The 115,343-nt window shown below is 39.1% G+C and carries 111 protein-coding genes, 9 tRNA genes, 2 other RNA genes, 2 pseudogenes and 1 riboswitch (2 of these 125 running past the window's edge); of the genes and pseudogenes, 53 read left to right on the top strand and 71 right to left on the bottom strand.

Annotated elements, in window-relative coordinates; all coding sequences use genetic code 11:
- From glpD to glpK, 3 genes are all read right to left on the bottom strand, one after another.
- On the bottom strand, window positions 1-569 hold the start of the coding sequence (gene glpD / locus ABLB98_RS03915; protein ID WP_348883181.1) for a glycerol-3-phosphate dehydrogenase. Its footprint begins 952 nt before the window's first position; only the first 569 of its 1,521 coding nucleotides appear in the window; the start codon lies at window positions 567-569; its stop codon lies off the left edge, out of view.
- A gap of 256 nt (window positions 570-825) precedes the next feature.
- Window positions 826-1,584, bottom strand: coding sequence for a DeoR/GlpR family DNA-binding transcription regulator (locus ABLB98_RS03910; RefSeq protein WP_005158113.1), 759 nt, complete (start codon window positions 1,582-1,584; stop codon window positions 826-828).
- A 50-nt stretch (window positions 1,585-1,634) separates the two neighbouring features.
- The gene (gene glpK, locus ABLB98_RS03905; protein WP_249571600.1) at window positions 1,635-3,149 is read right to left on the bottom strand and encodes a glycerol kinase GlpK; all 1,515 of its coding nucleotides are present in this window, start codon (window positions 3,147-3,149) and stop codon (window positions 1,635-1,637) included.
- Window positions 3,150-3,407: 258 nt separating this feature from the next.
- On the opposite strand from glpK, the gene ABLB98_RS03900 reads away from it, so the two are divergent.
- Entirely contained in the window at window positions 3,408-3,833 is a 426-nt protein-coding gene (locus ABLB98_RS03900) for a hypothetical protein (RefSeq protein WP_087548097.1), read from the top strand.
- 53 nt (window positions 3,834-3,886) lie between these two features.
- On the opposite strand, the pseudogene ABLB98_RS03895 reads toward ABLB98_RS03900, so the two are convergent.
- The 3 genes and pseudogenes from ABLB98_RS03895 to folD all read right to left on the bottom strand — a co-directional run bounded on the left by ABLB98_RS03895 (window position 3,887) and on the right by folD (window position 5,850).
- Window positions 3,887-4,169, bottom strand: a pseudogene (locus ABLB98_RS03895) (GNAT family N-acetyltransferase).
- A 116-nt stretch (window positions 4,170-4,285) separates the two neighbouring features.
- Window positions 4,286-4,954, bottom strand: coding sequence for a methyltransferase (locus tag ABLB98_RS03890; RefSeq protein WP_249571601.1), 669 nt, complete (start codon window positions 4,952-4,954; stop codon window positions 4,286-4,288).
- A 47-nt stretch (window positions 4,955-5,001) separates the two neighbouring features.
- Entirely contained in the window at window positions 5,002-5,850 is an 849-nt protein-coding gene (folD, locus tag ABLB98_RS03885) for a bifunctional methylenetetrahydrofolate dehydrogenase/methenyltetrahydrofolate cyclohydrolase FolD (RefSeq protein ID WP_208727764.1), read from the bottom strand.
- Between the two features lie 152 nt (window positions 5,851-6,002).
- Between folD and ABLB98_RS03880 the strand changes: the two genes are divergently transcribed.
- Both ABLB98_RS03880 and ABLB98_RS03875 read left to right on the top strand, forming a co-directional pair.
- Window positions 6,003-6,076, top strand: a tRNA-Cys gene (locus ABLB98_RS03880).
- A 14-nt stretch (window positions 6,077-6,090) separates the two neighbouring features.
- Window positions 6,091-6,176: transfer RNA gene (locus tag ABLB98_RS03875), tRNA-Leu, on the top strand.
- Between the two features lie 116 nt (window positions 6,177-6,292).
- Here ABLB98_RS03875 and ABLB98_RS03870 read toward each other — a convergent pair.
- Window positions 6,293-8,053 carry an alkaline phosphatase D family protein gene (locus ABLB98_RS03870; protein WP_348883180.1) on the bottom strand — a complete coding sequence of 587 codons (1,761 nt, stop codon included), beginning with the start codon at window positions 8,051-8,053 and terminating at the stop codon, window positions 6,293-6,295.
- A gap of 208 nt (window positions 8,054-8,261) precedes the next feature.
- On the opposite strand from ABLB98_RS03870, the gene ABLB98_RS03865 reads away from it, so the two are divergent.
- Window positions 8,262-8,347, top strand: a tRNA-Leu gene (locus ABLB98_RS03865).
- Window positions 8,348-8,481: 134 nt separating this feature from the next.
- Here ABLB98_RS03865 and pgaD read toward each other — a convergent pair.
- The 7 genes from pgaD to ABLB98_RS03830 form a co-directional block, all read right to left on the bottom strand.
- On the bottom strand, window positions 8,482-8,898 hold the full coding sequence (pgaD, locus tag ABLB98_RS03860) for a poly-beta-1,6-N-acetyl-D-glucosamine biosynthesis protein PgaD (RefSeq protein WP_249571286.1): 417 nt from the start codon (window positions 8,896-8,898) through the stop codon (window positions 8,482-8,484).
- 30 nt (window positions 8,899-8,928) lie between these two features.
- Window positions 8,929-10,185, bottom strand: a complete 1,257-nt coding sequence (pgaC, locus tag ABLB98_RS03855; protein ID WP_005158135.1) for a poly-beta-1,6-N-acetyl-D-glucosamine synthase — start codon at window positions 10,183-10,185, stop codon at window positions 8,929-8,931.
- Window positions 10,186-10,200: 15 nt separating this feature from the next.
- Window positions 10,201-12,198: a poly-beta-1,6-N-acetyl-D-glucosamine N-deacetylase PgaB gene (gene pgaB / locus ABLB98_RS03850; protein ID WP_348883178.1), complete on the bottom strand. Its 1,998-nt coding sequence runs from the start codon at window positions 12,196-12,198 to the stop codon at window positions 10,201-10,203.
- Between the two features lie 252 nt (window positions 12,199-12,450).
- Window positions 12,451-12,846 (bottom strand): hypothetical protein, encoded by a 396-nt coding sequence (locus ABLB98_RS03845; protein ID WP_249571284.1) that lies wholly within the window; start codon window positions 12,844-12,846, stop codon window positions 12,451-12,453.
- A 385-nt stretch (window positions 12,847-13,231) separates the two neighbouring features.
- On the bottom strand, window positions 13,232-13,573 hold the full coding sequence (locus tag ABLB98_RS03840) for an FKBP-type peptidyl-prolyl cis-trans isomerase (protein ID WP_005158141.1): 342 nt from the start codon (window positions 13,571-13,573) through the stop codon (window positions 13,232-13,234).
- 19 nt (window positions 13,574-13,592) lie between these two features.
- Window positions 13,593-14,123, bottom strand: coding sequence for a YaeQ family protein (locus ABLB98_RS03835; protein ID WP_348883177.1), 531 nt, complete (start codon window positions 14,121-14,123; stop codon window positions 13,593-13,595).
- A 57-nt stretch (window positions 14,124-14,180) separates the two neighbouring features.
- A complete protein-coding gene (locus tag ABLB98_RS03830) occupies window positions 14,181-15,212 on the bottom strand; it encodes a GTP-binding protein (RefSeq protein ID WP_348883176.1) in 1,032 nt (343 codons plus the stop codon).
- Between the two features lie 477 nt (window positions 15,213-15,689).
- Here ABLB98_RS03830 and ABLB98_RS03825 point away from each other — a divergent pair, with 477 nt between their 5' ends.
- Window positions 15,690-15,905, top strand: a complete 216-nt coding sequence (locus tag ABLB98_RS03825) for a hypothetical protein (RefSeq protein WP_348883175.1) — start codon at window positions 15,690-15,692, stop codon at window positions 15,903-15,905.
- Between the two features lie 133 nt (window positions 15,906-16,038).
- Here ABLB98_RS03825 and ABLB98_RS03820 read toward each other — a convergent pair whose 3' ends face one another.
- Together ABLB98_RS03820 and ABLB98_RS03815 are read right to left on the bottom strand one after the other, a co-directional pair.
- The gene (locus tag ABLB98_RS03820; RefSeq protein ID WP_005158145.1) at window positions 16,039-16,560 is read right to left on the bottom strand and encodes an acyl-CoA thioesterase; all 522 of its coding nucleotides are present in this window, start codon (window positions 16,558-16,560) and stop codon (window positions 16,039-16,041) included.
- Between the two features lie 220 nt (window positions 16,561-16,780).
- Window positions 16,781-17,404, bottom strand: a complete 624-nt coding sequence (locus tag ABLB98_RS03815; protein WP_348883174.1) for a MarC family protein — start codon at window positions 17,402-17,404, stop codon at window positions 16,781-16,783.
- Between the two features lie 371 nt (window positions 17,405-17,775).
- On the opposite strand from ABLB98_RS03815, the pseudogene ABLB98_RS03810 reads away from it, so the two are divergent.
- The 4 genes and pseudogenes from ABLB98_RS03810 to ABLB98_RS03795 form a co-directional block, all read left to right on the top strand.
- Window positions 17,776-18,046, top strand: a pseudogene (locus ABLB98_RS03810) (hypothetical protein); the annotation flags it as partial.
- A gap of 185 nt (window positions 18,047-18,231) precedes the next feature.
- Window positions 18,232-18,591: a transfer-messenger RNA gene (ssrA, locus tag ABLB98_RS03805) on the top strand.
- A 166-nt stretch (window positions 18,592-18,757) separates the two neighbouring features.
- On the top strand, window positions 18,758-19,876 hold the full coding sequence (locus ABLB98_RS03800) for a protein kinase (RefSeq protein WP_256414740.1): 1,119 nt from the start codon (window positions 18,758-18,760) through the stop codon (window positions 19,874-19,876).
- Window positions 19,866-20,345, top strand: coding sequence for a hypothetical protein (locus tag ABLB98_RS03795; RefSeq protein ID WP_348883173.1), 480 nt, complete (start codon window positions 19,866-19,868; stop codon window positions 20,343-20,345). The genes ABLB98_RS03800 and ABLB98_RS03795 overlap by 11 nt, the downstream gene beginning before the upstream one ends.
- A gap of 173 nt (window positions 20,346-20,518) precedes the next feature.
- Here ABLB98_RS03795 and ABLB98_RS03790 read toward each other — a convergent pair whose 3' ends face one another.
- From ABLB98_RS03790 to ABLB98_RS03780, 3 genes are all read right to left on the bottom strand, one after another.
- Window positions 20,519-22,045 carry a DHA2 family efflux MFS transporter permease subunit gene (locus tag ABLB98_RS03790; RefSeq protein ID WP_348883172.1) on the bottom strand — a complete coding sequence of 509 codons (1,527 nt, stop codon included), beginning with the start codon at window positions 22,043-22,045 and terminating at the stop codon, window positions 20,519-20,521.
- Between the two features lie 6 nt (window positions 22,046-22,051).
- Entirely contained in the window at window positions 22,052-23,200 is a 1,149-nt protein-coding gene (locus ABLB98_RS03785; RefSeq protein ID WP_348883171.1) for an HlyD family efflux transporter periplasmic adaptor subunit, read from the bottom strand.
- 265 nt (window positions 23,201-23,465) lie between these two features.
- Window positions 23,466-23,963, bottom strand: a complete 498-nt coding sequence (locus ABLB98_RS03780; protein ID WP_087544948.1) for a thioesterase family protein — start codon at window positions 23,961-23,963, stop codon at window positions 23,466-23,468.
- Window positions 23,964-24,134: 171 nt separating this feature from the next.
- On the opposite strand from ABLB98_RS03780, the gene hemB reads away from it, so the two are divergent.
- The gene (gene hemB / locus ABLB98_RS03775) at window positions 24,135-25,148 is read left to right on the top strand and encodes a porphobilinogen synthase (protein WP_348883170.1); all 1,014 of its coding nucleotides are present in this window, start codon (window positions 24,135-24,137) and stop codon (window positions 25,146-25,148) included.
- A 79-nt stretch (window positions 25,149-25,227) separates the two neighbouring features.
- Window positions 25,228-26,349 carry a glycine oxidase ThiO gene (gene thiO / locus ABLB98_RS03770; protein WP_348883169.1) on the top strand — a complete coding sequence of 374 codons (1,122 nt, stop codon included), beginning with the start codon at window positions 25,228-25,230 and terminating at the stop codon, window positions 26,347-26,349.
- On the opposite strand, the gene ABLB98_RS03765 is transcribed toward thiO, so the two are convergent.
- Window positions 26,335-27,240 carry a TIGR01777 family oxidoreductase gene (locus ABLB98_RS03765; RefSeq protein ID WP_348883167.1) on the bottom strand — a complete coding sequence of 302 codons (906 nt, stop codon included), beginning with the start codon at window positions 27,238-27,240 and terminating at the stop codon, window positions 26,335-26,337. The two genes, thiO and ABLB98_RS03765, sit on opposite strands and share 15 nt — an antisense overlap.
- Window positions 27,241-27,311: 71 nt before the next feature.
- Window positions 27,312-27,761 carry an ABZJ_00895 family protein gene (locus ABLB98_RS03760; protein ID WP_348883166.1) on the bottom strand — a complete coding sequence of 150 codons (450 nt, stop codon included), beginning with the start codon at window positions 27,759-27,761 and terminating at the stop codon, window positions 27,312-27,314.
- A 616-nt stretch (window positions 27,762-28,377) separates the two neighbouring features.
- Here ABLB98_RS03760 and ABLB98_RS03755 point away from each other — a divergent pair.
- Window positions 28,378-29,037 (top strand): hypothetical protein, encoded by a 660-nt coding sequence (locus tag ABLB98_RS03755; RefSeq protein WP_348883164.1) that lies wholly within the window; start codon window positions 28,378-28,380, stop codon window positions 29,035-29,037.
- 50 nt (window positions 29,038-29,087) lie between these two features.
- Here the strand turns inward: ABLB98_RS03755 and ABLB98_RS03750 are convergent, their stop codons facing one another.
- Window positions 29,088-29,870, bottom strand: coding sequence for a crotonase/enoyl-CoA hydratase family protein (locus ABLB98_RS03750; protein WP_348883163.1), 783 nt, complete (start codon window positions 29,868-29,870; stop codon window positions 29,088-29,090).
- Window positions 29,871-30,034: 164 nt separating this feature from the next.
- Between ABLB98_RS03750 and ABLB98_RS03745 the strand changes: the two genes are divergently transcribed.
- Both ABLB98_RS03745 and ABLB98_RS03740 read left to right on the top strand, forming a co-directional pair.
- Window positions 30,035-31,285, top strand: coding sequence for an exonuclease SbcCD subunit D C-terminal domain-containing protein (locus ABLB98_RS03745; protein ID WP_348883162.1), 1,251 nt, complete (start codon window positions 30,035-30,037; stop codon window positions 31,283-31,285).
- 9 nt (window positions 31,286-31,294) lie between these two features.
- On the top strand, window positions 31,295-34,891 hold the full coding sequence (locus ABLB98_RS03740) for an AAA family ATPase (RefSeq protein WP_348883161.1): 3,597 nt from the start codon (window positions 31,295-31,297) through the stop codon (window positions 34,889-34,891).
- Between the two features lie 112 nt (window positions 34,892-35,003).
- Here the strand turns inward: ABLB98_RS03740 and ABLB98_RS03735 are convergent, their stop codons facing one another.
- Window positions 35,004-35,681, bottom strand: a complete 678-nt coding sequence (locus ABLB98_RS03735) for a YggS family pyridoxal phosphate-dependent enzyme (RefSeq protein WP_256415503.1) — start codon at window positions 35,679-35,681, stop codon at window positions 35,004-35,006.
- A gap of 123 nt (window positions 35,682-35,804) precedes the next feature.
- Here ABLB98_RS03735 and ABLB98_RS03730 point away from each other — a divergent pair, with 123 nt between their 5' ends.
- Window positions 35,805-36,842 (top strand): type IV pilus twitching motility protein PilT, encoded by a 1,038-nt coding sequence (locus tag ABLB98_RS03730; protein WP_178883219.1) that lies wholly within the window; start codon window positions 35,805-35,807, stop codon window positions 36,840-36,842.
- Window positions 36,843-36,866: 24 nt separating this feature from the next.
- Window positions 36,867-37,985, top strand: coding sequence for a PilT/PilU family type 4a pilus ATPase (locus ABLB98_RS03725; RefSeq protein ID WP_005158228.1), 1,119 nt, complete (start codon window positions 36,867-36,869; stop codon window positions 37,983-37,985).
- A 95-nt stretch (window positions 37,986-38,080) separates the two neighbouring features.
- Here ABLB98_RS03725 and fur read toward each other — a convergent pair whose 3' ends face one another.
- Window positions 38,081-38,518: a ferric iron uptake transcriptional regulator gene (gene fur, locus ABLB98_RS03720; protein WP_004663428.1), complete on the bottom strand. Its 438-nt coding sequence runs from the start codon at window positions 38,516-38,518 to the stop codon at window positions 38,081-38,083.
- A 111-nt stretch (window positions 38,519-38,629) separates the two neighbouring features.
- Here fur and ABLB98_RS03715 point away from each other — a divergent pair, with 111 nt between their 5' ends.
- A complete protein-coding gene (locus ABLB98_RS03715) occupies window positions 38,630-39,028 on the top strand; it encodes an outer membrane protein assembly factor BamE (protein WP_004663429.1) in 399 nt (132 codons plus the stop codon).
- A gap of 53 nt (window positions 39,029-39,081) precedes the next feature.
- Here the strand turns inward: ABLB98_RS03715 and ABLB98_RS03710 are convergent, their stop codons facing one another.
- The 10 genes from ABLB98_RS03710 to ABLB98_RS03665 all read right to left on the bottom strand — a co-directional run bounded on the left by ABLB98_RS03710 (window position 39,082) and on the right by ABLB98_RS03665 (window position 49,195).
- Window positions 39,082-39,402, bottom strand: a complete 321-nt coding sequence (locus tag ABLB98_RS03710) for an RnfH family protein (RefSeq protein ID WP_087548040.1) — start codon at window positions 39,400-39,402, stop codon at window positions 39,082-39,084.
- Complete coding sequence (locus tag ABLB98_RS03705) at window positions 39,402-40,484, bottom strand: hypothetical protein (RefSeq protein ID WP_348883160.1); 1,083 nt, start codon at window positions 40,482-40,484, stop codon at window positions 39,402-39,404. Before ABLB98_RS03705 ends, ABLB98_RS03710 begins: the two co-directional genes overlap by 1 nt.
- Window positions 40,485-40,732: 248 nt before the next feature.
- Window positions 40,733-41,188, bottom strand: coding sequence for a bacteriohemerythrin (locus ABLB98_RS03700; protein WP_004663432.1), 456 nt, complete (start codon window positions 41,186-41,188; stop codon window positions 40,733-40,735).
- A 278-nt stretch (window positions 41,189-41,466) separates the two neighbouring features.
- Window positions 41,467-42,315, bottom strand: coding sequence for a class II glutamine amidotransferase (locus ABLB98_RS03695; RefSeq protein WP_046739533.1), 849 nt, complete (start codon window positions 42,313-42,315; stop codon window positions 41,467-41,469).
- 97 nt (window positions 42,316-42,412) lie between these two features.
- A complete protein-coding gene (locus ABLB98_RS03690; RefSeq protein WP_005158241.1) occupies window positions 42,413-43,189 on the bottom strand; it encodes a GNAT family N-acetyltransferase in 777 nt (258 codons plus the stop codon).
- 115 nt (window positions 43,190-43,304) lie between these two features.
- Window positions 43,305-44,204, bottom strand: a complete 900-nt coding sequence (argB, locus tag ABLB98_RS03685; RefSeq protein ID WP_004663435.1) for an acetylglutamate kinase — start codon at window positions 44,202-44,204, stop codon at window positions 43,305-43,307.
- A gap of 13 nt (window positions 44,205-44,217) precedes the next feature.
- Window positions 44,218-45,639 carry a phosphomannomutase/phosphoglucomutase gene (locus ABLB98_RS03680; protein WP_249571269.1) on the bottom strand — a complete coding sequence of 474 codons (1,422 nt, stop codon included), beginning with the start codon at window positions 45,637-45,639 and terminating at the stop codon, window positions 44,218-44,220.
- A gap of 193 nt (window positions 45,640-45,832) precedes the next feature.
- Window positions 45,833-46,285: a dUTP diphosphatase gene (gene dut / locus ABLB98_RS03675; protein ID WP_087537162.1), complete on the bottom strand. Its 453-nt coding sequence runs from the start codon at window positions 46,283-46,285 to the stop codon at window positions 45,833-45,835.
- A gap of 23 nt (window positions 46,286-46,308) precedes the next feature.
- Entirely contained in the window at window positions 46,309-48,348 is a 2,040-nt protein-coding gene (rep, locus tag ABLB98_RS03670; RefSeq protein ID WP_087544919.1) for a DNA helicase Rep, read from the bottom strand.
- Window positions 48,349-48,529: 181 nt separating this feature from the next.
- The gene (locus ABLB98_RS03665) at window positions 48,530-49,195 is read right to left on the bottom strand and encodes an OmpA family protein (RefSeq protein WP_042891288.1); all 666 of its coding nucleotides are present in this window, start codon (window positions 49,193-49,195) and stop codon (window positions 48,530-48,532) included.
- 389 nt (window positions 49,196-49,584) lie between these two features.
- Between ABLB98_RS03665 and ABLB98_RS03660 the strand changes: the two genes are divergently transcribed.
- The 6 genes from ABLB98_RS03660 (at window position 49,585) to ABLB98_RS03635 (ending at window position 53,989) form a co-directional block, all read left to right on the top strand.
- Window positions 49,585-50,502 carry an acyltransferase gene (locus ABLB98_RS03660; protein WP_087544917.1) on the top strand — a complete coding sequence of 306 codons (918 nt, stop codon included), beginning with the start codon at window positions 49,585-49,587 and terminating at the stop codon, window positions 50,500-50,502.
- Between the two features lie 24 nt (window positions 50,503-50,526).
- The gene (locus ABLB98_RS03655; protein WP_348883159.1) at window positions 50,527-51,585 is read left to right on the top strand and encodes a preprotein translocase subunit SecA; all 1,059 of its coding nucleotides are present in this window, start codon (window positions 50,527-50,529) and stop codon (window positions 51,583-51,585) included.
- Between the two features lie 118 nt (window positions 51,586-51,703).
- Window positions 51,704-52,423, top strand: a complete 720-nt coding sequence (gene minC / locus ABLB98_RS03650) for a septum site-determining protein MinC (RefSeq protein WP_348883158.1) — start codon at window positions 51,704-51,706, stop codon at window positions 52,421-52,423.
- Window positions 52,424-52,488: 65 nt separating this feature from the next.
- Window positions 52,489-53,301 carry a septum site-determining protein MinD gene (gene minD / locus ABLB98_RS03645; protein WP_005158270.1) on the top strand — a complete coding sequence of 271 codons (813 nt, stop codon included), beginning with the start codon at window positions 52,489-52,491 and terminating at the stop codon, window positions 53,299-53,301.
- Window positions 53,302-53,303: 2 nt separating this feature from the next.
- Window positions 53,304-53,576, top strand: coding sequence for a cell division topological specificity factor MinE (gene minE / locus ABLB98_RS03640; RefSeq protein ID WP_004663449.1), 273 nt, complete (start codon window positions 53,304-53,306; stop codon window positions 53,574-53,576).
- Between the two features lie 125 nt (window positions 53,577-53,701).
- Entirely contained in the window at window positions 53,702-53,989 is a 288-nt protein-coding gene (locus ABLB98_RS03635) for a PA4642 family protein (RefSeq protein WP_005158274.1), read from the top strand.
- A gap of 43 nt (window positions 53,990-54,032) precedes the next feature.
- On the opposite strand, the gene rhtC is transcribed toward ABLB98_RS03635, so the two are convergent.
- Together rhtC and ABLB98_RS03625 are read right to left on the bottom strand one after the other, a co-directional pair.
- The gene (gene rhtC, locus ABLB98_RS03630; protein WP_348883157.1) at window positions 54,033-54,626 is read right to left on the bottom strand and encodes a threonine export protein RhtC; all 594 of its coding nucleotides are present in this window, start codon (window positions 54,624-54,626) and stop codon (window positions 54,033-54,035) included.
- Between the two features lie 142 nt (window positions 54,627-54,768).
- Window positions 54,769-57,852 (bottom strand): DNA translocase FtsK 4TM domain-containing protein, encoded by a 3,084-nt coding sequence (locus ABLB98_RS03625; RefSeq protein ID WP_348883156.1) that lies wholly within the window; start codon window positions 57,850-57,852, stop codon window positions 54,769-54,771.
- Window positions 57,853-58,133: 281 nt separating this feature from the next.
- Between ABLB98_RS03625 and trxB the strand changes: the two genes are divergently transcribed.
- The 3 genes from trxB (at window position 58,134) to ABLB98_RS03610 (ending at window position 60,751) form a co-directional block, all read left to right on the top strand.
- Complete coding sequence (trxB, locus tag ABLB98_RS03620; RefSeq protein ID WP_348883155.1) at window positions 58,134-59,084, top strand: thioredoxin-disulfide reductase; 951 nt, start codon at window positions 58,134-58,136, stop codon at window positions 59,082-59,084.
- 93 nt (window positions 59,085-59,177) lie between these two features.
- Entirely contained in the window at window positions 59,178-59,909 is a 732-nt protein-coding gene (gene aat / locus ABLB98_RS03615) for a leucyl/phenylalanyl-tRNA--protein transferase (protein ID WP_348883154.1), read from the top strand.
- Window positions 59,910-59,935: 26 nt separating this feature from the next.
- The gene (locus ABLB98_RS03610; RefSeq protein ID WP_256415492.1) at window positions 59,936-60,751 is read left to right on the top strand and encodes an arginyltransferase; all 816 of its coding nucleotides are present in this window, start codon (window positions 59,936-59,938) and stop codon (window positions 60,749-60,751) included.
- On the opposite strand, the gene rimI is transcribed toward ABLB98_RS03610, so the two are convergent.
- The 8 genes from rimI to ABLB98_RS03570 all read right to left on the bottom strand — a co-directional run bounded on the left by rimI (window position 60,737) and on the right by ABLB98_RS03570 (window position 69,610).
- Entirely contained in the window at window positions 60,737-61,198 is a 462-nt protein-coding gene (rimI, locus tag ABLB98_RS03605) for a ribosomal protein S18-alanine N-acetyltransferase (RefSeq protein WP_348883152.1), read from the bottom strand. The two genes, ABLB98_RS03610 and rimI, sit on opposite strands and share 15 nt — an antisense overlap.
- A gap of 93 nt (window positions 61,199-61,291) precedes the next feature.
- Window positions 61,292-62,176 carry a metal-dependent hydrolase gene (locus tag ABLB98_RS03600; protein WP_348883151.1) on the bottom strand — a complete coding sequence of 295 codons (885 nt, stop codon included), beginning with the start codon at window positions 62,174-62,176 and terminating at the stop codon, window positions 61,292-61,294.
- Window positions 62,177-62,398: 222 nt separating this feature from the next.
- Complete coding sequence (locus tag ABLB98_RS03595) at window positions 62,399-63,280, bottom strand: metal-dependent hydrolase (protein WP_348883150.1); 882 nt, start codon at window positions 63,278-63,280, stop codon at window positions 62,399-62,401.
- A 203-nt stretch (window positions 63,281-63,483) separates the two neighbouring features.
- Window positions 63,484-64,674: an elongation factor Tu gene (tuf, locus tag ABLB98_RS03590; protein ID WP_208727732.1), complete on the bottom strand. Its 1,191-nt coding sequence runs from the start codon at window positions 64,672-64,674 to the stop codon at window positions 63,484-63,486.
- A 93-nt stretch (window positions 64,675-64,767) separates the two neighbouring features.
- Window positions 64,768-66,906: an elongation factor G gene (gene fusA, locus ABLB98_RS03585; protein ID WP_004913954.1), complete on the bottom strand. Its 2,139-nt coding sequence runs from the start codon at window positions 66,904-66,906 to the stop codon at window positions 64,768-64,770.
- A 178-nt stretch (window positions 66,907-67,084) separates the two neighbouring features.
- Window positions 67,085-67,555, bottom strand: a complete 471-nt coding sequence (gene rpsG / locus ABLB98_RS03580; protein WP_004638185.1) for a 30S ribosomal protein S7 — start codon at window positions 67,553-67,555, stop codon at window positions 67,085-67,087.
- 160 nt (window positions 67,556-67,715) lie between these two features.
- Complete coding sequence (gene rpsL / locus ABLB98_RS03575) at window positions 67,716-68,090, bottom strand: 30S ribosomal protein S12 (RefSeq protein ID WP_004638184.1); 375 nt, start codon at window positions 68,088-68,090, stop codon at window positions 67,716-67,718.
- 170 nt (window positions 68,091-68,260) lie between these two features.
- Complete coding sequence (locus ABLB98_RS03570) at window positions 68,261-69,610, bottom strand: EcsC family protein (RefSeq protein ID WP_348883654.1); 1,350 nt, start codon at window positions 69,608-69,610, stop codon at window positions 68,261-68,263.
- A 289-nt stretch (window positions 69,611-69,899) separates the two neighbouring features.
- Between ABLB98_RS03570 and ABLB98_RS03565 the strand changes: the two genes are divergently transcribed.
- Genes ABLB98_RS03565 through ABLB98_RS03555 form a run of 3 tightly spaced genes read left to right on the top strand, consistent with a single transcriptional unit; the run spans window position 69,900 to window position 72,185 of the window.
- The gene (locus ABLB98_RS03565) at window positions 69,900-71,129 is read left to right on the top strand and encodes a beta-ketoacyl synthase N-terminal-like domain-containing protein (protein WP_348883655.1); all 1,230 of its coding nucleotides are present in this window, start codon (window positions 69,900-69,902) and stop codon (window positions 71,127-71,129) included.
- 18 nt (window positions 71,130-71,147) lie between these two features.
- Window positions 71,148-71,600 (top strand): protoporphyrinogen oxidase HemJ, encoded by a 453-nt coding sequence (gene hemJ, locus ABLB98_RS03560; protein WP_005158314.1) that lies wholly within the window; start codon window positions 71,148-71,150, stop codon window positions 71,598-71,600.
- 60 nt (window positions 71,601-71,660) lie between these two features.
- On the top strand, window positions 71,661-72,185 hold the full coding sequence (locus ABLB98_RS03555; RefSeq protein ID WP_348883656.1) for a hypothetical protein: 525 nt from the start codon (window positions 71,661-71,663) through the stop codon (window positions 72,183-72,185).
- Window positions 72,186-72,239: 54 nt separating this feature from the next.
- Here ABLB98_RS03555 and ABLB98_RS03550 read toward each other — a convergent pair whose 3' ends face one another.
- A complete protein-coding gene (locus ABLB98_RS03550) occupies window positions 72,240-72,404 on the bottom strand; it encodes a hypothetical protein (protein ID WP_004913964.1) in 165 nt (54 codons plus the stop codon).
- Between the two features lie 698 nt (window positions 72,405-73,102).
- Here ABLB98_RS03550 and ABLB98_RS03545 point away from each other — a divergent pair.
- Both ABLB98_RS03545 and ABLB98_RS03540 read left to right on the top strand, forming a co-directional pair.
- The gene (locus ABLB98_RS03545) at window positions 73,103-74,728 is read left to right on the top strand and encodes an NAD+ synthase (RefSeq protein ID WP_005158329.1); all 1,626 of its coding nucleotides are present in this window, start codon (window positions 73,103-73,105) and stop codon (window positions 74,726-74,728) included.
- Entirely contained in the window at window positions 74,721-75,752 is a 1,032-nt protein-coding gene (locus ABLB98_RS03540; RefSeq protein WP_348883657.1) for a hypothetical protein, read from the top strand. Before ABLB98_RS03545 ends, ABLB98_RS03540 begins: the two co-directional genes overlap by 8 nt.
- Window positions 75,753-75,827: 75 nt before the next feature.
- Here the strand turns inward: ABLB98_RS03540 and ABLB98_RS03535 are convergent.
- The 5 genes from ABLB98_RS03535 to coaD all read right to left on the bottom strand — a co-directional run bounded on the left by ABLB98_RS03535 (window position 75,828) and on the right by coaD (window position 77,416).
- Window positions 75,828-75,904, bottom strand: a tRNA-Met gene (locus tag ABLB98_RS03535).
- Between the two features lie 235 nt (window positions 75,905-76,139).
- Window positions 76,140-76,216: transfer RNA gene (locus ABLB98_RS03530), tRNA-Met, on the bottom strand.
- 62 nt (window positions 76,217-76,278) lie between these two features.
- An RNA gene (gene rnpB, locus ABLB98_RS03525) (RNase P RNA component class A) lies at window positions 76,279-76,634 on the bottom strand.
- A 26-nt stretch (window positions 76,635-76,660) separates the two neighbouring features.
- Window positions 76,661-76,924 carry a YfhL family 4Fe-4S dicluster ferredoxin gene (locus ABLB98_RS03520; protein ID WP_004913970.1) on the bottom strand — a complete coding sequence of 88 codons (264 nt, stop codon included), beginning with the start codon at window positions 76,922-76,924 and terminating at the stop codon, window positions 76,661-76,663.
- Window positions 76,925-77,416, bottom strand: coding sequence for a pantetheine-phosphate adenylyltransferase (coaD, locus tag ABLB98_RS03515; protein ID WP_004663488.1), 492 nt, complete (start codon window positions 77,414-77,416; stop codon window positions 76,925-76,927). It lies immediately after the preceding gene.
- Window positions 77,417-77,544: 128 nt separating this feature from the next.
- Between coaD and smpB the strand changes: the two genes are divergently transcribed.
- Together smpB and ABLB98_RS03505 are read left to right on the top strand one after the other, a co-directional pair.
- A complete protein-coding gene (gene smpB, locus ABLB98_RS03510; RefSeq protein WP_004663490.1) occupies window positions 77,545-78,021 on the top strand; it encodes an SsrA-binding protein SmpB in 477 nt (158 codons plus the stop codon).
- A gap of 91 nt (window positions 78,022-78,112) precedes the next feature.
- Window positions 78,113-78,852 (top strand): IS5 family transposase gene (locus ABLB98_RS03505; RefSeq protein ID WP_369028923.1). Its coding sequence is split into 2 segments (ribosomal slippage): window positions 78,113-78,449 and window positions 78,449-78,852, totalling 741 coding nucleotides; the frame shifts between segments, so codons are not numbered across the junction.
- A gap of 22 nt (window positions 78,853-78,874) precedes the next feature.
- Here ABLB98_RS03505 and ABLB98_RS03500 read toward each other — a convergent pair.
- The 4 genes from ABLB98_RS03500 to rluD form a co-directional block, all read right to left on the bottom strand.
- A complete protein-coding gene (locus ABLB98_RS03500; RefSeq protein ID WP_348882774.1) occupies window positions 78,875-80,083 on the bottom strand; it encodes an IS256 family transposase in 1,209 nt (402 codons plus the stop codon).
- 116 nt (window positions 80,084-80,199) lie between these two features.
- Window positions 80,200-80,772, bottom strand: coding sequence for a flavodoxin family protein (locus ABLB98_RS03495; protein WP_050041354.1), 573 nt, complete (start codon window positions 80,770-80,772; stop codon window positions 80,200-80,202).
- A gap of 82 nt (window positions 80,773-80,854) precedes the next feature.
- A complete protein-coding gene (gene pgeF, locus ABLB98_RS03490; RefSeq protein WP_348882775.1) occupies window positions 80,855-81,595 on the bottom strand; it encodes a peptidoglycan editing factor PgeF in 741 nt (246 codons plus the stop codon).
- A gap of 86 nt (window positions 81,596-81,681) precedes the next feature.
- Window positions 81,682-82,731: a 23S rRNA pseudouridine(1911/1915/1917) synthase RluD gene (rluD, locus tag ABLB98_RS03485; protein ID WP_087546968.1), complete on the bottom strand. Its 1,050-nt coding sequence runs from the start codon at window positions 82,729-82,731 to the stop codon at window positions 81,682-81,684.
- Window positions 82,732-82,802: 71 nt separating this feature from the next.
- On the opposite strand from rluD, the gene ABLB98_RS03480 reads away from it, so the two are divergent.
- On the top strand, window positions 82,803-83,882 hold the full coding sequence (locus ABLB98_RS03480) for an outer membrane protein assembly factor BamD (RefSeq protein WP_348882776.1): 1,080 nt from the start codon (window positions 82,803-82,805) through the stop codon (window positions 83,880-83,882).
- Between the two features lie 129 nt (window positions 83,883-84,011).
- Entirely contained in the window at window positions 84,012-85,898 is a 1,887-nt protein-coding gene (locus tag ABLB98_RS03475; protein ID WP_348882777.1) for a CHC2 zinc finger domain-containing protein, read from the top strand.
- 6 nt (window positions 85,899-85,904) lie between these two features.
- Here ABLB98_RS03475 and hemA read toward each other — a convergent pair whose 3' ends face one another.
- The gene (gene hemA, locus ABLB98_RS03470) at window positions 85,905-87,188 is read right to left on the bottom strand and encodes a glutamyl-tRNA reductase (protein WP_004663511.1); all 1,284 of its coding nucleotides are present in this window, start codon (window positions 87,186-87,188) and stop codon (window positions 85,905-85,907) included.
- 79 nt (window positions 87,189-87,267) lie between these two features.
- Between hemA and ABLB98_RS03465 the strand changes: the two genes are divergently transcribed.
- The 12 genes from ABLB98_RS03465 to ribB all read left to right on the top strand — a co-directional run bounded on the left by ABLB98_RS03465 (window position 87,268) and on the right by ribB (window position 94,491).
- Complete coding sequence (locus ABLB98_RS03465) at window positions 87,268-88,986, top strand: tetratricopeptide repeat protein (RefSeq protein ID WP_348882778.1); 1,719 nt, start codon at window positions 87,268-87,270, stop codon at window positions 88,984-88,986.
- Between the two features lie 4 nt (window positions 88,987-88,990).
- Window positions 88,991-89,572 carry a lipoprotein insertase outer membrane protein LolB gene (lolB, locus tag ABLB98_RS03460; RefSeq protein WP_005158352.1) on the top strand — a complete coding sequence of 194 codons (582 nt, stop codon included), beginning with the start codon at window positions 88,991-88,993 and terminating at the stop codon, window positions 89,570-89,572.
- Window positions 89,573-89,585: 13 nt separating this feature from the next.
- On the top strand, window positions 89,586-90,419 hold the full coding sequence (ispE, locus tag ABLB98_RS03455; RefSeq protein WP_249570802.1) for a 4-(cytidine 5'-diphospho)-2-C-methyl-D-erythritol kinase: 834 nt from the start codon (window positions 89,586-89,588) through the stop codon (window positions 90,417-90,419).
- Window positions 90,418-90,492: transfer RNA gene (locus ABLB98_RS03450), tRNA-Gln, on the top strand. The genes ispE and ABLB98_RS03450 overlap by 2 nt, the downstream gene beginning before the upstream one ends.
- A gap of 25 nt (window positions 90,493-90,517) precedes the next feature.
- Window positions 90,518-90,592: transfer RNA gene (locus tag ABLB98_RS03445), tRNA-Gln, on the top strand.
- An 18-nt stretch (window positions 90,593-90,610) separates the two neighbouring features.
- Window positions 90,611-90,685, top strand: a tRNA-Gln gene (locus ABLB98_RS03440).
- A gap of 85 nt (window positions 90,686-90,770) precedes the next feature.
- A tRNA-Gln gene (locus ABLB98_RS03435) sits at window positions 90,771-90,845 on the top strand.
- Between the two features lie 37 nt (window positions 90,846-90,882).
- Window positions 90,883-91,836 (top strand): ribose-phosphate pyrophosphokinase, encoded by a 954-nt coding sequence (locus ABLB98_RS03430; protein ID WP_004663520.1) that lies wholly within the window; start codon window positions 90,883-90,885, stop codon window positions 91,834-91,836.
- A gap of 97 nt (window positions 91,837-91,933) precedes the next feature.
- Window positions 91,934-92,230 carry a 50S ribosomal protein L25 gene (rplY, locus tag ABLB98_RS03425; protein WP_004663523.1) on the top strand — a complete coding sequence of 99 codons (297 nt, stop codon included), beginning with the start codon at window positions 91,934-91,936 and terminating at the stop codon, window positions 92,228-92,230.
- A gap of 19 nt (window positions 92,231-92,249) precedes the next feature.
- Window positions 92,250-92,831, top strand: coding sequence for an aminoacyl-tRNA hydrolase (pth, locus tag ABLB98_RS03420; protein WP_087546975.1), 582 nt, complete (start codon window positions 92,250-92,252; stop codon window positions 92,829-92,831).
- A 146-nt stretch (window positions 92,832-92,977) separates the two neighbouring features.
- Entirely contained in the window at window positions 92,978-93,358 is a 381-nt protein-coding gene (panD, locus tag ABLB98_RS03415) for an aspartate 1-decarboxylase (protein ID WP_348882779.1), read from the top strand.
- Between the two features lie 219 nt (window positions 93,359-93,577).
- A riboswitch (FMN riboswitch) is annotated at window positions 93,578-93,733 on the top strand.
- A 98-nt stretch (window positions 93,734-93,831) separates the two neighbouring features.
- Window positions 93,832-94,491, top strand: a complete 660-nt coding sequence (gene ribB / locus ABLB98_RS03410) for a 3,4-dihydroxy-2-butanone-4-phosphate synthase (RefSeq protein ID WP_348882851.1) — start codon at window positions 93,832-93,834, stop codon at window positions 94,489-94,491.
- A gap of 48 nt (window positions 94,492-94,539) precedes the next feature.
- Here the strand turns inward: ribB and ABLB98_RS03405 are convergent, their stop codons facing one another.
- Window positions 94,540-95,214, bottom strand: a complete 675-nt coding sequence (locus tag ABLB98_RS03405; protein WP_256415236.1) for an HAD-IA family hydrolase — start codon at window positions 95,212-95,214, stop codon at window positions 94,540-94,542.
- Window positions 95,215-95,307: 93 nt separating this feature from the next.
- On the opposite strand from ABLB98_RS03405, the gene ABLB98_RS03400 reads away from it, so the two are divergent.
- A complete protein-coding gene (locus ABLB98_RS03400) occupies window positions 95,308-96,075 on the top strand; it encodes a hydroxymethylpyrimidine/phosphomethylpyrimidine kinase (RefSeq protein WP_348882780.1) in 768 nt (255 codons plus the stop codon).
- Between the two features lie 77 nt (window positions 96,076-96,152).
- Here ABLB98_RS03400 and lysM read toward each other — a convergent pair whose 3' ends face one another.
- From lysM to ABLB98_RS03365, 7 genes are all read right to left on the bottom strand, one after another.
- Entirely contained in the window at window positions 96,153-96,626 is a 474-nt protein-coding gene (lysM, locus tag ABLB98_RS03395; RefSeq protein ID WP_348882781.1) for a peptidoglycan-binding protein LysM, read from the bottom strand.
- A gap of 215 nt (window positions 96,627-96,841) precedes the next feature.
- Complete coding sequence (gene acpP / locus ABLB98_RS03390; protein WP_004682864.1) at window positions 96,842-97,084, bottom strand: acyl carrier protein; 243 nt, start codon at window positions 97,082-97,084, stop codon at window positions 96,842-96,844.
- A 186-nt stretch (window positions 97,085-97,270) separates the two neighbouring features.
- Window positions 97,271-97,507, bottom strand: coding sequence for an acyl carrier protein (gene acpP, locus ABLB98_RS03385; protein ID WP_004655272.1), 237 nt, complete (start codon window positions 97,505-97,507; stop codon window positions 97,271-97,273).
- Window positions 97,508-97,593: 86 nt separating this feature from the next.
- Entirely contained in the window at window positions 97,594-98,328 is a 735-nt protein-coding gene (gene fabG, locus ABLB98_RS03380; protein ID WP_348882782.1) for a 3-oxoacyl-ACP reductase FabG, read from the bottom strand.
- Window positions 98,325-99,317: an ACP S-malonyltransferase gene (fabD, locus tag ABLB98_RS03375; protein WP_087546979.1), complete on the bottom strand. Its 993-nt coding sequence runs from the start codon at window positions 99,315-99,317 to the stop codon at window positions 98,325-98,327. The genes fabG and fabD overlap by 4 nt, the downstream gene beginning before the upstream one ends.
- Before the next feature lie 196 nt (window positions 99,318-99,513).
- Window positions 99,514-99,699 carry a 50S ribosomal protein L32 gene (gene rpmF, locus ABLB98_RS03370; RefSeq protein WP_004638135.1) on the bottom strand — a complete coding sequence of 62 codons (186 nt, stop codon included), beginning with the start codon at window positions 99,697-99,699 and terminating at the stop codon, window positions 99,514-99,516.
- Between the two features lie 78 nt (window positions 99,700-99,777).
- Complete coding sequence (locus ABLB98_RS03365; protein ID WP_004663562.1) at window positions 99,778-100,338, bottom strand: DUF177 domain-containing protein; 561 nt, start codon at window positions 100,336-100,338, stop codon at window positions 99,778-99,780.
- Window positions 100,339-100,433: 95 nt separating this feature from the next.
- On the opposite strand from ABLB98_RS03365, the gene ABLB98_RS03360 reads away from it, so the two are divergent.
- Window positions 100,434-101,096: an elongation factor P hydroxylase gene (locus ABLB98_RS03360; protein ID WP_087544725.1), complete on the top strand. Its 663-nt coding sequence runs from the start codon at window positions 100,434-100,436 to the stop codon at window positions 101,094-101,096.
- A gap of 91 nt (window positions 101,097-101,187) precedes the next feature.
- Window positions 101,188-101,805 (top strand): L-threonylcarbamoyladenylate synthase, encoded by a 618-nt coding sequence (locus ABLB98_RS03355; RefSeq protein WP_087544727.1) that lies wholly within the window; start codon window positions 101,188-101,190, stop codon window positions 101,803-101,805.
- Window positions 101,806-101,819: 14 nt separating this feature from the next.
- Here ABLB98_RS03355 and ABLB98_RS03350 read toward each other — a convergent pair whose 3' ends face one another.
- Window positions 101,820-102,536: a GNAT family protein gene (locus ABLB98_RS03350; RefSeq protein ID WP_348882783.1), complete on the bottom strand. Its 717-nt coding sequence runs from the start codon at window positions 102,534-102,536 to the stop codon at window positions 101,820-101,822.
- A 245-nt stretch (window positions 102,537-102,781) separates the two neighbouring features.
- On the opposite strand from ABLB98_RS03350, the gene ABLB98_RS03345 reads away from it, so the two are divergent.
- The 3 genes from ABLB98_RS03345 to rluB are packed head-to-tail and all read left to right on the top strand — an operon-like array spanning window position 102,782 to window position 105,163.
- On the top strand, window positions 102,782-103,576 hold the full coding sequence (locus tag ABLB98_RS03345) for a segregation/condensation protein A (protein WP_348882784.1): 795 nt from the start codon (window positions 102,782-102,784) through the stop codon (window positions 103,574-103,576).
- Window positions 103,573-104,172 (top strand): SMC-Scp complex subunit ScpB, encoded by a 600-nt coding sequence (scpB, locus tag ABLB98_RS03340; protein WP_004663573.1) that lies wholly within the window; start codon window positions 103,573-103,575, stop codon window positions 104,170-104,172. Before ABLB98_RS03345 ends, scpB begins: the two co-directional genes overlap by 4 nt.
- 40 nt (window positions 104,173-104,212) lie before the next feature.
- Window positions 104,213-105,163 (top strand): 23S rRNA pseudouridine(2605) synthase RluB, encoded by a 951-nt coding sequence (gene rluB, locus ABLB98_RS03335; RefSeq protein WP_005217971.1) that lies wholly within the window; start codon window positions 104,213-104,215, stop codon window positions 105,161-105,163.
- A 57-nt stretch (window positions 105,164-105,220) separates the two neighbouring features.
- Here rluB and ABLB98_RS03330 read toward each other — a convergent pair whose 3' ends face one another.
- From ABLB98_RS03330 to ABLB98_RS03300, 7 genes are all read right to left on the bottom strand, one after another.
- Complete coding sequence (locus ABLB98_RS03330; RefSeq protein WP_348882785.1) at window positions 105,221-106,954, bottom strand: ABC transporter ATP-binding protein; 1,734 nt, start codon at window positions 106,952-106,954, stop codon at window positions 105,221-105,223.
- Between the two features lie 12 nt (window positions 106,955-106,966).
- Window positions 106,967-108,109 (bottom strand): ABC transporter permease, encoded by a 1,143-nt coding sequence (locus tag ABLB98_RS03325; protein ID WP_348882786.1) that lies wholly within the window; start codon window positions 108,107-108,109, stop codon window positions 106,967-106,969.
- Window positions 108,110-108,119: 10 nt separating this feature from the next.
- Window positions 108,120-109,058, bottom strand: coding sequence for an ABC transporter permease (locus tag ABLB98_RS03320; RefSeq protein ID WP_348882787.1), 939 nt, complete (start codon window positions 109,056-109,058; stop codon window positions 108,120-108,122).
- A 12-nt stretch (window positions 109,059-109,070) separates the two neighbouring features.
- Entirely contained in the window at window positions 109,071-111,089 is a 2,019-nt protein-coding gene (locus tag ABLB98_RS03315; protein WP_348882788.1) for a M3 family metallopeptidase, read from the bottom strand.
- A 67-nt stretch (window positions 111,090-111,156) separates the two neighbouring features.
- Entirely contained in the window at window positions 111,157-112,971 is a 1,815-nt protein-coding gene (locus tag ABLB98_RS03310) for an ABC transporter substrate-binding protein (protein WP_348882852.1), read from the bottom strand.
- 14 nt (window positions 112,972-112,985) lie between these two features.
- On the bottom strand, window positions 112,986-114,770 hold the full coding sequence (locus ABLB98_RS03305) for an ABC transporter substrate-binding protein (RefSeq protein ID WP_348882789.1): 1,785 nt from the start codon (window positions 114,768-114,770) through the stop codon (window positions 112,986-112,988).
- 161 nt (window positions 114,771-114,931) lie between these two features.
- On the bottom strand, window positions 114,932-115,343 hold the 3' portion of the coding sequence (locus tag ABLB98_RS03300) for a hypothetical protein (protein WP_348882790.1). The gene runs 254 nt beyond the window's last position; the window shows 412 of its 666 coding nt (coding positions 255-666); its start codon lies beyond the right edge, outside the window — the gene reads right to left on this strand; the stop codon is at window positions 114,932-114,934.

Below are 115,343 nucleotides of genomic sequence, written 5' to 3'. Positions count from 1 at the left end.
CAATACTGCCCATCTCTTCGTGCAGACAAACAACGAGTACGAGTTACAATATCAGCACCCTTTTCACGGGCATGCATCGCATTAAGTACAACCAAACGAGCATCATCAACAGCACAGTCAGAATATTCAAAACCACGTGTTATCGCAGAATTTAAAGGGCTATCTTCTTTAAAATAGACATTATTTGAACCCAATAATTTCTCACGCTTACCTAAATGGTCATAGAAGAACAAACCCGTGCGAATCAACCATGCAGGGCGAAGATGTGGGCGATGCGGCATAATAAAACGCATTGGGCGAATAATATGTGGAGCTTTAGCCAATAGCACTTCACGCTCAGCTAACGCTTCACGTACTAAACGAAATTCTTTGTGTTCTAAATAACGTAAACCACCATGAATGAGCTTACTGCTTGCAGACGAAGTATGATTGGCTAAATCATCTTTTTCACACAAGAATACCGATAAACCTCGTCCTGAAGCATCAGCCGCAATACCAACACCATTGATACCACCACCAATGACCGCAAGGTCATAGATTTTTTCATTTGTCTGAGGAGAAGTTTGCATAGATCACCACAAATTTTTCATTATTTTTCGATAATGAAAATTTAAACATATAAATCGAAAATAAACAATAAAAGATAGATCAAAAAATGCCAATCTATCGACACTTTTAGATAAATGGTAAAATTCGATGGAGAAACTAACAGTTCAGAAACACGGTAACCGCATTTATTTATAAGAAAAATATAGTTTTTATTGAATATATCTTGAGTTAAGTTGATTAACTCAAGAAAAGTAACAATTTTTCGAAAATGAATATTTATTTTGCAACAATCAAACCAACATCTAACTCTCGGATGGTTTTTATAAATTGCTCATTTGGCTGTTGATCAGTAAAAATACAATCCACTTGCTTAAGTGAACCTAATCGAATCATCGCATTACGCCCAAATTTACTGCTATCCGCGGCTAAAAAAACTTGGCGTGCACTTGAAAGAATTTCTTGAGAGACACACACTTCCTGAAAATCAAAATCAAGCAATGTGCCATCTTCTTCAATTCCACTAATCCCGATAAGCGCATAATCTGCTTTAAACTGTTTGAAAAAATCAGCGGTTGCTTGACCAATGACACCACCATCTGGACGAACACGACCACTGGCAATCAGAACTTCAAAATCCTCTTTTGTGCTCAGGGTCTTTGCAACATTCAGGTTATTAGTAATGACTTTTAAGCCCGTGTGATTCAGTAGTGCATGAGCAATCGCTTCGGTTGTGGTGCCAATATTAATAAATAAAGAAGCGTGATTTGGAACGGCAGCAGCAACAGCTTCAGCAATTGTTCTTTTTTGCTCAAGCATATGCCCGACACGCATCGTATATTCTGTATTTTCAACACTTGAATCATGCGCAGCGCCGCCATGATAACGGCGCAAAAGCCCTTCATCCGCTAATTGATTAATATCACGACGAATCGTTTGAGGTGTAACATCGAAATGTTGAGCAAGTTCTTCAATACTAATATAACCACGCTCTCGTACTAATTCGAGGGTTTTTTGTTGGCGTAGTATCAAGCTCATGCTCATCAATCCTGTTTTATTTACGGCATATTATATCCGGCTATTTTAGCTTAATCTTCTGCCCAATCTCGAGTACGTCCGACAGCTTTTAACCAACCTTTATACAATTTTTCAGTTTGATCCTGACTGCATTCAGGTATAAAGGTTCGTTCGATCGACATTCTACTCTTCAATTCATTTAAATCCGACCAGAAACCGACAGCTAAACCAGCCAAAAATGCGGCTCCCATCCCTGTCGTTTCTTTCATTGCTGGACGTTCAACTGAAGTCGAAAGAATATCCGCTTGGAATTGCATCAAGAAGTTATTCGCTGTTACACCACCATCTACGCGGAGTGTCCGCAACTTTTCGCCAGAGTCTTGTTGCATTGCATCTAATACATCGCGTGTTTGATAAGCAATTGACTCTAAGGTCGCACGAATAATATGCTCAATACTCACACCACGTGTAATACCCAAGATCGCACCACGTGCGGTTGGGTCCCAATACGGCGCACCCAAACCTGTAAATGCAGGCACAACATATACGCCATTACTATCTTTCACTTTGGTTGCGTAATATTCAGAATCATACGAATCATTAATCGCTTTGAGTTCGTCACGCAACCATTGCACACATGATCCACCATTAAACACAGCACCTTCTAGAGCGTAATTCACTTCACCTTTTGCACCACATGCAATGGTAGTCAACAAACCATGTTCAGATTGAACTATACGCTTCCCTGTGTTCATCAATAAGAAACAACCCGTCCCATAGGTATTCTTGGCCTGCCCGACTTCTACACACATTTGTCCAAATAATGCAGCTTGTTGATCCCCCGCAATACCTGCAATTGGAATTCCAACTTCCTGACCACTAATGGTATGTGTGTATCCATAGACCTCAGATGAGCTACGCACAGTTGGTAACATTACTTTTGGAATGTTTAAAGCTTCTAAAAGTTTGTCGTCCCATTCCAATGTTTCTATATTAAACAGCATGGTACGTGAAGCATTGGTATAATCTGTCACATGAACTTGACCATTGGTCAATTTCCAAATCAACCACGTATCCACCGTACCAAACAAAAGCTCACCGCGCTCTGCACGCTCACGACTTCCTTCAACATGATCAAGAATCCATTTTATTTTTGTTGCTGAAAAATATGGATCGATGACTAGGCCCGTTACTTTTCGAACATAATCATCCCAACCATCTTGATGTAACTGATTACAAATTTCATTGCTTTGACGGCTTTGCCAAACAATAGCATTATAAATCGGCTTACCAGTTTTCTTATCCCAAATGATCGTGGTTTCACGTTGGTTAGTAATCCCGATTGCAGCAATTTGGTCACTTGAAATACCCGCTTGTGCTAGCGCCTCAACCCAAACTGCACTTTGAGTTGCCCATATTTCCATAGGATCATGCTCAACCCAACCTGGTTGTGGGTAGATTTGCGTGAACTCGCGCTGAGCAATACTAATAACATTTGCATCATGATCCAACACGATTGCTCGTGAACTTGTTGTACCTTGGTCAAACGCAACCACATATTTTTTTTGACTATCTGTAGAGATCATGACACACCTATCCAGACTTGCCTTATAGCAGACCAATAAACTAAATGCCCGTTAAAACGGGCAAAAATACTGCAATAAAGCAACGACTTCTGTATTAAATAAAAAACTTGGCAGATTATATGCAAAATTGTTCGAAAACGAAAATTCTTTCTTTAACTTTGAACCTCAATACGATGAATAGCGCCAATTTCAAAGATTACTCACAATAACAACCTTATTTTATGCCATACTAATTATGGAAATAATAGGATCATAGATATGAAAAAAACCAATTTATTCATTATTGTTACAAGTACACTTGTGATCACTGCATGTCAAAGTACACCACACAAATTTAACGGCGTGACGGGCTATCAAATAGAAAATAAAACAACAACTTCAGCCACGATTGCTTACACCCTTGCAGCACGTACCAATCAAGATTTAGATCAAAAGAAATTACAACATGCATGCAACCAAGTTTTAGGCGTAGGAAAAACTTATAAAATTTCAATACTCAGTGTGAATGAAATTATGAATCCTACACAACAAGAACAATACGGCGTAAAACTTGGAAATAGTCGTGCAACTTTTGGACTTTCTAATTCACCTGATTTCAATAACAGTGAAGGATATGCAACACGCCAAGCACTTGAAGCACGCCCGACTACACTTAAAGTCATTCGCTATACTTGTTCTGAATAAATAATAATCATGGATGCATAAGTTTTTCTTTAGCTTTATACATCCTATATATTTTATATCTTCAAGACATCAAGAATTGATAGGTCTTTATCGAAAACTGACTTTGCAAATGGGTATAAAGGAATGACTTTAATGTTGCGACTTCTTGCAAAAGTAACTAACTCATTTAAAAGTTTTCGACCTAATCCTTGCCCTCGAAATTGATCGTTCAAATCAATGTGATCAATAATTAACAAGTATCCCAGCCCATGTGTAAGCCATTTCACCAGCTACTGTTTCACCGTTGAACAGCTTAAATATCCCATGTTTATTATCATCAACCTGTTGAATATTCATTTTCTTTCCTTTTGAAGATTATTTCTATTTCAACTGAATGTTTTAGCATGAGTAAGAGGAAAATAGTGTTGAGATTTGATAGTCTCAACACTGATTATTTTTAGATTAAACATTATTTATTTTGTGCGGTAAAAACTCACATTTCTAAACTCTTTGGATTCATCCAAGTCAGGCCAAGTCGTTGCACTGCGTTCATCAATTTTCATATATTGAGGATGGCTAAAGTTTTTAACTCGGCTATCGGCAACCCAAACTTCAGGTGCGAACTTAAGAAATTCATCCAAGAAGAAACGATTACATTGGTCATACAGGACATCCGCAGCGAGCAATACATCCACTTGCTCGGCTTTATATAAATCATCCAAATATTCAAGTTCAACATCATTCAACAAAGCATTTTCACGACATGACGCAAGACTTACTGGATCAATATCACAACAGATCACACGCTTCGCACCTGCCATTTTTGCAGCAATTGCAACTACGCCCGAACCTGCACCAAAATCCAAGACCACTTTATCTTTAACATGATGTGGCTCAGCGAGTAACCACTGTGCCATCGCTAAACCAGATGCCCAACAGAAAATCCAATACGGTGTCTCATTCCAAATACGACGAATCACCTCATCATCCAAACGATCCGTTGGAAAAACTGGTGGAATCAACCATAACGATATAGGTGTTTCAGGAAGCTGCTGTGCTAGTAGATCCGTATTAGGGATGACTTCATGTAATGCTTGAAGTAAATATTCAGGGGCTTTCTCAAATTGAAATGTACAACTCATATATCTTTAATTCTAAAAAACCCCTCTTATCGAGGGGCTATTAATCTTTAAACTAATGCTTTTTCAGCAGCTTCAACAGTTTGACGAATCAAAGTCGTAATCGTCATTGGCCCCACACCACCTGGAACTGGTGTATAAGCAGAAGCAATCTCTTCAATTCCCACTAATTGAATATCACCGACACCACCGCCATCACGCGGGTGGAAACCTGCATCTACAACAACTGCACCTTGCTTGATCCAGTCTTTTTGAATCAACTCAGCTTTACCCACCGCACCGACAATGATATCTGCTTGTTTTACCAATTCAGCTAAGTTTTGAGTACGTGAGTGGCAAATAGTTACTGTCGCATTCGCCTGTAATAACATCATTGCCATTGGTTTGCCTAAAATCGCTGAGCGACCGACCACAACTGCATGTTTACCCGCGATCTCGATCTTGTTTTCTTGCAAGATTGTCATAATACCCGCAGGTGTCGCAGAACCATAGGCTGCTTCACCCATAGCCATACGGCCAAAACCTAGACAAGTCACGCCATCCACATCTTTAGCTAATGAAATAGCATCAAAACATGCTCTTTCATCAATTTGTTCAGGCACTGGATGCTGCAACAAAATACCATGCACATCAGGATTAGCATTTAATTTTTCAATCTCAGCCAATAATTGCTCTGTTGTGGTTTCTTTTGGAAGCTCAACTTTAAGTGAATCCATACCGACACGGCGGCAAGCGTTGCCTTTCATACGCACATACGTTGCCGATGCACCATCATCACCAACCAAAATTGTTGCCAAAATTGGGGTACGTCCCGTTTTTGCTTTTAATGCTTCTACACGAACCAACAAATCAGCTTCGATTTGTGTTGCCAACGCACGACCGTCTAAAACCAATGCCACAGCGCATCTCCAAAGTGGGTATGAATCAATTGCGTAAATAATACATGATAATTTGACCAATATTCTTTTAGATGTTGTTTTTATGTGCATATTCACGGCAAACACTATTGTTTTTTTTCTAAAGGTTGCTAATATGTGCATCACCAAATGATGGCGGGGTGGCAGAATGGTCATGCAGCGGACTGCAACTCCGTGTACGCCGGTTCGATTCCGACCCCCGCCTCCAAATTTGGTTTTAAAGCCCGAGTGGTGAAATCGGTAGACACAGGGGATTTAAAATCCCCCGCCCACAAAGCGTGCCAGTTCGAGTCTGGCCTCGGGCACCATTTTTCAGCAAATGAAATTTGGTGCTAAAAATTCCAGCTTAATGCTGGTTTTTTTATGTCTGAAATTTAAGAATAAAAAAGCCAAACATTAACGTTTGGCTCGATGTATCAATCGTTTACGCAACTTGCTGCCCTGCTTTCACTGGCAACAAATTCTTATCAAAACTGAGCTGATATCGTCTGGCTGTATCAATGCTATATTCAGATTTTTTGATTGAATCCACATAAACCCACTGTGACTGTACCTGAGTTTCATCAAACTGAACCATGAGATAACCTCGTTGGTTTAAGTTGCAATAGTTCAGCTCATCAATCAAGGTGGTAAATGCAAATTCAAACTGCTGTAACCGAGCCAATGGAATATTTAAATATTTTTCCAGACCTGGTGAAGAAACTGAACTGGTTGCCAATTCCACACCTACAAATGCACCATCTTTACTATATAAATTAGAAGACCATGCATTATGGGTATCCCCTGCCAACACCACAACTTTTTTATTTAATTGTGCCAAAGTGCCGTATAAAATTTCACGCTCAACAAAATAACCATCCCATGCATCTAAGTTATAAGGTGCAACGGTGAGGATACGAGCTTTTTCCTGACTGGTTAAGCTCGGATCACCTTGCTTTAAACGCATTTTTAAGGTGACTAGCTCAGTAATTTGCGTATTCATTTTATTTAAGGTGTCGGCAGTTGGATTGCCTGAAGTTATTTCTGCCAATGAAAGCAACAATTCGGCTGGAACCAGCATTTTTGTCATTAAAATCTGCTGTCCCAGTACATTCCATGTGGCTGTCGATTGCTGTAGTTTTCCAAGCAGCCAGTCCCGTTGTGTATATCCCATCAAGGTACGTGCTGGATTGGTTAAATCTGCCTGAAACTTTGCAATGTTCAGACCTGTCGCTGTCATATAATTGGCATAATTTAGTTGCTCATCACGGGCAATAATCCGTGTATCCAGCATGGTCAGTTGCACCAGATTGCCAAAATCAAACTGGCGATAAATTCTGGTGTGTTGTTCATCTACAGGACGAATTGGCATCCATTCAAAATATGCCTGTAAAGCTGCCAATTTACGATCAAGGAAAGACCCTTCATTTGATTGATGATTCTCTGCCCCCTCTCGCCATGTGTCATTGGCCAACTCATGATCATCCCAGATCACAATAAATGGATGACGATGATGCAATGCCTGCAAGTCCTTATCTTTACGATATAAGGCATAGCGTTTGCGATAGTCATCCAGTTTAATAATTTCTTTGTTGTTGTCAGCCGCCAGTGTTCTTCCTAATTTGACTGCCTCTTCTGTAGCGTAACCATCCGCACCATATTCATAAATATAATCGCCTAGATGAATCACGACATCTACATTCTGTTTTGCCATTTCCCGATAGACATAGAAATAACCTGCTGGATAATTAGAACACGAGCACACAGCAAAACTAACCTTTGATGTACTGGTCGGCAAGGTTTTAGTCTGACCTACTGGCGAAATTTTATCACCGAAAACAAAACGATAAAAATAGCTTTGATTTGGTTTTAATCCAATTGCATCTACCTTTACAGTAAAGTCCTGTGCAGCAGCGGTAGTGACTTTATCGGTTTTAATAATTTGCTTGAATTGCTGATCTAACGCAATTTCCCAAGTGACTTGCAACCGTGCACTGCTATCACTTGGTGTTAAGCGTGTCCACAAAATCACGCGATCCTGTAGTGGATCACCGCTGGCAACGCCATGTTCAAAATTAACTTGTAATGTCGCTGTTTCTTGATCTGAACTGTCATTACATCCTGTAAATCCCGCAGATAAAGACAATGCCCCAAATCCGAATAAACTTTTTTGAATGAGTTCCCGTCGTGAAATTTTTGCTGTCATTTGGATAGCTACCTTAATTTTATTACTTTAAATAATTAAAACTAAGTTGCTTAAATGAAAGTTTGATCTCAGTTTGATGAAATAATCATGAAAATTATATGACAATGCTTAATTTTTATCTGATAAACACATGAATTGATTGAAAAGAAAGCAATTAATACTTTTTACTCTTGCCAAGTTTTAAAGTCTCCTCTATTATTGCCCACATGCCCGAGTGGTGAAATCGGTAGACACAGGGGATTTAAAATCCCCCGCCCACAAAGCGTGCCAGTTCGAGTCTGGCCTCGGGCACCATTTTTCAACTAATGAACTATGGTGCAAATAAAAATCCAGCGTAAGCTGGTTTTTTTATGTCTAAAATTTAAGACAAGCATAAAAAAATGCCTTAATTAAAATTAAGGCATTTATACTTCTCAATCGAATAAATTTTATTCAACCCTAATAATCTTACCATTTTCATCATGATGCAGCGTGGTTACTTTTTGTTGGCGACCAGCTTGAATTTCTTGTTCAGGCAACTCAAAATAACGTGCATAATCAGGTAGTGCTTTTTCAATTGCATGTTTTTTATGTACGCATTTTGAAGGTAAAAGCCCCCATAATAATAATGCTACCGCACACATGAAAAGTGCTGTAATTCCGTGCTCAAGACCTTGACTGAATGCAGCCATTAAACGTTGTGCAAGATGCGTTTTTTGCAGTTCAATTAACACCCAAACCAAAATAAATGGTCGCCATAATAGCAGCCAACCTGCCCACATCATTGCTGTTGTGGTCGTAGAAAAATAACGCTTATGCCATGGGAGTTGGCGACGTACATCGATAATCAAACTATTTGCTTTCATTTCTAGTCTCAGCAAAATGAATCTTGCGACTCAACGAATTCCACGATCTGGGCTAATCCAACGGGCGCGTTTTTCATCACCACGCAACAGTACCTTTGGAAAGGCGACGATTGTAGCAGTAATCGTAATTAACCAAAACACAAATGGGTACCAAATCATCCAATAATAATTTTTCCCTAGGCTTGGCTCATAACGACTATCCATCCATTTGCTTAAAGCAAACTGAATTAAACAGGTCGCACCTAATAAAATTCCACTACCGTATGGTAAAAATGGTGAACTAACGATAGCAAGGGCTGGGATTGTAAATACAAAATGTAACAACCACATGACAGCCATAATCAACATCAAATATGACCATACTAATGTTAAGCAAAGCTCCAACATTAAAGGCCAGAGAAAATTAAGTTTTGGTTTAAAGAATACATCAATATTCTTAATCAGAACTTGTGCCCCACCCATCGCCCAACGCAAACGTTGCTTCCATAAACCATTAAAAGTCTCTGGCATCAAAATCCAAACCAAAGCATTTGGTTCAAAACGAACATCCCAACCTGCGCGTTGTAATTTCCAAGTGATATCAATATCTTCAGTCAACATATTTGGAGACCAATAATCAACTTGATGTACGGCACTTTTACGGAACGCTGTAATCACACCTGAGACTGTGAATAAACGGCCAAAAGTACGTTGTGCACGTTTAATCATGCCAACAATTGAAGAAAACTCACCGACCTGTATACGTCCCAATAAAGTTGAACGTGTACGAATACGTGGATTACCTGTGACTGCTGCAACTGTTGAGTCTTCTAGAAAATGACGCATCATCCATTTAGCAGCATGAGGATCTAGTAAGGCATCACCATCAATACCAATCAAGAACTCAGCATCAGTCATTAAACTGCCTGCTTGTAGTCCCATCGCTTTACCTTGGTTTTGAGCAAGATGTACCACACGTAATTTTTCATGCTGCATCGCGAGACGATCCAGCACTTCGCCCGTGTTATCAGAACTACCATCATTAATCGCAATCACTTCAAAGTTTGGATAATCTAATTGCAAAGCATGACTAATGGTTTCTTCTGCGTTATCCCCCTCGTTAAAACAAGGAACGAGTACAGCAACTTTAGGATATTCAGGCAAAGTTGCTGGCTGCTGATATGGAGGATCTTGGCGCTCTTTCCAATAAAAAATAATTGCCCCAACCATCCATAAATACGACATAAATAATGGATAATAGAAAACAAACTTAATGGCATAAGCCCATAATAAAGCAATTATACTCATCGACACATTACTCCGTTATGGTACTAATTGTGATGATTTTAAAGCAAATGCCTTACGCATCGTTTCCACATCTGGGTGTTCTTTAATCGGATCGTCTGGATAATATGCAATGTGCATCGCACCTTGTTGGTAAAGTGACTTAATTGTTGCTGCCATTTCTTCAGAAGGAATCTTCTGATCATTACGCCAGTTAATGGCTTGTAACTCCATCACTGTCTTTTTAATCCCGTTTGGATATTGTTTCACCCGATTCATAATATCCGTATAAAATTTTTCGGGATGATCCGATTGCTCCATATACGGCATTGCCATTATTGCAGTGAAATCATAACGTCTTAATGACTCTTCTAAAGACTGTGCATACCAATTTTCGGCGTACGGGTTAAGGGCAACTTGCGCATACAAATTACGTGCAGTCATCAAATAAGGCTGATATTGACGCACCTCACCTGCGAGCTCCATTGCAAAATCATCTAGGGTACGCGTTTTATAAGCAGTCCATTTCTGTAACTTGTCGTCATTATTTCGTATTTTAGCCAGATCCGTTGGCAAACCTTGTTTCGCATAGGCTGCTAGTGCTTGAGGGCTTGCATCTTCATAATCAGATAATGTCACATCATCATGAAATAACAGGCCATCAAATGGCGTTGATTTTGCAAGATCTTGATAAATCTCTTTAATGGTTTGTCTTGCTTTTGGTGAATATGGGCTTAAGCGGATATACCCCATATTCAAATGCTCGCCTGCTTTTGCTTGTTGCGTGACAACTAAATCCTTTGACACTGGGTCTGATTTAGGTAATTCCCATGCAAGTAAAGGCATCCAAGCATACAAACGCTGTACTGGCGTACGTGTTTGAATTTGCCAAGCTACTCGGTTAAATAAATCCGCACGCATTGGAATATGACGATTTGGGAAATACACCATATCAGCAGAACCATTTGCATCAGGATCAGAAAATGCTTGTAAATAAACAGTCTTGACTCCCATTGCATTGATACGATCTAACAGATTACCTAAATTGCGTTCCTGTTGTTGTGGGTCTGGATCATAGATATAATCTAAATCCACATGCATGATCTTTTGCGGACGATTATTATCATTCAAATTCAGTTCGCGGTTCTTAATTTCTTGTGCCAAGGCATTGGTTGACATATTTCCTTGAATTAAAATACGCCCCATATTTTGGATCGATTGTTTGGCATGATCAGCGCCATCATCCAAAGTAATGGTAATCGGCATACCCAATTGTTTAGAAATTTGAACTAATTGCATATTGTAGCGACCATAAGGCCAGACCATGACACGTGGTGAACGTAAACCATGTGCCTGCAATAATTCATTATTTTTCTTTAAATCTTGATAAACACGTGCTTGATAATTTGCATCGCTTTCATAGGTTTTCGTATTTGAATCATAGATTCGAGTAATCGCTGCTGGTTCTGAATTACCTTGAGGGTTTGCGTTTACTCCTCGATGCAAATGATAGCTATGACTTGCGATCTCAACTAAGCCACTATTTTGCATTTCTTTGAGTTCATTCCAACTCAAAATTTTATTGCGCGTAATCTCTTCCCCACCAAAGTCTACTTTCTGATTAGCTTTTGGCTCTAACCAAGAACCGACAACTGCTAATACAACTGGAATTTTTTTCGCACGCACAATTGGATAAGCATTTTGATAAAAAGACTGATAACCATCATCTACTGTCAATAACACAGGTTTAGTGGGTAAAGTATATTTGCCCTGATGTGCTTTAATCAGTTGATCGACATTGATAAAGTGATAGCCATTATTTTGTAACCAATCGATATGCTCGCTGAATTGTTGTGCTGTTACTGCATAACTTGGGATGAGTGCATCTTTATGGTCGGTAATTTCATGATAACCAATGACGGTTAACGTTGTCGCATCAATTTTGGAATTTTCTGCAAAAGTTGCTGTATTCGCAACTAAACCAATCATTAGACCTAAAAATGTTTTTAAGGTCGGAGACACTAAACGTGTTGTCATAGAGATATCTTCTCAATATTCGAAAATGGCTGAGCGCGAATCATGCATGAATCATCTTACAATTTGTGGACAAATAAGATTTTTAGCGAGTCAGCTGGGAGCAAGGATTGTATTTATAATTTTAAAAACTGAAAATAATCTTAAAAAAATATTTTATAAATTTTATCGCAATATACATCAATATTTTAGCAATATGTAATTAGGTTCCTAACACGATACGTATTAAGAACCTAGTGAGCTAAATATGAAAGCTTAATATTGAATGAGCTGAAAATTTGGATGCTCAGAAAGTTGTTGTAAATAATAACGTTCTTTTTGATAAAAATATTTATATAAGCGATTTACCCATTCACCACGGCGGAATGTCTGAATCTTTTTATTCACGCCATCATATTGTAGCAAGAGGACATTCCCTTCTAATGGAGATAATAAGGTAATCTGATAGTCAGGATGTGAATGCTGATGTGAAGGACTCAGCTCTCGTATAATCTCGACCTTGTTCTCTCCATCCATCCAATAATGTTTATCAATCAATGCTTTTTCATTGACCCAAAAACCATTTTCAGCGCCATTATAAGTATTAATCAAGAAAAAATTATGTAATTCTTTTAATAGCTCAGAAGCGGTAATATCCAAATAATCATTCATAGCTGCCTCACTCACTCAATTTTTGGTGCTCGTTAACACAAGCATAGATTTTTTATAATTTACCTCGCCATGTTTATGAATCTACTGATCATGGATGGCAACATTAAAAGCAATTTTTCTAAAAGGTAAATTAACATCACATTTTTTTGTAAAAACTTTGATTCAAAATGCATTGCTCTTTGTTTAAAAGATATACAGAACCTTCTATAGAATCAATAATTTTAAGCAGATTGTTAAAAACAGAAGACTGAAATAAAAATGTTTAAAATCAATACATTGAGATTAAATAATTTTGTTGATTTGTATTGTTTTTGTACTTTTTTTTGCAAAGCATGAATGAAGCAATCAAATCAATGCCATCATGCTTTGCATCATTGAGACTAGATCACTCGTCGCGAGTTTTAACATCAAATAATTCAATTTCAAAAATCAGATTTGAATTTGCTGGAATAATTTTTCCCATTTTGCGTTCGCCATAAGCTAAATGTGCAGGTACGATTAATTTACGCTTCCCACCAACGCGCATTCCCATGATGCCTTGATCCCAACCTTTGATTACTCGCCCTGTACCAATCACCGTCTCAAAATAATTCCCGCGATCAATTGAAGAATCGAACTGAGTACCATCTTCCAACCACCCTGTATAGTGTGTTGTGATTAAAGCACCTTTAACAGCTTCTTTACCTTCACCTACTTTTAAATCAATAATTTGTAATTCAGCGCTCATTTTTTTCTCCCAACCTGATTTATTGCAATTGTAACCATTGAATATCGACTTGACTGTTATCGCTTAACAAAGTCCACTCTCCATCCATAATATTAAGCTGTAATTGCATCGTGCGTTCACATAAGCCTTCAAGTGCCTGTGTAGTCTGAGATGCTAATTGCCAAACTTCCACATTACTCAAAGTCTTAATCTTGGTATTTTTTTGCCACCAATCAGCAGCTTGTGAGCCATAGGTAATCACAGCCACTTTTTTACAACGAGCACTGGCTTTTTTCACTTTATCTTCAGATGGACAACCGACTTCAATCCAGTTTTCTAAAAGCCCTGTTAAATCTTTTTGCCATAACGCAGGCTCATCCGTTTCAAACAAATCTTTAGTGAATTCTAATCGTTCATCGGCATAACGGGCGTAAGCAAGAATACGAACCATCAAACGTTCAATAGTCTCTGACGGATGTAAGGCAAGTGTTAGCTGATAATCTGCATAGATATGCTGATCCATATTGGCAATATTCAGATCTGCCTTATATATTGTTGCTTTTAGCGCCATAAAAAATACTCTTAAATACGGTGTACTCAAATTTGGCGCTAAGCATACTCTATTTTATTACAGAAAATATCGGCTTTCATCATTTTGAGCATCAGTTAGATCAAGGCGACAATTTAATAATTGTGTTTCAAACCCCAACCAATCTTGTTCGGATTGGCAAATAATTTCAATTCGATTATCAATACTCTCTTCAGCAGACTTATAGTTAAATTGTTGAGGATTAAAGTTAAAACTTTTCCAACCTTGATCCGTATTAAATATCCCTTTGATACGGACCCAATTTTGTTGCGTACACAACAAATCTAACAGTTCAAAAAATTTAAATTGCCAGCGTTTAGGCAATTTCCAACCTGCAACGGTATAACCTTGGGCCGTTTCTACATAATGATATGGAAGTTGTTTTATTTCTAACGGAGACTCAATAGCCTGTTTTTGTTGTAACTTGAGTAAAGGTTGGATCTTACGTTGTACAGGTTGTTGCACAATATCAATCTGAGACAATTCAATTTTGCCACACTCAACTTCAATCCAATGCTGGACATAAGTATCATATTCTTGTTTTAAAGCCGCATAGGCTTGATGATCTGCTACTGACATACAATCAATATGCGAGAGGACTACGATTTGGGCAGATTTCAGTTGATCGGTATATAAGTTCTGTTTAACCCAATCTTCATCATGTAGACGACTCCCATCTACAACAATCATCAAAGCACGCATTGCTAAACTACTTTGCCAATGTGGCTCCGTCAGTTGTTCCAATAATTGTGCAGGATGACCTAAACCCGTTGGTTCGATAAATAAACGATCAGGTTTACTTTCACTGAGTAAGCGAGCTAGTGCAATTTGCATAGGAAGTTGACTGCTACAACACAAGCATCCACCAAGTAGTTCTTTGACAGCATAGCCTTGTTGTTGGGTAATCAGTTGTTGATCAACACCTATTTGCCCAAACTCATTCATTAGAACAGCCCAAACTTCGTTTTCAGGCTTTTGAGTTAATAAATGCTGCAATAGCGTTGTTTTACCTGCACCTAAAAAACCAGAAATAATGTGAGTAGGAACAATTTTGGGAGCAATAAACTTCACGATTTACTCGCATTAAAAATTTATTTCATTCTAAAGAGAAAAATATGCGAAATAAAATAAAGAATGAAATTTATGAAACAATTCAATTAAAAATAAAAATAAAGTGAATTAAATCACAAAATTAATCTAAAAAACTATTAAAAACTAAGATATAAATGTTTTATCCAATTATTAAACTATTTGCAAAAGAAAGCTCTTGTTTAAAACACGTAAAATCACAGATTATTTTTTAATCAAAAATACATATTTATATACATTTTATTGATAGGTTCAGGCATATAACTTTACAAGCGCATCACAAAACCACGTTTTATGATGCGCTATTGTTAAGTTTGACGTAAAAGATTGTTAAGAATATTGCTGTAAAAAACTTAGGCACTTAGCATAAACCTCATGCAGAAATTCAAGATTTGTTCTCATTTATCTCTCGAATTGAAGCTGTAATTTTTTAATTAAGTTTAAATATGGATGCCAAACATGAAACTCATTAAGACTTTAATTGCGACAACATTTGCTTTAACAGCGGCAACAACATTTGCGGCTTCGGCTCATGACAAATCATATAGTACCAAAACCACTGAAGAGAAAGTCGTGGTATCAACTCAGGAGCAACCTGAAACTTCAAATCCAGCTACGACAGACACCACAGCAAGTGATGCAGCAACAACAGCTGCTCCAGCGGCTAGTAAATAATTTGATCTTCAGGTTCCTCCAGACCCTTTAGAACAACATTTGTAATGATCTGACTCATCTTTACAAATAAAAAAAGATCGAACCATGCTGCGGTTCGATCTTTTTTTAGATCACTAGGAATGTGATGAATAAATCAACACTGGCTAGTTTTTTTGAAAATACTGCAAGAAGGTTGCTGTACTTCTTGTAAACGTAGATCCTTACGCTGTTCTGCAGCTTCGAAACGACAACGCTTCCAATCCGTATCTAATTTTAATGTCGGAACAACTTTAGGTTTACGCTCCTCATCCACAGCAACCATGGTGAAATAGCAGGTATTGGTATGTCTGATTGTACGCTTTTGAATATTTTGTGCTTCTACACGAATGCCGACTTCCATAGAAGTACGTCCTACATGATTAACACTCGCTAAAAATGTGACTAATTCACCAACGTAAATTGGCTCTTTAAAATTAACTTTATCAACAGACAATGTCACAACATAACTGCCTGAATAACGGCTTGCACAAGCATAAGCAACTTGGTCAAGCAGTTTTAAAATTGCTCCACCATGAACATTACCTGAAAAGTTTGCCATATCAGGTGTCATTAAAACTGACATTGTAAGCTCTGACTGATCATCAGGTGCTTGGTTCAATTGATCTAATGGATACATAGGAGAACTCATAGGAGAATACAACATGTGTATTATCGTTCATTCCTCAACGTAAAAATACGTATAAATGTATAAAACATCATCAACTATTTTTATGATAGATCGAAACATTATTTCAGCAGGATTACATATAGACCCTTTTTATTAGATTTTATCTAAAATTAACAATGTGTTATTAACCAGATAAATACTCATCATACAAAATTTTATATCTAATAATTTAATTTAAATTTGTAGCTTGAATGAGTCCCATCACGCCATTAACGATCATATCGACAGCAATTGTACCGATCAGTAAAGCAGATAAACGCCCCATAATGTCAAAGTAACGATCAATATACTTCGCATGCTTGTAGCGTAAATGATCGTGTCCGTATTTCATCGCGATAAGAATACTGCAAGTTAACGCCAATGTGAGGGCAATCACAGCAATTGCTCCTCCAAATGGAACACTCACTCCTGTGACAACCGCAGCACTAATTGTTCCTAGTCCGATCATAAAAGGCATAGCAATCGTACCTGCTAAGTGCTCAGGAGCACCACGCATTTCACCGATTGTTTCTGCACCCTGAAACACATAACGATAACCAATGACAAGAAAAATTAGTCCACCAAATATTTGGAAAGATTCAAATCTTACATTTAGGTAGCGACTAAAAATATTCTCACCGCCCCATGCAAATAATGCAAAAACAGCAAAAGCAATTAAGCTCCCTTGAATCAATGCTTTATTAAATACTTTTACATCGGTATTCCGAATCATCCCGACCATGTAGACACTCATCAGGAACGGATTCAATAATGAAAAAAACAATGCAAATGCATGGATATAGGGTGAAAACATAAAACTCCCGTTATTACGATTAATACCTAAACTTTGTTCTACTTAAAGTAACTGAGAATAGAATTTCAAAACGATTCCAACTGATTAATCAAACAAAGAATGCATATGCTGCGATTCAACACTTAAAAAACAGTATCATCGCTTGAACCCACGTATCTTAAATTAGTTAATTTTAAAAAAACTCATAAGTGATACAGGCAAAAAGTGCGATCAAATAAACAGCGAAAAATTGATAAATAGTTTTTATGAACCGTAAAATCATAAAAACTAACCAGTTTGAATATGTTCGCATATTCATATTTCTTTAAATTTGTAGCGCTGTATATAACTAGTATTGAAAATGTAAAATAAGGATTTAATCAGTATATGAACTGTCTGATCAGCGTATTCTGGATCAGCAAATACAGGCACACGTACGAGCACTTGCGTCATTCCTACATGCCAATCAGCTTTCACATTTGCGTTATCGTGAAGGCAGTATCAGCTATCTGGATGTGATTGATTCGGACTGGAATCTTGCAGCAAGAGCAACTCGCTGCACAGCTTCATGGCAGTCGAATGATTGCTAGCGTAGATCTTATTCGGGCTTTGGGTGTTGGTTGGCATGAACCTAAGCTGCCGAGTCATATGCTATTGTTTTAATGAAGAGATTTAAATGTATATTGCTTTTTTGAAGTTGCAATTTAACTAAACGTTAAAAAGCCAATTCTTAAAGATATGCTATTAATTTATGATTTCAATTAGATTGGTTTTTAACCACAAACCTCAAAGCCTGTAAATTTAGATTTAAATTTTCAATATTTATGCTATGATGCTCGTTCATATATGGGGGTGTTATTGGCTTCGACGCTGGTGATGAAGCTCATAGATGCATGCCGAGAGCGCATTTTCTCTCGTAAATAAAATTTGCATTTTAATAGTCGCAAACGACGAAACTTACGCTCTAGCTGCCTAAGGGCAGCTTGTCCGCTTCACTGAATACTTGTGGTCAGTGAACCCGACCGAAGCGCACGCACACAAGTCCGTATAAAGTCAAGCCTCGGGGCTTTATACCAAACTTAGAGGATCGCGCCTTGTACCCTGTTCGTCGGGTCGCTTGGTGTTAAAACAATAGACGATATCTAAGCATGTAGTATTCTCGAGTGTAGTGCTGGCGGACGCGGGTTCAACTCCCGCCACCTCCACCAAATATCTAAATTTGTATGCTGTCAAATGATGCTATACAAAATAAAAAAGGCTTAAACTGTAATGGTTTAAGCCTTTTTCTTACCTAAGTATAACTAACTATAATGTACTTACACAATGTACACTGTCTTGTACATTCCAATATTTAATGAACTCATTGGTGTACAAGTGGAAATTAAAATTTTAAAAAAGTTATTAAAGGGGTTAGGAGAAAATGGTTTTAGTAGAAAATATAAACTAATAAAAGCCCTCAACTTTGGTGGGAATTCTCATTCCTATAAAGCTTATAGCTATACTTTAAAAAAAGAAGTTTTTATCAAATTTCTTTTATTACCTAGACATGAAATCGAAATTTTAAAATTTAGAAATGAAATAGCAATTCATAGACTTATTGCACGTCAAGGGTATGTATATGATGAAAATGCTGTTATTGAACTTTATGATGCTAAGTTATTTAAAAATCATTTGGGTGGTTATCTAGTTCTGGAATGGCTAGATGGACAATCACTGGAAGAGGTAATTGAAACTTATGCTAATAAAACTATTGAGGAAAAAGTTCAACTGTTTCATAGGGTAACGAATGCACTAATACCATTAAGTAACTGGCTAGTTCATAGAGATTTACATCCATCAAATATTATGGTGTTAGATAACTCTTTTGAATATAAAGATTTATCTACTAAACCATTCAATACAGGAATTAAGGTTGTTGATTTTGGAGAAAGCTACTCATCATACGTTACAACAGTCAGTGATCTAGAAATAGAAGACTTAATAAAATTACAAACAAGTAATATGAGAAGATTAACTACTTCACTTTATGCTACCCCGCCAGAATATCTTAGACACTACAGGGAAAATCAAAATCATATATTTGATAAATCATGGAATTATGATTCATGGGCCTTAGGTTTAATAGGATTTAAAATTTTTTTTAATGAAAATGTATTCGAATTTGAAGATATTAAGGATTATGTACATGAAGTGCATAGAAATCATTTTCAAATGGATATTGGCGATAAAATTGCAAGTAAATTCTATGATTTACAACATAGGCAATCCAAAGTATTAGAATATATTTTTCATTACTTATTGAGAGTCAATCCAACTCAACGTACTGGTGATGGTGATGTTGGCCTAATTTTATCTTTAATAAATTTTAAGGGATATGAACTACGTCAAGATCTAGATGCAACGGAGTATCTTTCATTTATTAGGGATGGTTATTATTATTTGGATAGAAAAGGTATGACACGTTTAGAGGATATGCTAGAAAATGATGGATAATTTTTCAGAATTTAAATTTTATAGAGCATTTGGAAGCCCTATTTCAAATGGAATACATGAAAATCTATTTATTGATGGAACACGTAAACCAACGCATATGCCTCTAGATGTTCATCATATTATTGATGACTGGTTTATGAGTAAATTTAATATAAAACCAAGATCAAGTACAGTTTTTGTAGGTACACAGCTAAAAAGTGTTGAGTCATATGCACAATCGAAAGGTGCTGTGATAAAACGCATCTGCTTTCCAATAGGCTCTAAATACATTTACAGTTCAAAAATTCACGATTTATATAGCGATTATAAATTACTAATCATGTCGGATGGTTACGCTGATACTCGTAATATTATTCCTCTATTAGAAGAGTCAAATTATCAAATAACAAATCATCCAGAATTAATACCTCCTGATTTTCTTGGCGAAATTATGGTTTATTGCAATAGTTTTTATTTAGAGGATTTATGAAAAGAACAGATATAAAATACCATCTCCTTTCTGACATCGTACTTACTAATCTTGAACCTGAATTAAAAGAATATCGGGAACTGGACGAAATAAACATTCATATCAGATTGAAATAAAAAAACTCGGATGAATCAATCCGAGTTTTTTAAAGAAAATTTAATGATCTATCAAAATTAATGTGGCGCAGGTCCACCCGTAATTGCTTTAGGTTTTGGACTCATCCAAATTAATGCACTCGCAAAAATAAATACAATAGCCAAAATCATAAACACATGATTAGCCGAAATCGTAATCGCTTCTTTATCAACTAAATTTGCAATCGTGGCGAGTGTTGCATCAGGTGAAAAACCATTTTGCAATAAGGTATTTTGAACTTCTTGTGGGTGCAAATTATTCACCATTTCACTACGTGCATACTTGGTATGGTCATCCCAAATTGTCACCGCTATCGATGCGCCAATCGCTCCTGCCATAGTTCTCAGGAAGTTCATCAGACCTGCGGCAGATGCCATTTCTTGAGGTAAAACAGAACCCATTGCAATATTTGACAGTGGAATAAAGAAAAATGGCACTGCAAAACCTTGCAAGATTTGTGGCCATGCTAACGACATAAAGTCTGCATCTGTAACCCAAAAAGCTCGCATGACCGTAACCACACCCAACAATGCTAGTCCAAAACTAGCCAATGCCCGTGGATCATATTTAGTTGATAACTTGGCAACAATTGGCGACATCGTCAAACTACCAAAACCCATAGTTGCAGTCAGATACCCTGCCCACGTGGCGGTATAACCCAAGTTAATTTGTAGCCATTGAGGAATAAGGACAATACTGCCAAAGAACGAACCAAAACCAAAAGCGAGTGCAAGCACAGAAACTGCAAAACCACGGTGTCGGAACACATACAGGTTAACCACAGGATGCTTTTCTGTGAGTTCCCAAATCATGAAAACAATAAAACCTACAACTGCTGTCAATGCCAAAATAATAATACTGGTACTATTAAACCAATCTCGCTCATGCCCAAGGTCTAGCATCAATTGTAAAGCACCAATCCAAAGGACTAACAAACCTAAACCAACTGCATCAATTCGTAATTTCTCAGTTTTAGTTTCTGCTACAGACAGCAAGCGGATGGCTGCCAATACACAGAAAATTCCAACAGGGATATTAATAAAGAAAATCCAATGCCAAGACAGATTATCGCTAATCAGTCCGCCCAAAATCGGCCCCAGAATTGGTCCAACCACGGTAGTCATGGCCCACATTCCCATGGCTTGTGAGTGTTTTTCAGGTGGGAAAATTCGCATCAACAAGGTTTGACTCAGTGGCATTAACGGGCCACCGCAAAGCCCTTGTCCAATACGGAAAAAAACCAGCATTTCCAGTGAGGTCGCCAAACCACATAGGAATGAAAAGATGGTGAAACCAATTAACCCAAAGACAAAAACTCTGACTGTGCCAAAACGTCCAGCTAGCCAACCTGTAAGTGGAACACAGATGGCTTCAGCAACGGCGTAAGAGGTAATCACCCACGTTCCTTGTGAACTAGAAACAGCTAAGTTCCCTGTAATATGGGGGACTGAAACGTTGGCAATGGTGGTATCAAGCACCACCATAAAGTTGGAAAGTGCAATAACAAATGCGGCGAGCATTAACCGCCCACCGCTAAGTTCTGCAAAAGGATTCTGCGTTTTCATGGCTGATTACTTCGATGCGAGATCAATGTCCGCTTGCATCGACAACCCTACACGCAATGGATGTTCTGCAAGTTCTTTGGGATCAAGCGTAATACGTACAGGTAAACGCTGTACTACTTTAATCCAGTTTCCTGTCGCATTCTGTGCTGGAATCAAGGCAAATGCGGCACCTGTCCCACCAGAGAAGCCCTGAACTGTCCCGTGATAAACCACATCATCGCCATACAGGTCTGAACGAAGCGTTACTTTCTGCCCTGCTTTCACTTTAGCAAGCTGACTTTCTTTATAGTTTGCGTCGACATAGAGCGCAGATACAGGCACCACTGACATCATCACAGTACCAGGTGCAACACGTTGTCCAATTTGAATATTCTTGCGTGTCACCACACCATCAACAGGCGCACGAATAACGGTACGCTCTAAATCAAGCGTTGCTTGCTCAACATGGGCTTTTGCAACCAAAACATCAGGCGTGGATGCCTCGTTGAAGCCTTGAATCAATGCTTCATTTGCAGCAAGTGTACTTTCTGCGGCTTTACGGCTTGAGGTTGCTTGGGCTAAGCCCGCTTGAGCTAAATCTAAGCTTGCTTGTGCCGTCGATACTGCACTTTGCGCTTTGCTCAATTCCTCTTTAGAAATCGCTCCTGAAGCAGCAAGTTCATTACGACGCTTTAATTCTAAGTTCGCTTTATCAAAATCTGCTTGTGCTTTACTTACTTGTGCTTGTGCACTATTAATTTCATCATTGCGAACCACAACTTGAGAATTCAATGAGCTACTATTCGCTTGGCTTTGCTTGTATTGACGTTGCGCTTTTGCCAACTCAGCTTGTGCTTGTGCCAACTGGATTTTGGCATCACGCTCATCTACACGAACGAGAACATCACCCTTTTTAACTTGTTGGGTATCTTTCACCAAAACTTCAGCGACTTGTCCACTCACCATTGAGGTGATTTGTGCCGTTTCCGCACCAACATAAGCATTATCGGTACTGACAGCATGATTAAAGAACAACGCCCAAATAGCATACAAAATTGCTGCAAGGATAAGAATAAGTGCGAAAAATCCTAAAAACTTTTTACGTTTTGCTTTCATTGCATCATCTGATGCCGAATCAGCAGCAATATCTTGTTGATTAGCTTGGGCGTCAGTCATATGTTATTCCTGAAAATTAAAGGGATTTTTAACTTTTGGTTTAATCAGCAGATCAGTTTAATTTTGAAAACTTAACCGAATGTTAAAACAAAAGATCAAAATACAAACAAAAATTTAAATCGCATTTTAACGATAAAAAATCATATGACGAGAATAAAAAAAATAACTGATGCGTTCAATTCTTATATTTTGATAATTATTTTACTTCATTTTCATTTAAACAATAAAAAAGCGTCAAAAGACGCTTTCATATCAAACACTATACTTAAAAGGCGTAAGAAGCGATTGCTGTTGCAATTGGCTTAGCTTCATCATTGAGCATGGTCATACGCATGGTACAGCCTTTGCGTCCTAAGCGTAATGTTTCCGCACGCGCAGTAAAAAACTGACCACGACCCGGAGCAAGATAATCAACACGCATATCTACAGTTGCTAAACGCGATACTTTCTTAATCGTGTCAGGTAAATCTTCAGGGGTTGCACGGCGATAAAGTTGTTCCATTGCAACCACGCCACCAATACTATCCAGTAATGTCGCAGCAACACCACCATGCAAAATTTGGAAGGCTACATTACCGACCAAGTCAGGCTGCATCTCGATATAACCTTCAATTTGATCATCAACAACGCGCATGCTCATGCCACAATGCTTAAAAAATGGTGAAGAATTAAATGCTTTACAAAGCTGCTTTAATACCACGTCATGATCGGCTTTAGCACCTAACTGAATATTGCCTGTCCAGTTTTTCTTTACATCATTCATACGCTGTCTAAATCCAAAGGAACGATAAAGATCCCATTATTTTGTACAAATCTAAAATTATGGGGCTACAATAGCGAGGATATTTAATTGAACTTAGCCGCTAAGCTCTCCCTAGCATGACTTAAATATTTCAATTATTCCTATAGTGTAATACTGAACATCGAGATTGTTATGACTTATACGTTCAATCGTCCCGCTTTTCCCGCGACTCGCATGCGCCGTATCCGTAAAAATGACCAACTTCGTGCCATGGTCAGTGAAACACAACTCACACCTAATCATTTGATTTATCCAGTATTTGTATTACCAGGACAACAACAAACTCAAGATATTCCAACCATGCCAAATGTGCAGCGTCTATCTGCTGATTTATTACTCAAAAAAGCAGAAATTTTGCTCGAACTCGGTGTTTCAAAGCTTGCTTTATTTCCAGTAACCCCACAAGAAGACAAAAGTTTAACGGCGGAAGCTGCATGGCATGAAGATGGTTTGGTTCAAACCACTTGCCGCTTACTGAAAAAAGAATTACCAGAAATGGTATTGATTACCGATGGCGCACTTGATCCTTATACCACTCATGGTCAAGACGGTATTATTGATGAAACTGGCTATGTTTTAAATGACGAAACGGTAGAATGCCTAGTCAAACAAGCCCTCAGCCATGCACAAGCGGGTGCTGATGTCGTTGCACCAAGTGACATGATGGATGGACGTATTGGTGCGATTCGTCAAGCACTTGAACAAAATGGTTTTATCTATACCAATATCATGGCGTATTCAGCAAAATATGCCTCAAGCTTCTATGGCCCTTTCCGTGATGCAGTGGGTTCAGCAAGTAATTTAAAAGGTGCAAATAAATATAACTACCAGATGGATGTCGGCAATCGTGCCGAGGCATTGCATGAAATCGCACTTGATATTCAGGAAGGTGCAGATATGGTGATTGTAAAACCGGGTATGCCTTATCTAGATGTCGTCCGTGAAGTGAAAGATACTTTTGGTGTGCCGACTTTTGTCTACCAAGTCAGCGGTGAATACGCCATGCTTGCAGCGGCGATTCAAAATGGTTGGTTATCTGAAAGCGTGATTTTAGAGTCATTGATGTGCTGTCGTCGTGCGGGTGCAGATGGTATTTGGACCTATTTTGCCGAAGATGCTGCACGTAAACTCAAAGAGATGAGATAGCAATCTCCCTTGCTGAGCTAAAACACTCCTCACCTCTTTAATATCAAAGAGGTGAATTTTGAAATTGGTTTAATTTTTTATGCATATTGCCATTATTGGTGCGGGTATTAGCGGCTTGATGTCAGCGTTAGAACTTGCTGAACAAGGTTGCTCTGTTGATATTTTTGATCAACAACAAGCAGGTCAGGCTGCCTCATGGGCAGGCGGTGGAATTCTTTCCCCAATGTACCCGTGGCGTTATGCACCAGAAGTTAATCATCTTGCTCAATACGGTAAATCGCTGTATCAAATGTGGAATGAAAAACTGCTGCCTATCACGGAGATTGATTTTCAAATCCACAATACAGGCATGCTGATTTTCGATCAGGAAGACTTTGATGTAGGACTGAATTACGCCAATCAATATCAAGAACCCATGCAACAGTGCAATTTGTTAGAACGCAAACAACTTGAACAAATTAATCCGCATATTTCAGAAAAATTTCAACAAGCCATCCATTTTCCGCAACTGTCGAATGTACGTAATCCTCGTTTATTACAATCGCTGATTAGCTATCTTAAACAGCATCCCTCAGTTCACTTTTTTGAACATTGCCCCATTGAAAAACTGATCATTCAAAATAAAAAAGTACAAGGTGTACACACCGAAGATGGCAGAAACTTTAGTGCAGATCATGTCGTGATTACATCAGGTGCCTGGAGTCAGTACTGGGCTGAACAGCTACAACGAAAAATCCCTGTACACCCTGTACAAGGCCAAATGTTGCTATTTAAAACGCCTGAAAATTGGTTGCCTACCATGTGTATGAATCGGGTGATGTACCTGATTCCACGTCAGGATGGTCATATTGTCTGTGGTTCGAGTATGGCAGATTGTGGCTTTAGCACCGCAGTGGATGAGCAAACACAGCAGGATATTTTAACGGCGTGTCTGGAAATGGTGCCTGAGCTGGAACAGTTCCCGATTGTGCAACGCTGGGCTGGGTTACGTCCAAGTTCGCCACACGGTATTCCCTACATCGGTGCCATGCCTGAAATTGGAAACCTGTGGGCCAATTTTGGGCATTTCCGTAATGGGCTGTGTATGGGTGCGGGATCGGCACGTTTATTACGCCAGTTAATGCTGGGGCAAGAAACCCTTGTTGATCCAGTGGCCTATTCTCCAGAACGCTTAAAAAAACACGATTTAATCTCTTCCTAGAATTTCAGTTAAGGCTGATTTCAGGTCGGAATACTGAAACTGGAAACCCTGATCCAGCAATGCTTTGGGTTTGACATACTGACCATTTAGAATCAACTGGGATTGTTCCCCCAAAGCCAGTTCAAAGACACATTTAGGCATTGTAATAAAAGGTTTACGTTTCAAAACTCGTGCGGCAACATCAGCAAAACCTTGTTGATTAATTTGTTCCGGAGCAACTAAATTGTAAACTTTTTGATCATCCTGTAATTGAAGTAAAAAAATAATTGCTCTTAAAACATCTTGAATATGAATCCAAACAACAGGTTGTTTGCCTGAGCCAATTTTAGCAATCATATTCAATCGAATGGGTAACAACATTTGCGGCAAGATTCCGCCATCACCAAAAACCACCCCTAAGCGAATAATTTTAGTATTTTGTTGAGTAAATTTAAGCGCTGTTTGTTCCCAAGCCTGACAAAGCTTTGACATAAAGATTGCTTGTGGCGGTGTATTTTCGTCACAGATCGCCGTCCACATTTCTTGAGGATCAATCCCGTAATAGCCAATAGCTGAGCCAGAAATAATACATTGGGGGAAGATGCTTTTTTGCTGTAACCACTGATAAAGTTTCTCCGTCATGGCGACTCGGCTTTGTATCAGTTGTTTTTTTCTTTGATCAGTCCAGCGTTTTTGACCAATATTTTCACCAGCCAAATTGATCACATAGTCAATTTCAATGACTTTAATTTCATCTAAATCATTCACCCATGTTAAATCTGAATCATAAGAGGCTTTATTTTTTTGTCGTGTCAGTGCAATCACTTGAAAATTATTTTTCAATAGAAAAGGTAAAAGATGAGAACCAATAAACCCACTTGCACCTGTCACCAATACCGTCATTTTTTTCATGGACTGATCTATCAAAAATGAATCGTATTAAAACTTTTAGCAGAATACAGGTGAATTACAAGTGAACTTTATTACCCGTTAAACATATTATTTGCCATTCGTTGTGCTTGTGCGCCATAAAACCAATACGTAATTAAAAATAACGGTGCTGCGATCATCAACCAAATTGCAACAACAGTAATTAAAAACATAGGTTGCTTGAAATATAAAATAAAATTTTGCCAAATTTCTGGATCTTTACGTGCAAAAATAAACAATCCTAAGAGTAAACCACATGCATTGTAACCCCAAAAAATGAGGCTAAATCCAAGGCTTAATCGTTTCTTTTCCGAGAGGGTTGGTGCACGATGTTGTTTTTTTAGAAATTTGAATAAAACAAAAATCATTGCAATTAGATAAGGAATGGCTGTAAGCACTCCTCTAATGCTATTAGGTAAAATTGCAGCGATGACTCCAGCGATTAGGCTAGAAATCAAGCACACAATAAAAAACCAAAGGTAGTACAAACGCAATGAAATCATGTAAATAAACCAAATCTAATCTACTTCAAAAATAATTATAAATTTTTTTCACTTTTTTTTCATTTTTATGTCAACCAATCCACACCTAGCAGCGTTATATAGGGTACAAGGTCGCAGCAACCGAATGTTCATTGCACGGCATCCGCAATATTTTTCGGTGACCTTTCATTATGACTCTCCATCTTTAACAATGGCTTTGTTAGCAGCCAAAGCCGTTGAAAAAGATTTTGACCGACGATTTATCATCACTCGAATCGTCGGTTTTTATTTTTTATAATGCTCAAAAATAAAAAATCAGAATATAAACCATGTCATATCTATTGAAATTCAATTTTCAAGTTCACAATGCGATGTACATCTGTGTTCAGTTAAGACGATTAGCAAAATAGAAAATCTTTCTATTGAATATTATCCTATTAAAACAAAAGTGTTCACGACAGCATATTGCAATGCCCGATGCCATACCATCCATTGGGTGCTGTAACTGTTGTTATTGGCAAAGCTATTTCCTGAATTTAGATCATCACGTCTTTGTTCGATATGAAATTGATGAGAATGCAAAATGACAATGCTATACTAAAATTTCATAAAATTAAGCAAGTTAAGCACTATAAAAATGAAATGTCCAAACTGTCAGGTTGACGTTGTAAATGAAAATATCAATATCCAAACGGATATGGGGAAATGCCAAGTTTGCAATCATATTTTTCGTATTTCTGAAAATTTTGATACGCCATCATATGCATTTGATATCAATCAACCCCCAAGCGGTACTTGGTATAAAAATAATATGCAAGAAATTAAACTAGGCGCAACACTGAGAAGCCCGATTGCTTTCTTTCTAGTGCCTTTTATGTTGATTTGGTCTGGTGGTTCGCTAGGCGGAATCTATGGAACTCAAATCGCAAAACAGCAATTTAGCCTTTTACAAAGTCTATTTGGTATCCCATTTCTGATTGGAACCATCATTTTTGGTTCGCTTACACTGATGATGCTATTTGGTAAAATTGAGCTCACAATTAATCAACAAGGTGGACGTGTATTTACGGGAATTGGCAGAATAGGAAAATCAAAATATTTTAATTGGAATGACGTTAGTCGAATTAGAGAAAACCGCTCAACTAACTCATCCAATAAACAACAAGCCCAAATTGTCATTGAGGCAAATCAGCCTATCACATTTGGTCTTGGACTCGCTCCAGAAAGACACCACTACTTATTTCATGCATTGAAAAAAATACAATCCCAATATAAGCCTGAAAGAAGGAAAATCTAAACAACTCCGTCGATAAGCAAAATAAACTTCAGATGAACTCAAACCAACGCTTACTCACCTTTAAATTGAGGAAGACGTCTCTCAAGCATCGCACGTACACCTTCTTGAGCATCTTGCGATGCAAACAATCGCTTGAGATAACTGTCCATATTCTGAAATGCGAAAACCTCTCCCTGAGTAACCGCATCGGTTGCCGAAGCCAATAAGGCCTGTACAGCAAGCGGTGCAGCAATACAGATTTCTTGGGCGATCTCGATAGCCCGATTAAGTTGTGTGCCCTTAGCAACAATCTCAGAAAGCAAATTTAGTTCATTGGCTTTCTGAGTATCAAAAGTTTTCCCTGTCAATAAATACGGCATGGCTTTTTGCCAACCTGCAGCCTGAACAAAACGCACTGTTGCTCCACCAAAAGGCATTATTCCGCGTAATACTTCAAGCTGACCAAAAATCGTGTCTTCACTAGCGACGACAACATCTGCATTCAACATCAACTCTACCCCAGCGGTATAACAAATCCCTTGCACCGCAACAACGACAGGCTTGGTTCGATGCCGCCCTCCAACACCCCAAGGGTTAATTTGCCCTTCTTCAAAACTAAAAATCCCTTGAGGAATTTTGGGTTGTAATTCCACCAAGTCCAGACCTGCCGTGAAATGGTCGCCATGTGCAAAAATCACGGCACAACGTAATTCAGGATTGTTCTCATATTCGGTTAAAGCCAGAGATAAATCCTCAATCATATGGCTATCAAAGGCATTTCGTTTTGCCACTCGGTCTAAACCAATCAACATAATATGGTCCATGATTTCACGGCTTACTTTTCCTAAACTCATTCTTTTATTTCCTGTTTTTTAGTAATAATGTTGGTAACAAACTAGTTGATCATTTCCGAATGATCAAGACATATCTTGTCTATGTTATTCAACGCTACAAGGCTCTACTTTTTGGCTGAATCCGTGCTACCTTATTCAGGTTTATTTTATGTTTAGATTCATTTATGACCGTGCGTTTTTTTCATACGTCTGACTGGCATTTGGGGCAGTTTTTTTATAATCATTCCCGCCACTACGAACATGAACAATTCTTGGCATGGTTACTTGAGCAGATCAAAGCCAAACAGCCGCATGCATTACTCATTGCGGGTGATATTTTTGATGTGATTAATCCCAGCTCACAGGCACAAAAACAACTCTATCAATTCCTTGCCGATGCACATGAACTTGCCCCACAGATGCAAACTTTGATGATTGCAGGCAATCATGATTCGGGCTATCGCATTGAACAAGTCGAGCCCTTATTAGCAAAATACAATGCTAAAACGGTTGGTGTGATTCGTTGGAATCAAGATAAAAGCCTCGATTTAGAACGTTTAATTTTGCCAATTTATGATGAACAAAAGCAGATTGTGGCGTGGTGTATTGCCCTACCATTCCTACGTTCAGTTGAAATCACAGGCTTTAATGAACACACCACCAACAGCCAAAATGCGATTGCTTATTTACACCAACAGTTAATCGAAGAAGCCAAACGCCGTAAAACCGATGATCAGGCCCTGATTCTGATGTCACATGCGCATATGCAAGGTGGTGAAACTTCGGATTCAGAACGACCGATTATTATTGGTAATGAAGAAGCACTATCTACAGCTCTGTTCGATGATAGCATTGATTATGTAGCACTAGGGCATTTGCATAAACCGCAAAAAGTACAGCATCCACATATTCGTTATAGTGGTTCACCGATTCCTTTGTCATTTAGTGAAATCAACTATAAGCACCAAGTGGTTGAAGTCAGCATTGATCCTACAAAAAGTGAAGATTCGTTTAACTTTGAAGCTTTGCCGATCCCCAGAAGTATTCAACTGCATAAAATTAAAGATGAACTCAGTGTAGTCATGCAACATCTGCGCAATCTACCAAATGAACCGATCGAAAATCTCGAGCATCGTGAATATGTCGATATTGAATATCATACCTCGACACCACCACAGCCGAATCTACGACAACAATTTGAAGATGCATTGCCCAAAGATCGCTACCGCCTGGTGCGTATTTCCAGACAATATCTCTCCAATCAAAGCAATGCAGAGAGCAAGCAGAACATTAGCTTAGAACCACCGACACCCGAAAAACTATTTCAGCAAATTTGGGAGAAAAAGGGCTATCACGCCGATGATGAAGTTACCAAAGACTTTATGAGTTTGGTCGCAGAAGCGCAAAAGCAACTTGAAGATGATCAGACTGTTTAAGGACCTGCCATGAAAATTTTATCAATACGACTAAAAAATTTGGCATCTCTGGCAGATGAGCACTTTATTGATTTTGAAACTGAGCCTTTGGCCAGTGCTGGACTGATCGCCATTGTTGGAAAAACAGGTGCAGGTAAATCTACGATTTTAGATGCCATGTGTCTGGCGTTATTTAATAAAATTCCCCGTCTTAAAGAAAGTGACGGCAAACTATTAGATGTCGATGGTTCGGAACTACTGACCAACTCCCCTTTAACGGTTCTACGTCGCGGCACAGGACATGGTTTTGCCGAACTGTGTTTTGTGGCACAAGACCAGAAACATTACCTCGCACGTTGGGAAATTAAACGTGCTCGTGAAAATGCCAGTGGCAAACTGCAAAGTGTACAACGCTCACTCAAATGCCTGACCGATGGCGTGGTTATCGCAGATAAAACCAAAGCGGTTGAAGCACATATTCAACAGATTACCCAACTCAGTTTTGAACAATTCACCCGTGCAGTATTGCTCGCACAGTCCGAAGTCACGGCATTTTTAAAGGCGCGCGATAATGAACGTGGTGAATTACTCGAATATCTGACCAATTCCAGTATTTTTGCCAAAATTGGACAACTGGCTTATACGAAGACCAAAGAAATAGCTGATCAACGCAAGCAACTGGAAAATATGTTAGGTCATATTGAAATCCGTTCAGATGAAGAAGTTGCTGAATTACAGACTCAATTCCAGCAGATAAAACAACAGGTTCAACAGTTGGAAGCCGACAAAGTTCAGCTTAATCAACAGCAACAATGGTTTGAACAGCGACAGAAACTCGAAACTGAAATCACACTAAAACAACAACAGCATGAGATTCAAATTCAAGCACATCAGGCTTTAGCCGCAGATCGCAATCGACTCAACCAACTTGAAACCTTTTCAGGCATTCGTCCGATTGTATTCCAACAGCAACAACTGGAAAAAGCACTGCAACAGCTCGAACCGCAGATTCAACACAAGCAGCAGCACTTTACCGCTGTAAGCAGCCAATTTGAGCAAGAAAAAACGGCTTATACGCAGGCTGAAACAGCCTTACAGCAATTTCAGAGTTTTGAACAAAACCATCAGCATGAACTCACTCAAGTGCGTAAATATGTACAGGAACGTGAATACATTGCCGATGAATATAAGAAAACCAAACTCCGCTTAAACCAAAACGAAGCGCAACAACAACCATTACTTGAGCAGCAACAGCAGTTTGAACAAAGTCACCATAGCTTATCGATACAACAACAAAGCTGCTCTGATCAACTGCAACAAAGCGCACAATTCTCCACTTTAGATAAGGGCTTGAATGCACATCTTCAGCAGCTGCAGCAATTTATTCTGCAATACCAAAAAGTCGAACAAAATTTAGGTTCGATTCAACAGGCACAATCCAAACTTGAACAAGATCAGATCGTATTGAATGAGCTCATTCAAAAATTTGGTACACCACAACAGATTGAAAGCCAGCTTGAACAGAAACAAAAACTCAGAGAACAGCAACAAGCCAGACTGAATCAACTGGATCTAATTCAGCAAAAGTTACAGCATTATTTTGAACTTAACAAAGACCGTGATGAACTAAGCCATAAGCTCAGTAGCACACAGCAACAACATCAGCAACTTGACCAACAACTGCAAACTAGCCAAGGCGCATTCCAATCTGCCAAAAATGAACGGGAAAAATTGCAGCAGATATTGCAACAACAACGTTTATTACATGCTGAAAATATTGAACATCTCCGTGCAGAACTCAAACACGGAAAAGCCTGTCTGGTCTGTGGTAGCACCGAACATCCCTATCGTGATGATGCAAGTCAGCTCTCCAAAGCCTTGTATGAGCTGCAACAACAGCAAGAACAACAGACCATTCAGCAAGAGCAACAATGCTTTCAACTTTGGCAAAACACACAGCAGCAATTTACCCAGATTCGTACCGAACTGACTCAATTGCAATCCGCAGTGCAACAAGCAGATGACAAATTCAAACTGCAACATCAGGAGTTAGTCAAACATGCCGCACAGTTCGAGATCCTCCTAGATTTAACTCAGTCGCATGCGAAAATCACTACCGTTCAACAGCAATACATCAATGAGGCAACCCAGTTCAAACAGCAGATTGAAATTGAGTTACAGCAACTGCATCAGGCCAATAAAGACCACTATCACCTGACTCAAACGATTCAAAATATCCGATATCAACTTGAAAGCGTACAGCAGTCACAGCAACAGATTCAGCATGTTGTAGATTGCCTGACTAGCGATGAACAAAACTTATGGCAACAGCAAACGCTAAGCTCTGCTCAACAGCTAGCACAACGTTTACAGCAACGTGTTCAACAGATTGAACAAGCTGAAACACTCAGCAAGCAACAGCAGCTGCTTGAACAGCAACTGAATCTATTAAAGACCAATTTAACCAGCTTGAACACTCAACATGCGGAGTTTAGCCAGCAACTCAAAGATGTCGAGCTTAAAGGCAAACAAAATACAGAGTCAGCGCATCAACTAATTGTAGTGATGACAGGTTTAACCGAACTGAAAGCCAATGAATGGTTAAACCAACACGATCAACAGCGTCAGCAACTCCAAAATCAATATCAGCAGATCAAGCAGCGTTTTGAACAGACTCGTCAAATCTATGAACAGCAGAAAAATGAACTGGAACAGCTCAAGGCTCAACAACAACAGCAACAATCTACTCTTACTCAATCTAAAACTGAAATTCGAGCATGGTTAAGCCAGCATCCTGAGTTTGAAGAGCATCAATTAGCTGACTTACTTGCTATTCGTGCTGAGCAAGAACAGCACGTTCGAACATCGCTACAACATGCAGAACGCTTACTCAATGAGGCCGCCTCTGCATTGAAAACGCTGCAACAGCAATTACAGATACATCAGCAACAACAGCCACCCATCGAACACACCCAGTTGATTGAGTACATCCATCTCAATCATGAGAAGCTACAACAGCAAACCGAACAACGTGATAAGTTCAAACTGAAATTAGAAGTACATCAACAAAACCTTGCCAAGCAAAAACAATTTGCAGATCAAATTCAGCAGATTCAGCAGCAGGAACACCGTTGGAATAAGATTTCTAGTTTAATTGGCGATTCCAAAGGTAAAGATTTCCGTGACTTAGCTCAGCAATATAATCTGGATATTTTGCTGGAATATGCCAATCAACAATTAGCAATGCTATCGCAGCGTTATACCTTAAAACGTTTGGATAACTCCCTCAGCCTAGCCATCATTGACCATGATATGGATGGAGAAACCCGTTCAGTGGCTTCACTGTCTGGTGGTGAGTCTTTCCTGACTGCCCTTGCGATTTCCTTGGCAATTGCCAATATGGCTTCAGGTTCTATGAAAATCGAATCACTGTTTATTGATGAAGGTTTTGGCACACTGGATGCTTCATCCTTGCATATGGTGATGAATGCGCTAGATCAACTGCAAAGCCAAGGCCGTAAAGTGGTATTGATCTCGCATATTCAGGAAATGCATGAGCGTATTCCTGTACAGATTCAGGTACAGTCAATTGGCTCAGGTTCAAGTCGGATTGAGCTGGTGGGCTGATACAGGGCTTAACCAGTTACCCGAAACATAGTTTCTCGTCTCGCGCTTCGGGCAAATGAGAAACATAGCTTCGCAAGACATCGTGAAACGAGGTAGCTTTGCTTTTCCTCGCTCATCCTCTTGCACCAAACAATGCCGTTCCTACTCTGACCATAGTTGAACCTGCTGCAATCGCAGCTTCGAGATCGGCAGACATGCCCATACTTAATGTATCCCAGTCTTGCGGCTGTGCATGCTGAGACTTCACTTCATCAAATAAGGCCTTGGCATCGATAAACGCAGCATAATTTTCAGGTGCTGGAATCACCATCAGACCACGCAAACGTATGTGTGGAAGCTGGCTGATTTGATGAACCAATTCTAAAACCTCATTTGGTTGGCAACCATCTTTAGAATTTTGCCCATCAATATTTACCTGAATACAGATATTTAACGGTTTTTGATTTTCTAAACGTTGCTTGGATAAACGTTCTGCAATAATGAAGCGATCGACTCCATGCACCCAATCAAATGTTTCTGCTAAATGCTTGGTTTTATTGCGTTGTACATGACCAATAAAATGCCATTCAATATCTAAATCTTGTAATTCATCAATTTTAGTCAAGGCTTCTTGCAAATAATTTTCACCAAAACAACGCTGACCAACAGTATACATTTCTCGTAAGGTTTGGCTCGGATGAGTCTTTGAAACAGCCAACAATTGTACGGTCGAAGGATCACGTTTCACCTGCTGGCAAGCTTGCTCTATTTGATTTAAAACAGATTGACGGAATTGCTCAGATTTATTCATTGACACAGTTCTCACTTACAAAATCTTTTTTCTCTCACATTCTATAATATGTTGGTAACACAGAGTGAAAGCCGTATATTATTCTATAAAAGAATGAGGCATTTTGATTGTTTCGGGGAAATCATGGATATTACAGAATTACTAGCATTTGCAGTTAAAAACGGTGCTTCAGACTTACATCTTTCATCAGGTATGCCACCAATGATTCGTGTAGATGGTGAAGTCCGTCGTATTAATTTACCAGCACTAGAACATAAAGATGTACACCGCTTAGTGTATGACATCATGAATGATAAACAACGTCGTGATTATGAAGAAGATCTAGAAACTGACTTTTCATTTGAAGTGCCTAATATTGCACGTTTCCGTGTGAACGCATTTAACCAAAACCGTGGTGCTGGCGCGGTATTCCGTACCATTCCATCTAAAGTTTTAACCATGGAAGACCTTGGTTTAGGTTCAATTTTTAAAGAAATTTGTGATTATCCACGTGGTATCGTTTTGGTTACAGGACCTACGGGTTCTGGTAAATCAACGACGCTCGCTGCGATGATTGATTATATTAATGAAAACCGTTATGACCATATTTTAACAGTTGAAGACCCGATTGAATTTGTACACCAATCTAAAAAATGTTTGATTAACCAACGTGAAGTGCATCGTGATACTCATGGCTTTAACCAAGCACTTCGTTCTGCACTTCGTGAAGACCCTGACATTATTCTTGTCGGTGAGATGCGTGACTTAGAAACCATTCGACTTGCGTTAACTGCGGCTGAAACAGGTCACTTGGTTTTTGGTACACTGCATACGACCTCTGCAGCGAAAACAATTGACCGTGTCATCGACGTATTCCCTGCCGAAGAAAAAGATATGGTTCGTGCCATGCTTTCTGAATCACTACAAGCCGTTATTTCACAAACATTATTGAAGAAAAATGGCGGTGGTCGTGTTGCAGCACATGAAATCATGATTGGAATTCCAGCAATTCGTAACCTTGTACGTGAAAATAAAGTAGCTCAGATGTATTCTGCCATCCAAACGGGTGCAAACTACGGTATGACTACACTTGACCAAAGTCTTAAGGCCTTAGTTTCAAAAGGCGTTATTAGCCCTCAAGTTGCCCGTACTGCAGCAAAACAACCTGAGTCATTCCTATAATAATAAACGGATTAGAGAAATATCATGGACTTTAATGATTTACTCAATTTAATGATTCAACAAAGTGCATCTGATTTATTTGTGACTGCAGATGTTGAACCTTCAATGAAGATCAACGGTCAAATTGTGCCTGTTTCAAAGTCTAAACTCTCAGGTGAAGTCGTTGGTCAGTTACTTCATTCAATTATGTCAGATAAGCAGCGTAAAGAATTCGCTGAAACAAGAGAGTGTAATTTTGCGATCGTCAATCGTGAGAAAACAGCCCGTTTCCGTGTAAGTGCCTTTCAACAACGTGATATGCCTGGAATGGTTTTACGTCGTATTGAAACTGTCATTCCAACCATGGATGAACTCAAGCTCCCTAGTGTGCTAAAAGAACTCGCCATGACCAAACGCGGTATCATTATCTTTGTTGGTGCAACAGGTACAGGTAAATCAACCTCATTAGCTTCGATGATTGGTTACCGTAACCAAAATTCAAAGGGTCATATTATTACCATTGAAGACCCAATTGAATTCGTACATCAACATGCGGGTTGTATTGTCACTCAACGTGAAGTCGGGATTGATACAGATTCATTTGAAGTCGCATTAAAAAATACGCTTCGCCAAGCACCTGATGTGATCTTGATTGGTGAGATTCGTTCTCGAGAAACCATGGACTATGCAATTGCTTTTGCGGAAACAGGTCACTTAGTACTCGCAACACTACACGCAAATAATGCGAACCAAGCACTAGATCGCATTGTCCACTTCTTTGAAGCAGATCGCCATCCTCAATTGCATATGGATTTATCACTTAATCTCAAGGCGATGGTTGCTCAACAGTTGATTCCAACGCCAGATGGTAATTCACGTCGTGCAGCAATTGAAATTCTGATTAATACACCACTTTTGGCAGATTACATACGCAAAGGTGAAGTACATGAAATCAAAGATCTCATGAAGCGCTCTCGTGAGTTGGGTATGCAGACTTTTGACCAAGCATTATTTGATTTATATAAAGCAGGTGAAATTACTTATAAAGATGCACTGAAGCATGCTGACTCGCCAAATGACTTACGTCTCACAATTAAACTTTCAGAAGAAGGTACAGATCAGTTATTGAGTGCGAGCCGAAATATTACCTTTGATGGTCAATAATTCGAATTAAGACATTAAAAAAAGGAAGGTTTTTTAAAACCTTCCTTTTTATTTGTTTAATTTTAGTAAAGTACTAAGATTTAACTAAATCAAACTCATTTTTTACGATAAGCATCTTGGCATTCAGAATCACTACAATAACCGTATAAGTTTAATGAATGACCAGTTAAGGCAAAATTATGCTGATCTGCAACAGCATGTTGCTCTTTCTCAATAATATCATTCGTAAATTCAACAACTTTGTTGCAATTTAAGCAAACAAGGTGATCATGATGATCTTCTTGCATGATTTCAAAAACTGAATGATTATTTTCAAAATGATGACGTTGGATAATGCCAGCCGCTTCAAATTGTGTTAACACTCGGTAAACAGTTGCTAAACCAACATCTTCACCTTGTTCAAGCAAAGTTTTATAAATATCTTCAGCACTTAAATGATGTTGTTTTGAATTTTCTAACAATTCCAAAATCTTAATACGAGGAAGGGTGACTTTAAGTCCAGCTTTGCGTAAGTCTTGATTGGAAATAGGCATTTAAAAAGGTCTCTCAACAAATCTTAAGTTGGAATAGGCAATAGAGTTTAGATGCAGTATGATCTATCCTTGAACCAAATGCATCATCATTTATCAGGATAGTGTAGCAAAATGCAAAAAATCATGCTGGCGTTATTCGTCACTTCAGTACTTAGCGGTTGTTCAGTCTTTGGTGTTTATAAAGTCGATATTCCACAGGGAACGCCATTAACTAAAGCACAAGCATCACAAGTACAAGTCGGCATGAGCTTTCAGCAAGTCCGTTTCTTACTGGGTAGTCCAACTGTTACAGATCCATTAAATCCATTACGTTGGGACTATATCTACAACTACACTCCAGGTACTTATGCTAAAAAAGCAAAAATACCAGCAGTGCGTGGTCAACACTTAAAAGTTTATTTCGATGCGAATGGCAATGTGGAACGTCTAGAAGGTTTAGATACGATTCCCGAATCACAACCTGGATTACCAGCATCAAAAGAAGCGATTCTGACTGCGCCACCACTATAAATAGTTTCCCAAAAAAAGAAACCCCTCACCGAATCATTCGTGAGGGGTTTTATTTATGAACTTGATGGTCTGAAACGATTACCCTTAATAAAACGTCCAACGGGGTTCTTTGCGGCACGCTTGCGTCGAATATCTTTAGGATTAATCGTCAATGGACGATAAATCTCTACTCGATCACCCACTTGCAAAACAGTATCTACCTCAATCTTGCTACCAAATACACCAAGATTTAAAAGCTCTGGAAGTTTTACCTGTTCTGCTAAACCACTTGCATCAATCGCTTGTTGTGCAGTCATTCCTTCATTGAATGGAACGGCAATCATAAATTGCTGTTCAGGTGTCACAAATGCAACCCAAACTTGTTTCTGTTCCATTATAAAACTTGCCCAATAACTGCGACAATCGCAATCAAAATTGAAAGCGGTAAAACTAAACGTACCGCAATACGCCATACGTTATAAAATAATTCATTACTAAAACCCATAGCTTTACGAAGATGGCTAATCTTCATAACCCAGCCTGCAAAAACTGCATAAATCAAACAAATCACCAGTCCCCAAATCATCAAGAGAGTATTAAAAATTTGGTCAACTTGTGGCACAGCCCAAACTGCAATTGCCGCGAGAATAATGCCCCATTGAATAATGATTGCAAGTTGGCGTTGTGCTAACTGCTCTTTAGCAAATTGAATCAATAATGCAGCGGACATTATCGCAGCAAAAACCCACGCTAATGCTGGAAGTTGCGCTTGGGTAGAGAAGAAACCAAATGCAATGACAGCAATAAGCTGCGCGACCCAGATCGGAAAGACTGAACTTGTGACCGCTTGTTGTTTTTTCACTGTCGCTAAGCTACTTTGCCAATACAATCCTAGACCTAGACCACTTGCGACTAAAGCGAGCACTGTAACATTGCCCCACTCTTTAAACTCAATACCTGTCCAGTGCCAAGTCGTTAACTGAGTGCCCATCACATTTGCACCAATGAAAGCAGCAATGACTCCAATTGTTGTAAGTCCAATTAAAAATTGGCGCGGTATAAAAGATAAACCAAGCGCTATAACGGCAAAAACAGCGAAAAGGATTTGAACAGGAAGATCTAATCCAAGCTGCTCAGTCACAATGTGAGCAGAGGTATTTATCATACTGCCTGCAAAGAAAGGAACAAAAACAACAGCGAACCAACCTACTAAACGCCATTTCGGGGAAGCATCAGCATCACGCGTTAAAGTAGAAAGTGCTTGTAACGCGGTCATCTGTGAACGTTTCGCTAAGGCAATTTCAAGAAAACCAATCGGTAGTGCTAATAAAAGCATGGTTCCTAGCCACAATAACCAAAAATCAAATTGACGATCAATTTGAATACCCACTGTTGGTGCTAATGTGCTAATCATGACAAAAGATAAGCAAAACGCCATCACTGGTGTAAGCCAGCGTGACAGAGTTGTGTCCTGCATACTGCATTCCTTAAAAAGCTTAGAACTCATTGTGCTTCTTTATGGAGCTTACAATGAAATATTCAATCTATTTTGCCTTTGTCACGTCTGAAAATCAAAACAAAAGATGCCCAAAGAAAAAGGCAAATCACCATAAAGATGACTTGCCGCGCCTAATTATTATTATATTAAGTTGACCTCTTATTTTTTACTCATCTTCACCTTATTATTTTTCTACCATAAGAGGTCTTATTGTTATTATTTTATTGTTAAGCAAAGAACCGTGAAAACCAATTCTTGCCTTTTTTCTTTTCATTTTCTTTAATAATGCCAATCATATTTTCTCTTACTGCACCAACATAATCTGCATCATCATGGCGAATATGATTAATTAACCATTTAGAGAGAGCTTCATGCAATTCTTTATCAATTTCATGACCCAGTTCAAAGCGCTCACGATAAGCCTCTATTTTTTTAATAAATAAGTCATGCACACGCTTGTGAGGTACACGATACTTATAGTTTGCTTCTTCTTGTAAACTTTCTTCAAAGGTAAAATGTGATTGTGTATAGTCAATAATATTATCTAATACACTTTTCATTTTTACACGATCATGGGAATATTTTAAATCAGCGATTTCATTAATATAATCCAGAATACGTCGATGCTGATCATCGATTACTTCTATTCCTGTATTATATTCGGTAGACCATTTCATGCCCATATCGATTCCTAAAACCAATGTGATTTATTGAATAAGGACATAATATCGACTAAGTAATTAAATAAAAACACAGCATTTTTGTCAGATTTTAAATATTTTCAATAAAATAAATTAAATTATTGTTTTATATTTATTTAAATATTTTACCCAATCAAAACACTCAAGTATTTTTTAACCAATTTTAAAACCAAACTCAAAATGGAATTTAAATATAAAAAGTTAAGGAATTTATATTATAAAAAAGGTATATATCATGTATTAGTTTTGATTATACCTAATTAATATTGATCTGCTTTGGTGATTCGTTTTAACAGTGGATTGTCTGCTTCTCGAATTAAACGTTCAACACGTGTGAGTGCATATTTAATAGGTTTCCCATGCTGAAATAAAATCATTTCGCCTGGCTGATATGCAGTCCATGATTCATTATGTGTGAGCGGTTCAGTCGTGATAACAGCAACACGATCTTCAGGTGTCGTTACCTCGCTAAAATCTACTTTGACGTCTAAATCAATTAAATGCGCAGGTTGAAATGGATATTCTCTTACTAACCAATGCAGTTTAGTTGTCGCATAACTAAATAATGCTTGCCCATTGGATAGGCAAAAATTAAACGTGCCATGTTCAGCAATTTCAGGTGAAATCCGTTCTAACAGAGAAAAAACTTTCTCTATACACGGTTCTGTATATCCAAACGCTTCAACCATTTGATCTAATAAATAACAAAAAGCACGTTCGCTGTCTGTATTACCGACAGGTTCAAAGCGACCACTAAGCTGAGGATTAAAATCGTGTAGATCACCGTTATGCGCAAAAATCCAATGCCGCCCCCATAACTCACGTAAAAATGGATGTGAATTTTCTAGCGTAATTTTGCCTTGTGTTGCTTTTCGGATATGTGCAATCACATTACGAGATTTAATAGGATAATTACGAACTAAATCTGCAATTGGTGATTCAACTGCAGATTGATTATCAACAAATAACCGACATGCTTTGTCTTCAAAAAATGCGATACCAAAGCCATCACAATGATCAGACGTAACGCCAGCTCGTTGAGAAAATCCACGAAAGGAAAAAGTAATATCTGTTGGTGTAGCGCAATTCATTCCTAATAGCTGGCACATATCTTCTAACTATCTAACATCTAAGCCTATTGTGCATGAAGTTTAGATATCTTGTAAATCTCAATATGTGCTCAGTATTAGACTAACAATGATATAACTATCGCTGCACCATTTTATTCATGACAAAAGAAGTGGCAATTTTGTTAATTTCTAAGAAAACAAAATAATCTAAACATTTGAAATCTTCATCATAAAATGCTTGTTTAGAGAGCTTAGATTGCATACCTAGATATGTATCAAATAATTTTGGCATCCGTTCATCTTGTGGGAAGCTATATTCTGGTCTCTCAGGTTCGAATGCACGTTTTGAACGAATATCAATAATTTGGTGATCACCCAATTGCTGAATCTGACGATGAGTGTAATAGGCACGCGCTAAATTATCTTCAAGATGAATACTGACACATCCCATAAGGTACTTAGCACGCATTGACCACAACACCTTTGGCACCAAATTTAACCAGAGCATTGATAAGGCTTTTCCAGAACGGAATTGTGGATGTACGCAGGTACGACCTATTTCTAGAATACTTGGCAAATGCGAAAGGTTAGGAACAACATCAAACTCTTTAGCGCTATAGCTTTGCCCAATCTCATGCCCCTGAAATAATTTAAGGCGTGTATAGGCAACAATTTCACCAGTCCATTTCTCACGTAATACAGCATGCTCACAACCAAAGTCATAGAGATCTTGATCGAGACCATCTTCAAAAGAGATACCAAATTGATGAGAGAATTGATTTGCTCTAAAACGTTGTACTTCTTGTAATTCTTTTAGATTGTCCACCCACCCAAACCGAAATTGATTTTGTGATGGTTTTTGGCGTAAAGGTGAAGTTAATGTCTGACGATAATGATTTAATTTTTCTAGCATAATGAAAGCTCCTTATGTCTAGAGTTACCTTAAATTGATTAAATGACATTGAAATGACTATAACATGAACAGATCATGACGAAAAAAAAGACCTTCATGAGGTCTTTTTTAATCTTTAGTGCTTCGCACGATTGGTAATCAGCGTTCCAACCCCGTGGTCAGTAAAAATCTCTAATAATGTTGCATGGGGTACTCGACCATCTACAATATGTGCACTCACGACCCCACCTTTGACCGCGTCTAATGCACAACCGACTTTAGGAATCATGCCACCGTAGATAACGCCTGTTTCAATTAAACGATCTACTTCTTGCGTACTTAATCCAGTTAATAAGTTTTTATTTTCATCTAATACGCCTGTGATATTGGTCAATAGAATCAGTTTTTCAGCACCCAATGCTTCTGCAACTTTTCCAGCGACAAGATCAGCATTGATATTATAAGTATTCCCTTCTTCATCCACACCTAATGGTGCGATCACAGGAATAAAATCACCTTGGGTAAACATTTCCAACACATCGGTTTTAACGCCTGTCACTTCACCGACCATACCCAAATCAATTTGAGAAATTGAGCCATCAGCTTCTTGTTTTTCCATAAGCAATTTACGGGCACGAAGTAAATTACCATCTTTACCTGTTAAACCAATTGCACGACCACCATGTTGGTTAATCAGATTAACAATCGATTTATTGACACTACCACCCAACACCATTTCTACCACTTCCATCGTGGCTTGGTCAGTGACACGCATCCCATCAATACGATCAGACTCTTGTCCTAAACGTTTTAATAAAGAGTCAACTTGCGGACCACCACCATGTACAACAATTGGATTTAAGCCCACTGTTTTTAATAGCACAATGTCACGTGCAAATGAGCTTTCAAGCTCTGGATCAGTCATTGCATTGCCACCATATTTTACAACCAACGTTTTACCTGCAAAACGTTGAATATACGGCAAAGCTTCAATCAAAATTTTTGCTTTATCAATGCCGATATGCTCATGTGGCATGCGTGTCTCCTTATTAAGCTTGTGCGAGTTCTTGTGCAATTTGCGGATATTGCTCTTGCATCATAGAAACAAATTCTTGGCGGATTTCACTTAATCGGCTTGGATTATCTGCATCAAAACGAACTGTGAAATACTCACCCGTATTAGATGCTCGAATAATGCCAAAACCATCATCAAAATCAAGTCTTACACCATCTATTTTACTTAAACGAGCGCCTAAACGATGACTTTGAATTTCAATATCATTTAAAACTTGTTTAGGGTTTATATCATGGGTACTGATATAGGTATCTTCAATACAATAACGTTCAGGGTAAATTGCTAATAATGCAGAAAGGTTTGCTTCGTCTGATTGAGTCAGGTATTCCATGACTCTTAACGCCGCATATAGACCATCGTCATAACCAAAACCACGGCCATCATTAAATACATAATGACCCGCATACTCTCCCCCAAATACGGCATTGCCTTTTGATTGAGATAAATATGCGCGCAAGAAACTACTTCCTGTACGAATCATTTTGGCTTGGCCATGAAGTTTTTGTACCGTCTCAGCCACCATTTGTGAACATTTCACATCAAATACGATTTCTTTTTGAGGATGCTGTTTTAAACAAATTTGTGCGAATAAAGACAATAAGCGGTCTGGACTAATAATATGGGCAAGCTCATCCACAATAACGACTCGATCACCATCACCATCCAAGGCAATACCAATATCTGCTTTTTCCGAAAGAATAGCCGCTTGCAACTGTTTTAAATGTTTTGCATGTGAGGGATCAGGTGCATGATCAGGAAAATTCCCATTGGCTTCACAACGTAAAGCGATAACCTGACAACCTAACTTTTCTAAAACCAACTTTGCACAACGACCTGCTGCACCATGTAAACCATCTAATGCAACTTTTAAAGGGCGTTTTAGCTGAATATCACTTAATAATGATTGTTGATATTTTAAACAAAATTCAGGAATAATATGATGCGATAATTCTTGTAGATCACTATTCTTTTCAATTGTTTCTAACGCAAATTGAGCTGCTAAACCGACCTGTTGAATAATCTCAGGGCTAGGTGGTTCTCCTTGTAAAATCCATTTAATTCCATTATCAGATTTAGGATTATGGCTTGCAGTTACCATAATTCCGTTCCCACCAAAATCACGCGCGATATAGTACATCATGGGCGATGAGCAACATCCAATGTTGGTGACTGTTAAACCCTGTGTTTGAAAAATCTTTTGAATAATATTGGCATAAGTCGGACTCGTTAGACGTGCGTCATACCCAATAACGACTTGATATTGTCCTGCATTTTTATATTGTTGTGCTAAAGCATAGCCAATTGAATGAATTACATGAGGTGTTAAATGATTTAATTTTCCGCGAATATCATAAGCACGAAAAATACTCAGAGGAAATGTATATTTTGTATTCACAGTGAACCCCTATTTTTATAATCATTAGCTGATTCAAAAAAAACAGAACAATTAAGAAATTAGTTAACCCTTGTTTAAAAAAATTAAAATAATTTGTCAGCTGCTTTTTAATACAAATCCAAAGAACAATCAATATCAGAAATGCAATGCTTTTAAGCAAAGCATTGCATTTAAATTGATAATGAAAGCAGTATTAGTGTTGACCTGTATGTCCAAAACCACCTGTACCACGTTCAGTCGCAACAAATTCTTGCACTTGTTCAAATTCAGCTTGTACTACAGGAACTAAAACGTATTGAGCCAAACGTTCACCTGGTTCTAATCGGAATGTACTTTGCCCACGATTCCAAACAGAAATCATCAATTCACCTTGATAATCGGAATCAATCAAACCGACCAAGTTTCCCAATACAATACCATGTTTATGACCAAGACCTGAACGCGGTAAAATTAAACCTGCAAAGTTTGGATCTTCGATATAGATTGCTAAACCTGTTTTGACTAAGACCGTTTCACCAGCCGCAATATCAATTGCAGTATCTAAACAGGCACGTAAATCTAAACCTGCTGAACCCGTTGTGGCATAAGAAGGCAACGCCCATTCTTGACCTAAACGAGCATCTAATACTTTAACTTGAACTTTCATTACAACTTCCTACTTACTATTTCTTAACGTTTCAATAATGCTTTTAAATTTGCGAGATATTGCTGAGCTTGCTCTTTCGGATCAACATTCGGTGCGAGTTTCTTTTTACGACCATGCCACTCTAGATCATCTTGTGGTAATTCGTCTAAGAAACGGCTTGGGGTCATTTGACGCATTTGACCACCGTTTTTACGCTGCTCAGCAAGTGTCAAGGTAAGCCCTTGTCGAGCACGGGTAATGCCCACATACATTAAACGGCGTTCTTCTTCGATGGTTTCTGAAGCAATCGAGTTTTTATGTGGTAATAGCTCTTCTTCCAAGCCAATCATATACACATAAGGAAATTCCAATCCTTTTGCAGCATGTAGCGTCAATAAGTTCACTTTATCCGTGTCCTCTTCTTCTTGCTGCTGCTCTAACATATCGAGCAATACCAGTTTACGAATCACACTTTCAATATTCTTTTCATCGACATCATCAGTACGATTAATCAGATTTTGGATACTGGTATAGAGGCTCTCAATATTATCGATTTTGGTTTTTTCTTGAGCAGGTGTTGCTGCTTGCTCACGCACGTAATCGATGTAGCCTGCCTCATTAATCATTTGACGAACTTTAGGTACAGGCTCATCATCGTCTAACAATTCACGGGTAAATGTTGCGATAAAGTCAGCAAACTCATGTAATTGAGTCGCAGCTTTCTTAGGCAATACCATCGACAATCGTTGATCTGAAGAAGCTGTTAATAACGATAAGGTATTTTCTTGTGCAAATAGTCCCAGTTTCTCTAAGGTGACAGGCCCAATTGCACGCTTCGGTGTATTAATAATTCGTAAGAAAGCACTATCATCTTCAGGATTAATAATGAGACGTAAATAGCTCATCACATCTTTAATCTCAGCACGAGCAAAGAATGATTGCCCACCTGATAATTTATAGGGGATTTGCATTTGACGGAGCTGCGTTTCTAATACGCGTGCTTGGAAATTACCACGATATAAAATCGCATAGTCTTTCCAATTTTTACCATTCATCAATTTATGCGTGATGAGATCTTTAACAACACGTTCCGCTTCATCATCGTCATTTAAACACGTGATCACACGGATATTTTCACCATGTCCTTTATCACTCCACAATTTTTTATCAAAAATATGTGGATTGTTTTCAATTACGGCATTAGCCGCTTTTAAAATACGACTGGTTGACCGGTAATTTTGCTCAAGTTTAATGACTTTTAAATTATGGAAATCTTCTTTTAATAAAGCCATATTCTCCGGCTTTGCACCACGCCATGCATAAATAGATTGATCATCATCACCTACGGCGGTGAATTGCCCCATCACACCAACGAGAAGTTTTACAAGGGTATATTGTGCAGTATTGGTATCCTGATATTCATCTACCAGTAAATAGCGAACACGATTTTGCCATTTGTCTCTGACTTCAGCATTCTCTTGTAGCAAACGTGTTGGCATCACAATCAAATCATCAAAATCAACGGCATTATAAGCGCGCAGATTACGTTCATAGAGTTGATATAAATGTGCTAACTGTACATCGTCAACTGTTTCACACGTTGAATGGGCTTGCTCTGGTAAAACTAAGTCATTTTTCCAATCAGAAATTTTCTTCATTGCTTTGGCGATGAGTTCTTTACTTTCTGCGCCCGACATATTATCGCGCTGCATTAAGTCCATCAGAATTCGTTTGCAGTCGTCTGCATCTAAAATCGAAAAATTGGCTTTAAGAGGTAAGTTTTTTAATTCTAAACGCAATAAATTTAAGCCAAAAGTATGGAAAGTCGAAACTGAGAGTCCTTTTGCTTCTTCACGTGACAATAACTTAGCGACACGCTCCTTCATCTCACGTGCGGCTTTATTGGTAAAGGTCATGGCAGTAATACGATGTGCTGGAATACCACATTGCTGTACCAAAAAAGCAACTTTTCGTGTAATCACTGAGGTTTTACCTGAACCCGCACCTGCGAGCACCAACAATGGCCCTTGAACATATTTCATCGCTTCAAGTTGCTTGTCATTGAGTTGACTGGCAGATGACATCTCGTAATACCTCTCACGTTTTCGAGCATGATTATAGACATCTCTGTTTTAGAATCCCAATAGTAAATCTTGGGATCTGTATAAATTATGATGCCTTATACAAATAACACGCCATAGCTTGTCGCCAGCTGTTCGACATAATAAAAAACCACCCGAAGGTGGTTTTTTAAATCAGTAATAATTACTGTTTTGCATAAATGCTAATTTCTACACGGCGGTTTTGTTCTTTACCAGCAGCAGTTGCATTTGAAGCGATAGGATTAGAAGAACCTAAACCTTGTGCATCAATACGGCTGCTTGAAACACCTTGGCTTGCTAAATAGTTTTTAACTGATTGAGCACGTGCTTGAGACAATGGGATATTGATTGAATCATTACCAGTATTGTCTGTGTAGCCAGTAACTAAGATTGCGCTCTTGTTATCTTCAGCTAAAGTTTGCGCCACTTTGTTTAAAGTACCGTAGAAGTTTGGTTTGATGTTTGATTTATTGGTATCAAACGTGATGCTACCCGGCATGATCAATTGAACAGAACCATCTGGATTACGACTTACATCAACACCTGTACCTGCCATTTGCTCACGTAATTTTTTCTCTTTATTATCGAGATATAAACCACTTGCACCACCAAGAATCGCACCAATTGCAATTGCACGGTTGTTTTGGCTGCTGCTACCGTTGTTAATACCTTTAGAAACACCGTAACCAGCCGCCGCACCAATTAATGTACCTAAAGCAGCTTTGTCGTATGAAACACCGCCGATATCATTACCTTGTCCGCTCATTGTTTGGCAACCAGAAAGTACCAATCCAGCCCCTACCAATGTTGAAATTACTAATGCACGCATTGCGTAGCTCCTGTCTATGTATTTTGTTGTCTGAACAAATAATGAATGAGAAAATCAAGCCAGACCATTGATATTTTGTTAATAACAAACAGTTTATTTATATTTTTGTAATATTTTGATGCACTTTTCTTGATCTTATACTCACATTCTCTCCACTGTTTATTATTTTGCATAAAAATACACTTATGAGAAATAAGTCACATTATTAAAAATTAAGTAATCATCTAAGTCTTCTATGGTAAAAATTTTAATTTCCCAGATTTTGTATCTATAAGTACTGGAATATATGAAAATTGTGAATATTTAAAAATATACAGTTGTATTTAAATATCTGTTGTTTATAGTTAAAAGCATTGTTTTATCGAAAATTAGCACCCAAGGTTTGATTTATGTCTACCACAAATAAAAAAGTATCGTTATTAGAAAGGGTAACTAAAGGACTTACTGTTGGTTCTGTAATCACAGGAAGTACTTTTTTACATGGTCCTCCTGTTCTTGCTCTTGGTTTTACAAAATTATTTAAAAAATCAAAAAAGGTAGATGAAACCAATATTCAGTTGGCGAATAGTTGGATTGGGGTAAATAATCAACTGATTGAAAAAGTCTTACCAAATCTTAAATGGGAAATTAGTATTGATGAAAAGCTCGATCTGAATTTACAAGGTCGTTATATGATGATTTGTAATCATCAAAGTTGGGTTGACACCACAGTAAATCAATATTTTGGTCTCACACGTATGCCACTCACCCGCTTCTTTACCAAGTGGGAACTCATCTTTATTCCTTTTGTTGGGCAAGCCTTTAAGATTTTGGGTTTCCCAATGATGAAACGTCATTCAAAGGAACAAGTGGCTAAAAACCCAGAACTGAAACATCGCGATATGTTAGAAGCACGTAAAGCCTGTGAACAATTATTAAGTCAGCCTTTTACACTACTCAATTATCTTGAAGGCACTCGCTTTACCGCAGAAAAACAAGCAAAACAGCAATCACCCTACCAAAACTTACTTAAGCCAAAAGCAGGTGGCTTGGCATTGGCTTTAAACATCTTAGGCGATAAGATTGATGCTTTGGTTGATATGACCATTGTCTATCCTGATGGTGCACCAGATTATGGTGATTTCTGGCTAGGCAATGTTTCACGTATTGCTGTGGATTTACGTAAAATAGAAATTCCAGATTGGGTACTGGGTGGAAATTATGAAGATGATCCAATCTACCGCGAACGCTTCCAGCAATGGGTCGACCAAATTTGGACAGAGAAAGACCAACTGATTTCACAAATGAAATCTAAATATTATCAATAGTCTGATTAGGAATTGACTCACCACATGACTCAGCAGGACTCAAAACAAAACTCTAAATATAACCTTGTAAATCCAAACACTAAGTTTTTTAAACTGTTTCTGGTTTATGACATTTTCATGGTGTTTATTATTGTTTTTAATTTGTTCTGCTTAGGCATGAACTTTTTTTTAATGAGTAATATTGGCGAATGGTTTTTTAATACGATCCATTTAGCTGGTGTACTTGAATTCTATCGTAGCTATCTGCACCCTTGGGTGATTATCACCGAAGCATGGTTTATTATTTTTTTAATCACTGAACTTGCCGTGCGATGGGCAATTGCGATTGTGAATAAACACCATGCTCGTTGGTGGTTTTTTCCATTTATTCATTGGTATGAAATCTTAGCGATTATTCCCCATTTACGTTTTCTACGTTTATTCCGCGCAGGTATCATTGCCTATCGTTTACATGAACTAGGTTATAAAGTCGTTCCAGATAATATTCGAATTAAGGCACTTTTTTATTACAGTGTCGTTATGGAAGAATTGTCAGATCGTGTGGTGATTACAGTTGTAGATGGCGTCCGACAGGAGCTAGAAACCAGTTCAAGTCATAAAGATATTATTCATGAGTTAGTGGATCATCATCGTCAATTATTTACCGTTGCCCTTTCTTCTATATTGCAAGAATCTTTAGCAAAAACGTTACAAGCACAACAACCGATCATTACGCAAAAAGTAGGGATTATTGTTAATCAAGCCATTGAAGATACGCCTGAGCTAACTCAATTATTACGTCTAATCCCAATCGTAGGTGGGCGAATTGAACAGCAAATTCAAAGTATAGGGCAACGTTTGGGTGAAAATATCAGTGCAGGTTTAATTGAGCCGTTTACTAACGGATCTGTAAATCAACCCAATGAGAATTATGTATTTATTGCAGAAAAAGTCAGTGAATTGAATATTGATAATAAATACTTAGAAGAATTGGTCGAATCAGTGGTATTTGAAAGTCTTGCAGCCATACGAAAACAAGTCAAAGTCAAACAATGGCAGCAAACTTTACGTGAATATGATCAATTGGATAAAAAAGCAGAATGATTACAAGAAAATTTACCAATCTAGCTAGAGAATTCCTGTAATTTGTTCTAGCATTTGCTTTTATTTACAACATGCTTTAACACAATAGAGTGCTTAAAAAAGCCCTTAAGGATAAATTATGGCTGATATACGGATTACGGGCAGAATGGTGAATTTTAGTCGATTAACATTCGACACAAATGACCATAATGCGATCCGCCAGCAACTTACAAGCACCCTCAATGAAGGTTCTTATCTTGGAACATTAGTCATTATTGACAGTACCGTTGAACAAGAACTGATTGCCTTAATTCAATTGCTGATTGATCTTGGGTTACAGCCAATGGCGGTAATTGATGGAATTTTAGGTGATGAAGCTCGGGCGATTCAATTTCCTGTATTGCCTGCTGATCAACCTTTACAGCGTATCAAAGCATCAAAAGAGCAAGTCGTTGTTCAAGCACCTGAAAAAAATACTGAAACTCAGGAAATACAAACACCACAAAAACAAACACAGACTACGCATATCACCTCGTATCATGATGAGATTTTGCGTACTGGACAATGTTTGGTACAGGAGCAAGGTGATATTATCTTGAATGCGGGTATGAATAGTGGCTCTGAAGTCATTGCGTCTGGAAATATTCACATTTATGGCAATGCTCGTGGTAGAGTCATTGCAGGCGCAGGTGGGCACACTTCAGCTCGAATTTTTTGTCATTCACTAGAAGCAGAGTTAATCTCGATCGCAGGGACATATTGTGTCGCAGATGATATTCCTAAAGATATGATCAAAAAACCCGTACATATTTATTTAAATAACAAGCAAGAGCTTGAATTTGAAGCCTTACAGTTTTAATTTAACTTGTTAAACACCCAAAAAGCCCTTTTAGGGCCGTATGACCATAAATAGGAGTGGATTCGGTGGCCAAAATTGTTGTCGTAACGTCAGGCAAAGGTGGTGTAGGTAAAACTACAACAAGCGCATCTTTTGCAACAGGTTTAGCCCTACGTGGTCATAAAACTGTTGTGATTGATTTCGATGTAGGTTTACGTAATCTCGATTTGATCATGGGCTGTGAACGCCGTGTCGTTTATGACTTTGTCAATGTCATCAATAATGAAGCTCGCTTACAACAAGCCCTGATTCGTGATAAAGAAATCGAAAACCTATACATTCTTCCAGCATCTCAAACACGTGATAAAGACGCTTTGAGCGATGAAGGTGTTGCACGTGTCATTGATGAACTATCTCAAGAGTTTGATTACATCATCTGTGACTCACCTGCGGGTATTGAGCGTGGCGCGATCCTGGCAATGTATCATGCTGATGAAGCAATCATTGTGACAAACCCAGAAATTTCATCAGTACGTGACTCTGATCGTATTATTGGTATGCTTGATAGTAAAACTAAAAAAGTTGAACACAACGAAGGCCGTATCCGTAAACATCTCTGTATCACACGTTTCAACCCTGAACGTGCTGACAAACAAGAAATGTTAACGATTGATGATATTTCAAAAGATATTTTACGTGTTCCGACTTTGGGTGTTATTCCTGAGTGTCCAAGCGTACTTCAAGCATCGAACGAAGGTAAGCCCGTAATTCTTTATGATGGAACTAAAGCTGGGCAAGCCTATGATGATTTAGTCGCTCGTTTCCTAGGCGAAGATCGTCCTTATCGACACATTGCAGTACAGCCAAAAGGTTGGTTAGCTAGACTATTTGGAGCGTAATTATGGCAGGATTTTGGAGTAAACTTTTTAGCAGTGATGAAAAACCATCAAGTGCACAAACTGCCAAAGATCGCTTAAAAGTTATTGTTGCATCTGAACAAGGTTTAGGTCGTCGCTTAAGCCAAGACAAAATTGACCAAATGAAAAAAGAAATCATGCAAGTGGTCAGTCGTTACGTTCGTGGTGTAGATGAACAGCACATTCAAATGCAAGTTCGTTCAGAAGCAAATATCGAAATGTTAGAAATGAATATCAATTTACCTGAAGATCGATAGAAGTTTTTTCATTAGCGATTTTTCACAAATAAAGGCAAAATACATTGCGACTGAACAAAGCCATGCTTTGTTAATTATTCAGTCCTGTATTTTGCCTTTATTATTTTAAGACTGAGGAGATTGTCATGGCATTATCACAGCCAGCAACTTTCAATGAAGAATGGTCAGATGAGCGTGTTTTTGCCTACCTCAACCAACTTCCACCAGCAGATGTCAATGCTGACTTCCATGTGCTCTATCATGCTTTCAAACATATGCGTCCCTTCGACTATGAGCGCTTGATCACCAAATTTTTAGCTGATGGTCGTGATTTAAATGCGACTAATCCTGAAGGACAGCGTATTCATGACGTGATCGCTCAATTTCCACGTCAAAAAGACGGCTTCTTAGAAGTATTAGCAAAATTTGCTTAAGATAAAAAAGCCTGCTTAAAGCAGGCTTTTTTATCTCTTTATTTTATCGACTACCAATCAAATAAACGCCCAGTAAGGTAAAAATCCCACCAGAAATACCATCAATCCATTTTGCAAAATTTTGATATGCTGTTCTGAATGTAGGCAATGAGAATACAAACGCTACCACTAAGAACCACAGCAAAGTCTCTATCGCAATAATAATAAAAAGCAAAGAGTGATGCTGATCAAATAAAGGATTGGCTAAGAATAATGAGAATACACTGCCAAAATAAATCACTGCTTTAGGATTCGATAAGTTAGTGAGTAAACCTTTCATAAAAAATAAATAAGGCGACTGAGGTAATACTATCTGTTTGATACTTTGCTCACCTTTTGAAAAAGCTGAACGAAGCATTTGGTATCCCAACCAACATAAATATAAACCACCAGCGACTAAAAGGCCTTGTTTTAGCCAAGCCATCTTTTCAAAAATAATATTCAGTCCCATCAATGCTAAAAGTGACCAGACCATTGCCCCCAAGCAAATACCAAATGCAACCAATACTGCATCCTTACGAGAACGGCTGACAGCAGTTTGAGAGACTAAGAAGAAATCAGGCCCTGGAGTGATAAGCGCACAAAAATGAGTGTACATAATGCAACAAACATGGCTCACCCTTTAGCTTGTATTTTTAAACAATAAGCTTAAATAAAAAACGTGATTATTACTATATAAAATTGATAAACCTATAACAATAAAGCCCCTAAAGAGGGGCTTTATTAGTGGAATATTCTTATTAAACGAGAATATCACGTTTGCCGTTAGCTCCCATTGAACTTACGATCCCGTTCTCTTCCATTTGATCAATAATTCGTGCAGCTCGGTTATACCCCAAACTAAATTTACGTTGTAACGATGATGTTGAAGCCTTGCGCGTTTCAAGTACAAAAGAAACACACTGATCATAAAGTGCATCACGATTAGGATCACCATCACCATCTTCAAAACCACGTGAGGTTGGTTCTTCATCAAATGGGGTTAAGATTTCATCAACATAATCAGGCTCACCACGTTCACGCCAAGCGTCACAGATGCGGTTCACCTCATCATCACTAATAAACGCACCATGCACACGCTCAGGTTCGATTTTACCTGGCCCTAAGAATAGCATGTCACCGTGCCCTAATAGATCTTCTGCCCCACCTGCATCAAGGATTGTTCGAGAGTCAATTTTACTATTTACACGTAATGCAACACGTGTTGGGATATTCGCTTTAATCAGACCTGTGATGACGTCAACTGAGGGACGTTGTGTTGCAAGTAGTAAATGAATACCTGCTGCACGAGATTTCTGTGCCAGACGGGTAATCATCTCCTCAGCTTTTTTACCAACCTGCATAATCATGTCAGCGAATTCATCTGCAACAATCACAATCGATGGTAAAGGAGCTAATCGCGGTGCACGCTCCCCTACAACTGAATCACTAGCTTTCCAAGTTGGATCAATCAAATCTTCACCATTGGCAATCGCTTCTTCCACTTTGCGGTTATAGTCAGCCAATTTACGAATTTTTAGAAAAGACATTAGCTTATAACGACGCTCCATTTCATTTACACACCAATTCAATGCACTTACAGCATCTTTCATATCAGTAACAACAGGTGTTAATAAATGTGGAATATCATTGTAGTTAGCTAATTCAAGCTGTTTTGGGTCAATTAGAATTAAACGCAATTGATCAGGTGTGTATTTTAACAACATCGATAAAATCATTGAGTTAACAGCTACTGACTTACCAGAACCAGTTGTTCCCGCAACTAACATATGCGGTGCTTTACCCAAATCAGTAATCACAGGATTACCTGAAATGTCTTTACCCATCGCCATCGAAAGTAAACCCGCTGGGTCTTCAAATGCAGGTGTCTTTAACAACTCAATCAGTCGAACCATTTCGCGGCTGCTATTTGGGACTTCAATGCCGATATAAGGTTTTCCAGCAATCACCTCAACCACACGAACAGATGCCATTGACATTGAACGTGCTAAGTCACGCGAAATATTGGTCACTTTAGATGCTTTTACACCTGGTGCAAGATCGAGTTCAAAACGTGTCACGACAGGCCCAGGTTGAGCCTCCACCACTTGAGCTTTGACGTTAAACTCTTGCAATTTAATTTCTAGCAGTTCAGACAAACGAGCTAATTGTTCAGCTGTAAAGTTCACCTTTTTATTCGGATCTACTTCGTCCAATAATTCTAAACCTGGCAAAGTTGGTAAATCACGACGTTTTTGAGCCACTTGCATCGCACGAGACATCGGACGACCAAATGAGTCTGTTAACGGCGCGTCTAAATCAAAATCATCTTCGATATCAAAATTTTCTTCAACTTTACCCGCAGTTTCTTGCCATGCTTCAATAAATGCTTCTTTTGATAAACTCTCTTTAGGTGTTTCAATCTCAATAGGTGCTTTTACAAAAGCCGAAGACTGCGCATAGCTCGGAGTTTGCAATACAGATTGCTGTTGTTTGTCTTCAATGAACAAATCTTCAAATTCATCAAAGCCTTCATCCAAAATACTTTGCTTATCGTCAGCGATCATGTTTTTGATCGTATGATGCGACTGAACTACCGTTGCTTGCGGTACAGATTGAACGTCTATTGAATCTAACTCAATATCAAAGTCAATTTCATCACTTTCATTTTTTGCCGTTGATCGCATTTCTTGAATAAATGGCTTATGTACATCCGTAGCCGTTTTACTATTAGGAACAGCAGCCAATAATTCATCGAATATTTGGTCATCATTCCAATCGACTGGACTCTGATGAGGACGTTGCTCTACAGAAGAAACTTCCGTTGCTGCGTGTACATATTGAGATGAAGGATTTATAGCATCATCTGCCGCTCGCAAAAGTGCATCAATTTCTTGTTTATGGCTCGCATCATCATGTTGTAATGCACGCCATACTTCACCTGTTTGAATTAAACGCTGGCTATCGGCTGCAAGTTGATGTGCTTGTTTTAAAGTTTGCTCAAAATCTTCTGTTGATAATACTTCTTGTGATTGAACACTTTGCTGCTCTTTGGCAACAACATCAGCAAATAGTTTTTCGGCTAATAATTGATGATGTGCATTGTCTGTCGATGCTGTTTTAGCTGCAATGCTGTGCTGTGTACTTTGGGCTGTATCATTCGCCTCTACAATATTTGAATCCGCCGCTTGGAGTGGAGCTTTTTGCTTTATAGTTGGTGTTTCTGTTGAGGCTAATTGTTCAGTCAAATCATAAGCAGATTCGTGTTGAGGTATATTTTTATAGAACAAATCTTGTAAATATGCTGGCGTATTTTTTAATGTTGCCCAAGTTTTATTCCATTGAATACCAAAAGCTAAAGTGAATAATAAAATACTGAAAGCAAATAAAAAAAATGTTGCACCATAAATGGTTAAAAGCTGAGAAAGGCTCTGACCCAACTCATAACCAATAATACCACCTGCTGCATTTTCTAAAGTATCTGCTGGAACATTCCAATGTAGATACAACAAACTAGAAATGGACAGAATCAAGAAGAACTGTGCTGCATAACGGAATGGGCGATTTAAAAAACTTCTAGGCCACCATACTTGAATTGCTTCGATAAATAGAAATAAAGGAATGAACAAACTTGCCCACCCTAAAAAACCGAATAACAAGTCTGCAATCCAAGCACCTGCAACACCACTTGCATTTGAGACCTGTTGCGTATCACTGGAAATATGCATCCAACCTGGATCAAAAGGTGTGTAGGTTACTGTGGCAAGAAATAGATAAATGCCAAAAGAAATCAAAAATAATGTCATTAAAAAGCGTTGTGCATAAACACTTGACACCGCAGCCATATACAGTCCTGTAACCCAATTTGTTATTTGTAGGTATCGATTAAGGTCTAACTGACCTTGATCAATAAGTTTTATATTATGCACTCGTTCTTACAAAAAAGATGCACGATTGTTTACTGTTGTTGTTAACATCCATTGTTGTTGCAAACATTGATGAAATATCAGTAAATGCTCTCCATGATATAGCTCAATTCGATTAAGTATATCAATATTATCCAACCCACTCCCCTGTGGATTCACGTATAATTTTAAAAGTTTCAATATAAAAAGGATGTTCTTTAATGAGCGCTCGTCACTCACGGTTAATTATTTTGGGTTCTGGTCCTGCAGGTTATAGCGCGGCAGTTTATGCAGCGCGTGCCAACCTTAAACCGACACTGATTGCAGGCTTACAATTAGGTGGTCAATTAACAACGACCACTGAAGTTGATAACTGGCCTGGTGACCCTGAAGGATTAACTGGTCCTGTGTTAATGGAGCGTATGCAAGCTCATGCAGAACGTTTCGGTACAGAAATTGTCTATGATCACATCAACGAAGTAGACCTTAAAACGCGTCCATTTGTGTTAAAAGGTGATATGGAAGAGTACACTTGCGATGCTCTTATTATTGCTACAGGCGCAACAGCACAATATTTAGGTCTTGAATCTGAAGCTGCATTTATGGGTCAAGGTGTAAGTGCTTGTGCGACTTGTGATGGTTTCTTCTATAAAAACCAAAATGTGATGGTTGTAGGCGGTGGTAATACGGCTGTTGAGGAAGCGCTTTATTTATCGAATATCGCTGCTCACGTTACTTTGGTTCATCGCCGCGATAGCTTGCGTTCTGAAAAGATCTTACAAGATCATCTCTTTGCAAAAGAGAAAGAAGGTAAGATCAGTATTATTTGGAATCATCAAGTAAATGAAGTTCTAGGTGATAAAACAGGTGTAACCTCTGTTCGCATTCAGTCTACACAAGATGAAACAACACAAGATATTCAAGTACAAGGTCTCTTTGTTGCAATTGGACATAAACCGAATACAGGAATGTTTGATGGTCAATTAAACCTACGTGAAGGTTATATTCAAGTTCAAAGTGGTACTTCAGGCAATGCAACAGCCGCTTCTATTGAAGGCGTATTTGCCGCAGGTGATGTAGCAGATAGTATCTATCGTCAAGCGATCACTTCAGCAGGATCAGGCTGTATGGCTGCTTTGGATGCTGAAAAATATCTCGACAATTTGAAGTAATCTCTATATTCCCTTGCGTTGACAATTTAGAATAGATTGTCAACGCGCTCTAGTTGCGTTAATTTAGAATCATTCTTATTCACTTTAGCAACTATGCAAGCGCTGCCTTTATCAAAATATATTTTCCCAGATCCTATTGAAGCCGATCCAGAAGGACATGGCTTTATTTGTATTGGCGCAGACTTATCACCTGCTACATTATTTGAGGCCTATACACATGGTCTCTTCCCTTGGTTTAACGAAGATGAACCAATTTGTTGGTGGAGTCCTGAACCACGCTGCATTATTGAGCCACATGCATATAAACCCAGTAAATCATTAATTCGAAATATGAAAAAACATGATTATCGGATTACAGTGAATCATGCTTTTGAAGATGTAATACGCTCATGTTCACTCCCCCGTAGCTACGCAAATGCAACATGGATTAGTGAAGATATAATCGAAGGCTATTGTTCTCTATTTAAGGCGGGTTATGCCTACAGCATTGAGGTCTGGCAACAAGAAAAATTAGTTGGTGGACTATATGGCGTAACGATAGGTAAAGGCTGTTTTGGTGAATCGATGTTTAGCACCGAAACTGATGTTTCCAAGATGGCTTTCTACACCCTGATGCTGATTGGACAGGAAAATCAGTTGCCGTGGATTGATTGCCAACTGGTCAATGATCATCTTTTAAGCTTAGGTGCGCGTACACTTTCTCGCCAAGTCTACCTAAAATCGTTACAAGATGTAATTATTGCCCCCTCTATCAATTGGAAAAGTTATCAAGAACGTGTATTTTCAAGTAAAACAATAGCAGTTTTTGCAAAATTAGACGGTTAATGGATTAACACCTTGGAGGGAGATTAATGAAATCATACCAACCCAAGTCCCTTTTAAATGACTTACAGTACTATATAACACCGCCACACGACTGCAGTTATCTCGATAACAAATCAGCTCGAATGGTATTTTTAGATCCAATTCACCGTATTGATGTGGTGACATTGTCTGAACTTTCGCGTGTCGGTTTTCGACGTAGTGGCGATTTTGTCTATCGACCAGAATGCCATTTATGTCGCCAATGTTTGTCTTGTCGCGTTCCAATTCAAGAATTTAAAATGAATAGTAGCCAGAAGAAGGCATGGAAACGTAATCAAGATTTAAAAATGAGTATTTTGCCAACTTCGCAAGCCACTCAACAGCATTATGATTTGTATGAGCGTTATATTAACGAGCGTCATGCAGATGGCGATATGTATCCAGCAACATTAGATCAGTTTGAAAAATTCCTCGTTCACAGTTGTACAGAAAGTTTTTTCATTGAACTTTGGGATGATCAGAAACTTATTGCCGTTTCTACTTGTGACTTAATGGATGATGGTCTCTCTGCTGTATATACTTTTTTTGATCCTCAAGAACAACGTCGTTCACTTGGTGTTTTTGCGATTCTTAAACAAATTGAATATGTCAGCACTTTAAATTTAGATTACTTATATTTAGGGTATTGGGTGCCTCACTCAGCTAAAATGAACTATAAATCACAATATACGCCACTGGAATTATTATTAGATGGACAATGGCGTCGCCTTAACCGCCCACTCTTAGAAAAAGAGATTCATCAACTTGGAAATTCATTAATGACGACACTACCATCGGAGTGGGATAACTTAATTATTAAATAAAGCAGCAAAATCATCAGTGCATGTTTTGACCATAATCACAGCATGCTCTTTTGTACCATCTAAATTTGGATAATAATTTTTGCGTAAGTCTATTTGATGAAAATCCGTTTTTTCATACAAACGAATTGCAGCAAGATTGCTTTCACGTACTTCTAAAAAAATTTGAATTGGATTATTTTTTAAAAGTTGAATGGAATAATCTAACAACTCGTATCCAAAACCTTTGCCCTGTTGGCTTGGATGAATCGCCATCAGTAATAAATTGGCCTCATCTAGAACAGGCTGCAAAATACAGAACCCAACAACCTGATTCGACTGCTCATAGACCGTGCACTGATATGAAGCTAAAGATTCTTGAAATTGTTGTTTCGACCAAGGATGTGTTTGTACTAAGCGCTCAATTGCAACAACACTCTCTACATCGCTCTCTTGCATCAATCGAATCACGATCTATCACTCTATAAAATATTGATGCAGATTATCAGCAATTTGATTGTAAATTTGAATAAAAAAATGGGCAATTTTAATTGCCCATTTTAGTTAACTTAGATTAAAGCCTAATTCAGCGCGCCATTTATTCAATAATGCTGTTGTATCATCATCATTCGGATGGAATTTTGGTTTTAAAAATGCCAATAACGTTGGAATTTGACGTGTCATAAAACCTTTGTAGCCATACATGAACTTGAGCATATATTTGGTATCTCGCCATGTAAGTTTGCCATCAGTTTTTAAAAGAGTCGCAGTGAAATATGACTGGGTAATAAAAATTAAACCCATTGCAATCACTAAAGCTAATGAACGCATAAAATAAGCTTTAAATCCTTGCCCATACATCGCTTCATAAACGTCAAATGCCACCGCTTTATGCTCATTTTCTTCAACTGCATGCCACATCCATAAATGGTACATGGTCTCATCCATAAACATGGATTGAATATCTGGGTTAGACAATAGTTCTTCAGCAATCGTTGATGTAAAATGCTCCAAGGCACAAGTACCCGTTAAACCAATCATCTCTTTTGTAAAACCAAATGGTTTTAATAATTTAGTACTTATAGCAACGCCATACTGAATCACTTTACCTGTTTGAGCCTCCAATTTGCGCACATCATAACCATAAGCTTGCGCAGCTGCATTAAAAGCCAAGTGTTCCTTTGAATGCATTGCTTCCTGTCCAATAAAAGCACTAATTTCTTTTTGTAATCGAGGACCAGCAAGTTTTGGATCATTTCTAACTGCACGGGTACTATTCACAAAAAATTGTTCACCCTCTGGGAACAGTGCTGAAAGTGCAGTCATAAAATGAGTTAAAGCAGCATCGCCATTTGCCCAATACCGTGGAACTTCGCCAAATTCAAAATCCATTCGGCGTACAGGAAAACTAGCGCCAGCGCGGTTTGAAATATTGACCTTAGCATTCATACCTTCTTCTCCTAGCCAATGGATATATTTGATTAAAAATTATCTATGCTTTATTTATACGCTTCTTTGAACGCATTAAATAAGTGCAGATAAGGTCAGAAAAGCATCATCTTAGGACATGTCAGTATGATTTTAAAAAGTCTATTTAATGTAATATTCAAAATAAAAAAAGAGCAATTTTATTGCTCTTTTTACATAGGTCTAGCTAATAGATCTTTTAATTTAAAAACCTAATTTCGCCTTCCAATCTTTAAGTAATTGTACGGTATCTAAATCATTTGGATGAAAACGTGGTCTAAAGTAAGCCAACATTTCACCCGCCATACCTGTAATAATCCCTTTTGATGGACTATAAGCATATTTGTAAATCATGCCTAATTCTTTCAGATTTAGTTTTTTATCTTGTTGAAGTAGACGTAAGGTAAAATAAGATTGAAGAATAAAAATTAAAGCCATAGCAAATACAAGTGCTGTAGTACGTAAACTATATGCTTTCAATCCAGTTCCAAATACTGACTCATAGACATCGTAAGCCACTGCTTTATGTTCATTTTCTTCAACTGCATGCCAGAACCACATATATGACATGGTGTCATTTGTCATTAAATCTTGGATGTGTTTATTGCGTAATAATTCGGAAGCAATCGTTGCAGTAAAATGCTCCAGCGCTGTTGTTGCCGTTAGATCAACCATCTCTCTTGTCATACCAAACGGTTTGACGATTTTTGAAAAATTCTTAAGCGCAAATTGGATATAACGTCCCGTAATCTGCTCTAAAGATCTAACATCATGACCATACTTTTGTGCAGAAGCATTAAAATTTACATGCTCTTGAGTGTGCATTGCTTCTTGACCAATAAACGCACTAATCTCTTTTTGCAGCTCTTCATTCTCTTTAATCGCTGGGTGATAACGCACAGCACGAACTGAATCAATAAATAATTTCTCACCATCTGGAAATAAAGCAGATAATGCAGTCATAAAATGTGTAAGACCTGCTGAGCCACTCATCCAGTATTCAGGTACTTCATCAAAATCAAAATTCATACGACGTACTGGGAAACTTGCACCTGCACGATTTGAAATATTTACTTTAGCATTCATGCTGTTGACTCCTTTTAAATGGAAAATTTCCATTTAGTACTTTTGTTCATTTTCTTGTGTTTTATATTACGGTTTTATTGCGATGAATTAAGTGCAGTTTAGGACAGCAAGGTATCAGTTTAGGACACAATTAAGGATAGATTGTCGAACAATAGACATAAAAAAACACCCCAAAGGGGTGTTTTTTTGATCACTCTAAGCGATTATGCAGTTACTTTAGCAACAACACCAGCACCTACAGTACGACCACCTTCACGGATCGCAAAACGTAGACCTGGGTCCATTGCGATTGGGTGGATTAACTCTACTGACATCTCAACGTTGTCACCAGGCATTACCATTTCTACGCCATCTTGTAATTTGATCGCGCCAGTTACGTCAGTTGTACGGAAGTAGAACTGTGGACGGTAACCGTTCAGGAATGGAGTGTGACGACCACCTTCTTCTTTAGAAAGTACGTATACTTCCGCATCGAATTTAGTGTGTGGCTTGATTGTACCTGGTTTAGCAAGTACTTGACCACGTTGTACATCTTCACGCTTGGTACCACGAAGAAGGATACCACAGTTCTCGCCCGCACGGCCTTCGTCAAGAAGTTTACGGAACATTTCAACGCCAGTTACAGTCGTTGCAACTGTATCACGAATACCAACAATCTCAACAGTTTCACCTACTTTGATGATACCCGCTTCAACACGGCCAGTTACTACTGTACCACGACCAGAAATCGAGAATACGTCTTCGATTGGCATTAAGAATGCTTTATCGATTGCACGCTCTGGCTCTGGGATGTAAGAGTCAAGCGCTTCAACAAGTGCAAGAACTGATTTCTCACCATATTCGCCATCATTGCCGTTCAATGCTTGAAGCGCTGAACCACGGATGATTGGAGTGTCATCACCTGGGAAGTCATAAGTAGAAAGAAGTTCACGAACTTCCATTTCTACTAATTCAAGTAATTCTTCATCATCAACAAGGTCACACTTGTTTAAGAATACGATGATGTAAGGTACACCAACCTGACGTGAAAGAAGGATGTGTTCACGAGTTTGTGGCATTGGACCATCAGTCGCAGCACACACAAGGATCGCGCCGTCCATCTGAGCAGCACCCGTAATCATGTTTTTAACATAATCGGCGTGGCCCGGGCAGTCTACGTGAGCGTAGTGACGGATTGGAGAATCGTATTCTACGTGTGAAGTATTAATTGTAATACCACGTGCTTTTTCTTCAGGAGCTGAGTCGATTTGTGAGTAATCTTTCGCTTCACCGCCGTAAGTTTTTGCACAGATAGTTGCAATCGCAGCAGTTAAAGTTGTTTTACCATGGTCAACGTGACCAATTGTACCCACGTTTACGTGTGGTTTATTACGTTCAAACTTGGCTTTAGCCATGATGATCTTCCTTTATAAACTGCTCATGAGGGTCGCCCATGAGCACTTGGTTTTTTAACTAAATTTTAGTTGGGTAATATAGTAATCGAAAGATTACTCGTCGTCACCTTTTTTACCGCCAGCTTGGAACTTGGCGATGATGCCTTCAGCCACGTTACGTGGAGTTTCAGCATATTTAGCAAATTCCATAGAGTATGTCGCACGACCTTGAGACATAGAACGCATTTGAGTCGCGTAACCAAACATCTCAGCCAATGGAACTTCTGCTTTAATTGCTTTTGTTCCACCAGGAAGATCGTCCATACCTTGAACCATACCACGACGACGGTTTAAGTCACCCATGATATCGCCCATGTAGTCTTCTGGAGTTTCTACTTCAACTTTCATGATAGGTTCAAGAAGAATTGGATCTGCTTTCATGAAACCATCACGGAACGCATAAGAACCAGCCATTTTGAACGACAATTCATCAGAGTCGACATCGTGGTAAGAACCGTCAAAAAGAACAGCTTTAACGCCTACAACTGGGTAACCAGCCAAGACACCATTCTTCATACGCTCTTGAATACCTTTATCAACTGCACCGAAGAATTCTTTTGGTACTACACCACCAACAACTTCTTCAGCGAATTCGTATTCTTTACCAGCAGCTTCAACATCAAGTGGCTCTAAACGAACATATACATGACCGAATTTACCTTTACCACCTGTTTGACGTACGAATTTACCTTCTTGCTCAACAGTTTTCTTAATCGTTTCACGATAAGCAACCATTGGTTTACCGATATTCGCTTCAACACCGAACTCACGTTTCATACGGTCAACGATGATGTCAAGGTGAAGCTCACCCATACCAGCAATAATTGTTTGACCAGATTCTTCGTCAGTACGTACACGGAACGATGGATCTTCTTTCGCCAAACGACCTAAAGCAATTGACATTTTTTCTTGGTCAGCTTTAGTTTTTGGTTCAACAGCCAATGAAATTACTGGCTCAGGGAATTCCATACGCTCAAGTGTAATGATGTTTTTCTCATCACATAATGTATCACCAGTTGTAACGTCTTTAAGACCTACACACGCTGCGATATCACCTGCACGGATTTCATCAAGATCTTGACGCTCGTTCGCATGCATTTGCACGATACGACCGATACGTTCACGCTTAGACTTAACTGGGTTATATACTGGGTCACCTTGTTTAAGAACACCAGAATAAACACGTACGAAAGTTAAGTTACCTACGAATTTGTCGTTCATGATTTTGAACGCAAGCGCAGAGAACGGAGCTTCGTCAGATGCTTCACGAGATGCTTTAGTTTCAGCTTTATCGTCAAGGATACCTTCGATTGCTTTAACTTCTGTTGGCGATGGTAAGAATTCAATCACAGCATCCAACATACGTTGAACACCTTTGTTTTTGAACGCTGAACCACAAAGCATCACTTGGATTTCAGATGCTAATGTACGAGCACGTAAACCTGCAACGATGTCTTCTTTAGAAAGATCACCCTCTTCAAGGTACTTGTCCATTAACTCTTCAGAAGCTTCAGCAGCCGCTTCAACCATGTTAGTACGCCATTCGTTAGCAGTATCAACTAGGTCAGCAGGAATCTCACCATATTCAAACTTCATACCTTGAGATGGTTCATCCCAGATAATCGCTTTCATTTCGATAAGGTCTACAACACCTGCAAATGTATCTTCTGCACCGATTGGTACAACGATAGGTACAGGGTTACCGCCTAAACGAGTTTTAACTTGCTCTACAGCACGGAAGAAGTTTGCACCAGTACGGTCCATCTTGTTCACGAATGCTAAACGAGGCACTTTATATTTGTTAGCTTGACGCCATACAGTTTCAGACTGAGGTTGAACACCACCAACAGCACAGTAAACCATGCACGCGCCGTCAAGAACACGCATAGAACGCTCAACTTCAATTGTGAAGTCAACGTGTCCCGGTGTATCAATTACGTTGATACGGTGTTGTTCGAATTGGTTGCCCATACCAGACCAGAAACAAGTCGTAGCAGCAGAAGTAATGGTAATACCACGCTCTTGCTCTTGTTCCATCCAGTCCATTGTTGCTGCACCGTCGTGTACTTCACCAATTTTGTGAGATACACCTGTGTAGAACAAGATACGTTCAGTTGTAGTTGTTTTACCTGCGTCAATGTGCGCAGAAATACCAATGTTACGGTAACGAGTAATCGGGGTTTGGCGAGCCATGATGTCTTACATTCCTAAATGTTATCTTTAAAACAGGACGCATCAATTAAATTGATGCGCACGAATATCCAAGCAGGCAACTTAAATACCTGCAAAGCTCCCACTTTGATAAAGAGCAATGTTGAATCGAGCTGCTGTACGCATGAATATTCTCCTGATTAGGGACTGTTTTATCCGTTTAGAAACGGTAGTGAGAGAAGGCTTTGTTGGCTTCAGCCATACGATGCACGTCTTCACGTTTTTTGATCGCTGCACCTTTACCTTCAGCTGCATCAAGCAACTCACCAGCAAGACGTAAAGCCATCGTTTTTTCAGAACGCTTAGCAGCAGCATCTACTAACCAACGCATTGCTAAGGCAGTACGACGGGATGGGCGTACTTCCATAGGTACTTGATAAGTAGCACCACCAACACGGCGTGCTTTTACTTCGACCATAGGACGAACTTTCTCAAGAGTAGTCTCGAAAAATTCAACTGGGTCTACTTTGTTTTTTTCTTGAACACGTTCTAAAGCACCGTAAACGATACCTTCAGCTACAGATTTTTTACCATCTTGCATTACGTGGTTCATGAATTTAGCGATTGTTTGGCTGCTAAATTTTGGATCTGGAAGGATCTCACGAGCAGCGACTACGCGACGTCTTGGCATTTTAATACACCTAATATTATGACACTTCAGGATGATCCAGCAGTTTGTACAAGTGCCATGTACGCTACGCTGGCCTTACTATACGTCGCTTGAATTACAAATCTATGAAGAATTCAAACAAGCGAAACGCTAAAGGGTTGTTTGGGCTGGTTGCCTAGAATTACTTCTTAGGACGTTTAGCACCGTATTTAGAACGTGACTGGTTACGATCTTTCACGCCAGCACAGTCTAAAGAACCACGAACGGTATGGTAACGTACACCTGGTAAGTCTTTAACACGACCACCACGGATTAGAACAACACTGTGCTCTTGTAAGTTATGACCTTCACCACCGATATAGCTTGATACTTCAAAACCAGAAGTTAAGCGAACACGGCAAACCTTACGCATTGCTGAGTTAGGTTTTTTAGGAGTAGTCGTATATACACGTGTACATACACCACGACGTTGTGGACAAGCCTTCAACGCAGGAACTTTTGATTTTTCAATCAAAGTTGTACGACCCTTACGGATCAACTGATTTGTTGTTGCCATTTGGCAATTCTCCCGTTATTAAACAACCTTAAAAAGAAAAGCACCTCTTTTTAAGGGCACACAATTGTAAGTCAAGAAGTAAAAATGGTCAACAATGCAAGATAAAGCAACTGCTGACCATTTCTATAATTTTGTTGTTTTATTGATGTCTAAATCATACCAACAAATAATTAACTATGTTTCGTTGATGTAGGTTCAATATCAATTGTTTTGGGTTCAGTAGATAGTTCAGCTTCATCAGAACTGAGTAATTCATTTGATTGCTCTTTCAAAGCAGGTTGCTGTTCAGTATGTTCGTGCTTGACCACATGCTCCGATGCAAGCTGTTGAATACCCTGCTCAACGTTTTCATTCGTCTGAATTTCTTTAGCAGCATGATCTTTAGATTGCACTGAAACATTGGTAATCACATGATTTTTGCTTTCATCAACACTACTTATTACATTTGTCGTAGTTTCTGTTGCATTTAACAATCGTGAATTTGGCTTTCTCAATAATACTTCCGCTTTGTAATAGGCTTCTAAGGGTGAAATATCTTCATTCGGATATTCATTCAAATAAAAACGTGCTGCCCCGAAAACAGATTGTGCCTTGTGTCCAACATCTTCGAGTAAACGCCAACTATAAAAGCCACCTAAAGCAGCACCAGCAACTGGCGTTAATTTACCAATCACAGATGCTTGAGGGATATGATTTAACCACCCCCATTTAAACTGTCCTACCTCATCAACTAACCATTTCTTTACAAGTTCAACATCGTTGCTCGATCCAAGCAACTGCTGAAACTGTTGTAAGTCATGGGTTTCTAACATCGACTTCAACGCTTTTAATGCAATCAATACTGTTTGTTTTTCAGCAATAATACCCAAATCAATTTCTTTAAAAATAAAGGCAACCACTTCTTGATCTGCCTCATCGGCCAAATCAAAGCCATGAGAGCGACCCGTTTGATAAATTGTTCTTAGTGCTAGAACAATCGAGGCAGGAATATCAACAGCTGCACCCCAAACTCCTGTAGCACCCGTGATAACGCCTTGCGCAGCGGCTAATAATTTATTTTGTTCGATTAATGCCTGACTTAAACGTTGAGAACGCCCCGTATCTTGAGTGAGTTCGGTAATATCTTTTACACCTGCTTCTTCCAGAATCTTTTCTGTAAGTGAAGTATTCGAGCTAAATTCATTCAACCACTGAAATAAATAATCAGAAACTTTTTCGCCCATGTCAGGTGAAATGAAAGAGGCAACATTATTTACTTTTGTGTAATGACGACCCAAAAGTTGATGGGACAATTTAGGTAACTGTTGACGTAACATATGTTGTGGGCTTTCGTATTGCTCAATCTCAAATGGGCTTTTAAAATGCGCCTTCCCTTCGATCACATTCGATGAATCTGTAGATCCAGTTGCTAATGTTTTAGGCGCAGTTTGAAGTTTTTGTATTTCTGAACTGAGCTTTTTAGCCACTCCAAAGGCTTGGGTAAATAAACCTGAAGATTGCTTGTTTTTAGATTTTGTCATCAAGTACCTCTGTTCTATAATCTTTGCATCTCTAGGTAAATACTAGGTTGAATGCAAATTTATCTCAACTTTTATCTGTGTTCTTTCATTACCTTTTGTCTCAACTACATTTATATTTACGAATATTCACACAACTAGAAATAGGCATAAAATTTGCCATAAGAAATAAAAAACCTTTCTGCTATGATGGTGTCATTCACTCATAAGCCATTTAAATCGTTATTTTCTCCTGATTTGTACTTATAGCGATATGCACAAGGCTTCGTATTACCATAAAAGGGATCTGTAAATGAAACGTGTTGTAATCACTGGTATGGGCATTAACTCATGTATCGGTAACTCTTTAGAAGATGTCACTCATTCTTTAAAAAATGGAATCTCAGGAACACGTTTTAATCCAACTTATGCCGAATTAAATTTTAAAAGTCATGTCAGCGCTGCTGCTGAACAGGATTTTGATGGTATTGATCGTAAAATCAAGCGATTTATGGGTGTATGTGCAATGTATGCCTATAACGCAGCGATTGCAGCGGTAGAACATGCAGGTCTAAAACAAGAGGATCTAGCAAATAACCCTCGTTATGGTATTGCAGGTGGTAGCGGCGGTAACTCAACTGCATCAGTTGCAGAGATGGTTAAGCTATTAGAAGAAAAAGGCGCACGTAAAATTGGTCCTTTCTTTGTTCCCCGTAATATGAGTAATACCATTACTGCCAATGTCGGCGTTGCACTAAAACTACAAGGTATTGCTCATTCAATTACCAGTGCCTGTGCAACTTCTGCTGATGCAATTGGTTATGCTTACAACTTAATTCAATTGGGTAAGCAAGATCTGATGCTTGCTGGTGGCGGTGAAGAAGATCACTGGTCGCAAAGCTTACTTTTTGATGCAATGGGTGCATTGTGTTCTAAATATAATGATACTCCTGAAACTGCATCTCGTCCTTACTCAGCGGATCGTGATGGTTTTGTCATCGCTGGTGGTGGTGGCTTTGTGGTTCTTGAATCACTTGAGCATGCTCAAGCTCGTGGTGCGAACATCTTAGCTGAAGTTGTTGCTTATGCAGCGAACAGCGATGGTGCAGATATGGTTGCCCCAAGTGGTGAGGGTGCGACTCGCTGTATCCTCATGGCACTAGAAGAAGCCAAACAACACGGTGTTGAGCATATTGATTATGTCAACACACACGGTACATCAACACCAGCGGGTGACGTGACTGAGCTTAAAGCAATGGAGCGTGCATTTGGTGAAGGACAAGTTCCACCACTTAGTTCAACTAAATCAATGACGGGTCACAGCTTAGGTGCTGCAGGTGTTCAAGAAGCGATTTATTCTGTCTTGATGATGCAAAATGACTTTATTGCTCCAAACATCAACGTGACTGAGCTTGATGAAGGCGCACAAGGTTTCGATATTGTACTTGAAAAACGTGATGCAAAACTGAATACTGTGATGAGTAACAGTTTTGGTTTTGGCGGCGTAAACGCTTGCCTTATTTTCAAGAAGTGGGATGCATAATCCTGCGTAGGATTATCGATGGATGCACCTTCTGATGCTTTTTTGTGGGTAAAAGCATTACATATTATTGCTGTGGTTTGCTGGTTCGCTGCATTGTTCTACTTACCACGTCTTTATGTTTATCATGCCATGAGCGAAGATACCGTTAGTCATCAACGCTTTGAAGTGATGGAACGCAAGTTGTATCGTGGAATTATGTGGCCATCGATGATTGCCACATTAATTACCGCCCACTTTCTCGTTGACTGGGGGGATGCGACCCGACATTATCATGAAGCCTTATGGTTTTATCTCAAAGTCGGTCTGGTTGGATTATTGGTGATTTACCACTTTGTCTGTGGTTATTACCGCAAAAAGCTAATTGGTAATGCGCACTATAAATCGCACAAGTTCTGGCGTTTTTTTAATGAAATGCCAACCTTGATCTTATTTGCCGTGGTCATCTTAGTGGTCGTAAAACCTCAGTTCTAACTGAGGTTTTTTTATTCTAAAATATTCTGATCACCCTCACTTTTCCTATCTATAGTTCAAATGATCAAATCATTTCAAACATATATACAAAGATTAAAGGCAGGCTTCATTGCAAACCTAATCCTTTATCTTCAAATGAATGAGTTCCAATATCGTGGATTGACGTCGGGCGAAATCGCCATGGCACGCCCCGTATTTGGCGACTTGATTAACTATGCAGAAGTTAAGATTTTCAATATCCCCTATCTCCCTTGGCAGCCTGTTAATATTTTTATGGCACCAAACGGCAATCTATTTGTACATAAACAACATTTTTATCAGGATTATTCAAATTGCTCATTAGACCTTCAGGCAATTTTTATTCATGAACTCGCCCACATCTTGCAATTTCAACAAAAAACCAATGTCATCTTAAAAGGAATGTTGTTACAGACAGGCTACTATCTTAGTTTTAAAAAGTATAATCCCTATCATTATCAATTTATTCAAACCAAGACTTTCACCAGTTACAACATTGAACAACAAGGTGATATTGCACGAGATATTTTTTTAAAGAAGATTCCAAATATTATTTTGAATCAATAAAAAGCCCTGTCGTTTATTTACAGGGCTTTTCAGCTTGAAACATCATTAGCAATTCTATGCTGCTGTGTTTTTACTGCTCTCTGAGCTAAGTTCATGACTATCATCCATTTCAGTCGTAAAATCTACACGCATCGCATCTTTAACAATTGTACCGATACGTCCCACACCAATTGCCAATCCAAAAGCAATTACTGGATATAAGATTGTTGGAATCACCATAACTTATTACCTCTCATCAAAAGTTTAATTAATCAAACTTACTCTGACTCTTGTACTTGCTCTTGGAACATTAAAGTACCAATACGACCAACTACAACAGCTAAACCAAACGCAATTACTGGAAAAAATACAACTGACATTTCTATTTCCTCTTTTTATATGCGAAATGCATATTTTTACTGTTACATATAGTGTACAGATGTTCACATTAATTAAGATAATAGCAGTGGACATTTGTACACTCAAGTGTAGCAAAAGGATTCCCGACGAACGGTCAAAAAAGATTCAATTCAATAAAATTATGTTTTTGATAGATTTAAATTTTACGAAAACTCTAATTTTTTGTATTTTTTATCCCATTACCGAAATAAGCTAAAAAGAGTGTTTCTATTCATGTCATTGAACTGTCATTTCGGTATGCGAAAGTGACACGAAAAAAAGAATAAATGACAATGCTAAGTTTATTCATAGTCATGCACCATCACTACGCAACCATTTAAAAATGTTGCCCTTTAAAACAGAAAAACTTGTTATTTTTACGCAGAAAAATGTGCAATTAGTATATATTAGACACCTTGTCATTTTTCTTTAAGATATAGAATGTTTGGCGCTATGATATACAACGTTCTTTAAAATTATACTTACACAAATCAAGAACTTGTATATCAGCACTTGTTAAGACTTAGGATTAGATTTGAATGAAAAATTTTAAAATTGCCCTTGCTCAATTTTCTCCACATATTGGCAATATTGACGCAAATACTCAAAAGATGGTTGAGCAAGCAAATTTAGCGAAACAACAACAGGCTGATCTGATCATCTTCCCTGAACTTTCTACGCTAGGTTACCCAGCTGAAGACTTATTACTTCGCCCAAATTTACAAAAACGCACTCAAAAAGCGTTCGCTCAATTAAGTGAAGTAAAAGATATCGTCATGGTATTCGGTTTCGTACATCAAACTGAAGATGGTCACCGTTACAACTCAGCCGCAGTGATTAAAGATGGGCAAGTTTTAGGAATATACAACAAACAGAACTTACCAAATTATGGCGTCTTTGACGAAAAACGTTATTTCCAAGATGGTCATCAACATCTCGTTTTTGAGTATTTAGGTCATAAGTTTGGTGTACTGATTTGTGAAGATGTTTGGTCACTGCATACCGTCAAACAACTTAGCCAACTGAATGTTGAAACTGTGCTTGTCTTAAATGCTTCTCCGTATGAAGTCGGTAAACCGCAGCATCGCATCCAAACATTAAATGAACTCGCAAAACAACTGAATCTGAATATTGTTTATGTCAATCAAGTGGGTGGACAAGACGATCTTATTTTTGATGGTTCAAGTTTTGTTAGTAATAAAAATGGCGAACTTGCATTACAAGCACCAAGTTTTCAAGAATCTGTTTATGTGACTGAATATGATGCAGAGCAAAAACAGTTTAAAACTGCTAATGCCATCCCAACTTTAGATACTTTTGCTGAAATCTATCAAGCATTGGTTATGGCAACACGTGACTACGTACAACGCTCGGGTTTCCCTGGTGTGATCTTGGGCTTATCGGGTGGAATCGATTCAGCCTTGACACTTGCTATTGCTGTTGATGCGATTGGTGCTGATAAAGTACAAGCCGTGATGATGCCTTATACGTATACCTCTCAAATGAGTGTAGAAGATGCAACAGAACAAGCACGTCGCATGGGCGTAACTTTCGGTATTGCAGAGATTCACCCAATCGTAAATAGCTTCATGCAGACCTTATTCCCGTTCTTTGGCAACACACCAGCGGATGCAACGGAAGAAAACTTACAAGCGCGTACCCGTGGTACGCTGCTCATGGGTTTATCAAATAAGTTTGGCAACCTTGTACTTTCAACAGGTAACAAATCTGAAATTTCAGTCGGTTATTGCACACTGTATGGTGATATGGTCGGTGGTTTTTCTGTATTGAAAGATGTCTACAAAACCATCGTATTTGAATTAGCAAAATACCGTAATACATTAAGTGAAACACCTGTGATCCCTGAGCGTGTCATTACTCGTCCACCTTCAGCAGAGCTGCGTCCTGATCAAACAGACCAAGACTCTTTACCTGCTTATGATGTACTTGATGCAATTCTATACGCTTATATCGAAGAAGATCTTAGCCAAGCAGACATCATTGCAAAAGGCTACGAAGCTGAAGTGGTTGAAAAAGTAATACGCTTAGTTGATCGTAATGAATATAAGCGTCGTCAGGGTGCAATTGGCCCACGGATTAGTTCACGTGCTTTCAGTCGCGAACGACGCTACCCTATCGTCAATGGATGGACCGCGAATGACTGAAAAAATTGTTTCTGAAAAGTCACAATTACTTGCTCAAGCACTTATGCTTGAGCAAGTGGCATTTTATAAAAATCAACTTACTACACAGCTTTCTGCTGAGTTCTTTCAGCAGTTTATTCAGTTGTTTCTACAACATGCACCAAATATCAAACTGAAAGAAGTAATAGAGCTTGAACAAATCCAAGCTGTTGTTAAGCGTTATGCATTTGAAATGCAGCTTGGTGCTGGACTGTTAGAGTTTATTGGTGAAATTGCTCAACGCTTGCATGTTTTTTCTTTACAGTCTTCAGCACATTTAGAAGATGTTTTTTCAGATCACCAATTTGAAATGTGGTTATCTAAATTTCTCGAATTAGAAAATATTCGACATTATTTAAACCACTTCTTGAAAGAAAGCCCTTCAATTCAGCAATTATGCCAATATATTGCAACCACAAGCTTACAGAATAAGTTACCCAGACTGTTTTCACAGGCTGATGAAAACAGAATGTCTGAAAGCAAGTATGAATGGCAGCAAAAACTAAAGACTTTTTCACATCGTCAACAACAACGCATTGAACAGAAAATCGAAGAAAGTATTGCTCGCTTTATCCAAGAACAACTTGCCGATTTAAGCTTACTTTCAAACGATGACTTAGAAAGTTTGGCACGCAATATATGGGATGATAATAAATCTAAACCACTCTCTGAATACACTAAGCAAGTCACTCCTCTAGATGTAGAAGAGTTCTTTGTGATGATCTATGAGTATTGGAAAGAATTACGCCAGTCTTCATTTTTGCAAGATCTGATTCTCTATGGCGTTAAAGTTTTCTATGATTTTTATAAAGATGAAAGCCTACAAGATGTTTTCACAGCTATTGGCTTGGAAGAAAGCGATCTACGCAATGAGGCAGTTCGTTTTTATCCAAAAGTTGTTAAAGCCTTAGATGAACATAATGTGTTAGAACCCATTATTCAAATGGTTTTAAAACCTTTCTACGACAACCCTCAGACCCTACAAGTTATCGAAAAACATCTCTAATCTAGCTCAAGTCAGCGCTGAGTAGAAAAAAACTATTAGATAAAAAGAAACCACGCAGGAGCGTGGTCTATAAAATGGTGGCTATGACGAGACTTGAACTTGTGACCCCCGCATTATGAGTGCGGTGCTCTAACCAACTGAGCTACATAGCCGTAAACTGTGTGCGCATTATCTAGTGTTCCACTTAAACGGTCAAGTCTATGACGTTGAAAATATGGAACATATGAACAGTTTTTATTCTTTTAAATCACATTTGATCATTTTTCGGCAATTTCATAAAAATTTAAAGACTTAACTAAACTGTAAAATTAGTTTGTTAAAAAGGTATTTGAAAAATTATAAAAACAATAGACAAAAAGAGACCACGCAGGAGCGTGGTCTATAAAATGGTGGCTATGACGAGACTTGAACTTGTGACCCCCGCATTATGAGTGCGGTGCTCTAACCAACTGAGCTACATAGCCGAAAACTGTGGGCGCATTATCTTAACTTTCGCTACACACGTCAAGCACAATTTTCAAAAAAACTTAGAAGTGGGCCTATAAGCCGGGTTCTGTCGAGGACGATCATTCCTCTAGGCGTACAATCACTCATACGCTCAAGCGACCTACCCGAATCCAGTACGGGCCGTACCTCAGGATTCCTATTTGGTCTTGCTTCTGGTGGGGTTTACCTTGCCGTGAACTGTTACCAGACACGCGGTGCGCTCTTACCGCACCCTTTCACCCTTACCTCACGAATGAGGCGGTCTACTCTCTGCTGCACTTGCCGTCGGCTTTCGCCGCCCAGGCGTTACCTGGCACCCTGCCCTATGAAGCCCGGACTTTCCTCCCCTGCTTCAGTCACGGAGACCTCCACAGCAGCGACCGTCCAGCCCACTTCGAGGCGCATATTATCAAAGTTCAAAGTTAATTGCTTGTATTTTTTTGCGCTGTCAATTTTTTATATTTTTCCATCAGTTGGTCTTGTGACTCAACATGATTGGGATCAAGAGGAATACAATCAACTGGACAAAATAGTTGGCACTGCGGTTTGTCATGATGACCCACGCACTCTGTACAAAGCGCAGGATCAATCTCATAGATTGATTCCCCCATATAAATTGCTTCATTGGGGCATACTGGTTCACAAACATCACAGTTAATGCATTCATCAGTAATATAAAGAGACATCTACCAACCTTGCTGATGTTTACGTTCAAATGCCTCAACAACAACAGCGGGCACAAACTTATTCACATCACCTTTCAATCGAGCAATTTCTCTTACTAATGTTGATGAAATAAATGAATATTGCTCTGATGGGGTTAAAAATACTGATTCGAAATGAGGATCAAGTTGGCGGTTCATATTTGCCAACTGAAATTCATATTCAAAATCTGAAATTGCTCTTAAACCACGCAGTACCGCTGTTGCACGTTGTTCTCGAAAGAAATTGACCAACAAACCATCAAAACCAACAAACTCTACATTAGACAAATGGCTTAATGAAGCTTTTGCTAATTCTACACGCTCTTCTAAACTAAACACTGGATTTTTATGATGACCAATTGCAATTGCAACCACCACTTCATCAAACATTTTTGATGCTCTTGCAACCAAATCAACGTGCCCGTTGGTAATTGGATCGAAAGTCCCCGGATAAATCACACGTGTTTTAGACATGCGTTGTACTCTAGTGAATGAGATAAGGTACATATTTTAACAAATTTAGCTCTAAACGCGAAATTGCTAAACGATGGAAAAAGATTGCATTTTACGGCACAATATATGTAATTGTGGAAGTTTGAATTATGGCGCAAGCAACAGTAGTAAAAAAACATAATGGTGGCACGATTGCTCAAAATAAAAGAGCACGTCACGATTACTTTATCGAAGAAAAATTTGAAGCAGGCATGTCCCTCCAAGGTTGGGAGGTCAAGTCTTTACGTGCAGGTCGTATGACTCTGTCCGAAAGTTATGTCATTTTTAAAAATGGTGAAGCCTTTTTATTTGGTTCACAAATTCAGCCGTTATTGTCTGCATCAACGCATGTGGTTCCTGAATCGACACGAACACGTAAGTTATTACTTTCTCGTCGCGAACTAGAAAAACTTTTGGGTGCCGTCAACCAAAAGGGTTATTCATGTGTTCCGCTTGCCTGTTATTGGAAAGGTCATCTGGTTAAGCTGGAGATTGCGCTAGTGAAAGGTAAACAGTTACATGACAAGCGTGCCACGGAAAAAGACCGCGACTGGCAAAGAGATAAAGCACGAATGTTGCATAAATAATAAAAAACCTCCGAATTGGAGGTTTTTTATTATGAAGTATTAGGGCTTGTTGAGAATTAACAAAGGGTAGTGATTAATTTATAATAGTACTATGGATAGATACATACTTACTGATGCCCAATGGGCAAAAATGGAACCTTTTTGCCTAGGTAAAGTGACCGATCGAGGTCGTAGTGGAAAAGATAATCGATTATTTTTAGAAGCAGTTCTATGGATTGCCCGTACAGGCAGTCCATGGCGTGATCTACCTGCTCATTTTGGTAAATGGAATACCGTCTTTAAAAGATACCGTGATTGGGTGAAAGCTGGTGTATTTGAAGCTATTTTTGCATCTGTAAATGAAGATGTTGATTTGGAATACGCCATGATTGATGGAACGATTGTTAAAGTTCATCGACATGGCCAAGGTGCAAAAGGGGGACTTTCAAACAGTCTATAGGTAAATCTCGAGGTGGAATGACCTGTAAAATTCTTGCCTTAGTGGATAGTCTAGGCAACCTCATTAAGTTTCGATTAATGCCTGGTCAATATCACGATTTAGTAGAAACCAAACCTTTAATCGAAGATGTTGATTTTCAAGCATTACTAGCGGATAAAGCATTTGATGCAGATTGGCTCATCCAAGAACTCAATGAACGTAAAGTGAAAGTGGTGATCCCACCTAAATCTAATCGAAAAGTAATGAGAGCATTTGATACGATTATGTATAAATGGCGTCATCTCATTGAAAACTATTTCTGTAAGTTAAAAGAATTTAAACGTATAGCGATGCGTAGTTGTAAAACAGATACGAGTTTTGGAGCCATGATTCAATTGTGCGCGAGGGTGTAAATAATTCTGTGTAAATACAGTTTTAAAAATACTTGGTTACACGCTCTTCAAACATGATACTAAAGCGGTTCATAGCAGATTTCCAATTTTGGATAGGCATTGTCCATTTTTTGCTTGCTGCCATAATCGCTAAATATACCACTTTTTTCACTGAATCATCAGTCGGGAAGATTTTTCTTTTCTTGGTCGCATGACGGATAACGCTGTTCAATGATTCAATCGCATTCGTTGTGTAGATTGCTTTACGAATATCCATAGGATAAGCAAAGAACGTGTTGAGATTCGGCCAATTCCCGAGCCATGATTTGCTGATTTGAGGGTATTTGTCATCCCATTTCTGACCAAATTCATCAAGGGCGTGTAAGGCTTCATCTTCGGTTACCGACTGGTAGATTTTCTTCAAATCAGATGTAACGGCCTTATAATCTTTCCAACTGACATACTTCAAGCTATTGCGTACCATATGAATAATACACAACTGGATATGGGTATCAGGATAGACCGTATTAATCGCATCAGGAAAGCCTTTTAATCCATCCACACATGCAATCAGAATATCTTGCAAGCCACGATTTTTAAGTTCTGTAAGAACCGATAACCAGAACTTCGCCCCTTCGTTTTCAGCCATCCACAGTCCAAGTAAGTCTTTCTGCCCCTCTGTATTGACACCCAAAGCAAGAAATACAGCCTTGTTGATGACGGTGTTGTTATGTTGCACCTTCACGACAATACAGTCTAGGTAAACGATTGGATAGAATGCATCCAAAGGGCGGTTTTGCCATTGAGTGACTTGGTCGATCACGGCATCTGTCACCTTGGAAATTAAGGTAGCAGAGACATCTGCATCGTACATTTCCTTGAACGTGGCAACGATATCTCGTGTCGTCATGCCTTTAGCATAAAGGGATAGAATTTGACTATCCATTTGCGTGATTCGAGTTTGACTTTTCTTGATGAACTGAGGCTCAAATGTACCATCACGATCTCTAGGCGTGTCTAGCTCAAACTCACCATCATCAGTCAGTAGGCGTTTAGTTGTATAGCCATTACGAGCATTTTTACCTGCTCTAGGACTATGCTTCTCATAACCTAAATGGTCAGTGAGTTCAGCATTTAGAATAGTTTCCACCGTTAATTTCTTTAGAGCTTTACTGAAATTATTCAGGTCAGCTTCTGTCTTTAAGTTCTTGGCAAATTCTTTGGCTAATGCCAGCATTGCTTCATCTTTCATGGTAAACACCTGTGTTGCCCCTAATAGCGTTGAGGGATAGTTTAAGCGTTTACACAGTTTTATTTACAGTCTCTTGTGCGCGAGTTTAATTAACTCTCGGTAATTCTCAACAGACCCTAAATCACTACATGCTTTAATCGCAGTTCAGCCAAATATTTGCCAAACTTGCGTGCAGTTTCTAAATCACCTTCGGGCGGTGTAATTTCAACGCTAGCGTTATCGGACTGCGTCATTAGACCCAGAAAACTCGACATTCGGTTAATATCCAATGGACTTCTTCCTGTTGGCATAAATGGCAAACCAGCCCATAACATGCCATGTTGCATCGCAAATAAATTAATTTGCTGTAATACCGCCAATTTGTCTCCGCTGAGACCACCACCGTTAGTAAAACCAGCAGCCAATTTCCCCTGCCATGTACGTGCCAACCAGCGTTTAGAAGAATCCTCCATGAACTGTTTCAATGCTGATGTAAGACTCCCCATATAGGTTGGACAACCCATCACGATCACATCGGCCTGATCCAATAAATCCCATTGCGGTGCAGCCACAGAAAGTAGATGCACTTCGGCTCCCGCTTGTTCAGCGCCTTGTGCGATATATTGTGCAACCTTAGCTGTGTGCCCATAAGGACTATGGTAAATCACGCAAACTTTGATTTGGGGAGTAATTTGCTCAATAACAGACATGGAGAATTTAAAAACCAATGAATTGGATCAAGTTTAACATTTTTAACGAATACAAGGCGAATCAATAGTGCAAAGGATAGATTTATTGCATAAATACAAATGTTGCCATTCGTCCAGTTTTTGCATCACGACGATAGGAGAAATAATCCTCTGCTTGCTTATAAGAACACTGATCACCACCCAATACTGTTTCCACACTTAAACTGTTTAAAATAAATCGGGCAATTGCATACAAATCAGCCTGATATTTACCTTCAGTTTGACCTGAAATAAAAGCAACAGCTAATTCAGGATATTGCTCACAGAAAATGGCTTTTACTTCAGCACCGACTTCAAAGCAAGGTTGGCTGATCGCAGCGCCTAACCACGCCCAAGTTGGCTGAGATTTCATTTCCGTCACAGTATTTTCGACAATTCCATTAGCCAAGCCACGCCAACCTGCGTGTAGATTGGCGACTTCTGTACCTTCGTTATTACCCAAAACAATAGGCAAACAATCAGCAGTCATCATCATTAAAGCATGACCTGTGCGCTGTGTGACTAAGCCATCACCTTCAAGCGCAATAAATGGAATTTGCTCGTTAATTGTATGACAAATGCTGCTATGCGTTTGTGTCATCCATGTGATTTTATCTACACCAAATGCAGACAACTCATTCAACAAGAGCATTCGATGTTGCTGAACACGTTGTGCATCATCATTCACGTGCAAAGCCAGATTAAATCCTGATAGATTTTCATTTTGAGTTGCAATCGTTTGAGGATGCTGAATACCTGTTTGCCCAACATATACCCCTTTGGGCAAACCTTGTACAAATTCCATAAAATCCGTCCTCTTACCAGAATATATCCCTTAGCTTTTGAACGGGAGAAGCTAAACACATCCCCCTTTATTTAAAGAGAATTTTTTTAATACGCTTCATTCTCTTGGCGAAGTACTTCAACCAATTGAGTGAAATCCTCTGGCCATGGTGCTTCAAACATCATTTCTTCGCCAGTACGTGGATGCACTAAACCTAATTTTGCTGCATGTAACGCTTGACGTTTAAAACTGCGTAGCATGTCAATTAAGACTTCTGATGCGCCAGCAGGGAAACGTACACGATTGACATAAACAGGATCACCTACCAAACCGTGTCCAAGATAACTAAAATGCACACGAATTTGATGGGTACGTCCTGTTTCAAGTTGCGCCTGAATACGCGTGAAGTCGCGGAAACGCTCTTTCACATTGTAATGTGTTACTGCATCACGCCCACCTGGTAAGATCGCCATTTTGACACGATCGACTGGATGACGTTTAATTGGCTCATCAATCGTGCCACCCGCAATAATATTTCCATATGCAACTAAATCATAAACACGATAAACGGTTTTTTTCGCAAGTTGTTTACTGAGAGAAAACTGGGCTTCCAATGTTTTTGCAACAACCAATAGACCGCTGGTATCTTTATCAATACGATGTACTAAACCTGCACGTGAAAGCTCAGCCAGTTTCGGTGCATGATAAAGCAAGGCATTAACCAAAGTACCTGTAGGATTGCCAGCACCAGGATGAACCACCATCCCAACTTCTTTATTAATCACAATAATATCGTCGTCTTCATAGACAATATTGAGGGGAATATTTTCAGGTTGACTCGAGGTTTGGGCTTCTAATTCAACATTCAGCGTAAGCAATTCATTGCCTTCGCAACGATATTTAGGTTTTACAATGTTACCATTTACCAACAGATGCCCATCTTTCATCCATTGTTTAAGTTTTTCACGAGAGAACTCGCTCCAAACCAATGCAGCAACCTGATCAATACGCTGACCTAGATACTCTTCATCGAGTTGAATTTGCAACGATAAACGTGTTGCAGTTGTATCAGAATTATGATTATCTGCATCGACAGAATCTTCAAGTAAGAAATCTGTCTCAGAAAGGTTTGAATTGGAAGATTGTGTTGAAGTCATTTTGATGATCGATACAAAAATGGTTTAATAGCACCATTGTAGCTTATTGTCCCAAAAGCAGAGGAATTTTTATGTCGCTACCCCATTATAAAATTACCATATTGGCTTTATCTTTAGGCGTAGCGTCTATATTTGTTGGTTGTAGCAGTAATCCAAGCAAAAAAGAAGTGGTTGATAAAGGCCCACAGTCAAGTGAACAAGTCTATTTTGAAAAAGCACAAAAATCACTTGAACGTAATCAATATACTGATGCTGTTAAATCACTTGAAGCGATAGATACGTATTATCCAACTGGACAATACACCCAACAAGCACAACTTGAACTCCTCTACGCCAAATTTAAACAAAAAGATTATGAAGGTACGATTGCACTGGCAGATCGTTTCATTCGTTTAAATCCACAACATCCAAATGTTGATTACGCTTACTATGTTCGGGGTGTAGCCAACATGGAAATGAATTATGACAGTTTGATTCGTTATACCTCATTACAACAATCACATCGTGATGTGAGCTACGTTAAAGTCGCTTATCAAAACTTTGTGGATTTGATTCGTCGTTTCCCAAGTAGCCAATACTCAGTAGATGCTGCACAACGTATGAAATTTATCGGTCAAGAATTGGCTGAAAGTGAAATGAATGCGGCACGTTTCAATATTCAACGTAAAGCATGGTTGGCTGCTGCTGAACGCGCACAATGGGTGATTGAACACTACCCTCAAACACCACAAACACCTGAAGCACTTGCAATATTAGCGTATAGCTACCAAAAATTAGGCGATCAAGCCACGTCTAAGCAATATATTGATCTCTTAAAACTAAACTATCCAAATTTAGTTAAGGCAAATGGTGAAGTAAATCTTCGTGCTGCTCGTAAAGAAGGTAGTTGGGTCAATCGTGCCACATTAGGCTTGCTTGGTCGTGAATCTAAAACGGTACAAGTAAAAGAACAAACCAATGGTGAAACTGAGCAACGCAGCTTAACAAATCGTTTGAGCCTTGGTTTATTAGATAAACCGACAACCGAAGAAATTGATTCTGCTCCTATTGAAGAACCAACAGATAAACCAAGTTGGATGAACCGTTTAAGCTTCGGGCTATTAGATAAGCCTGAGACCAAAGAAACTTCGGGGGCTGATGCTGCAAATTAATTTGCACTCATCAAAACCATAAAACAGGCAAGTCTACCCTTGCCTGTTTTTCATTTTATGCAACAATAAATTCTGACACACTGACTTCAATGAAGATGTTATCTCTCAGTCCAAAATGGTTAAATGTACATGGCAATTCCACAACATACGATTGATCAAATCTTAGATCGAACTGATATCGTCGATTTAATCGGTCAACGTGTGAAGTTAAAAAAGACTGGGCGTACTTACTCAGGCTGTTGTCCATTCCATCAGGAAAAATCTCCATCATTCCATGTATATAGAGATAAGCAGTATTATCATTGCTTTGGGTGTCAAGCGAATGGAAATGCGATTCGCTTCCTCATGGACATTGATAGTCGGAACTTTGTCGATGTGATGAAAGATTTGTCTAATCAGACAGGCATCGAATTACCGAAAGATAATCACGACAATAAAAAACTTTCTTATAAACGTAGTCCTCAACAAATTGCAGCGGCTCAACCAACAAATACGTCAGTCGCTGAAAATCCAGCACCTATTTTTGTAGCAGATGAATTTATCGATGGACATTTTGTCGATATAGATCGCGTTATGGATGATCCTTTTGCTCAATTTGATCCATCCTTTTATATGGATGAACAAGTTCAAGAAGGTAACCTCTATGACTTATTGGAAAACGTTGCTCAGTTTTATGAACGTCAACTCCCAATAAGTCAAAAAGCACAAAATTATTTCAAACAACGTGGCTTATCGGCACAAACGATTCAATTTTGGCGTTTGGGTTATGCACCAGAGGATTGGCAGCATTTAGAAAAAGCCTTTCCACAAGATATTGAAGGTTTGAAACAGTTGGGTTTGATTCGTTCTAGTGATAGCGGTCGAGATTTTGATTTATTACGTGAGCGGGTAATTTTTCCGATCCGCGATCATAAAGGCCGCGTGGTTGGTTTTGGTGGTCGTGCGCTCAATGATGAAATTAAACCTAAATATATTAACTCACCAGATTCAGAGGTCTTCCACAAGAATCAATTGCTTTATGGTTTATATGAGGGTCGTAAACTCAAAGCCAACGATTGGTTAATGGTCGAAGGCTATATGGACGTGATTGCCTTACAGCAATATGGGATCAATGGTGCTGTCGCAACACTGGGAACAGCCAGTAATGCGGATCATTTAACTACCCTATTTAAACAAAACTCTCGTATTACCATTGCCTTTGATGGGGATGCTGCAGGACAGAAAGCGGCACGACGCACCTTAGAAATTGCGCTCCCCTTACTCAATGATGGTCGTGAATTAAAATTCTTTGTGCTTCCGAATGAACATGACCCAGACTCATTGATTCGTCGTGAAGGCTTAGAAAACTTCCAAAAATTATTACAACAGGCACCGCTTTTATCTGACTTTGTGTTTGCCCATTTAACAGGGCAACATGACGTTAGCACGCCAGAAGGTAAAAGTTTAGTCATGGGAGAACTACGTGAATTAACAGAATTATTACCTAAGCATGGCTCATTCCGTTATCTGCTGAGTCAATCTTTCCGTGAGAAACTCGGTCTAGGCAAACGTTTTACCCCTCAAATCAGCCACGATGCCTCTTTATCTTTTAATATTCAAACCAAAGATGAAGATTTTGCAATCGCAATTTTAATGCATCACCCATTTCTCTATATTCATTTTGAAGAATTACTGGCAGTGATTGACCAAACTGAGCTGCTGGCTAAAGTTTTAGCAGTGCTCAACATTATCTTTGATGATTTACCGGATGATCAGGAATTAGCAACCTATTACGTACTCGGTGCATGTAGTCGTTATAGTCATGAGATTGCCGATGTTATGCAAAGAACTAATATTGAGTCATTAACTCAAGCACCTGAGATTGCTGATAAATTGGCTAAGGACTTTTCATTAAATCTACAAGAAAAATATTTAAAATTAAAACTGAGATCACCTATCTCACTCATCGAATCACGCAATTTACGTCAACAATTAAATGAGTTAACAAAACAGATTAGCTTGAAGCTATTGTCCTAAGCTAAGTTACTGTCTCGGTTTACGCTCATGCTCAAACACATCCTGTAGATGTTGCTGTAACCATTCAAAATAATCTGGATTTTCAGCTTTAGCAGCTTCTCTTAATAAAATAGAAGTTGGATGCATAAGTTTCTGTGATAGGCGATGAGCAAACTCCTGCATCACCTGTTCTGCGGCATGACCATGTTGCAGTAACTCTAATGCATGTGCCAATTCTTTTTGGCTGACTTCTTCACTGTGCTGACGATAAGCTTGAATGGTGCTACTCGCCTCTTTCACTTTTTGTTGGGTCATCAATTGAGTAGCCAATTGATTCACCATAATTTCAGCCTCAACAGCCGCCTGACGACGTTGCGCTAAATTTTCATCAATCACACTTTGTAAATCATCCACACCATATAAATATACGTTATCTAATGATTCAACTTTCGGATCAATATCACGTGGAACAGCCAAATCGACCATCAACATTTGCTGATAGCGACGCTTTTTAAGTGCGGCTTTAACATCTGAATATTGAATAACTTGATGTAAACTTCCTGTACAGCTCGAGACAACATCTGCTCTATATAAATTCTGGGCAAGTTCAGCAAAAGGAATAATTTCAACCTCAACTTGATGAGCAATTTCTTGTGCCAGTAAATCAGCACGCTCACGGCTACGGTTACAAATTAGAATTTTTGCCACACCCATTTCCGCTAAATGCTTAGCAACCAAACTATTCATTTCACCTGCGGCAACTACCATAACCGTTAACTTTTCAGGGCGACTAAAGACTTGCAATGCTAACTGAGCAACTGCATAACCCATTGAAACAGCATGGCTACCTACAGAGGTTTCTGAACGAACACGTTTCGCTGCATAAAAAGCATATTCAAAAACACTATTTAGTTCAGGCGACACAGTTTGTGCGTCTTTAGATAAAGCCAAAGCACTTTTGACTTGCCCTAAAATTTGTGGCTCACCCAACATCAAAGAGTCTAAACCACTTGCAACACGCATCAAATGTGTAACAGCTTGGGCATTTTCGTAACGATAAACATGATGAATTAACTGTTTTACATCAATATTATTCACTTGGGCTAACCAAGTCAGAACACTATCAGCATCTTCTGTCATGGCATAAACTTCAGTGCGATTACAAGTTGATACAACAACTAAATCATTCAAAGGTGAATGTTTATTTTGTTCAAGCAATAGCGCAGCTAATCGCTCTGCATTGAAAGCGATTTGTTCACGAAGTTCAACAGAAGCTGTTTGATGGTTGACACCCAATGCAAAGAAAGACATATCAGATCATCATTTCGCTAAATTTATGTTATTGTGCAACATCGGTGTCATAAAAAGCATTACTTTGGATCAATAAAAATTGCGTCAGCTATATCGCCGTACCCTTTTTAGCGGCAAGACGATTCGACGGTATTCTACCACAATCTTGTTGTTAGGTAGCATGAGCTCGTATGTCTCTGCACAAGCAATACACGACATGTATGCAGATAAAAGCTTTGACAACGCATTACAACAAAGTATGGTTGCTGAATTTTCTCTTGCTTATGATGATATTGCAACTGCATTACACAATTATACAGTGCTGGCAATTCGAAGTAATTCAACCACAATCAAACAGCGTGCTTTAGATGTCGCCTTAGAATATAACGATTTTCAATCTGCATTAGATATTGCAACACATTGGGTAGAACAAGAACCCAAAGATGTTCCTGCTTTATTTTACTTATCACATATTGCCCTGAAAACTCATGAATATGAATTGGCAGCTAAAACCTTAGATAAGATCTTAAATATTGACCCAACTGCTGATCTCGAACAAATTTTGGCAGGGATTGCACCCGAACAAGCACAAGATCGTGAAATTTTATTAAATGCCTTACGTACCAGTAAAGAACGTGAAAACCCATCTATCTTGGCTTTAATCGCTGGATTAGAAGCGCAAGATGGCTTATATGAGCAAGCATTAAATAATATCAATAAAGCCTTACGTAAACGTTCAAAATCGACCAGTTTCATTCTGATGAAAGCCAATCTATTAATGGCTTTACGCGACGATGCTGAAACACAAAAGTGGTTTGCACAAGCCAGTCGAAAAAATAAAACCAATATTGATATACGATTAGCTGAAGCTCGCTATTACATTCAAATCAATCAACAACAGCAAGCATTAGATAAGCTTGAAAGTATTATCAAAGATTATCCAAAAACTGAAGAAGCCTTATTTATTGCCGGCTTAACCAGTATTGATTTAAAACAATACGAAAAAGCTGAACAATATTTAGTTGAATTGCGTTCTTCAGCAAAATATCAGAATGAAGCTTATTACTATCTTGCAATCAATGCACAGCGCAAACAACATTATGAAACCGCAAAAGCATACTATCGACTCGTGGATGGCAGCTTATATATTGTGTCTCGACGCAATATGATCGCGATTTTTGAGAAGCAAGGTCAACTGAATGATGCTTTACGCTTTCTTACACAAGAACGGGTGAATTATCCACAACATGCAAGTTTCCTCTATCAAGCTCAAGCTGATATTTTAAAGAAGATGGATAATAAAAAAGCAGCTTTAGTATTGCTAGATGAAGCGATTAAGAGCTTACCCGATGATCCTGAACTGATTTATGCAGAAGTATTATTGCTGGATCCTTATACCGATCGGGATAAATTAGATAAAACTTTGAAGCAACTTTTAATTATTGAACCCAATAGCCCAACCTATTTAAACGCTTATGCCTATACCTTAGCATTGCAAAATCGTCGCCTAAAAGAAGCGCGCAAATATGCAGAACTAGCGCTCAACTTTGCACCTGAACAAGCCTCTATTCTTGATACATTGGGCTATATCGCTTTTCTACAAAATGATTTTGATACCGCAACCAAAGTCTTGGGACAAGCCTATTCAATTAGCCAAAATATCAATATTGGAGTTCGCTATGCTAAAGCGCTGTATATGCAAGGCGCACTCACACAATTTAGTGAGGTGTTACAGCAATTGAAACAAAAACATGCAAATGCCCCACAATTACAACAACTTGATAGCTTAATCTTACCTATCACTGTAAAAAAGAGTTAAATACATGCGCTTGTTTTCAAAATTATGTGTCGCGATATGTAGCAGTAGTGTCCTAGTATTAACAGGCTGCCAACATCTAAGCCAACCAAATAAGATCATTGCTTCACCACAAGTGCAAGATGAAAATAACTTTAGCTTACAAGGTAAAATAGGTGTACGTACACCACAACAGTCTGGCAGTGCTTTTTTTACATGGGTTCAACAACAAGATCAATTTGATATTGAACTGACTGGAATTTTAGGTGTTGGGAAAACCCAAATTGAAGGCAAACCAGGTCAAGTCACCTTAAATAGCGCCAAAACAGGTCTGATTACGGCAGCTACACCTGAAGAATTATTAGAAAAAGCAACAGGTTGGCAGGCACCGATTATGCACCTTGCCTACTGGGTACAAGCGAAGCCTGCGACGCAAAATGCTCAAGCGAGCAAAGACGAACAAAATCGCTTGAAACAGCTCATTGAAGATGGCTGGACTGTTGATTTCAGCTATAACGATAAGCAAATCCTTCCAAATAAACTTTTGTTGAAGCAAGCACTTGCTGACGATAAAGAAAACCGTATTACAATGGTGATTCAAAACCGATAGATTAGATTCTTTTATGATTAGAGTACCTTCCCCTGCTAAATTGAATTTATTTCTGCACATCACTGGTCGTAGAGACAATGGTTATCATGAATTACAAACTATTTTTCAACTGATTGATTTATATGATTGGATGACTTTTGAGCCAATTGAGGATGGAATGATTCATATTGAAGGCTTAAACGAGGTTGCTCTTGAACAAAACTTAATCTATCGTGCAGCACAATTACTCAAACCCCATGCAAAAGAACCATGTGGGTTAAATATTCAAATCGAGAAAAATATTCCGATGGGTGCTGGTCTTGGCGGCGGTTCATCTAATGCAGCCACTACACTCATTGTACTCAATCAACTGTGGCAATGCGGTTTAAATGAACAGCAATTAGCTGATTATGGTATGCAACTGGGTGCAGATGTGCCTATCTTTATTTTTGGTCGAAATGCATGGGCAGAAGGCATAGGTGAACATTTATCATTCATAGACTTAGCTCAAAAACAATTCATAATTTTAAAACCTGATTGTTTTATCAGCACTCAATCACTTTTTTCACAAAAAACATTGACAAGAGATTCTAAGATCACTACATTTTGCGCCTATCAGTTAGAACCTTCTAGCTTTGGAAATAACTTTGAGCCATTGGCTCGACAGTTATATCCTGAAGTAGAAGAAGCAATGCAATATTTAGATCAATTTGGTCTAGCAAAGCTTACAGGTACAGGTGCTTGTGTTTTTACTGAAGTAACCAGTGAAATGGATACGAAGAAGATTTTGCAAAACGCACCTTGTAAAGCTTACTTGGTCAACAGTTTAGCAAAATCACCTTTAAGACATTTCAAAGTTACACGTTAGGGGCGTCGCCAAGTGGTAAGGCAGCGGGTTTTGATCTCGCCATCCGTTGGTTCGAATCCAGCCGCCCCTGCCAATTTTCACCTGTAGATGTATGTAATAGGGGCGTCGCCAAGTGGTAAGGCAGCGGGTTTTGATCTCGCCATCCGTTGGTTCGAATCCAGCCGCCCCTGCCATTACATATCATCAAATTTAGGGGCGTCGCCAAGTGGTAAGGCAGCGGGTTTTGATCTCGCCATCCGTTGGTTCGAATCCAGCCGCCCCTGCCATATCTTTAGACAGACTTGTTTTATATTGATACCTGTTCAATCATATTGACATTATCATACAAAACGATTAAAGTTCTGCCGCATTAGGGGCGTCGCCAAGTGGTAAGGCACCGGGTTTTGATCTCGGCATCCGTTGGTTCGAATCCAGCCGCCCCTGCCATCCAAATTCATTATAAGCCAACCGCCAAGGGTGCTTCATGCCCAATCTTGTCGTTTTTAGTGGAAGTGCTCATCCACATTTCGCCCAAAAAGTCGTAAGCCATTTACATATCCCTCTCGGTGCTGCTTCTGTAAGCAAGTTTTCTGATGGTGAAATTTCAGTTGAAATTACTGAAAATGTTCGTGGTAAAGACGTTTTTATCGTTCAATCTACTTGTGCGCCAACCAACGATAACCTGATGGAAATCTTGGTCATGGCTGATGCTTTGCGTCGTGCAAGTGCTGGTCGTATCACTGCAGTCATTCCGTATTTCGGTTATGCACGCCAAGATCGTCGTCCACGTTCTGCTCGTGTTCCAATTACTGCAAAAGTTGTTGCAGACATGCTGACAACTGTAGGTATTGACCGTGTGGTAATGATCGACTTACACGCAGACCAAATTCAAGGTTTCTTCGATATCCCAGTTGATAACATCTATGGTACGCCAGCGTTGTTAGCTGATTTACGTCAACAACAACATGACAACTTAATGGTTGTATCTCCTGACGTAGGTGGTGTTGTTCGTGCACGTGCTGTTGCAAAACAGTTAGGTGATATCGATTTAGCTATCATTGATAAACGTCGCCAAAAAGCAAATGAGTCACAAGTGATGCATTTGATTGGTGATGTAAAAGATCGTGACTGTGTCATTGTTGATGACATGGTCGACACAGCAGGTACGCTTTGCAAAGCTGCGGATGCACTGAAACAATTTGGTGCTCGTCGAGTGATTGCTTATGCGACTCACCCTGTTTTATCAGGTAAAGCGATTGATAACCTTCGTAACTCTGTTATTGATGAACTCGTTGTTACTGACACGATTCCTCTTTCAGATGAAGCAGCAAACTTAGGTAAAATTCGCCAAGTTTCTGTTGCAAGCATGGTTGCTGAAACAATTCGTCGTATCAATAACGAAGAATCTATTAGCGCTATGTTCGATAGTTATCTATAATAGCCCAGCTTTTTTTCTTAAACCCTAGCTCGCTAGGGTTTTTCTATCACTAAACTGGTCGCAAGTTTAGTTACTCAAACTCAATGAGGATATGCCCATGGCAAACTTCGTATTAAACGCTCAAGCACGTGAAGTAGCACAACAAGGGAAAGGTTCGAGCCGCCGCCTTCGCCACGCTGCTCAAATCCCAGCAATCATCTATGGTGGTAGCGCTGAGCCTGTAGCTGTTACTTTAGAGCTTCGTGAAATTGTTAAAGCTTTAGAAAACAATGCTTTCTTCGAAGAAGTTATCGAAATCAAAATCGGTGATAAAGTTGAAAACGTTAAAATCCAAGCGTTACAACGTCACCCAGCTAAAAACACACCTATGCACGCTGACTTTAAACGCGCATAAGTGTTAAAGGCGTAAATTAGTGTCAAATATTTCGCTAATTGTTGGTTTGGGTAATCCTGGTAAGGAATATGCCCAAACCCGCCATAATGCAGGTTTCTGGTTCGTAGAACAGCTTGCAGATCGTTATGGTATTTCTTTAAAGGCTGATCCAAAATTTCATGGATACAGCGGTCGTGGTCAAATTGATGGTCATGACGTACGTTTACTCTTACCTACCACTTTCATGAACCGTTCTGGTCAAAGTGTCGTACCATTTGCCAAATTTTATCAAGTTGCACCTGAAGCAATTCTTGTTGCTCATGATGAACTCGATATGGATCCTGGTATTATTCGTTTAAAATCAGGTGGTGGACATGGCGGACATAATGGTCTTCGCGACATCGTTCCACATATTGGTGCTAATTTCAATCGCTTACGTATAGGAATTGGACATCCTGGTTCTAAAGAACGTGTTTCTGGTCATGTGCTTGGCAAAGCTCCTAGCAGTGAACAAGCTTTAATGGATGCTGCGATTGATCATGCTTTATCAAAAGTGAAAATGCTTGTCGATGGACAAGTTTCACAGGCAATGAATCAAATTAATGCATACAAACCCGCTTAAATTTAAACTGAATTGTTGATCAATCACGCTTGCCATATTGCATTTTTAAGCGCAAAATGCGCATCAAACCGCCTATCGCCAGCGGGAAACGTGACAAGTCAACCAATAAGATATTCATCTTAGGTCTTACTCAGGAGACGCTAGCCATGCTATCTCGTTTATTAAAATGTAAAATTCACCGTGCAGTTGTCACTCATGCAGAACTTCATTATGAAGGTTCTTGTGCAATTGATGGTGTATTAATGGACTTAGCAGGGATTCGTGAATACGAAGAAATCCACGTATGGAACGTAACCAACGGCAAACGCTTCACAACTTATGCAATTCGTGGTGAAGATGACTCAGGTATTATTTCAGTGAATGGTGGCGCAGCACACCAAGCTGATGTCGGTGATTTAGTCATTATTGCAACTTTTGCTGATTTCACTGAAGTAGAAGCCAACCTTCACAAACCACGTTTGGTTTATGCAAATCCAGACAATACAGTCAATCACACGGCAAACTGTATTCCTGTACAAATTGCATAAATATTGAAAAGATTTCTAAAAAGCCAGTCAATATGAACTGGCTTTTTTTATGGCTAGGTCGATACTAAGTGCTGAATAGAACTCATCAAAACAATTCAAAAACAATGACTTCTCCACGACAAAACCGAAACTTCATTTGCTTAAATTCATATTTCAATAGAACGATCCATTTCATAAATAGTTCCCTTTCCTCTCAAAAAACTAGCTATAATCAAAGCACATCGCTTCAGGGCGGGGTGTAATTCCCCACCGGTGGTAAGTTGGGCCTTGCAATCAAGTGACCTAATCAGCCCACGAGCCTGTATATATTTATATACTCGCAGATTTGGTGAGAGACCAAAGCCGACGGTATAGTCCGGATGAAAGAAGACGAAACCACTGAAATACGCTTTTCGCGTTGTTTTGGTGTACGCTTATTTTTTACATCAGTCCTGAAATGTTCAACCGTATCCTATTTACGAGAGCGTTTCATTATGTCGAGTTTAATTCAACCCGAACTTTTCTTTTCAGCCCTTTCCCCTGCTGAACAACGTATTCATCAAGCTTTAGAAGACATCCGCCAAGGCAAACCAGTATTGGTAATGGATGATTTTGACCGCGAAAATGAAGCCGACTTAATTATTGCTGCTGAAACACTCACTGTCGAAACCATGGCACGAATGATTCGTGATGGTTCTGGTATTGTGTGCTTATGCCTGACAGAAGAGTTGGCCGATCATCTAGAACTCCCACCAATGGTGGTCGACAATTCTAGCCAATTTAAAACAGCATTCACGGTAACCATTGAAGCAGCACAAGGTGTGACCACCGGTGTTTCTGCTAAAGATCGCGTAACAACAATTTTAGCTGCCACTAAAGATGGTGCTATTGCAAGTGACCTCAGTCGCCCAGGCCATGTGTTCCCATTACGTGCACGTAATGGTGGCGTATTAACTCGCAGAGGACATACTGAAGGAACAATAGATTTAGCCCGTTTGGCTGGTTTAAAACCATCTGGCGTATTATGTGAACTGACTAATCCTGATGGCTCTATGGCATCAGGTATTCAAGTTCTAGCTTATGCTCAAACACATGGCCTTACCGTGATTAGTATCGAAGAATTGGTTCAATACCGCTTAAAACATAATATTTAATGAAACAAAAAAGCCTCGATCATTCGAGGCTTTTTATTGCGTTCATGATTATGATACTTTTCGTTCTAAATTCAGTTGATTCACCGTATTAAGCAATTGGCTAAATTGTGCGATTTGAGCAATCGGTTGTACTTGAGCGAGTTCTTCTGCTGTGCCGTAACCATAATTTACAGCAATGGTTTCAATACTATTGGCACGTGCACCAATCACATCATATTGTCGGTCTCCCACCATAATGCATTGCTGCGCATCCAATTGCTCTTTTTCAAGAATATAAGCTATTAGATCTACTTTATTGGTACGTTCACCTGTTAATTCACTGCCATACATTTCAGTAAAAAATTGATCCAAACCAAAATGGGCAAGGATACGTTTCGCATAAACTGTTGGCTTCGCCGTCGCTAAAAATAATCGATAACCTTGTAGTTGTAACTGTTGCAACGTTTCTACCACTGTTGCATAAACTTCATTTTCAAATAAACCAGTCACTGAAAAACGCTCACGATAAGCAAGTAACGCTTGTTCAGCAAAATCATCATCCTGAGTATTTAATAACTTTGCCAAAGAAGCTTTCAACGGAGGTCCAATCGTCCAATCTAAATCAACTCCATCCGCTAAAGGGTGGCCCAGTTTTTCTAAAGCATAACGAATTGAGCGATGAATACCCGCTTTAGGGTCAGTTAAAGTCCCATCTAAATCAATCAGAATATTTTTGATCGTCATTCGTTCAATCTCTTAAAGCCTTACATAACATAGTCGAGAGTTTCTCGAAACTCCCATATACTAGCTTAAATGAGAGAATAAAAGGAAATGGCTGTGCGTCCTACCGTACTATGTTTTTCAGGTTTAGATCCATCAGGTGGTGCTGGCTTACAAGCAGATATTGAGGCAATTGGGCAAAGTGGCGCACATGCAGCCATTGCCTGCACAGCATTGACCATTCAAAACTCGCAACAAGTGTTTGGTTTTGAAGCCACGTCCAAAGAGTTACTACTTGCTCAAGCAAATGCAGTAGTGGGTGATTTACCGATTAAATGTGTAAAATCAGGCATGCTGGGTACAACCGATAATATTGCTGCATTGGCTGAGTTTTTACGTCAACACCCAGATTATCAATATGTACTCGATCCAGTATTAGTCGCGAATAGTGGGGGTTCACTCGGTGATCAAGCAACATTAGTTAAAGCATTTGTTGAGTTAATTCCTTTAGCTACAGTCATTACCCCAAATACAGTTGAATTAAGAGCATTAACAGGTATTGATGATATTGAGCAAGCCACTCAAAAATTATTTGAGATGGGCGCAAAAGCTGTACTAGTGAAAGGTGGACATGAAGATACACCTGATCATATTCGCAATGTACTTTATGCTGACGGCAAAATGATTGCTGAAAGCCATTGCCCTCGTTTAGACGGACAATATCATGGTTCTGGCTGTTCTTTGGCAAGTTTCATTGCAGGGCGTTTAGCCTTAGGTGACTCACTCAAAACTGCTGTCCAACATGCTGAAACGTGGTTGTTTGGTGTTTTGAAAAATGCGGAATCGCCTGTGGTGAATGGGCAGAAGATTCCGAAACGGTTTTAAGTTGTTTTCAAATTGATAAATCTTCCAGAATTTATTAACAAAAAAGGCGCCGATGCGCCTTTTTTACAATCCATAAATTACTGGGGAATACGCAAAACTTGTCCAGGAAAAATATCATCCGCATTTTTGAGTAATGGTCTATTCGCTTCAAAAATTTTATTGTATTGGTTTGGATCGCCATAATACTCTTTAGAAATCTTAGATAAATTATCACCTGATTTTACTGTATAGAATTTACTTTTTGGTTCAGGTACTTCAACCGTCATCTGATCATCGACCTGAGCAACATGATCAATATTACCAACGGCAAGAACTATCTTTTCTTTATCTGCTTGGCTTTTGACTCGCCCTTTAATAATGGCTGTATCCGTATTTCCATTGTAGGTTACTGATAAACCATCAACACCAAGACCTAAACTTTTAATCAAACCTAATAATTTATTGGCAATTTCTTGAGCTGAAGGCTCAACAGGTGTGGCTGGAGCAGGCTGAGGTTCTGCTGGTGCTGTATTTTTTTTACCAATGCCTTTAACAAAATCAAAAATACCCATTTTTTATTTCCTCTGTAATTATTGATTAAGCATAGTCAAAACAGACTTACAATTAGTTATACAGAAAAAATAAAGCATGCGAGTTTCAATTTAACGAAGTCTTGTAAATATATGTATATGCAGTAAAACTGATTTTAAGCTTTCACATTTATATATTTTTTAAATATAAAAGCCACCTTACGGCGGCTTTCAATTCGTTCAAAACTTGAAGCAATTTAAGCATTTTCTCCCACAATATTGGTCATATAATCAATTGCAGATTGAACGGTAATAATTTTCTCAGCCTCTTCATAAGGAATTTGAGTACCAAATTCTCCCTCAAAAGCCATAATAAGCTCAACTACAGCCAATGAATCAGCGCCTAAATCATCTGTAAAGGATGCATTTGGTAAAACATCTTCTTCATTTACACGAAGTTGCTCAATAATGATCTCTTTAATACGGTTTGCTATATTCATAAAATTCCCTTTTGTTGTTATGGTTTAATACATTATTTTAAATAGCATAAAATTTATACACTCAAATAAATTATTTTCATATTTATAGTTTATTTTTTTTGTAAGATATTTTTACATCTATTCATATGAAAAGTTGAACATATAAAAAAGCCACCGAAAAAGGTGGCTTTTAATCATGTGATATGATTAACCAAGTTTTTTGGTTACATAATCAATTGCAGATTGAACAGTCGTGATTTCATTAGAATCTTCGTCTGGAATCGTGATATCAAAATCATTTTCGAAAGACATTACAAGTTCAACCAGATCCAAAGAGTCAGCACCTAAATCATCCATGAAAGATGCTTCATTCTTGATCTCTTCAGCACGCATACCTAATTGTTCAGCTACAGCTTGTTTGATGCGTTGTTCGATATCGCTCACAGGAATTCTCCTCATTGCTTGTGGCGTTTTGATTTGCCACTAGTTTAATTGAATATAAAAACTTTTAAAAGTTTATACATCGCCAGTTAGGCCATGTATAGACCACCATTTACGTGTAAAACTGTACCAGTAATGTAACTAGCCTTATCGCTAGCCAGGAAACTCACTGCATCAGCAATATCTTGAGGTTCACCTAGACGACTTAAAGCTACTTGATCAGTCATTTTTTTACGAATATCTTCGCTTAACTGATCAGTCATTTCAGTGGCAATGAAACCAGGTGCAACACTGTTCACTGTAATCTGACGACTCCCCATCTCTTTGGCTAAGCTACGACTGAATGCTTCAATCCCTGCTTTTGCTGCTGAGTAGTTCGCCTGTCCAGGGTTCGCAAAATGTGCAACCACTGAACTAATGTTAATAATGCGGCCAAAACGTGCTTTGGTCATACCTTTCAATACGCGCTTAGACAAGCGATATACGGCTTTCAGATGTATATTGAGAATATCATCCCAATCATCTTCCGACATACGAAGCAACAAGTTATCTTTGGTAATGCCTGCGTTGTTCACCAAGATCAGTACTGAACCATATTTTTGTTCAATATCTGATACAAGTGCATCAATCGCTGCACCATCACGAACATCGAGTACAGCACCTGCTCCATGTTCAACAAAGCTTTCTGTCAGTTTTTGCGCACCTGATTCAGAGGTCGCGGTGCCTACCACAAAAAAACCGTCTTGAATGAGTTGCTGTGCAATTGCTGCGCCAATTCCTCGGCTAGCCCCTGTCACCAACGCAACTTTTCGTTGTTGTGTCATGCAATTTTTCCTTCTGCCACTAACACTGCGTTTAGGGCATCTTCCATACGTGCTTTGCTATCAATCGCAAATGCTTTTTCTATGTTGGGTAATCGCTTGGCAAGATTGCTGAGCACCGTACCTGGCCCACATTCAACCACATACTGCACACCTTCATCTTGAAGATATTGCATGGTACGTGTCCATTGAACTGACTGATATAACTGAGCCGTTAATGCCTGTCGTAATTGAGCAACATCTGTCGCGATTTCCGCGTTGACATTTTGTATTACAGGAAGGTGGGGTAGCTCAATGGCAGTTTGTTCCAAAGCTTCAGCAAACTTTTCTGCTGCTGGTTTCATCAAGGTACAATGTGACGGAACAGAAACAGGCAATGCAATCGCTTTACCAGATTGCTCTTTTGCTTCAGCCATGACTTGCTGAACCAAAGCTGTACTGCCTGCAATCACCACCTGACCTTGCGCATTATAATTCGCCGCTTCAACCGAACCTTGGCCTGCCGCAGATGCATTCACTTTTTGGCAAAGCTCGATCACTTTCTCATCGGCTAAACCAAGAATTGCAGCCATTGCGCCTGTACCTTGAGGAACAGCACTCTGCATCAATTTTCCGCGTAAATGGACTAATTTAACAGCGTCAGCTAGAGTCATTGCCTCTGCTGCAACAAGCGCACTATATTCTCCCAAAGAATGTCCAGCCAAGTATTTCGGTGCTATACCCCCTAACTCTAACCATACACGCCATAAGGCAATACTTGCTGTTAGCAAAACTGGTTGAGTATTTTCAGTTTGATCTAAACCCTCACCACTTTGGGCAATCTGCCAAAGATCAAAACCAAGTGCTGCTGATGCTTCTGCAAAGGTATCTCGAACGACACTAAACTGCTCTGCAAGCTCAGCCAGCATCCCTACTTTTTGTGAACCCTGACCAGGAAAAACAAATGCTGTTTTTGTTGCTTGAGCAGCCTGCTCAAGTCGCTTAGTCGACATATAAAAATCCTTAAAATGGTCTATCGCCAGTTTTATCAACACTCATGATTCTACATGAGAATGACAACAGACTCTTTTCCGATGCGGCAATTTACCATTGATTAAATCGTTTTTTAATTGCGAAAAACAACAAAAAAGGGAGCTTTCGCTCCCATTTTTTTATACTTTAAGCTAACGCTTAATGCATATAACTCAATTATTCAGCATCAGCTGCTTTAGCGAATAATTGACGACCACGGTAAATACCGTCTTTAGTCACGTGGTGACGACGATGAGTTTCACCAGTAGTTTGGTCTACAGATAATGCATTCTCGGTTAAAGCGTCATGTGAACGGCGCATGTCACGGCGAGAGCGACTTTTACGGTTTTGCTGAACGGCCATGATGGCTCCTTACAAAGATCGAAAAATGGATCAGAACAAATTCAGTTGTCTTAACTCAACATGATAACACAAATTGTGTTATGAGTTAAGTTTGCCTTTCAAACTTGCCAAAACATCAAACGGGTTATCCCGCTTTTCTTCGACAACATCCTGAACGACAGGTTGATGTTTATGCTCACAAACATCATGTTTGGGAGACAAAGGCATCAACAATAACAATTCATCTTCTAGTAATGCGAGTAAATCAATCGAAGCAGGTGTATCAATACTCCCTTTTTTCGACGATTCACTTTCACCTAAAACGATGAAATCAGCATCCTCATCCAATCGCTCTATCAGTGACTCATCATCAATTAAAGCTAAATGAAATTCTGAGACTAATTCAATTTCAACAGATCCCAAACAACGTTGGCATTCCATTGGAACTTTAGTATCAATATGTCCATCTAACCATACAATGCGATGATAGGCATCCATTGATAGCTTACAGTCTATGTTGATCAATTGATCATCAATTGAACCAACAGCTTCTCGAGCAATACGAGCAAAGCGAGACAATGGCAGTGTTCCTGACCATGTATAGCCCTGTTCAGCCCATTTAAATGGCTCGATTTGGCTTGGAAAAGTATTTGCTGACATAATTAAGGCGGCAATTCTACAAATTCATCGGTACTCTGTCAAAGATTAAGATACAATTTTGCACTTCTTTAGACAGAACTCGTGGTAACACAGCAATGCATCTGTTGCAGCCGCAACTTGAAGTAACAACTTCATCACTTGTTAGCCCCCATTCAATCACTGCTCCTATGTTAACACCAGATCAAGTGCAACGCTCATCTTGGAAAACGTTAACAACAGAACCAGAACAGGTTGATTGGCTTATTTTACACTTTAATGATTGGTTTTCCCACCATAATGTCACGCTTGTTAAAGGTGATTTTGAACCAGAATATTTCCCAGCCATAAATCAACAGCCTGCAAAAATCCAATTTGCACATGGTTTCTTTAACAGTGCCTTGCATGAAATTAGTCATTGGAGTATTTCAGGTGAAAAACGTCGCCTTTTACCTGATTTAGGTTATTGGTATGCACCCGATGGTCGTACTGCAGAACAGCAAGCTTTATTTGAACAAGTTGAAATTAAGCCTCAAGCCATTGAATGGTTATTTGCAACAGCCTTTGGTCGAAAGTTTCGTGTCTCTTTAGATAATCTAACGGGTGATAGCGGCAATGGGACACAATTTAAAGATAATGTTTTTGCTCAAGTACAACGTTATTTTTCAGGTGAAGCGACTTTGCCACGAGATGCTGCACTTTTTATTCACTATATCTGTGTTTGTACCCGTAATGGCTTACCATTACAACTAAATGAATTTAAACGTGAATTACTTGATTGAATGACAAAATTAACACATCAGGGACTTGCATCTTTACTAGAACAAGTTTCATACTTAATCTAGCCATAAAGATCAGGGAGTTACAATAATAATGTTACATTTACATATTCATCCTGAAAATCCACAGGCTCGCTTAATCACTCAGGCGGTTGAACGTATTCGTGCGGGTGATGTGGTGGTTTATCCAACTGATGCAGCCTATGCGATTGGTTGTCAGATTGGGAATAAAAGTGCGATGGAGCGAATAGCTCAGATTCGTGGCTTAGGTCCTAAACATCAATATGCAATTATGTGTTGTGATTTATCTGATATTGCAACTTATGCAAAAGTCGATAATGCGATGTACAGACTGTTAAAAGCCAATACCCCTGCTATTACCACATTTATTTTACCTGCTACCAGTGAAGTGCCAAAACGCTTAATGCACCCAAAGAAAAAAACCATTGGTCTGCGTATTCCAAGTAATCCTGTTGCACAAGCTTTATTACAAGAACTTGGCGAACCGTTACTCACCAGTACATTGATCTTGCCTGATCAAAAAGATCCGCTTGATGATCCTTATGATATTGAAAACCAGCTCGGTAAACGCATTGATGTGTTTATTGACAGCGGCTTTGGCACCTTATCCACCACCAGTATTGTTGATTTATCGGGAGAAAATCCTGTGATTGTTCGCCGTGGCGTTGGCGATGTCAGTGCTTTTGAATAAGCACTGATCCTTATTCAATCAAAAAAATCAGACAACTTCTGTTTCTGAATACCCTGCCAATCAAAATTGTCTGGGTTTAACCATTGCTGATAAGCATTTTTTAATTCCGACCACTCATCATCAACAATCGAAAACCATGCAGTATTTCGATTTCGTCCTTTTATGATCCAATCTTGGCGAAATACGCCTTCATACTGAAAACCGAAGCGTAAAGCAGCAGTTTTAGACGGCGCATTACAATCATCACATTTCCATTCAATACGTCTAAAACCATGTGCAAAACATTGTTCTAGCAGTAAGAAAATTGTTTCAGTTGACGCCTTTGATTTTTTCATTTTATGTGAAAAATAAACATTACCAATCTCAATCACGCCATGCCCAAGCCTCGGATTTAACAATGCAACCCAACCTTGTATCTCTTCAGCAACTTGAATTAGAAAATGAGTGGAATCTTTAAAGCCGAATAAGTTGTCTAATGAATCTTTTAAACTATGTTGGCTCTGTGGAGCTGAATAAGGCAGATAAGTCCAGCATCGTTCATCGGGTTCTGTCGATACCGCTTCCCATAACTGCCCGGCCGCCTGATCTGTTATGCCATCAGCTACATCAACCAACTGAACGTATTGTCCAAATATATTTCCCTGCACGGGTGAAGCTGTCACATTTTCTTCAAGCGAAAAACCTATCGTTTGTCCGAACTGATTCCGTTGTGTTTTTAAATAATTTTTCATGGTGACTTATAGTTTAGAAATGCGAAGTTTAATGGCCGATTTAAGCATAAGATTTTTATATCATCCATATTCGCTTGTATAAGTATAGAAAATACCCTGAGAACTTTAAGGTTTTTGTAAGTGAGTAATTTATTAAATGAAGGATTTCGATTAGAATAGGCTTGCTTGTAGCATGTGTCACTTTCTTGAACACAAAAAAATCATCCTTTCATGCTTTTGAAAATTCGCGTGGCTTATAAACGGTAATGAATCAAATTCTTCCTTCGACCTTGGAATTAATTCCTTCCATTCGTGTGCTTGACGAATGGCAAGAAGTCATACCTGAAGATTTGTACATTCCACCTGCGGCATTTGAAATTTTACTGGAGCAGTTTGAAGGGCCATTAGACTTTCTGATTTATTTGATTCAGAAAAATGGCTTTGATCTTTTACAGTTAGATATTTCACCAATTGCAACCCAGTATTTATCCTATATGGATAGTATGAAGTCTTTGAATATCGAATTAACTGCAGATTATATGGTGATGGCAGCACTACTCGCTGATTTGAAATCACGATTATTGCTTCCAAAACCAACTCTAGTTGATCAATTTGAAAAAGATCCTAAACAAGAATTGATTGATCGTTTAGAAACATATCTCCGTATTAAGCAAGCAGCTGAACGATTGGGGCAAATGCCAATCTTTGAAAGAGATACTTTTAGTGCCAATGTCAGTCTTGGACATATTGCTCCAATTTATGAAGGTTATGATGTCGATGCCTTACGTGATGCGCTATTTTGTGTGTTTAATCGTCCAGAACCGATCACACATATTGTTGCGCAGGAACCAGTGCTGCTCGAAGAACGTATAGCATTTATTGAAGTTCAACTTGCATCAGGTCAAGCATTAAGTTTTATGGAATTATTAAATCCTATGCAAGGTCGTATGGGCATGGTGGTGACTTTTATGGCAGTGCTTGAACTTACGCGCCAGCAAAAAATTCAAATCATCCATACAGGTATTGAAGCTCCTTTAACAGTTCAAGGCATTGCAGCATGAGTTTAGATCCATTTGACACCAATGAAGGAATGTCACTTGAAGATATTCATCACGATGTCTTATTACAGATTGAAGCAATTTTGTTCGCTAGTGACTCACCAGTTTCACTTGCACGATTAAAAGAAGCATTTCAAAACCAATATAATAAACAACAATTACGTCATTTTTTACAGCAACTTGCGATGTTGCAACATGGCCGTTCAATTGAGTTAATTGAGACGGCTCAAGGGTTCCGCTTTCAGGTACGAGCAAAGTATCGCAATATTATTGCGCAGGTTTGGCCTGAACGCCCGACCAAGTTGTCACCCTCGTTGCTCGAAACAGTCGCCGTGATTGCGTACCATCAGCCTGTTACACGTGCTGATATTGAACAGATTCGTGGTGTATCGAATAATAGTCAGATCTTGAGAAACTTATTTGACTGGAACTGGATCAAAGAATCTGGTTTTAGAGATTTACCTGGAAGACCTGCGTTGTTAGTCACAACGCCCCAATTTTTAAATGCATTTGGTTTAGCTTCGCTAGGTCAATTGCCTCCCCTGCAGAACGCCAAGGAAGCATTCATGACACTCGATGCACATGCACCGAAGTCTTGAGAGGTGAACTGTTGATCATTATGTCTAAGGTTGTGCTGTCATGAGTGAAAAATTACAAAAGGTTTTAGCGAGAGTCGGGTTAGGCTCACGTCGCTATATGGAGGAAGTCATTGCTGCTGGTCGCGTCAGTATCAATGGAAAAATTGCTCAAGTGGGTGAACGTATTGAACCTACAGATGAACTCCGTATCGATGGTCGTAAAGTTCAGTTTCAGGTTGAAGATGAAATTCGCCGCCGTGTTCTCATTTACTATAAACCAGAGGGTGAAATTTGCTCACGCAATGATCCTGAGAAACGTCCAACTGTATTTGATCATTTGCCACAAATCGCCAATGACCGTTGGGTAATGGTAGGGCGTCTGGATATTAACAGTACCGGTCTATTGTTATTTACGAATGACGGTGAACTTGCGAATCGTTTGATGCATCCTTCAAATGAAGTTGAGCGTGAATATGCGGTACGTGTGATGGGTGAAGTCACGCCACAAATTCGCAATAACATGCTGAAAGGTGTTGAACTTGAAGATGGTCCAGCCAAATTCGAATCATTCTCTGAAATTGGCGGTGAAGGTATCAACCGTTGGTATCAAGTTGTGGTGAAAGAAGGTCGTAATCGCGAAGTACGTCGTATCTTTGAATCACAAAGCTTAAAAGTAAGTCGCTTGTTACGTACCCGTTATGGCACTGTCATTTTGCCACGTGAATTACGTACAGGTCGTTGGATGGAATTAGATAAAACTGATATCGACAACTTAGCGAAATCAGTGGAATTAAAACCACGTCAAGGTACTGGCTTGTTTGGTATGGCGAAACGTCGTACTGAAAAAATGGCAGAAAAACCATTGGCTGCACGTCGTGGTGGTTATTTACGTCAGCAACGTCGTGATGATGAACAAGATCAATCACAGCAACAGCAACGTCCAAGTAGTAATGGCAACAATAACAATGGTCGTAAAACCATTGGTTTTAATAAAGGCTTTAAGAAGTTCTAATTCTTGGCTTTAAAATGAAAAAACGCTCTGATTAGAGCGTTTTTTTATGCTTGAATTTTAATGATGATGGCTTACCCCCTGCGGAATGGCATTCAGCAGTTTCTTGGTATATTCATGTTGTGGATGTAAATACAACTCATCCGAATTGGCAATTTCAACCAAATCACCATGATTCATCACCATTACCTGATCAGAAATATATTTCACTACAGATAAATCATGCGAAATAAAGATATAACTCAAACCAAATTCATCCTGTAGGTCCTGCAATAAATTCAATACTTGCGCCTGCACTGAAACATCTAAGGCAGAAACGGATTCATCACAGATCAAAATCTCAGGTTTTAAAGTCAGACAGCGTGCGATGGCAATCCGTTGCCGCTGCCCACCTGAAAACTCATGCGGATAACGATCATAGGCTTGCGCAGGCAAACTGACTCGTTCTAATAGTTCCAATGCCATCTTTTTACGTTCGGCATCATTCTGACCTATGCCATGAATCCGCATTGGCTCCAATAAAATCTGCCCGATGGTAAAGCGTGGATTGAGTGAAGCATAAGGGTTCTGGAAAATAATTTGAATCTTACGCTGGTACTGGGAAAATTCTTTCTCGGTCATGGACAGAATATCTTTACCATTTATCAAGGCTTGCCCACCTGTGGCTTCGTGCAAGCGCATCAGCAATAGACCAATGGTGGTTTTGCCTGAACCCGATTCACCGACCAAGCCCAAAGTCTTACCTTTAGCCAATTGAAAAGATACACCTTTGACCGCCTGAAATTCCTCTAGCCCCCATAAACCTTTACGGCTATAAAACGACTTTTTCAGATCTTTAACATCAAGCACAATCGGCTCATCACCAGACAAACCACGGACACGCTGTTTCAGATTTAATTCGGACAAATTGGTTGCTTCAATCAATTGTCCATTTTCGTCCTGCTTCATAAAATCACTGGTCACAGGTAAACGGTATGGTCGGGTTGAAAGTTGTGGTCGGCAGTGCAACAAAGCACGAGTGTACACATCTTTCGGTTGTTCTAACACTTGCTCAACAGCGCCAGATTCACGGATTTCACCATGCCGCATTACGATCACTTCATCAGCAATTTCGCCAACCAGTGCTAAATCATGCGTGATGAAAAGCATCGACATTTGATGGCGTTGTCGTAATGATTCCAACAAATCAATGATTTGCTTTTGAATAGTGACATCTAAAGCCGTGGTTGGTTCATCCGCAATCAATAGCTTTGGTTCACAGGCGATTGCCATCGCAATCATCACCCGTTGCTGCTGACCACCAGAAAGCTGACTTGGATACGCATCTATTTTTGTTTCAGGTGCAGGGATACCGACTTCTCGAAGTAACTCAAGCACTCGTACTCTGGCCTGCTTGCGTCCCTTGCCTAAATGAATGCATAGCACTTCGGCAATCTGATCTCCGACCGTGAATACAGGATTCAATGAAGACATCGGCTCTTGGAAAATCATGGCAATTTCCTTACCACAGATTTTCCGAATTTCTTTTGCAGATAAATTCAGTAAATCCTTACCCTCAAAAGTAATACGACTTTGCGCTGCAATTTGACTTTGTCCTTTCGGTAATAAACCCATCACCGCTAGGGAAGTAACCGATTTACCACTGCCCGACTCACCGACCAAAGCCACGGTTTTATTTTTAGGAATTGAAAATGAAATTCCTTTAACCGTTTCGATCCATTGTTTATTTTCACCTTTAAAGCTGATCTGAAGATCGTCTACCTGTAATAGCGGTGTTTCATTTTGAAGTTGCATATTTTTTCTCCGCTATTTCAACTTAGGATCTAAAGCATCACGCAATGCATCAGTAAACATGGAGAATGCCGTGACTAAAACCGCCATCGCAATCGAAGCCGCTGCCAATTGCCACCATTTCCCCAAAATCAATTCACTTTGCGCTTCATTCAACATACTGCCCCATGACACCACCCCCACAGGCACACCAAAACCAAGGAAGCTCAGAATCACTTCAGATTTAATGAATGACACCACCAGAATCGAAATTTGAACCAACGCGATATGACTGACATTCGGGAAAATATGCACAAACATACGGCGTAAATGACTCACTCCAATGGCTTTGGCGGCAAGTACATATTCACGCGATTTGTGTTTCATATATTCAGCACGAACCAAACGAAATACCCCAGTCCAACCCGTTAGACCTAAAATCAAAACAATTGACAAAATTCCTTTTTGTTGGAGTACCGCAGCGATCGCGAGCACTAATAGCAGATAAGGAATCGAAGTGAAAATGTTATAGAACCAGTTCAGTACATCATCAATCCAACCGCCAAAATAACCTGCAATCGCGCCAAGAAAAGTACCAATCACCACAGCCAATAAAGCAGATAACAAACCGACCAGAATTGAGGTTTCAGCACCTTTAATAGTTTTGAGCAGCACATCTTGCCCCCACTTATCTGCCCCAAAAGGCAACGTGGTTTTTAACTCTTGTTTTTGATCAAGTAGATGCCCACCAAGCTGTTGATCAATTTGCAGCATATCCTCTGCTAAAGGATCAACAACACCATAATTATCAATGACTGAGCTACCTTGTTGTTCAGCCTGAATTTCGGCATTGAGCTGTTGAATCACATCTTTCAATGGATCAACTGGATTTTCAGGTAATGCCTCTATCTTCTGGCGACTGTCTTTCATTTGATCTGACTCAGTATCCGCCCCTAAAAATGTCGGTGGCGCGTAGCTGACGGCGACTTCTTTATTCCAATTGGAAGCAATCACGCCTGTCATTGATAACGCGAGCAAGATGAAATAAAACAGCACCACCAAGAAAGAAACCACGGCGATTCGATCTGATTTCAATCGATTCAATGCCAACTGCCAGAGTCCTGTTGATGCAGGAGATTCACTTGAGGAGGATTTGCCTTTAAAAATTGTACTGAGCATTGTCATCCTCCTATTTCAACTGTACGCGAGGATCGAGGAGCTTATAAATCAGATCGGCAATCAAATTAAAAATCATGGTGACGGCTGCCACATAGACTGTAATCGCCTTAATCACAGGAAAATCACTGCGTTCCACCGCAATAATAATTTCCCGCCCAATCCCAGGAATCCCAAAGAAACGCTCAATCAAAAATGCACCGATTAATAAAGCTGGCAAGCTTGCCATCACCTCAGTGACAATTGGAATCGATGCATTACGCAAAACATGCACACTCAGTACCCGAGACTCCCCCACACCTTTGGCACGCGCAGTCCGCACATAATCTTGGTTAATTTCATCTAGGACGAAGCTTCGATATAAACGTAGTGTTGGGGCAATGCTCACCACCAACATGATTAAGATAGGTAGCAAAGAATATTGGAATAAGTTTTGACTAAACTGATCACTCCAGCCTTGTACGGGGAACCAACTGAGTTGGTATGCCAACACATACTGGAACACGATGATATACACCAAAATACTGATCGACATGCCGATGGTACACAGCATCATGACCATACGGTCTGTCAGTGATCCACGAACTGAAGCAACCGCTAAAGCAAGAATAATTGAAATCACGGTTTGTAAAATCGTCAGTGGAATCAATAAAGTCAGTGAAGGCCCTAAACGGGTCAGGATAATCTGCGATACCGATTCGCCCGTACTCCAACTCGCACCATAATCGAAAGTCAGAATCTGTTTAATAAAAATCCACAGCTGCACATAATAGGGCTGATCAACGCCCAATTGTTTACGGATGTTTTCGATTTGCTCTGGGCTAGACATTTTCCCTGCCAAAATATACGCAGGATCTCCCCCCACCCAGTTAAACAAGAAGAAAATCAGCAAAATGACGCCCAACATGGTCGGGATCATTTGCCATAGTCTACGCACGACATAAGCAAGCATAATGGCAAATCCTTATTTGACCCGTTGACCTGTAATTTCACTAAAGAAAGCTTTGTTATCTGGTTCTCTGCCTAAGAAATCTTTGACCAGTTGAGCTGCATTCTTTTGGCTGCCTTGAGATAAAATCGTTTGGCGGTAACGCTGACCCACTTCTGGATTATTCAAGTTATCACCGAAAGCAGACAACATATCCAGAGCCAATACTTCAGACCACATATAACCATAGTAGCCCGCTTGATAGCCCATCAGATGTCCAAACTGCCCAGGAAATTCAGTATTCGGCACATAGCCTAGAGCGGTTGCGGATTCCATTTTTTCCCACACATCCATCGGCTGTACTTTGAGTGCATCAGCGCCATGCAATGCCATATCATATTGTGCATAAAGCGTTTGGCGTGCATACCCTAATCCACGTCCATAATTATGCACAGCTTTTAATCGTGCAATCAGTGCATCATCCACTCTCGGACAAGCAGGATCACAATAGTCAGCGACTTTAGATAAAGTTTCTTTACGGCGTGCCCATTCTTCATACATTTGCGATGGTGCTTCAACAAAATCACGCTCTACTGATGTTCCTGACTGACCTGAATAGCGGGTTTTTGACAAAATTCCATGTAAAGCATGCCCAAACTCATGCACAAAAGTTTCAAGCTCATTGCTGTTTAAACCTTTACGATTAAAATTAGTCACTAATACTGAAATTGGTTTACGTTTACTCAGCGTACTGCCCCCATATACGCCCCATACTGCTGCATGACCATATTTACCTTCACGTGGGAACTTATCCATATATAAGCTACCCAATATCTCACCTGTTTTTTGGTCTACAACATCGTAATATTCGACTTCTTGTTGCCACGTACCCACTTTGGCAGCTTTAAACTGAATACCATACAAATTTTCGGAAATTGCAAATAACCATTTCTGTGCGGCGAGTGTTGGGAAATAATCACGCAGTTTTTCTTGGTCAATCTGGTATTTGTCCTTGCGTAGTTTTTCGCTCCAATACCCCACATTCCAACGGTTAATTTCAGCTTTTTCCAAAGAAGTATTTAGGGTTTTAGCTTTAAATGCACGTAACTCCTGCACCTCTTTTTGCTCTAAAGGTGCCACGACTTTATGAACATCTGCTAAGAAGTTATTCACTGTTTTTGGTGTTTTCGCCATGCGTTTCTTTAATGCCCAGTCTGCATAACTTGGCTGACCAAATAGCTGTGCTAATTCATAACGTAAGTCGACAATCTGTTTAAGCAGGACTAAATTCTTTTCTGTACCACGACGTGTAAATGCCGTTTGATAACGTTTTCTTGCATCATCACTGTCTGAAAGTTCCATAAATGGTTGATATTCAGGATATTCAAAACCCAATAAATAATTGCCTTTATCATTTTTCTTTAAGCCTGAAATATAACTTTCAGGTAGTCCCTTTAATTCGGCTGGCGTGAATTCTAATTTCTCTGGATTATCCCGGACATTACGAGAGAACTCTTGCGAAAGTTTGGTGAGTTCATCCAATATATGTTTTAAACGTGCTCGTTTTTCAGGTGCAAGCTGCACCCCTGTATCTTCAAATTGATCAAGAATATCTTGACGATATTTACGATCAATTGGATCTGTTGTTTTAGTATTTTTAATCCGTTGATACAATTTTGGGTTCTGATAAATTTCAGTCTGCAACTGATTGATTTTTACTTCACAATCATCAGCAGCCTTACGAAATTCCGCATCGGGATCCACATTGCTATATAAGCTAATTGGTCCAGAAAAGTCCTCAAAACTTGCCATCAATTGATCCCATTCAGCTAGAACAGGTGCAGCTGTCGATTGCGGTTGAATGGATTGTTGTTCTAATTGGGAAATTCGCTGTTGTAACTTGTGTAAATTCGCATCGCACCATTCTGCACTGTCATTCAGTTTAAAAATAGGTAAAACAGCAGATGTGCTTTCTGCCCACACGCCTTGACTCATCCCTGTCATCACCATTGATAACAGACCCAGCGTCGATCGTTTCAACATGTTCTTCGCCATTATTATTTCTCTCCAATTTAATTTCATTCATATGTTGTTTAGGTTTCTCACGAACCTTCTTTCGACACTATGGTTTGTTTTGTTGAATATCGATATACATCCACTCTGCGGGCAGAATTGGATGCTTTTTATAGCCAATCACTCGAGGTTGAGCCACGACAGTACGGTAACGGGTCGACATGAATTGTACAGGCGCATAAAACTCTAACAACCGTGACATTTTGCGATATAACAAATTCCGTTCAGGACCATCAGCAAGTTTCAATGACTGTTCATATAAACGATCATATTCTGGCAATTTAAAACAAGTATGGTTGGTGGCATGAATATTATTGCCATAAAACAACTGCACAAAGTTGTCTGCATCAGGATAGTCTGCAATCCAAGCGGAAGCTTTAAACATGGTTTTACATTGTTTTTCAGCCTTTAAACCTTCTGCAAAAGGCACAGGTTTAGAGACCATATTGACTTTGATATTGGCTAATTCTTTCTTTAACAGTTCTGCCATCTGCATACTGCGTGCACTGCTACTCGATGGCATAAACTCAATCACCAGTGGCTTGCCATTCGGCAACATCCGCCAACCATCTTTGCCCACTTTGTAGTTATAACGATCTAGTAATAAATTTGCTGCTTTGACGGAATACGGAATGCTGCTTCTATAATTGGGATCATGCCCCGCGATACCATAAGGAATCGGCGATTCTAAATTTTTGGCGTTCCCTTTGGCTAAAATGTTGATAAATTTCTCTTTAGAGGTTGCCATCGCCATTGCACGGCGTAAAGCAATTTTCTCTTTACTCACGCCACCGACCACAGGGTTTTGTATATTCCAATACAAATAATCAATCGAAGGGTCAGCAATACGTGAAAGTTGAATCCCTTTTTTTGCCAACTCTGGCTTTAACTGACCATCTTTTAAAGCTTGTGCAGGTAATTCACCATCTAAAGTAAATATATCTAGCCCATCTTTTTGGAACGATAACCATCCTGACTGTGATTCTTCAATCACCTGAATATCAACCACACCAATCTGCGGCATTTTTTTGCCTTGCATTTGCTTTACGATTTTCTGATCTTCAGGATGGGTCGCTTTAAAATTCCATGTATAACCACGATAATCAGGATTTGCTTTCAAAATAATCCGCGAACCCGGTGTCCATTGTGCGAGAACATAAGGACCTGTCCCCACAGGATGTCCCATCGCATAGCCTGCTTTATCACGATAATGTTCAATCACTTCACGCGCGACTGCCCCCGTTGGTTGATGTGCAAGTAACATTGGAAAATTATAATTTGGCTCTTTTAATCGAATTACCAAGGTATAACGATCTGGTGTTTGTAGCCCTGCAATCGGCTGATCGTAATTAAATTTTCCATTTTTCGCTGCCTGCTGGATAGCACTATCTATTCCTGAGATACGTCCATCAAACAACCAACTGTTGGGTGAATGTAGATTTGGATCGAGCAAACGTTTAAAAGAATAGGCATAGTCTGCTGAAGTTAATTCTCTCGCTTTGCCTTTAAATACAGGATCAGGGGTGAAATAAATTCCTTTTTTTATTCGAATGGTATAGGTCAAACCATCGGTACTCACTTCTGGCAAAGCCACCGCCGTATTTGGAACGAGTTTTGCGGGTGAAGCTAAATAATCATAGGTATATAATGTTTCAAACACTGAATACAAAATATGTGCTGAATATAAATCTTGTACAGCAACAGGATCAAATCCAGTCTCAGCCACGGGAAAAGCATAACGTAACACTTTTTTTGGATCGGCAGGGCTTTTCGCTTCTGTAATCGTTACCCCTAGACTTAATGTTGTCCCCAATAACAGCACCAGACTAGTCCGTTGCATCGAAAGTTTAAAATTTTGCTTCATCATAAACACATCACTTATTTTTGATTTGGTGAAACAATATCTAAGTATTGCCAGTTGGTATTCATAATTGGATGAGCTTTAAATCCCTGCACATCAGGTTGAATCAACCAGTTCCTAATCCGTGTATCTTGTAAAATCCACGTTCCATCTGCTTCAATTTGGCGACTCATTTTTTCATAGAATGGCATACGTTTTTCAGGGGCTTGCTGCATCGCCTGTTTATATAAATTGTCATAAGCAGCTGACTGATAACAGGATTGATTACCACGACCAACATTCGGACCATAAAGCAATTGCGTGAAATTTTCACCCTCTGGATAATCCGCATGCCATGCTCCACTCCACATCATGTATTGACACTGGGTTGCGGCTTTTAAGTTATCGGCAAAATTACTGACTTTAAAGTCTGCCCGAATCCCGATTGCATCTAAATTTTTCTTCCACAATTCAGAATACATCACGGAAGCTGTACCACTCTCGGTATTTATTTTTAAGGTTAAAGGCTTGCCATTGGGCAAATTACGATAGCCATCTGGGCCTTTTTTATAGCCAAAATGATCAAGTAATTTATTGGCTAAAACAGGGTTATAACCAATACTACTGCGATAATTTGGGTTATGACCATTAATGCCTGCAGGTACCAGCATTTCAGCCTTAACCGCCTGACCTTTTCTTAAGATACGAATATATTCATTGACATTAAAAGACATGGCGATGGCACGTCTTAACGCAATTTTATCTAGGCTATTCCCTCCAACAACAGGATCACGCATATTCAACATTGAATAGGTGATCTCTGCCTCTTTATTGGCATACAAACGTATACCCTGCTTTTGCATTTCTGCTTTTAACTGATTATTTTGATCAAGCACTTTAGGAATTGCACTTGAAGTGACCTTATCAAAATCCAGTTGTTTGGACTGAAAAGCCAGCCAACGTGATTGTTCTTCTTCGATAATGCTGATATTGACTTTGCCAATTTGTGGCATACGCTTGCCACTCATTTGCTTGACGAGTTGATTATCCCACGCTGTTCCAGTGGACTTAAAATTCCAAATAAAGCCGCGATAATCTGGATTTGCAATCAGTTCAATCTTGCTACGTGGGACATATCGACTCAACATATAAGGCCCTGTTCCCACAGGATGCATGCCTAATTGATCTTTATAATATTCAACCACTTCTCTAGCCGTCGCTCCAAATGTGCTATAGGCAAGAATATAAGGAAAATTATAATCAGGTTGGGTCAGCTTAAATTGAATTGTATATTTATCCAGTGCTTTAACGCCGTCAATCTTGGCATCATAGTTAAATGTGCCCGTTTTTTTGGCTTGGTCCACCAGTGCATTTGCACCCAAAATTTTCTGGTCGATAAATGCATATGAAGAAGAATGATTTTTAGGATCTAAAATACGTTTGACCGAATACACATAGTCTTCTGCAATTAACTCTCTACGCTGACCTTTAAATGCTGGATCAGCAGTAAAATAAATACCTGATTTTATTTTAAATATATAAACTTTCCCATTTTCTTTAATCACGGGCATGCTTTGTGCCGTAGCTGGAACCAACTTGACAGGATTAGCTAGATAATCGTATTGCAGCAATCTCTCAAAAATAACATCGGCGACATTTCCGCTGTAAAAATTAAAAGTTTTAACCATATCAAAACCATCATCTGGGGCTTCAAAAGCAACACGGAGTACTTTATCTGCCTGAGCAGGTGTTTTTGCATACCCCATCGGCATAAATGCAATAACGGTTGATAATACAGTAACCGTAAAAAAAGTTGACTTCAAATCAGTGCTCACATCATCGTTTTTTAATAAATACTCGACTTTTAAATTGTATTCAACTTTATAAATAAACTTACTTTAACTATTTAATAATTCAGTATTTTTATCAAATCATTATCTCTTCTAAAAAATTTAACAAGCAATCAAAACATACTCTTGTTTATCTATTTTATTTCATTAATCACAATTGGAATCAGTTTACTACTCACCTTATAGCCTTGTGGTTTGTTATTACATGCATCTCCAGTTACTGTCGTTCGAATCACATAAGGTGAATAAGGCATGACATTTAAATAACCCGAATTGTCTCGGCCAGTACGGCAATCTTCTGCGCCCAGTTTTTCATCGTAGCGACCGTCATAAGAAGACTCCTCCACTTCTGTAATCAGTTTGCTTGTCCACTGCGTGAAATAAACTAAGCTTTTACTCGACTCGACTGTGCCCTGCCCTGAACCAGCACTTTCAATTTCGATCAGTTGAATCGGTTTGCCTTTATAAACGGTTGAATGCACTTTAAAGCTATTTGATTGGCCACCAAACTCTTTTAAGATTCGAGCCTGTTTTAATTTTGGACGG

The organism is Acinetobacter yuyunsongii (assembly GCF_041021915.1).
Lineage (GTDB): Bacteria > Pseudomonadota > Gammaproteobacteria > Pseudomonadales > Moraxellaceae > Acinetobacter.
Note: the sequence above shows the minus strand (reverse complement) of the source record. Positions and strands in the feature narration are given on the sequence as shown.

What these genes read in the sequence shown, in the direction of transcription:
- lysM (WP_348882781.1), bottom strand. Translation starts at nt 96,626, where the DNA reads ATGGGTATTTTTGATTTTGTTAAAGGCATTGGTAAAAAAAATACAGCA.
- fabG (WP_348882782.1), bottom strand. Translation starts at nt 98,328, where the DNA reads ATGACACAACAACGAAAAGTTGCGTTGGTGACAGGGGCTAGCCGAGGA.
- ABLB98_RS03365 (WP_004663562.1), bottom strand. Translation starts at nt 100,338, where the DNA reads ATGTCAGCAAATACTTTTCCAAGCCAAATCGAGCCATTTAAATGGGCT.
- ABLB98_RS03355 (WP_087544727.1), top strand. Translation starts at nt 101,188, where the DNA reads ATGTTACATTTACATATTCATCCTGAAAATCCACAGGCTCGCTTAATC.
- ABLB98_RS03840 (WP_005158141.1), bottom strand. Translation starts at nt 13,573, where the DNA reads ATGAGCGCTGAATTACAAATTATTGATTTAAAAGTAGGTGAAGGTAAA.
- rpmF (WP_004638135.1), bottom strand. Translation starts at nt 99,699, where the DNA reads ATGGCCGTTCAGCAAAACCGTAAAAGTCGCTCTCGCCGTGACATGCGC.
- pgaB (WP_348883178.1), bottom strand. Translation starts at nt 12,198, where the DNA reads ATGACAACACGTTTAGTGTCTCCGACCTTAAAAACATTTTTAGGTCTA.
- ABLB98_RS03500 (WP_348882774.1), bottom strand. Translation starts at nt 80,083, where the DNA reads ATGAAAGATGAAGCAATGCTGGCATTAGCCAAAGAATTTGCCAAGAAC.
- fur (WP_004663428.1), bottom strand. Translation starts at nt 38,518, where the DNA reads ATGCCTATTTCCAATCAAGACTTACGCAAAGCTGGACTTAAAGTCACC.
- aat (WP_348883154.1), top strand. Translation starts at nt 59,178, where the DNA reads ATGCAAGCGCTGCCTTTATCAAAATATATTTTCCCAGATCCTATTGAA.
- ABLB98_RS03825 (WP_348883175.1), top strand. Translation starts at nt 15,690, where the DNA reads ATGAAACTCATTAAGACTTTAATTGCGACAACATTTGCTTTAACAGCG.
- ABLB98_RS03790 (WP_348883172.1), bottom strand. Translation starts at nt 22,045, where the DNA reads ATGAAAACGCAGAATCCTTTTGCAGAACTTAGCGGTGGGCGGTTAATG.
- ABLB98_RS03760 (WP_348883166.1), bottom strand. Translation starts at nt 27,761, where the DNA reads ATGATTTCATTGCGTTTGTACTACCTTTGGTTTTTTATTGTGTGCTTG.
- ABLB98_RS03430 (WP_004663520.1), top strand. Translation starts at nt 90,883, where the DNA reads ATGCCCAATCTTGTCGTTTTTAGTGGAAGTGCTCATCCACATTTCGCC.
- ABLB98_RS03690 (WP_005158241.1), bottom strand. Translation starts at nt 43,189, where the DNA reads ATGCTAGAAAAATTAAATCATTATCGTCAGACATTAACTTCACCTTTA.
- ABLB98_RS03310 (WP_348882852.1), bottom strand. Translation starts at nt 112,971, where the DNA reads ATGAAGCAAAATTTTAAACTTTCGATGCAACGGACTAGTCTGGTGCTG.
- argB (WP_004663435.1), bottom strand. Translation starts at nt 44,204, where the DNA reads ATGCCACATGAGCATATCGGCATTGATAAAGCAAAAATTTTGATTGAA.
- acpP (WP_004682864.1), bottom strand. Translation starts at nt 97,084, where the DNA reads ATGAATATAGCAAACCGTATTAAAGAGATCATTATTGAGCAACTTCGT.
- ABLB98_RS03660 (WP_087544917.1), top strand. Translation starts at nt 49,585, where the DNA reads ATGTCTACCACAAATAAAAAAGTATCGTTATTAGAAAGGGTAACTAAA.
- ABLB98_RS03900 (WP_087548097.1), top strand. Translation starts at nt 3,408, where the DNA reads ATGAAAAAAACCAATTTATTCATTATTGTTACAAGTACACTTGTGATC.
- pgeF (WP_348882775.1), bottom strand. Translation starts at nt 81,595, where the DNA reads ATGGAATTTGTACAAGGTTTGCCCAAAGGGGTATATGTTGGGCAAACA.
- pgaD (WP_249571286.1), bottom strand. Translation starts at nt 8,898, where the DNA reads ATGAAAGCAAATAGTTTGATTATCGATGTACGTCGCCAACTCCCATGG.
- ABLB98_RS03475 (WP_348882777.1), top strand. Translation starts at nt 84,012, where the DNA reads ATGGCAATTCCACAACATACGATTGATCAAATCTTAGATCGAACTGAT.
- ABLB98_RS03320 (WP_348882787.1), bottom strand. Translation starts at nt 109,058, where the DNA reads ATGCTTGCTTATGTCGTGCGTAGACTATGGCAAATGATCCCGACCATG.
- rep (WP_087544919.1), bottom strand. Translation starts at nt 48,348, where the DNA reads ATGTCATCTGCCAGTCAACTCAATGACAAGCAACTTGAAGCGATGAAA.
- rhtC (WP_348883157.1), bottom strand. Translation starts at nt 54,626, where the DNA reads ATGTACACTCATTTTTGTGCGCTTATCACTCCAGGGCCTGATTTCTTC.
- ABLB98_RS03405 (WP_256415236.1), bottom strand. Translation starts at nt 95,214, where the DNA reads ATGACGATCAAAAATATTCTGATTGATTTAGATGGGACTTTAACTGAC.
- ABLB98_RS03765 (WP_348883167.1), bottom strand. Translation starts at nt 27,240, where the DNA reads ATGAAAAAAATGACGGTATTGGTGACAGGTGCAAGTGGGTTTATTGGT.
- ABLB98_RS03700 (WP_004663432.1), bottom strand. Translation starts at nt 41,188, where the DNA reads ATGGGCATGAAATGGTCTACCGAATATAATACAGGAATAGAAGTAATC.
- ABLB98_RS03705 (WP_348883160.1), bottom strand. Translation starts at nt 40,484, where the DNA reads ATGCAGGACACAACTCTGTCACGCTGGCTTACACCAGTGATGGCGTTT.
- ABLB98_RS03745 (WP_348883162.1), top strand. Translation starts at nt 30,035, where the DNA reads ATGACCGTGCGTTTTTTTCATACGTCTGACTGGCATTTGGGGCAGTTT.
- ABLB98_RS03845 (WP_249571284.1), bottom strand. Translation starts at nt 12,846, where the DNA reads ATGAATGATTATTTGGATATTACCGCTTCTGAGCTATTAAAAGAATTA.
- ABLB98_RS03350 (WP_348882783.1), bottom strand. Translation starts at nt 102,536, where the DNA reads ATGAAAAATTATTTAAAAACACAACGGAATCAGTTCGGACAAACGATA.
- ABLB98_RS03910 (WP_005158113.1), bottom strand. Translation starts at nt 1,584, where the DNA reads ATGAGCTTGATACTACGCCAACAAAAAACCCTCGAATTAGTACGAGAG.
- ABLB98_RS03710 (WP_087548040.1), bottom strand. Translation starts at nt 39,402, where the DNA reads ATGGAACAGAAACAAGTTTGGGTTGCATTTGTGACACCTGAACAGCAA.
- ABLB98_RS03625 (WP_348883156.1), bottom strand. Translation starts at nt 57,852, where the DNA reads ATGGCTGCGGTGTCAAGTGTTTATGCACAACGCTTTTTAATGACATTA.
- ABLB98_RS03755 (WP_348883164.1), top strand. Translation starts at nt 28,378, where the DNA reads ATGAAATGTCCAAACTGTCAGGTTGACGTTGTAAATGAAAATATCAAT.
- hemA (WP_004663511.1), bottom strand. Translation starts at nt 87,188, where the DNA reads ATGTCTTTCTTTGCATTGGGTGTCAACCATCAAACAGCTTCTGTTGAA.
- ABLB98_RS03750 (WP_348883163.1), bottom strand. Translation starts at nt 29,870, where the DNA reads ATGAGTTTAGGAAAAGTAAGCCGTGAAATCATGGACCATATTATGTTG.
- ABLB98_RS03565 (WP_348883655.1), top strand. Translation starts at nt 69,900, where the DNA reads ATGAAACGTGTTGTAATCACTGGTATGGGCATTAACTCATGTATCGGT.
- ABLB98_RS03360 (WP_087544725.1), top strand. Translation starts at nt 100,434, where the DNA reads ATGCATCTGTTGCAGCCGCAACTTGAAGTAACAACTTCATCACTTGTT.
- ABLB98_RS03695 (WP_046739533.1), bottom strand. Translation starts at nt 42,315, where the DNA reads ATGTGCCAGCTATTAGGAATGAATTGCGCTACACCAACAGATATTACT.
- ABLB98_RS03610 (WP_256415492.1), top strand. Translation starts at nt 59,936, where the DNA reads ATGAAATCATACCAACCCAAGTCCCTTTTAAATGACTTACAGTACTAT.
- hemJ (WP_005158314.1), top strand. Translation starts at nt 71,148, where the DNA reads ATGGATGCACCTTCTGATGCTTTTTTGTGGGTAAAAGCATTACATATT.
- ABLB98_RS03495 (WP_050041354.1), bottom strand. Translation starts at nt 80,772, where the DNA reads ATGTCTGTTATTGAGCAAATTACTCCCCAAATCAAAGTTTGCGTGATT.
- scpB (WP_004663573.1), top strand. Translation starts at nt 103,573, where the DNA reads ATGAGTTTAGATCCATTTGACACCAATGAAGGAATGTCACTTGAAGAT.
- ABLB98_RS03595 (WP_348883150.1), bottom strand. Translation starts at nt 63,280, where the DNA reads ATGAATGCTAAAGTAAATATTTCAAATCGTGCAGGTGCAAGTTTCCCA.
- ABLB98_RS03550 (WP_004913964.1), bottom strand. Translation starts at nt 72,404, where the DNA reads ATGGTGATTCCAACAATCTTATATCCAGTAATTGCTTTTGGATTGGCA.
- glpK (WP_249571600.1), bottom strand. Translation starts at nt 3,149, where the DNA reads ATGATCTCTACAGATAGTCAAAAAAAATATGTGGTTGCGTTTGACCAA.
- ABLB98_RS03780 (WP_087544948.1), bottom strand. Translation starts at nt 23,963, where the DNA reads ATGAATGATGTAAAGAAAAACTGGACAGGCAATATTCAGTTAGGTGCT.
- ABLB98_RS03735 (WP_256415503.1), bottom strand. Translation starts at nt 35,681, where the DNA reads ATGAATAAATCTGAGCAATTCCGTCAATCTGTTTTAAATCAAATAGAG.
- ABLB98_RS03315 (WP_348882788.1), bottom strand. Translation starts at nt 111,089, where the DNA reads ATGGCGAAGAACATGTTGAAACGATCGACGCTGGGTCTGTTATCAATG.
- coaD (WP_004663488.1), bottom strand. Translation starts at nt 77,416, where the DNA reads ATGTCTAAAACACGTGTGATTTATCCGGGGACTTTCGATCCAATTACC.
- ABLB98_RS03555 (WP_348883656.1), top strand. Translation starts at nt 71,661, where the DNA reads ATGATCAAATCATTTCAAACATATATACAAAGATTAAAGGCAGGCTTC.
- fabD (WP_087546979.1), bottom strand. Translation starts at nt 99,317, where the DNA reads ATGTCGACTAAGCGACTTGAGCAGGCTGCTCAAGCAACAAAAACAGCA.
- dut (WP_087537162.1), bottom strand. Translation starts at nt 46,285, where the DNA reads ATGAAAGTTCAAGTTAAAGTATTAGATGCTCGTTTAGGTCAAGAATGG.
- pgaC (WP_005158135.1), bottom strand. Translation starts at nt 10,185, where the DNA reads ATGAGTATAATTGCTTTATTATGGGCTTATGCCATTAAGTTTGTTTTC.
- hemB (WP_348883170.1), top strand. Translation starts at nt 24,135, where the DNA reads ATGACTTATACGTTCAATCGTCCCGCTTTTCCCGCGACTCGCATGCGC.
- ABLB98_RS03795 (WP_348883173.1), top strand. Translation starts at nt 19,866, where the DNA reads ATGATGGATAATTTTTCAGAATTTAAATTTTATAGAGCATTTGGAAGC.
- ABLB98_RS03835 (WP_348883177.1), bottom strand. Translation starts at nt 14,123, where the DNA reads ATGGCGCTAAAAGCAACAATATATAAGGCAGATCTGAATATTGCCAAT.
- minE (WP_004663449.1), top strand. Translation starts at nt 53,304, where the DNA reads ATGGCAGGATTTTGGAGTAAACTTTTTAGCAGTGATGAAAAACCATCA.
- ABLB98_RS03820 (WP_005158145.1), bottom strand. Translation starts at nt 16,560, where the DNA reads ATGTATCCATTAGATCAATTGAACCAAGCACCTGATGATCAGTCAGAG.
- ABLB98_RS03655 (WP_348883159.1), top strand. Translation starts at nt 50,527, where the DNA reads ATGACTCAGCAGGACTCAAAACAAAACTCTAAATATAACCTTGTAAAT.
- ribB (WP_348882851.1), top strand. Translation starts at nt 93,832, where the DNA reads ATGTCGAGTTTAATTCAACCCGAACTTTTCTTTTCAGCCCTTTCCCCT.
- ispE (WP_249570802.1), top strand. Translation starts at nt 89,586, where the DNA reads ATGATTAGAGTACCTTCCCCTGCTAAATTGAATTTATTTCTGCACATC.
- ABLB98_RS03545 (WP_005158329.1), top strand. Translation starts at nt 73,103, where the DNA reads ATGAAAAATTTTAAAATTGCCCTTGCTCAATTTTCTCCACATATTGGC.
- lolB (WP_005158352.1), top strand. Translation starts at nt 88,991, where the DNA reads ATGCGCTTGTTTTCAAAATTATGTGTCGCGATATGTAGCAGTAGTGTC.
- ABLB98_RS03325 (WP_348882786.1), bottom strand. Translation starts at nt 108,109, where the DNA reads ATGCTCAGTACAATTTTTAAAGGCAAATCCTCCTCAAGTGAATCTCCT.
- minC (WP_348883158.1), top strand. Translation starts at nt 51,704, where the DNA reads ATGGCTGATATACGGATTACGGGCAGAATGGTGAATTTTAGTCGATTA.
- tuf (WP_208727732.1), bottom strand. Translation starts at nt 64,674, where the DNA reads ATGGCTAAAGCCAAGTTTGAACGTAATAAACCACACGTAAACGTGGGT.
- rpsG (WP_004638185.1), bottom strand. Translation starts at nt 67,555, where the DNA reads ATGCCAAGACGTCGCGTAGTCGCTGCTCGTGAGATCCTTCCAGATCCA.
- ABLB98_RS03665 (WP_042891288.1), bottom strand. Translation starts at nt 49,195, where the DNA reads ATGCGTGCATTAGTAATTTCAACATTGGTAGGGGCTGGATTGGTACTT.
- rpsL (WP_004638184.1), bottom strand. Translation starts at nt 68,090, where the DNA reads ATGGCAACAACAAATCAGTTGATCCGTAAGGGTCGTACAACTTTGATT.
- ABLB98_RS03635 (WP_005158274.1), top strand. Translation starts at nt 53,702, where the DNA reads ATGGCATTATCACAGCCAGCAACTTTCAATGAAGAATGGTCAGATGAG.
- ABLB98_RS03725 (WP_005158228.1), top strand. Translation starts at nt 36,867, where the DNA reads ATGGACTTTAATGATTTACTCAATTTAATGATTCAACAAAGTGCATCT.
- ABLB98_RS03520 (WP_004913970.1), bottom strand. Translation starts at nt 76,924, where the DNA reads ATGTCTCTTTATATTACTGATGAATGCATTAACTGTGATGTTTGTGAA.
- ABLB98_RS03540 (WP_348883657.1), top strand. Translation starts at nt 74,721, where the DNA reads ATGACTGAAAAAATTGTTTCTGAAAAGTCACAATTACTTGCTCAAGCA.
- ABLB98_RS03890 (WP_249571601.1), bottom strand. Translation starts at nt 4,954, where the DNA reads ATGAGTTGTACATTTCAATTTGAGAAAGCCCCTGAATATTTACTTCAA.
- ABLB98_RS03740 (WP_348883161.1), top strand. Translation starts at nt 31,295, where the DNA reads ATGAAAATTTTATCAATACGACTAAAAAATTTGGCATCTCTGGCAGAT.
- ABLB98_RS03715 (WP_004663429.1), top strand. Translation starts at nt 38,630, where the DNA reads ATGCAAAAAATCATGCTGGCGTTATTCGTCACTTCAGTACTTAGCGGT.
- ABLB98_RS03600 (WP_348883151.1), bottom strand. Translation starts at nt 62,176, where the DNA reads ATGAATGCTAAGGTCAATATTTCAAACCGCGCTGGCGCTAGTTTTCCT.
- ABLB98_RS03570 (WP_348883654.1), bottom strand. Translation starts at nt 69,610, where the DNA reads ATGACAAAATCTAAAAACAAGCAATCTTCAGGTTTATTTACCCAAGCC.
- ABLB98_RS03345 (WP_348882784.1), top strand. Translation starts at nt 102,782, where the DNA reads ATGAATCAAATTCTTCCTTCGACCTTGGAATTAATTCCTTCCATTCGT.
- ABLB98_RS03785 (WP_348883171.1), bottom strand. Translation starts at nt 23,200, where the DNA reads ATGACTGACGCCCAAGCTAATCAACAAGATATTGCTGCTGATTCGGCA.
- fusA (WP_004913954.1), bottom strand. Translation starts at nt 66,906, where the DNA reads ATGGCTCGCCAAACCCCGATTACTCGTTACCGTAACATTGGTATTTCT.
- ABLB98_RS03730 (WP_178883219.1), top strand. Translation starts at nt 35,805, where the DNA reads ATGGATATTACAGAATTACTAGCATTTGCAGTTAAAAACGGTGCTTCA.
- rplY (WP_004663523.1), top strand. Translation starts at nt 91,934, where the DNA reads ATGGCAAACTTCGTATTAAACGCTCAAGCACGTGAAGTAGCACAACAA.
- ABLB98_RS03815 (WP_348883174.1), bottom strand. Translation starts at nt 17,404, where the DNA reads ATGTTTTCACCCTATATCCATGCATTTGCATTGTTTTTTTCATTATTG.
- rluD (WP_087546968.1), bottom strand. Translation starts at nt 82,731, where the DNA reads ATGACTTCAACACAATCTTCCAATTCAAACCTTTCTGAGACAGATTTC.
- ABLB98_RS03870 (WP_348883180.1), bottom strand. Translation starts at nt 8,053, where the DNA reads ATGACAGCAAAAATTTCACGACGGGAACTCATTCAAAAAAGTTTATTC.
- ABLB98_RS03480 (WP_348882776.1), top strand. Translation starts at nt 82,803, where the DNA reads ATGTCGCTACCCCATTATAAAATTACCATATTGGCTTTATCTTTAGGC.
- trxB (WP_348883155.1), top strand. Translation starts at nt 58,134, where the DNA reads ATGAGCGCTCGTCACTCACGGTTAATTATTTTGGGTTCTGGTCCTGCA.
- smpB (WP_004663490.1), top strand. Translation starts at nt 77,545, where the DNA reads ATGGCGCAAGCAACAGTAGTAAAAAAACATAATGGTGGCACGATTGCT.
- panD (WP_348882779.1), top strand. Translation starts at nt 92,978, where the DNA reads ATGCTATCTCGTTTATTAAAATGTAAAATTCACCGTGCAGTTGTCACT.
- rluB (WP_005217971.1), top strand. Translation starts at nt 104,213, where the DNA reads ATGAGTGAAAAATTACAAAAGGTTTTAGCGAGAGTCGGGTTAGGCTCA.
- ABLB98_RS03330 (WP_348882785.1), bottom strand. Translation starts at nt 106,954, where the DNA reads ATGCAACTTCAAAATGAAACACCGCTATTACAGGTAGACGATCTTCAG.
- thiO (WP_348883169.1), top strand. Translation starts at nt 25,228, where the DNA reads ATGCATATTGCCATTATTGGTGCGGGTATTAGCGGCTTGATGTCAGCG.